This window comes from Cobetia sp. UCD-24C (genome assembly GCF_001306765.1).
Lineage (GTDB): Bacteria > Pseudomonadota > Gammaproteobacteria > Pseudomonadales > Halomonadaceae > Cobetia > Cobetia amphilecti.
On sequence record NZ_LJTD01000004.1, the window covers coordinates 346028 to 460108 of the forward strand.

103 protein-coding genes (2 of these 103 only partly in view) are annotated in these 114081 nt (G+C 62.5%); 60 read left to right on the forward strand and 43 right to left on the reverse strand.

Annotated elements, in window-relative coordinates:
• From AOG28_RS07880 to purU, 6 genes are all read right to left on the reverse strand, one after another.
• Positions 1 to 657, reverse strand: the 5' portion of a protein-coding gene (locus AOG28_RS07880) for a hypothetical protein (RefSeq protein ID WP_054555964.1). The gene continues 39 nt to the left of window position 1, outside the view; 657 of the gene's 696 nt are visible here — the first part of the coding sequence; it begins with the start codon at positions 655 to 657; the stop codon falls past the left edge of the window.
• Position 658: 1 nt separating this feature from the next.
• Complete coding sequence (locus AOG28_RS07885) at positions 659 to 3667, reverse strand: 2Fe-2S iron-sulfur cluster-binding protein (protein WP_235506988.1); 3009 nt, start codon at positions 3665 to 3667, stop codon at positions 659 to 661.
• A complete protein-coding gene (locus AOG28_RS07890; protein ID WP_054555966.1) occupies positions 3664 to 3975 on the reverse strand; it encodes a sarcosine oxidase subunit delta in 312 nt (103 codons plus the stop codon). Before AOG28_RS07890 ends, AOG28_RS07885 begins: the two co-directional genes overlap by 4 nt.
• A 115-nt stretch (positions 3976 to 4090) precedes the next feature.
• Complete coding sequence (locus AOG28_RS07895) at positions 4091 to 5332, reverse strand: FAD-dependent oxidoreductase (protein WP_054555967.1); 1242 nt, start codon at positions 5330 to 5332, stop codon at positions 4091 to 4093.
• Between the two features lie 38 nt (positions 5333 to 5370).
• Positions 5371 to 6318 (reverse strand): bifunctional methylenetetrahydrofolate dehydrogenase/methenyltetrahydrofolate cyclohydrolase FolD, encoded by a 948-nt coding sequence (gene folD / locus AOG28_RS07900; RefSeq protein WP_054555968.1) that lies wholly within the window; start codon positions 6316 to 6318, stop codon positions 5371 to 5373.
• Between the two features lie 107 nt (positions 6319 to 6425).
• Positions 6426 to 7304 (reverse strand): formyltetrahydrofolate deformylase, encoded by an 879-nt coding sequence (gene purU / locus AOG28_RS07905; RefSeq protein WP_054555969.1) that lies wholly within the window; start codon positions 7302 to 7304, stop codon positions 6426 to 6428.
• A gap of 453 nt (positions 7305 to 7757) precedes the next feature.
• On the opposite strand from purU, the gene AOG28_RS07910 reads away from it, so the two are divergent.
• Entirely contained in the window at positions 7758 to 8102 is a 345-nt protein-coding gene (locus AOG28_RS07910; protein ID WP_152965366.1) for a hypothetical protein, read from the forward strand.
• Between the two features lie 91 nt (positions 8103 to 8193).
• Here AOG28_RS07910 and AOG28_RS07915 read toward each other — a convergent pair whose 3' ends face one another.
• A complete protein-coding gene (locus AOG28_RS07915; RefSeq protein ID WP_054555971.1) occupies positions 8194 to 9096 on the reverse strand; it encodes a LysR family transcriptional regulator in 903 nt (300 codons plus the stop codon).
• A gap of 122 nt (positions 9097 to 9218) precedes the next feature.
• Here AOG28_RS07915 and AOG28_RS07920 point away from each other — a divergent pair, with 122 nt between their 5' ends.
• The 7 genes from AOG28_RS07920 (at position 9219) to AOG28_RS07950 (ending at position 15062) form a co-directional block, all read left to right on the forward strand.
• Positions 9219 to 9509: a putative quinol monooxygenase gene (locus AOG28_RS07920; RefSeq protein ID WP_054555972.1), complete on the forward strand. Its 291-nt coding sequence runs from the start codon at positions 9219 to 9221 to the stop codon at positions 9507 to 9509.
• Between the two features lie 95 nt (positions 9510 to 9604).
• Positions 9605 to 10333 (forward strand): glycine betaine ABC transporter substrate-binding protein, encoded by a 729-nt coding sequence (locus AOG28_RS07925; protein ID WP_054555973.1) that lies wholly within the window; start codon positions 9605 to 9607, stop codon positions 10331 to 10333.
• Positions 10334 to 10499: 166 nt separating this feature from the next.
• Positions 10500 to 11666, forward strand: a complete 1167-nt coding sequence (locus tag AOG28_RS07930; protein ID WP_054555974.1) for an L-dopachrome tautomerase-related protein — start codon at positions 10500 to 10502, stop codon at positions 11664 to 11666.
• A 336-nt stretch (positions 11667 to 12002) separates the two neighbouring features.
• Positions 12003 to 13016: a zinc-binding alcohol dehydrogenase family protein gene (locus AOG28_RS07935; protein ID WP_054555975.1), complete on the forward strand. Its 1014-nt coding sequence runs from the start codon at positions 12003 to 12005 to the stop codon at positions 13014 to 13016.
• Positions 13017 to 13173: 157 nt separating this feature from the next.
• The gene (locus AOG28_RS07940) at positions 13174 to 13569 is read left to right on the forward strand and encodes a VOC family protein (RefSeq protein WP_054555976.1); all 396 of its coding nucleotides are present in this window, start codon (positions 13174 to 13176) and stop codon (positions 13567 to 13569) included.
• 235 nt (positions 13570 to 13804) lie between these two features.
• Positions 13805 to 14242: an RcnB family protein gene (locus tag AOG28_RS07945; protein WP_054555977.1), complete on the forward strand. Its 438-nt coding sequence runs from the start codon at positions 13805 to 13807 to the stop codon at positions 14240 to 14242.
• A 391-nt stretch (positions 14243 to 14633) separates the two neighbouring features.
• The gene (locus tag AOG28_RS07950) at positions 14634 to 15062 is read left to right on the forward strand and encodes an RcnB family protein (protein ID WP_054555978.1); all 429 of its coding nucleotides are present in this window, start codon (positions 14634 to 14636) and stop codon (positions 15060 to 15062) included.
• Between the two features lie 99 nt (positions 15063 to 15161).
• Here AOG28_RS07950 and AOG28_RS07955 read toward each other — a convergent pair whose 3' ends face one another.
• The 6 genes from AOG28_RS07955 to AOG28_RS07980 form a co-directional block, all read right to left on the reverse strand.
• Complete coding sequence (locus AOG28_RS07955) at positions 15162 to 16553, reverse strand: amidase family protein (RefSeq protein WP_054555979.1); 1392 nt, start codon at positions 16551 to 16553, stop codon at positions 15162 to 15164.
• On the reverse strand, positions 16550 to 17233 hold the full coding sequence (locus AOG28_RS07960; protein WP_054555980.1) for a DUF2848 domain-containing protein: 684 nt from the start codon (positions 17231 to 17233) through the stop codon (positions 16550 to 16552). The genes AOG28_RS07955 and AOG28_RS07960 overlap by 4 nt, the downstream gene beginning before the upstream one ends.
• 114 nt (positions 17234 to 17347) lie before the next feature.
• Positions 17348 to 18628, reverse strand: a complete 1281-nt coding sequence (locus AOG28_RS07965; RefSeq protein WP_054555981.1) for a TRAP transporter large permease — start codon at positions 18626 to 18628, stop codon at positions 17348 to 17350.
• The gene (locus tag AOG28_RS07970; RefSeq protein ID WP_054555982.1) at positions 18628 to 19233 is read right to left on the reverse strand and encodes a TRAP transporter small permease subunit; all 606 of its coding nucleotides are present in this window, start codon (positions 19231 to 19233) and stop codon (positions 18628 to 18630) included. The genes AOG28_RS07965 and AOG28_RS07970 overlap by 1 nt, the downstream gene beginning before the upstream one ends.
• Positions 19234 to 19426: 193 nt before the next feature.
• Positions 19427 to 20473 carry a TRAP transporter substrate-binding protein gene (locus AOG28_RS07975; protein WP_152965367.1) on the reverse strand — a complete coding sequence of 349 codons (1047 nt, stop codon included), beginning with the start codon at positions 20471 to 20473 and terminating at the stop codon, positions 19427 to 19429.
• Positions 20474 to 20651: 178 nt separating this feature from the next.
• Entirely contained in the window at positions 20652 to 21452 is an 801-nt protein-coding gene (locus AOG28_RS07980; protein WP_054555984.1) for a putative hydro-lyase, read from the reverse strand.
• Between the two features lie 189 nt (positions 21453 to 21641).
• Here AOG28_RS07980 and AOG28_RS18180 point away from each other — a divergent pair, with 189 nt between their 5' ends.
• Entirely contained in the window at positions 21642 to 22211 is a 570-nt protein-coding gene (locus tag AOG28_RS18180) for a hypothetical protein (RefSeq protein ID WP_152965368.1), read from the forward strand.
• A gap of 184 nt (positions 22212 to 22395) precedes the next feature.
• Here the strand turns inward: AOG28_RS18180 and AOG28_RS07985 are convergent, their stop codons facing one another.
• Entirely contained in the window at positions 22396 to 23289 is an 894-nt protein-coding gene (locus tag AOG28_RS07985; protein ID WP_054555985.1) for a LysR family transcriptional regulator, read from the reverse strand.
• 132 nt (positions 23290 to 23421) lie between these two features.
• Between AOG28_RS07985 and AOG28_RS07990 the strand changes: the two genes are divergently transcribed.
• From AOG28_RS07990 to AOG28_RS08020, 7 genes are all read left to right on the forward strand, one after another.
• Positions 23422 to 23613 (forward strand): hypothetical protein, encoded by a 192-nt coding sequence (locus tag AOG28_RS07990; RefSeq protein WP_043332127.1) that lies wholly within the window; start codon positions 23422 to 23424, stop codon positions 23611 to 23613.
• 114 nt (positions 23614 to 23727) lie between these two features.
• A complete protein-coding gene (locus AOG28_RS07995) occupies positions 23728 to 24696 on the forward strand; it encodes a LysR family transcriptional regulator (RefSeq protein ID WP_235506989.1) in 969 nt (322 codons plus the stop codon).
• Positions 24697 to 24790: 94 nt separating this feature from the next.
• Positions 24791 to 25666: an MBL fold metallo-hydrolase gene (locus tag AOG28_RS08000; protein WP_054555986.1), complete on the forward strand. Its 876-nt coding sequence runs from the start codon at positions 24791 to 24793 to the stop codon at positions 25664 to 25666.
• Between the two features lie 358 nt (positions 25667 to 26024).
• Positions 26025 to 27053 carry a TRAP transporter substrate-binding protein DctP gene (gene dctP / locus AOG28_RS08005; RefSeq protein WP_054555987.1) on the forward strand — a complete coding sequence of 343 codons (1029 nt, stop codon included), beginning with the start codon at positions 26025 to 26027 and terminating at the stop codon, positions 27051 to 27053.
• Positions 27054 to 27254: 201 nt separating this feature from the next.
• Positions 27255 to 27821 carry a TRAP transporter small permease gene (locus AOG28_RS08010; RefSeq protein ID WP_054555988.1) on the forward strand — a complete coding sequence of 189 codons (567 nt, stop codon included), beginning with the start codon at positions 27255 to 27257 and terminating at the stop codon, positions 27819 to 27821.
• Complete coding sequence (locus AOG28_RS08015; RefSeq protein ID WP_054555989.1) at positions 27818 to 29095, forward strand: TRAP transporter large permease; 1278 nt, start codon at positions 27818 to 27820, stop codon at positions 29093 to 29095. The genes AOG28_RS08010 and AOG28_RS08015 overlap by 4 nt, the downstream gene beginning before the upstream one ends.
• A gap of 6 nt (positions 29096 to 29101) precedes the next feature.
• The gene (locus tag AOG28_RS08020) at positions 29102 to 29863 is read left to right on the forward strand and encodes a M15 family metallopeptidase (protein ID WP_082388506.1); all 762 of its coding nucleotides are present in this window, start codon (positions 29102 to 29104) and stop codon (positions 29861 to 29863) included.
• A 125-nt stretch (positions 29864 to 29988) separates the two neighbouring features.
• Here the strand turns inward: AOG28_RS08020 and AOG28_RS08025 are convergent, their stop codons facing one another.
• Entirely contained in the window at positions 29989 to 31266 is a 1278-nt protein-coding gene (locus AOG28_RS08025; RefSeq protein WP_152965369.1) for a Zn-dependent hydrolase, read from the reverse strand.
• Positions 31267 to 31336: 70 nt separating this feature from the next.
• Entirely contained in the window at positions 31337 to 32179 is an 843-nt protein-coding gene (locus AOG28_RS08030) for a FadR/GntR family transcriptional regulator (protein ID WP_082388508.1), read from the reverse strand.
• 229 nt (positions 32180 to 32408) lie between these two features.
• Here AOG28_RS08030 and AOG28_RS08035 point away from each other — a divergent pair, with 229 nt between their 5' ends.
• On the forward strand, positions 32409 to 33842 hold the full coding sequence (locus AOG28_RS08035; RefSeq protein WP_054555991.1) for an NAD(P)/FAD-dependent oxidoreductase: 1434 nt from the start codon (positions 32409 to 32411) through the stop codon (positions 33840 to 33842).
• A gap of 169 nt (positions 33843 to 34011) precedes the next feature.
• Here AOG28_RS08035 and AOG28_RS08040 read toward each other — a convergent pair whose 3' ends face one another.
• Complete coding sequence (locus tag AOG28_RS08040) at positions 34012 to 35238, reverse strand: alpha-hydroxy acid oxidase (RefSeq protein ID WP_200906755.1); 1227 nt, start codon at positions 35236 to 35238, stop codon at positions 34012 to 34014.
• 257 nt (positions 35239 to 35495) lie between these two features.
• On the opposite strand from AOG28_RS08040, the gene AOG28_RS08045 reads away from it, so the two are divergent.
• The 14 genes from AOG28_RS08045 to AOG28_RS08110 all read left to right on the forward strand — a co-directional run bounded on the left by AOG28_RS08045 (position 35496) and on the right by AOG28_RS08110 (position 51025).
• A complete protein-coding gene (locus AOG28_RS08045) occupies positions 35496 to 37346 on the forward strand; it encodes an aminoglycoside phosphotransferase family protein (protein WP_054555992.1) in 1851 nt (616 codons plus the stop codon).
• A complete protein-coding gene (locus AOG28_RS08050; protein ID WP_054555993.1) occupies positions 37339 to 38241 on the forward strand; it encodes a GAK system ATP-grasp enzyme in 903 nt (300 codons plus the stop codon). Before AOG28_RS08045 ends, AOG28_RS08050 begins: the two co-directional genes overlap by 8 nt.
• A complete protein-coding gene (locus AOG28_RS08055; RefSeq protein ID WP_054555994.1) occupies positions 38238 to 39431 on the forward strand; it encodes an HprK-related kinase B in 1194 nt (397 codons plus the stop codon). Before AOG28_RS08050 ends, AOG28_RS08055 begins: the two co-directional genes overlap by 4 nt.
• Before the next feature lie 2 nt (positions 39432 to 39433).
• Complete coding sequence (locus tag AOG28_RS08060; RefSeq protein WP_054555995.1) at positions 39434 to 40426, forward strand: NUDIX domain-containing protein; 993 nt, start codon at positions 39434 to 39436, stop codon at positions 40424 to 40426.
• Positions 40427 to 40552: 126 nt separating this feature from the next.
• Complete coding sequence (locus tag AOG28_RS08065; RefSeq protein ID WP_054555996.1) at positions 40553 to 41293, forward strand: histidine phosphatase family protein; 741 nt, start codon at positions 40553 to 40555, stop codon at positions 41291 to 41293.
• A 287-nt stretch (positions 41294 to 41580) separates the two neighbouring features.
• Entirely contained in the window at positions 41581 to 42873 is a 1293-nt protein-coding gene (locus tag AOG28_RS08070) for a metallophosphoesterase (RefSeq protein WP_054555997.1), read from the forward strand.
• 20 nt (positions 42874 to 42893) lie between these two features.
• Positions 42894 to 43175, forward strand: a complete 282-nt coding sequence (locus AOG28_RS08075; RefSeq protein ID WP_054555998.1) for an amphi-Trp domain-containing protein — start codon at positions 42894 to 42896, stop codon at positions 43173 to 43175.
• Positions 43176 to 43342: 167 nt separating this feature from the next.
• Positions 43343 to 44320, forward strand: coding sequence for a class A beta-lactamase (gene bla / locus AOG28_RS08080; RefSeq protein ID WP_082388568.1), 978 nt, complete (start codon positions 43343 to 43345; stop codon positions 44318 to 44320).
• 210 nt (positions 44321 to 44530) lie between these two features.
• Positions 44531 to 45637, forward strand: a complete 1107-nt coding sequence (locus tag AOG28_RS08085; RefSeq protein WP_054555999.1) for an NADH:flavin oxidoreductase/NADH oxidase — start codon at positions 44531 to 44533, stop codon at positions 45635 to 45637.
• Between the two features lie 434 nt (positions 45638 to 46071).
• Complete coding sequence (locus AOG28_RS08090; RefSeq protein ID WP_200906756.1) at positions 46072 to 46944, forward strand: DMT family transporter; 873 nt, start codon at positions 46072 to 46074, stop codon at positions 46942 to 46944.
• 301 nt (positions 46945 to 47245) lie between these two features.
• Positions 47246 to 48202: an NAD(P)-dependent oxidoreductase gene (locus tag AOG28_RS08095; RefSeq protein WP_054556000.1), complete on the forward strand. Its 957-nt coding sequence runs from the start codon at positions 47246 to 47248 to the stop codon at positions 48200 to 48202.
• 124 nt (positions 48203 to 48326) lie between these two features.
• Positions 48327 to 49076: a class II aldolase/adducin family protein gene (locus tag AOG28_RS08100; RefSeq protein WP_197738731.1), complete on the forward strand. Its 750-nt coding sequence runs from the start codon at positions 48327 to 48329 to the stop codon at positions 49074 to 49076.
• 87 nt (positions 49077 to 49163) lie between these two features.
• A complete protein-coding gene (locus AOG28_RS08105) occupies positions 49164 to 49838 on the forward strand; it encodes a TetR/AcrR family transcriptional regulator (RefSeq protein ID WP_054556001.1) in 675 nt (224 codons plus the stop codon).
• Between the two features lie 2 nt (positions 49839 to 49840).
• Positions 49841 to 51025, forward strand: a complete 1185-nt coding sequence (locus AOG28_RS08110; RefSeq protein WP_054556002.1) for a pyridoxal phosphate-dependent aminotransferase — start codon at positions 49841 to 49843, stop codon at positions 51023 to 51025.
• A 149-nt stretch (positions 51026 to 51174) separates the two neighbouring features.
• Here the strand turns inward: AOG28_RS08110 and AOG28_RS08115 are convergent, their stop codons facing one another.
• Both AOG28_RS08115 and AOG28_RS08120 read right to left on the reverse strand, forming a co-directional pair.
• Positions 51175 to 51393, reverse strand: a complete 219-nt coding sequence (locus AOG28_RS08115) for a TIGR02450 family Trp-rich protein (RefSeq protein ID WP_043332808.1) — start codon at positions 51391 to 51393, stop codon at positions 51175 to 51177.
• Positions 51394 to 51471: 78 nt separating this feature from the next.
• The gene (locus tag AOG28_RS08120; RefSeq protein ID WP_043332806.1) at positions 51472 to 52377 is read right to left on the reverse strand and encodes a LysR family transcriptional regulator; all 906 of its coding nucleotides are present in this window, start codon (positions 52375 to 52377) and stop codon (positions 51472 to 51474) included.
• Positions 52378 to 52777: 400 nt separating this feature from the next.
• On the opposite strand from AOG28_RS08120, the gene AOG28_RS08125 reads away from it, so the two are divergent.
• The 7 genes from AOG28_RS08125 (at position 52778) to AOG28_RS08155 (ending at position 60526) form a co-directional block, all read left to right on the forward strand.
• Complete coding sequence (locus tag AOG28_RS08125; protein ID WP_054556003.1) at positions 52778 to 53791, forward strand: D-cysteine desulfhydrase; 1014 nt, start codon at positions 52778 to 52780, stop codon at positions 53789 to 53791.
• 128 nt (positions 53792 to 53919) lie between these two features.
• The gene (gene hisD / locus AOG28_RS08130; protein WP_136937936.1) at positions 53920 to 55236 is read left to right on the forward strand and encodes a histidinol dehydrogenase; all 1317 of its coding nucleotides are present in this window, start codon (positions 53920 to 53922) and stop codon (positions 55234 to 55236) included.
• 9 nt (positions 55237 to 55245) lie between these two features.
• Positions 55246 to 56454, forward strand: coding sequence for a DegT/DnrJ/EryC1/StrS family aminotransferase (locus AOG28_RS08135; RefSeq protein WP_054556004.1), 1209 nt, complete (start codon positions 55246 to 55248; stop codon positions 56452 to 56454).
• Positions 56455 to 56666: 212 nt separating this feature from the next.
• Positions 56667 to 57647: a TRAP transporter substrate-binding protein gene (locus AOG28_RS08140; RefSeq protein WP_054556005.1), complete on the forward strand. Its 981-nt coding sequence runs from the start codon at positions 56667 to 56669 to the stop codon at positions 57645 to 57647.
• A 127-nt stretch (positions 57648 to 57774) separates the two neighbouring features.
• A complete protein-coding gene (locus tag AOG28_RS08145) occupies positions 57775 to 58332 on the forward strand; it encodes a TRAP transporter small permease (RefSeq protein WP_054556006.1) in 558 nt (185 codons plus the stop codon).
• A 5-nt stretch (positions 58333 to 58337) separates the two neighbouring features.
• Positions 58338 to 59618, forward strand: a complete 1281-nt coding sequence (locus tag AOG28_RS08150) for a TRAP transporter large permease (RefSeq protein WP_054556007.1) — start codon at positions 58338 to 58340, stop codon at positions 59616 to 59618.
• A 188-nt stretch (positions 59619 to 59806) separates the two neighbouring features.
• Positions 59807 to 60526: an aspartate/glutamate racemase family protein gene (locus tag AOG28_RS08155; protein ID WP_054556008.1), complete on the forward strand. Its 720-nt coding sequence runs from the start codon at positions 59807 to 59809 to the stop codon at positions 60524 to 60526.
• 9 nt (positions 60527 to 60535) lie between these two features.
• Here the strand turns inward: AOG28_RS08155 and AOG28_RS08160 are convergent, their stop codons facing one another.
• On the reverse strand, positions 60536 to 61414 hold the full coding sequence (locus tag AOG28_RS08160; protein WP_082388511.1) for a helix-turn-helix domain-containing protein: 879 nt from the start codon (positions 61412 to 61414) through the stop codon (positions 60536 to 60538).
• Positions 61415 to 61569: 155 nt separating this feature from the next.
• Between AOG28_RS08160 and AOG28_RS08165 the strand changes: the two genes are divergently transcribed.
• Together AOG28_RS08165 and AOG28_RS08170 are read left to right on the forward strand one after the other, a co-directional pair.
• Positions 61570 to 62823, forward strand: a complete 1254-nt coding sequence (locus tag AOG28_RS08165) for an MFS transporter (protein WP_054556009.1) — start codon at positions 61570 to 61572, stop codon at positions 62821 to 62823.
• 191 nt (positions 62824 to 63014) lie between these two features.
• Entirely contained in the window at positions 63015 to 64925 is a 1911-nt protein-coding gene (locus AOG28_RS08170) for a bifunctional 2',3'-cyclic-nucleotide 2'-phosphodiesterase/3'-nucleotidase (RefSeq protein ID WP_200906757.1), read from the forward strand.
• Between the two features lie 166 nt (positions 64926 to 65091).
• Here the strand turns inward: AOG28_RS08170 and AOG28_RS08175 are convergent, their stop codons facing one another.
• Positions 65092 to 65397, reverse strand: a complete 306-nt coding sequence (locus AOG28_RS08175; protein WP_043332791.1) for a hypothetical protein — start codon at positions 65395 to 65397, stop codon at positions 65092 to 65094.
• Positions 65398 to 65574: 177 nt separating this feature from the next.
• Between AOG28_RS08175 and AOG28_RS08180 the strand changes: the two genes are divergently transcribed.
• Positions 65575 to 66417: an alpha/beta fold hydrolase gene (locus tag AOG28_RS08180; RefSeq protein WP_225996418.1), complete on the forward strand. Its 843-nt coding sequence runs from the start codon at positions 65575 to 65577 to the stop codon at positions 66415 to 66417.
• A gap of 128 nt (positions 66418 to 66545) precedes the next feature.
• On the opposite strand, the gene AOG28_RS08185 is transcribed toward AOG28_RS08180, so the two are convergent.
• Entirely contained in the window at positions 66546 to 67244 is a 699-nt protein-coding gene (locus tag AOG28_RS08185) for a GNAT family N-acetyltransferase (RefSeq protein WP_054556010.1), read from the reverse strand.
• 340 nt (positions 67245 to 67584) lie between these two features.
• Here AOG28_RS08185 and AOG28_RS08190 point away from each other — a divergent pair, with 340 nt between their 5' ends.
• From AOG28_RS08190 to AOG28_RS08205, 4 genes are read left to right on the forward strand one after another with little or no spacing between them, the layout of a single operon-like run.
• Positions 67585 to 69207, forward strand: a complete 1623-nt coding sequence (locus AOG28_RS08190) for an ABC transporter substrate-binding protein (protein ID WP_082388512.1) — start codon at positions 67585 to 67587, stop codon at positions 69205 to 69207.
• Positions 69204 to 70130, forward strand: a complete 927-nt coding sequence (locus AOG28_RS08195; protein WP_054556011.1) for an ABC transporter permease — start codon at positions 69204 to 69206, stop codon at positions 70128 to 70130. Before AOG28_RS08190 ends, AOG28_RS08195 begins: the two co-directional genes overlap by 4 nt.
• On the forward strand, positions 70127 to 71044 hold the full coding sequence (locus AOG28_RS08200) for an ABC transporter permease (RefSeq protein ID WP_200906758.1): 918 nt from the start codon (positions 70127 to 70129) through the stop codon (positions 71042 to 71044). The genes AOG28_RS08195 and AOG28_RS08200 overlap by 4 nt, the downstream gene beginning before the upstream one ends.
• The gene (locus tag AOG28_RS08205; protein ID WP_235506990.1) at positions 71041 to 72558 is read left to right on the forward strand and encodes an ABC transporter ATP-binding protein; all 1518 of its coding nucleotides are present in this window, start codon (positions 71041 to 71043) and stop codon (positions 72556 to 72558) included. The genes AOG28_RS08200 and AOG28_RS08205 overlap by 4 nt, the downstream gene beginning before the upstream one ends.
• Before the next feature lie 217 nt (positions 72559 to 72775).
• On the opposite strand, the gene AOG28_RS08210 is transcribed toward AOG28_RS08205, so the two are convergent.
• The gene (locus tag AOG28_RS08210) at positions 72776 to 73315 is read right to left on the reverse strand and encodes a TspO/MBR family protein (RefSeq protein WP_235506991.1); all 540 of its coding nucleotides are present in this window, start codon (positions 73313 to 73315) and stop codon (positions 72776 to 72778) included.
• Positions 73316 to 73496: 181 nt separating this feature from the next.
• Positions 73497 to 74390 (reverse strand): threonine/homoserine exporter RhtA, encoded by an 894-nt coding sequence (rhtA, locus tag AOG28_RS08215; RefSeq protein WP_054556012.1) that lies wholly within the window; start codon positions 74388 to 74390, stop codon positions 73497 to 73499.
• A 147-nt stretch (positions 74391 to 74537) separates the two neighbouring features.
• Between rhtA and AOG28_RS08220 the strand changes: the two genes are divergently transcribed.
• The 3 genes from AOG28_RS08220 to AOG28_RS08230 all read left to right on the forward strand — a co-directional run bounded on the left by AOG28_RS08220 (position 74538) and on the right by AOG28_RS08230 (position 78512).
• Entirely contained in the window at positions 74538 to 75110 is a 573-nt protein-coding gene (locus AOG28_RS08220; RefSeq protein ID WP_082388514.1) for a helix-turn-helix domain-containing protein, read from the forward strand.
• A 651-nt stretch (positions 75111 to 75761) separates the two neighbouring features.
• Positions 75762 to 77219, forward strand: coding sequence for a Na+/H+ antiporter NhaC family protein (locus AOG28_RS08225; RefSeq protein ID WP_054556014.1), 1458 nt, complete (start codon positions 75762 to 75764; stop codon positions 77217 to 77219).
• 255 nt (positions 77220 to 77474) lie between these two features.
• Positions 77475 to 78512: a hypothetical protein gene (locus AOG28_RS08230; RefSeq protein ID WP_054556015.1), complete on the forward strand. Its 1038-nt coding sequence runs from the start codon at positions 77475 to 77477 to the stop codon at positions 78510 to 78512.
• 306 nt (positions 78513 to 78818) lie between these two features.
• Here AOG28_RS08230 and AOG28_RS08235 read toward each other — a convergent pair whose 3' ends face one another.
• From AOG28_RS08235 to AOG28_RS08245, 3 genes are all read right to left on the reverse strand, one after another.
• Entirely contained in the window at positions 78819 to 79334 is a 516-nt protein-coding gene (locus AOG28_RS08235) for a DUF3455 domain-containing protein (RefSeq protein ID WP_054556016.1), read from the reverse strand.
• Between the two features lie 293 nt (positions 79335 to 79627).
• Positions 79628 to 80167 carry a redoxin domain-containing protein gene (locus AOG28_RS08240; protein ID WP_054556017.1) on the reverse strand — a complete coding sequence of 180 codons (540 nt, stop codon included), beginning with the start codon at positions 80165 to 80167 and terminating at the stop codon, positions 79628 to 79630.
• 301 nt (positions 80168 to 80468) lie between these two features.
• Positions 80469 to 81038 carry a manganese efflux pump MntP gene (locus AOG28_RS08245; RefSeq protein ID WP_054556018.1) on the reverse strand — a complete coding sequence of 190 codons (570 nt, stop codon included), beginning with the start codon at positions 81036 to 81038 and terminating at the stop codon, positions 80469 to 80471.
• A 384-nt stretch (positions 81039 to 81422) separates the two neighbouring features.
• Between AOG28_RS08245 and yghU the strand changes: the two genes are divergently transcribed.
• Positions 81423 to 82286: a glutathione-dependent disulfide-bond oxidoreductase gene (gene yghU / locus AOG28_RS08250; protein WP_054556019.1), complete on the forward strand. Its 864-nt coding sequence runs from the start codon at positions 81423 to 81425 to the stop codon at positions 82284 to 82286.
• 144 nt (positions 82287 to 82430) lie between these two features.
• Here the strand turns inward: yghU and AOG28_RS08255 are convergent, their stop codons facing one another.
• Both AOG28_RS08255 and AOG28_RS08260 read right to left on the reverse strand, forming a co-directional pair.
• Complete coding sequence (locus tag AOG28_RS08255; protein ID WP_235506992.1) at positions 82431 to 83465, reverse strand: alcohol dehydrogenase family protein; 1035 nt, start codon at positions 83463 to 83465, stop codon at positions 82431 to 82433.
• A 26-nt stretch (positions 83466 to 83491) separates the two neighbouring features.
• Complete coding sequence (locus tag AOG28_RS08260) at positions 83492 to 84013, reverse strand: TetR/AcrR family transcriptional regulator (RefSeq protein WP_054556021.1); 522 nt, start codon at positions 84011 to 84013, stop codon at positions 83492 to 83494.
• Between the two features lie 384 nt (positions 84014 to 84397).
• Between AOG28_RS08260 and AOG28_RS08265 the strand changes: the two genes are divergently transcribed.
• From AOG28_RS08265 to AOG28_RS08275, 3 genes are all read left to right on the forward strand, one after another.
• Positions 84398 to 86548 (forward strand): TonB-dependent siderophore receptor, encoded by a 2151-nt coding sequence (locus AOG28_RS08265; protein WP_235506993.1) that lies wholly within the window; start codon positions 84398 to 84400, stop codon positions 86546 to 86548.
• Positions 86549 to 87039: 491 nt separating this feature from the next.
• Positions 87040 to 87933: a LysR family transcriptional regulator gene (locus tag AOG28_RS08270; protein ID WP_054556023.1), complete on the forward strand. Its 894-nt coding sequence runs from the start codon at positions 87040 to 87042 to the stop codon at positions 87931 to 87933.
• 367 nt (positions 87934 to 88300) lie between these two features.
• Positions 88301 to 89002: an HD-GYP domain-containing protein gene (locus AOG28_RS08275; RefSeq protein ID WP_054556024.1), complete on the forward strand. Its 702-nt coding sequence runs from the start codon at positions 88301 to 88303 to the stop codon at positions 89000 to 89002.
• A 107-nt stretch (positions 89003 to 89109) separates the two neighbouring features.
• On the opposite strand, the gene AOG28_RS08280 is transcribed toward AOG28_RS08275, so the two are convergent.
• Entirely contained in the window at positions 89110 to 89979 is an 870-nt protein-coding gene (locus tag AOG28_RS08280) for an urea carboxylase-associated family protein (protein ID WP_054556025.1), read from the reverse strand.
• A gap of 163 nt (positions 89980 to 90142) precedes the next feature.
• Positions 90143 to 91627 carry a sodium/proline symporter PutP gene (gene putP, locus AOG28_RS08285; RefSeq protein WP_054556026.1) on the reverse strand — a complete coding sequence of 495 codons (1485 nt, stop codon included), beginning with the start codon at positions 91625 to 91627 and terminating at the stop codon, positions 90143 to 90145.
• A gap of 329 nt (positions 91628 to 91956) precedes the next feature.
• Between putP and AOG28_RS08290 the strand changes: the two genes are divergently transcribed.
• Positions 91957 to 92889, forward strand: a complete 933-nt coding sequence (locus AOG28_RS08290; protein ID WP_054556027.1) for a LysR substrate-binding domain-containing protein — start codon at positions 91957 to 91959, stop codon at positions 92887 to 92889.
• A gap of 134 nt (positions 92890 to 93023) precedes the next feature.
• Here the strand turns inward: AOG28_RS08290 and AOG28_RS08295 are convergent, their stop codons facing one another.
• The 5 genes from AOG28_RS08295 to AOG28_RS08315 form a co-directional block, all read right to left on the reverse strand.
• Positions 93024 to 94337, reverse strand: a complete 1314-nt coding sequence (locus AOG28_RS08295; RefSeq protein WP_054556028.1) for an arsenic transporter — start codon at positions 94335 to 94337, stop codon at positions 93024 to 93026.
• A 61-nt stretch (positions 94338 to 94398) separates the two neighbouring features.
• Positions 94399 to 95121 (reverse strand): arsenical resistance protein ArsH, encoded by a 723-nt coding sequence (gene arsH / locus AOG28_RS08300; protein ID WP_442854952.1) that lies wholly within the window; start codon positions 95119 to 95121, stop codon positions 94399 to 94401.
• Positions 95122 to 95199: 78 nt separating this feature from the next.
• The gene (gene arsC, locus AOG28_RS08305; RefSeq protein WP_054556029.1) at positions 95200 to 95631 is read right to left on the reverse strand and encodes an arsenate reductase (glutaredoxin); all 432 of its coding nucleotides are present in this window, start codon (positions 95629 to 95631) and stop codon (positions 95200 to 95202) included.
• Complete coding sequence (locus AOG28_RS08310) at positions 95624 to 96028, reverse strand: ArsR/SmtB family transcription factor (protein WP_054556030.1); 405 nt, start codon at positions 96026 to 96028, stop codon at positions 95624 to 95626. The genes arsC and AOG28_RS08310 overlap by 8 nt, the downstream gene beginning before the upstream one ends.
• Positions 96029 to 96187: 159 nt before the next feature.
• Positions 96188 to 97102 (reverse strand): LysR substrate-binding domain-containing protein, encoded by a 915-nt coding sequence (locus tag AOG28_RS08315; RefSeq protein WP_043332762.1) that lies wholly within the window; start codon positions 97100 to 97102, stop codon positions 96188 to 96190.
• A gap of 201 nt (positions 97103 to 97303) precedes the next feature.
• On the opposite strand from AOG28_RS08315, the gene AOG28_RS08320 reads away from it, so the two are divergent.
• The 4 genes from AOG28_RS08320 to AOG28_RS08335 all read left to right on the forward strand — a co-directional run bounded on the left by AOG28_RS08320 (position 97304) and on the right by AOG28_RS08335 (position 102084).
• The gene (locus tag AOG28_RS08320; RefSeq protein ID WP_054556031.1) at positions 97304 to 98560 is read left to right on the forward strand and encodes a M24 family metallopeptidase; all 1257 of its coding nucleotides are present in this window, start codon (positions 97304 to 97306) and stop codon (positions 98558 to 98560) included.
• A gap of 279 nt (positions 98561 to 98839) precedes the next feature.
• A complete protein-coding gene (locus AOG28_RS08325; protein WP_054556032.1) occupies positions 98840 to 100471 on the forward strand; it encodes a BCCT family transporter in 1632 nt (543 codons plus the stop codon).
• An 83-nt stretch (positions 100472 to 100554) separates the two neighbouring features.
• The gene (locus tag AOG28_RS08330) at positions 100555 to 100938 is read left to right on the forward strand and encodes a hypothetical protein (protein ID WP_054556033.1); all 384 of its coding nucleotides are present in this window, start codon (positions 100555 to 100557) and stop codon (positions 100936 to 100938) included.
• 60 nt (positions 100939 to 100998) lie between these two features.
• Entirely contained in the window at positions 100999 to 102084 is a 1086-nt protein-coding gene (locus AOG28_RS08335) for an NAD-dependent epimerase/dehydratase family protein (RefSeq protein WP_054556034.1), read from the forward strand.
• 9 nt (positions 102085 to 102093) lie between these two features.
• Here the strand turns inward: AOG28_RS08335 and AOG28_RS18185 are convergent, their stop codons facing one another.
• On the reverse strand, positions 102094 to 102510 hold the full coding sequence (locus AOG28_RS18185) for a hypothetical protein (protein WP_152965372.1): 417 nt from the start codon (positions 102508 to 102510) through the stop codon (positions 102094 to 102096).
• A gap of 115 nt (positions 102511 to 102625) precedes the next feature.
• Positions 102626 to 102838 (reverse strand): DUF3820 family protein, encoded by a 213-nt coding sequence (locus AOG28_RS08340; protein ID WP_054556035.1) that lies wholly within the window; start codon positions 102836 to 102838, stop codon positions 102626 to 102628.
• A gap of 135 nt (positions 102839 to 102973) precedes the next feature.
• Here AOG28_RS08340 and AOG28_RS08345 point away from each other — a divergent pair, with 135 nt between their 5' ends.
• Complete coding sequence (locus AOG28_RS08345) at positions 102974 to 104440, forward strand: aldehyde dehydrogenase family protein (RefSeq protein ID WP_054556036.1); 1467 nt, start codon at positions 102974 to 102976, stop codon at positions 104438 to 104440.
• Between the two features lie 240 nt (positions 104441 to 104680).
• Here the strand turns inward: AOG28_RS08345 and AOG28_RS08350 are convergent, their stop codons facing one another.
• Positions 104681 to 105487 (reverse strand): sulfite exporter TauE/SafE family protein, encoded by an 807-nt coding sequence (locus AOG28_RS08350; RefSeq protein ID WP_054556037.1) that lies wholly within the window; start codon positions 105485 to 105487, stop codon positions 104681 to 104683.
• A 261-nt stretch (positions 105488 to 105748) separates the two neighbouring features.
• Here AOG28_RS08350 and AOG28_RS08355 point away from each other — a divergent pair, with 261 nt between their 5' ends.
• Positions 105749 to 106477 (forward strand): hypothetical protein, encoded by a 729-nt coding sequence (locus AOG28_RS08355; protein ID WP_054556038.1) that lies wholly within the window; start codon positions 105749 to 105751, stop codon positions 106475 to 106477.
• 86 nt (positions 106478 to 106563) lie between these two features.
• On the opposite strand, the gene AOG28_RS08360 is transcribed toward AOG28_RS08355, so the two are convergent.
• From AOG28_RS08360 to AOG28_RS08370, 3 genes are all read right to left on the reverse strand, one after another.
• Positions 106564 to 107790 carry a TauD/TfdA family dioxygenase gene (locus AOG28_RS08360; protein WP_054556039.1) on the reverse strand — a complete coding sequence of 409 codons (1227 nt, stop codon included), beginning with the start codon at positions 107788 to 107790 and terminating at the stop codon, positions 106564 to 106566.
• 128 nt (positions 107791 to 107918) lie between these two features.
• Positions 107919 to 109010: a GlxA family transcriptional regulator gene (locus tag AOG28_RS08365; RefSeq protein WP_235506994.1), complete on the reverse strand. Its 1092-nt coding sequence runs from the start codon at positions 109008 to 109010 to the stop codon at positions 107919 to 107921.
• 176 nt (positions 109011 to 109186) lie between these two features.
• A complete protein-coding gene (locus AOG28_RS08370; RefSeq protein WP_054556040.1) occupies positions 109187 to 110566 on the reverse strand; it encodes a bifunctional diguanylate cyclase/phosphodiesterase in 1380 nt (459 codons plus the stop codon).
• A 216-nt stretch (positions 110567 to 110782) separates the two neighbouring features.
• On the opposite strand from AOG28_RS08370, the gene AOG28_RS08375 reads away from it, so the two are divergent.
• A complete protein-coding gene (locus AOG28_RS08375; RefSeq protein WP_054556041.1) occupies positions 110783 to 113230 on the forward strand; it encodes a DNA polymerase II in 2448 nt (815 codons plus the stop codon).
• 72 nt (positions 113231 to 113302) lie between these two features.
• On the opposite strand, the gene AOG28_RS08380 is transcribed toward AOG28_RS08375, so the two are convergent.
• A protein-coding gene (locus AOG28_RS08380) for a DUF1513 domain-containing protein (protein ID WP_160317860.1) crosses the window boundary here: on the reverse strand, positions 113303 to 114081 show its 3' portion. 388 nt of this gene lie beyond the right edge of the window; 779 of the gene's 1167 nt are visible here — the last part of the coding sequence; its start codon lies beyond the right edge, outside the window — the gene reads right to left on this strand; it ends in the stop codon at positions 113303 to 113305.

Here is a 114081-nt window from a genome sequence, read left to right on the forward strand (position 1 = left end):
TTTCTGGCCGGAGTATTCGCGCATGGCATCGAGCATGACGCCCCATAGATAGTGGCTGGAGGCGATGTCGAACAGCAGGTGGAAGCAGGGACACGCAAGGCTACCCGCATTGACGATGATGGCATTGGTGCGTGCCACCGAGGTCTGGGCGACGCTTCCCGGCGGGAAGGCCTCGCCGCGCAGATCCACCCCGCACAGCTTGGCCATCAGAGCGGGCAGGGTGCTGCCGCTCAGGCTGAACCAGGCGTGGGAATCACGCCGTGGCAGGGAATGCACGCGCATGCCCTGGGCCAGCGCTTCATCCGCCTGTGCGATGAGCGGCAGCTCGGCCACGCCCGCCTGTGGGGGGATGGTCGGCGCCAGGTGCAGAAACTCACCCACTGACAGCCTGACGAGCCAGATGCCATCTGACTGAAGCGTTGCCGCATTGGGCGTGCCCGGCACCGTGAAGCCCAGCGCGGCCAGCCAGTCGGCGGCGTCGCGGCCGCGCACGCCTGCGCGTCCCAGAGCGCTCATGTCGGCGAGCGCACAGTGACTGAGGGCCGCCGTCGAGACATCTGCCGTCGCGGTCGTCATCGGGCTGACCAGGCTCTCGGGCAGTGGACAGCGTGCAAGCGGGAGGGCGCCGCCCAGCGTGTTCGTCATGGTTGTCGTCATCTCACAGCTCCTGGCGGGCAGACTCGGGATCGAAGAAGGGCAATGCGACGACGTCGGCCTGGACCAGTACGTCGCCCTGCGTGCGGATGGTGATCTTGCTGCCGGGCGTGCTGCTGTCGAGTCCAGCGTAGGCCAGGCCGATTATGGCACCCAGCGTCGCGCTGTACTCGCACGAGGTCACGTTGCCGGTGATGTCGCCGCCGGGCTTGGCGGCGTCTGCGCTCTGTTCACCTCCGCTGAGCACCAGCTGACCTTCCAGCGGTTGCGGGCTGTCCTTGGGCAGCATGAAGCCGACCAGCTTGCGGGTCTGGGGCTGGGCGGCAAGAATATCGATCGCCCGCCGTCCGACGCAGAAGGGCTTCTTGTGGCTGACCGCCCACTCAAGGCCGATCTCACCGGGATGACTCATGCCATCGGTGTCCTGGCCGATGATGATATGGCCTTTCTCCAGACGCAGCAGACGCTGGGCCTCGACACCGAAGGGGCGGATGTCGGCCTGCTCGCCTGCCAGCATCAGCAGGTCCCACAGCGCTTCGCCGAAACGGCTCGGCACATGGATCTCGTAGCCCAGCTCACCGACGAAGCCGACCCGCAGCAGGCGTGCCGGTATGCTGCCGGTGGTGCCCAGCAGCTCGGTCTCGATGTGGCCGGTGCGCAGCTCCAGATAGGGGAAGGCCTGGGGGCTCAGGTCGATATCGCGGCATACCTTGCTCAGCACCTCGCGGGCTCTGGGGCCGGCCAGATTGACGGCGCACCAGGCCGTGGTGACGTTGGTGATATCGACATCCAGCCGCCACTGGGCATTCCACTTCAGCATCTGCTGGTAGACCCGGTCCACGCCGCTGGTGGTGGCGGTGACATAGAAGTGTTCCTCACCGAGGCGACACGACACGCCGTCATCGATGATCACGCCTTGCTCGTTGGCCATGGTGGCGTAGCGCGTACGCCCCACCGGCTGCTTGAGGAAGGCGAAGGTGTAGAGGCGGTTGAGCAGTTCGGCGGCGTCCGGCCCGCGCAGCTCGATGCCCCCCAGGGTCGAGACATCGATCAGGCCCACGCCATTGCGCACGGCCAATGCCTCGTTCTGCATGGCATCATTGCGCTCCTCCGGGCGGCCATAGAAGGCCGGGCGCGCCCAGTGGCCGGCCGGCATCATGGTGGCGCCCAGATCCAGATGGCGCTGATGCATCGGTGTCTGGCGGTAGGGGTCGAAACTGCGACCGGCCAGCAACGGCAGCGGTTCGGCCACGAAGGGCGGACGCGCGGTGGTCACGCCGGTCTCGCTGACGGTGCGCTGGGTGGCTTCGGCGACCAGACGCGCGGCCGGCAATGCCGAATGACGGCCCTGGGAGGGGCCCATGCCCAGCGTCGAGAAGCGCTTGACCAGCTGGATGTCGCGATAGCCGTGGCGGGTGGCATTGAGGATGTCGCGAATCTGCAGGTCTTCATCCAGATCGACGAATTCCTTGCCCTTGGGGTGCGCGAACAGTGGCCAGCCATGCTGACGGAAGGGGCGTGACGGCGTGATGGCTGCCGGCTCATTCGCCTCCGGCGTGACATCCACGACCTTGCCTGCGGCGGCGAGCCCGGCCAGTGCAGACCTGGCGGCACGCTGGCCATCGGCCATCACGTCCTTGAGGTGATAGAGGCCATTGGCGGAGCCCGCCATGTGCAGGTGTGCCGGCAGGCCGCTGAGGCTGAAGCGTGCATCGTCATCCAGATAGGAGAGCTTGGCACCCGCCTGGCAAGCCAGCTGATAGACCGGCATGTAGCCCGCCGTCATGCAGACCAGATCACAGGGGATCACATCCCCTTCGTCAGCCAGTTCGCCGCGCGCGACGATCCTGCGTACCTCGACGCCCGTGACGTGATGCAGCGACTTCTCCGCCTGCGCTTCAAAGATCGCGTGCTCGAGCTTCAAGGCGATGCCACAGTGACGGACGGCATCGGCCAGACTTTCATCATCGGGCTGGGCGCGCATGTCGAGCAGGGCGACGATGTTGACGCCGTGCTCCATCAGGTCCAGCGCCGCTAGATAGCCATCATCGCTGCCGGTGATCACCACCCCTTGCTTGCCCGGCAACACGCCATAGTGCTGCATCAGGCGCTGGGCGGCACTGGCGAGCATGATGCCCGGCAGGTCGTTGTTGCGAAATACCACCGGCTGGTCGAAGGCACCGCTGGCGAGAATGCACTCCTTGGCGCGCACCTTGTAGAGGCGCTTGCCGCGGATCACCGGCAGGTAGTTGTCGGTGAACCAGGCATTGCAGGTCGCCTCGGTCATCACGTCGATGCGCGGATGCGCCGTGACGGCCGCGCCGAGCCGCTCAAGCGTCTGGCTGGCCTCATGTCCTTCGGCATCGAAGCGTGCGTAGGTCAAGGCACCGCCGAGCAGGCGGCCCTGTTCGACCAGCAGCACGCTCGCGCCGCCCTCGGCCGCCTCAAGTGCGGCCGTCATGCCGGCCGGGCCGGCGCCTACCACCACCACGTCGTGGAACAGATAGGCCTTGTCGTGATAGTCGCCGCGCACGTCCAGATTCAGCGTGCCGAGCCCGGCCTTGCGACGAATCAGCGGCTCCCAGTACTTCCAGACGCCCTTGGGCTTGTAGAAGGCGCGGTAATAGAAGCCCACCGGCATGAATTTCGAGAACTTGCCCAGGCGCATGTCGCGGTCGTTGTCCAGGCTGCCAGAGACGTTCTGGGCGGTGACTTCAAGCCCCGGGCTGATCTGGCGCTCATCGCCCAGCACGTTGGGCTCATCCGGCAACTGCACCAGGGTATTGGCATCCTGGCCGGCGAAGGTCAGGGCGCCGCGCGGGCGGTGATACTTGAAGGAGCGCGACAGCAGCCAGCGGCCATTGGCGGCCAGAGCACTGGCGATGGTGTCGCCGGCAAAGCCCTGATAGCTCTTGCCGTCGAAGCTGAAGGTCACGGGCGTATCACGGTCGATCAGTCGGCCCATCGGGGCTGGCAGGCGTGCGCCTCGGGTCATGGGGACTCTGGCGTTCATGCGCGTTCTCCCGAGCTATCCGTGGTGTGCAGTGGGAACTCCACGCGCTGGGTGAAGCGCTCGGAGGGGTCGAAGGTGCGCAGGATCTCGTCGGTCACGGTGTGACGCTCGGCGAGGAACCAGTAGCTGGAGGCCGCGTGCATCCACCATTCGGTGACGACACCGGCGGTGTTGTCGCTGAAGAAGACGTAGTCGGCCCACTCGCGATCACTGCAGGTATCGGGGTCTGGCATGTCGGCAAGCTCGCCGCCATACACGAATTCGCTGATATTTCGGGGCCCATTGAGTGGGCAGGGCATGATCTTCATCGCGGAAATCCTTGACCGTTGTTCTTGTACATCCAGCGTGGGGTGCGCATTCCCGGGCAGTCATCGAGCCTTGTCGGTCGAGCCGTCGCGAGCCGTTGCGATCCATCGCGAGGCCTCAGTGGCTGGCGGCAGTCGCGCCCATCTCGTTGACCTGACGGAAGCGCGCGAAGCGTTCCAGTGCGAAGGGGGCGATCAAATCCGGGGTCTTGCCGCCGGAGGCGACCAGCTCGGCCATGGTCTTGCCGCAGATCGGCGTCGCCTTGAAGCCCCAGGTGCCCCAGCCGGCATCCAGGTAGTAATTCTCGACGGGGCTCTCGCCCATGATCGGGCTGTAGTCCGGCGTCATGTCGGTCGTGCCCGCCCATTGGCGCATCAGGCGAGCCTGGGACAGGAAGGGGAACATCTCCAGCGCCGCGGCGATCAGGCTTTCCTTGAGGTCCAGCGTCGAGCGGGTGTTGTAGAGCGGATAGGGGTCGGAGCCACCGCCGAACACCACCTCGCCACGGCTGGTCTGCTGCACGTAGCAGTGTAGGGCCGAGGAGCTGACGAGTGGATCGAGGAACGGCTTGAACGGCTGGGTGACCATCGCCTGCAGCGGGTAGCTGATGATGGGCATGGTGAAGCCGGCCTTGCTGGCGAGTACCGAACTGTGCCCGGCCACCGCCTGCACCACGCAGCCGCACTGCACGGTGCCGCGATTGGTCTTCACGGCGCGGATCTTGCCGCCTTCGACCACCAGGTCCTGCACCTCGGTGAGCTGGTGGATCTCGACGCCGCGCTTGGCGGCTTCCTTGGCGTAACCCCAGGCGACCGCATCATGCCGCGCGGTGGCGCCATCGATGTGCCACAGACCCGCCATGACCGGCAGGTGGCCGGGGTCCAGATTCAGGGTCGGTACCAGCTCGCGGATCTGCTGGCGATCCAGCATCTCGGTGCGCCCGCCGAAATGGGTGTTGACCTCGGCACGCTGGCGGAAGGCGCGCACGGTGGAATCGGTGTGCGCGAGGGTCAGCTGGCCGCGTTCCGAGTACATGATGTTGTAGTCGAACTCGTTGGACAGTCCCTGGAACATGCGCACCGATTCGCTGTAGAAGCGCACGCCTTCCGGCGTCAGATAGTTGGAGCGAATCACCGCGGTGTTGCGCGCGGTGTTGCCACTGCCCAGGTAGGCCTTTTCCAGCACGGCGATCTTGGTGATGCCGTGATACTTGGCCAGATAGTAGGCGGTGGCCAGGCCGTGCCCGCCGCCGCCGATGATGACCACGTCGTAGCGGGACTTCAGCTCCGTGGGCGGGGGGAGGTCGACTTCGGCCGGATACTCGGAGGACAGGCCGTACTTGAGCAGGGAAAAGGGCATCGGTGACTCCCGGTACGCGCAAACGTACCTCTAGTGGTTCAGGCCGACTGGCGACGCGCGGCAGTCAGGGTGTTGGCGAGCAGGCAGGCGATGGTCATCGGGCCGACGCCCCCCGGGACAGGCGTGATGGCGCCGGCGATCTCGCTGACCGCAGCGAAGTCCACGTCTCCGACCAGGCGGGTGCGTGCCTTGCCGGTGGGGCTTTGCTCGGCGGACTGCGCGATGCGGTTGATGCCCACATCGATGACCACGGCGCCGGGCTTGATCCAGTCGGCGCTGATCATGTTCGGGCGCCCGACCGCGGCGACCACGATATCGGCCTGGCGGCAGAGTTCGGCGGGATTCTGGCTGCGCGAGTGCAGCTGGGTGACGCTGCAGTTGGCGGCCAATAGCAGACTGGCCATCGGCTTGCCGACGATGTTGGAGCGGCCGATGATCACCGCGTGCAGCCCGGAAAGGTCACCGCCGCGTTCGGCAAAGGTGTCACGCAACAGGCGCATGCAGCCGGTGGGCGTGCAGGGCGCCAGGGCATCGGCGCCCTGCACCAGCGCCCCGACGTTCATGCGATGGAAGCCGTCGACGTCCTTGGCGGGGTCGATGGCCTCCAGTACTGCGTCTTCCTGGATATGCGCCGGCAGCGGCAGCTGGACGAGGATGCCATGCACCTCGGGGTCTGCATTGAGTCTGGCGACCAGCGCCAGCAGCTCGGCCTCGCGGGTCTCGCTGGGCAGCACGTGCTCGAAGGACTGCATGCCACACTCGACGGTGCGCTTGAGCTTGTTGCGCACATACACCTGGCTTGCCGGGTCTTCGCCGACCAGCACGACGGCAAGCCCCGGTATCACGCCCTGTTGAGCGAGGCTTGCGACCTCTGCCGTGACTTCCTTGAGCAGTCGCGCCGAGGCGGCCTTGCCATCGATCACGGCGGCGGTGGGCTGTGCGAGTGTCTCGTCCGCGCTCGCGGTGGGTGTCGCTTGGGTATTCATGTCTGCGCTTCCTCCCTTGGGTGACGGCCGATGATTCACGCGTGGTCTGTCTTGAAGGCTTGTTTGAAGGCTTGTGTGACGCCTTGCTTGAAGACTTGTTTGACGCCTTACTTGAAAATCACGGTGCGATCATTGGCGAGGAAGACGCGGTGTTCGATGTGATAGCGCACGGCATTGGTCAGCGCCTGGGTCTCGGTATTGCGGCCCGCTGCGACCAGATCTTCCGGGGCGAAGTTGTGTTCGACCCGCTGTACGGCCTGATCGATGATCGGCCCTTCGTCGAGATCCGCGGTGACATAGTGAGCGGTGGCCCCGATCAGCTTGACCCCGCGGGCATGGGCCTGGTGATAGGGCTTGGCGCCCTTGAAGCCCGGCAGGAAGGAGTGGTGGATGTTGATGGCGCGCCCGGCCAGCTTCTGGCACAGCTCATCGGAGAGAATCTGCATGTAGCGCGCCAGCACCACCAGCTGAGTGCCGGTCTCGTCGACGATGTCCATCAGGGCCGCTTCCTGGCGCGCCTTGGTGTCCTTGGTGATCGGCAGGTAGACGAAGCGGATGCCTTCGCGCTCGACCATCGGGCGCAGGTCGAGGTGATTGGAGACCACCGCGGTGATCCGCATGTCCAGCTCACCCTTGCGGTAGTGATAGAGCAGGTCGTCCAGGCAGTGGTCGAACTTGGAGACCATGATCAGCACCGGCATCTTGTCCTGGCCACCGTGGATCTGCCATTGCATCTCGAAGGGAGCCGCCACGTCCTCGAAGGCCTGACGCATCTGGGCGATATCGCCTTCGACGCCTTCATTGAAGCGGAAGCGGGCGCGGAAGAAGAACTGCCCCTTGTCCTCATCATCGTATTGCGCCAGCTCACTGATGTAGCACTCATGGGTGGTCAGGAAGGTGGTGATGGCCGCCACGATGCCGGACGTCGCCGGGCAGCTGATGGTGAGAATGAAGTGATCGTCTGAGGTACAGGTCGCGTGAGGCATTCTGGGCTCCGATGTCGGCAGAGAGGCATTGTTGTTGTGATGTGAAGAATGTCATTCACTGACGTGGCTGCGGCTCGGTTGTTTCCTGTCAGTGACTTAATTTTCTTCTCAAGTAAATAACAATGTTTTTCTGGCGCTGGGTCAAGCCTGATTGACGCGCCGGCCGGCGTTAGTACTCATGAAATGAAGACAATCATTCACTGATGAATTTTTCCTGCTTTGGGGGAGTGCGGCGCAGGGTGAAACCACGAGGCGGATGAGGGTGGGGCAGGTGCCAGATGAGACACGCTCGTCTCGGGATGGCTACAACTTTCGGATAAGGTGAAAGAAATCGTCATGTCAGGGATCGACAATTGCGAGCTTGAATATCAACACGTTAGTGTCTGCTCATGACAAACCTCGAGGGACGCCCTCCAGGACTCGGTATTCATGCAAGATGACGAGGTAGACACGATGCGCAAGTTGACGATCGCAGCACTGATGGTGGCCAGCATGGCCGGTTCCTCCGTGGCACTGGCCGGCAATCCGACGCTTGAGGCTCACAAGGACAGCGCCAAGTCTCAGTATTCCCAGACCAAGGACAGCGCCAAGTCTCAGTACTCCCAGTCAAAGAACAGCGCCAAGTCATCTGCCCAGTCTCACAAGGCCACGGCAAGCAGCAAGGCATCGGCCAAGACATCACACGCCAGCCAGGCGGCCAAGTCAGCCAAGTCCAGTGCCAGCAACAAGGCGAGCGATACCCAGTCTCGTTACCAGAAGAAGAACTACGCCGACGTGCTCAAGAACGAGCGCCACTGAGGCATGACATCGCTGCCTGATGGCAGCTGAGTGCCCCGAATGATAAAAGCTCCCCGCAGCCTTTGGTTGCCGGGGGCTTTTGCGTTTCAGGCTATTGCGGATGCGATAGTGATTCGCTGAAGGTCTCGACCAGGTGCTGGGCAAACGCCTGCACGCGACGCGGCTGGGCGCGCGCCGGCGGAAACAGCAGCTGCAGCGGTGAGGGCGGAGCAGCGTGCTCCGGCAGCAGCTCCACGAGGCGACCCTCGCGCAAGTCGTCCGCCACGTCGACTTCCGATTTCAGGGCGATACCCAATCCTTCCAGGCACCACTGACGCACCAGTTCGCCGTCATTGGCGATCCGGTTGCCACTGACGGTGACGATCTGCGGCACCTTGTGACTGCCGAAGCGCCACTCGTTGTCGAGGCTCTTGCCGAATCGCATCACCAGGCAGTTGTGGTGCTTGAGGTCCACCGGCGTCAGTGGTGCTGGATGCTGCGCCAGATAGGCGGGGGAGGCGCATATCAGGCGGCGTTTCTGGCCCAGATGCCGCACGCGTAGCGTGCTGTCCATGATGGTGCCGAAGCGCAGGGCAAGATCGATCCCCTGGCCGACGATATCCACGTAGCTGTCCGACAGCAGCAGTTCTATCTCGATGGTGGGGTGCAGATGCTGGAATTCGGTGATGGCGCGTGACAGGGCATTGCGGCCCAGGTCGCTGGGCGCACTGACGCGGATGCGGCCGGTGAGGGTCTGGGCGCCCAGGCGGATGCGGGTCTCCAGTTCCGAGACGCTGTCGAGCAGGCTGCGGGCTTCCTCCATCAGCGTCCGGCCTTCTTCGGTCAGGCTGATGGCGCGCGTGGTGCGGTTGAGCAGCACGACCCCGTAATGGCCTTCCAGCGCGGCGAGGCGCTCGGACACGGTGGTGGGCGACAGCCCCGTCTCGCGTCCTGCGGCGGTCAGGCTGCCTTTCTCGATGATGGTCAGGAACAGGGCGATATTATCCAGCAGCATTGTACGGTTTTTCCGAATTATCTTTGCGTAAGTTGGATGTTTATACGGATGAGGCTTGTGGCTAGGATGACCACATCGCTTGCGCAACTCAAGCTTCCCGATCACGCCACGGAGTGCCTTTCATGACCCAGCTGACCATCATCGCCAATATCCATGCCAAGCCTGACCAGATCGAGCAGGTCAAGACAGCGCTTCTGGCGCTGGTGCCCATCACCCGCGCAGAGGAAGGCTGCCTTGGCTACACCCTGCACCAGAACAACGATAACCCGGCGCATTTCACCTTTTATGAGAATTGGGCCTCGCGGGAACTCTGGCAGCAGCACATGCAGGCCCCGCACCTGGAAGAGTATGTGGCAGCGACCGAAGGCGCGGTCAGCGAATTCACCCTGCATGAAATGACCGCCTTCGACTGAGAGGCGGGCCTGGGCCCTGGATATGGGCCCTGGCTTACCACCGCGGCCATGCAGGCCTGCTCGCTTTCTCCTTCAACAATCCAATTGAGGCAGTCATGACAGACCCCATCCGTATCGGCCATATCGCGTTGTCCTTCCATGAGGCCAGTGCTCGGGAAGTGGCGCGTGTTCTGGAGAGCCACGGCCATGAGGTGACCTTCGCCTCTGCTCCCCACGAAGAGGCCTTCGCGATGCTGGGGCGAGGGGAGGTTGACATTCTGGCCTCCGCCTGGTTGCCGTCGAGTCATGAGACCTACCTGGCCCCCATGCTGGAGGACGTCGACAAGATCGCCGTCATCTATGAGCCGTATTGCATCTGGGGAGTGCCGGATTACGTGCCACAAAGCGCGGTGGCAAGCGTCACGGACCTGCTGCGGGAACCGGCGCTCAGCAAGATGGAGCTGATCATCCAGGGCATCAATCCGGGGGCCGGCATCAGTCGCTTCTCGGCCGAGATGATCAAGCAATATGGTCTGGACGCCGCCGGGTATGTCTTCCGCACCGGCAGCGAAGCGGACTGCTTCGATCGTTACGAAGCGGCGGTGGCGCAGGGACGTTGGGTCGTGGTGCCGCTGTGGCATCCGCAGTTCCTGCATCACCGCTACCGGATTCGCGCCCTCAAGGAGCCCAAGGGGCTTCTGGGTACCCAGGATGACGCCACGCTGGTGGTGCGCAAGGAGGCTCGCCTGCGCATCGGCGCCGCGGCCCTCAAGGACCTCTCCCAGCTCTACATCGGCAATCCTCGCTTGAGCGAACTCGAAGACGACCTGCGTCGCCGCGCCTGATGCGTCGCACCTGATTTATCGCATCTGATTTATCGCACCTGAGTCTTCTCACCTGGATCTCGACAAACCCCGGGCGATGGCCACGTCACCGCCCAGTCTCTTCATCTCATCATCATCGACCCTGCCGGCCTGGCGCACAGCGCCAACCGGCGGGCAAGGAGCCCCCATGCCATTTTCTCGCCTCAAGACAGCCATTATCATCGCCTCGCTGGGCGTTGCCACTGTCGCCAGCGCCACTCAGGCGGCCGCTGACAGCACGGCTGTTAACCCCCAGAACGCGCAAGCCGCCTCCCTGCGCGACGGCACGCTGACCACCGTCGCCGAATATTCGGACACCCGCCCCGGCAACATTACCTTCACGCCGGATGGCCGCTTGATCATGTCCCAGCAGCCACTCGATGCACCGGCGCTGCGCGTGGTCGAGATCACCCAGGACAGCAAGCGTGTGCCGTTCCCGAACCTGGACTGGGCCGATGGCCCGGAAAAGGGCGAGGTCGGCATCGCCTCGATCATCGGCGTGCACTCCGACAGTCAGGGTGTGGTGTGGATGCTCGACATGGGCAGCCAGGACAGTGCGCCCAAGCTGGTGGGCTGGGATACCCGCAGTGATTCGCTGAAGAAGGTGATTTCGCTTGCCGGTGACAGCGTGCTGCCGATCTCCTTCCTGCAGGATTTCGTCATCGATGAGCAGCGCGGCAAGATCTATATCGCTGACATGACCTTTACCGCGCCGGCCTCCAGCATGAAACCGGCCTTCGTGGTGGTGGATATCGCCAGCGGCAAGACGCGTCGCGTGCTGCAGAGCGATGAAAGGCTGATGCCGGTGGAACACGACATGGTCATCAATGGCCATCTGATGGCGGCCAAGGGCGACAAGAATGGTGAGCCGAAGCCCTGGTACCTGGGCTTGAATGCCATCGCCTTCGATCCGGCGGATGACGTCGTCTATTTCGGTGGCGTGAACGGCAGTGAGATCTATCGCCTGCCGGCGGCTGAGCTGGCCGATGACACTGCCACTGAGGCGGAACTGGCTCGCGCCATCACGCCTTACGCCTCCAAGCGCCCCAATGATGGCTTCATCTTCGATGCCAAGCGCGGCGGCATCATCGCCGGTGACGCGGAGCACAACGCACTGACCTTCTCATCGCCGGAGGGCATGTCGGTGATCGCCCAGGATGACGAGCGTCTGCGCTGGCCGGATGGCTTCGCCTTCGCGCCGGATGGCAGTCTCTACCTCACCACCAACCAGCTGAACGCCCACCCGGCACTCAATCAGGGTGTGGATGGCAGTGACAAGCATTACTACCTGCTCAAGCTGACACCCGCCAACTGACCCTTGCTCCCTTGGGGCTTGGTCCTCGGGCAACTCATTGCCTTGGCGCCATGGCTTTCTCGCTAGCCTGTGATCTGCGCAGGACGTGTCTCACGACCGTCCTGCGTTGTCGTTTTTGTGTCTGGCCGGCGCATCTCGCATCGCAAGCCGATGACCCGTCGGCGTCTCCCTGCACGCAACACGCAAACTCGCCATACATTATCCGCTTTATCCGGATTAACCTTGCGGGTGAGGGCTGTTTTTACGCCAAGGCCAGAGAGTTAACATGCTGTCATCGCATCACGGCACGGCCTTTCAGTGCTGCCGTGACTGACATGATCTTTAGGAGAGACTCTGATGAAAGCCATTGGTTACTACGCTGCCGGTTCCGTTGATCGTGACGACGCCCTGGTCGATATCGAACTCGAGATACCGGTCGCCACCGGTCACGACCTGCTGGTCAAGGTTGCCGCGGTTTCTGTGAATCCGGTGGATTACAAGATTCGTGAGAGCCGCGAGCCGGCCGCCGGCGAAGCTGCCGTCATCGGATGGGACGCCGTGGGTGAAGTCGTCGCCATCGGTGACCAGGTCACGGCCTTCGCCCCGGGCGACAAGGTCTGGTATGCCGGTGATCTCACCCGCGCCGGCACCAACAGCGAATTCCACCTGGTGGATGAGCGCATCGTCGGCCATGCGCCCAAATCCGTGGCGGCCCATGAGGCGGCTGCGCTGCCGCTGACCACGCTGACCGGCTTCGAGATGCTGTTCGATCGTCTGCGTGTCACCGAGCCGGTGCCGGGCGCTGCACGTGCCATCCTGATCATCGGCGGGGCCGGTGGCGTGGGCTCCATCACCATCCAGCTGCTGCGTGAGCTGACCGACCTGACCATCATCGCCACGGCGTCACGTCCCCAGACCCGCGAGTGGGTGAAGTCACTGGGCGCGCATCACGTCATCGATCACAGCCAGCCGCTGCCGGCCCAGATCGAGGCGCTGGGCATCGGTGCACCGGCCTTCGTGTTCTCGACCAACTTCTCCGAGCACTACGCGCCGCAGGTCGCCGAATTGATCGCTCCGCAGGGCCGTTTCGGCATGATCGATGATCCGGAGACCCTCGATGTGGTGCCGTTCAAGCCCAAGGCCGTTTCCATCCATTGGGAGCTGATGTTCACTCGCTCACTGTTCACCACTGCCGATATCACGCGTCAGGGCGAGATCCTCACCAAGGTGGCGGGTCTGCTGGACACTGGCAGAATCACCTCCACCGCGACGGAAACCTTCGGCACCATCAACGCCGAGAACCTCAAGCGCGCGCATGCCTTGCTGGAAAGCGGCAAGGCCAAGGGCAAGATCGTCCTCGAAGGCTTCTGATCGAAGCCACTGTCGAGGCGGTGATGTGAAAGGAGTGCGGCCGGGCAACCGGTCGCACTCCTTTTCGTGAAAGACACTCTCATTGCCACCCGGCACTCACAAGCCACCTTGTCTGCTGGTGAGTGCCGAGTGGCTGATACAATGATGGAACCCTGTCATGGGCATACAGCGCCTTGATCATGTGAACCTGCGAACCGGACAGCTGAGTGCCATGCTCCAGTGGTATGGCGATGTGCTGGGGCTGCACAGCGGGCCGCGTCCCGATTTCCCCTTCGCCGGTGCCTGGCTTTACGCCGGGGAAGTGGCAGTCATCCATCTCATCGACATCGGTTGCCTGCCAGCGATCAGCAGTGATGCCAGTCTCCGGCTTGAGCATTTCTCGCTTGCCGCCACGGATATCGAGGCATTCGAGGCGCGCCTGGCGGCGTCCCGTACGCACTATCAGCGTATCGCGCTCGCGGGTGGCGGGCTTGTGCAACTGCACATGCGAGATCCGGACGGCAATCATCTGCATCTCGATTTTGCCACCGCACCCTGCAGCGCCGTGGCCTGATCTGGCTCTTGGAGGTCATATCTGGCTCTAGGAGGTCATATCTGGCGCCAAGTGGCTGCCAGACTTGAGGAAAGCGTGTAGATCGCGCGTTATCCAACCGCAAATTGCGCCGCTGACGCGATAAGCTGATGGTAGGGAATGGCGATCTGGAACGCAGGGTGTCCAGCCGTCAGCAAGATGGCCTGAGCTGGACTCAGCACATCGCACGCATACGCAATCAGCCGAGGAGGCCAACATGGCGAAGCGGTCATTTGCGGTACTGACCCTGGTGTTGTCGTTGCTGGGTGCTGGCCTCGTGCAGGCTGACTCGGCGGGTGATGGCAATGATGACAAGGACGAGGAGCGTCTGCGTCAGAAGCATCATGATCTGGAAGGTCAGGTAAAGGCGCAGCGCGTTCAGGCGCAACAGATGCGGGAATTGAAGAAGATTCAGCACCAGGAAAAGCTGGCTGAGAAGAAAGCGGTGGCAGAGGCTTCGTCGGCACATGTCTGGAAGCGGGGCGGCAAGGTGCCGGACACTGTCGCCCGGGATGATGGCCTTCGGGTCGAGAACTGGCAGCAGCACAAGCTCTCGGAACCCGGCGCCAACCAGCGCTGGCTGCAGCTCAAGAATGCCTTCGTGCTGATGAATACCGAAAGCCAGGTCATCGATGAGATCGTGCTCGAGCAGTGATGCCGCGGATAGCGATGACATTACCTATCACTGATGCAAGCTGTCCTCATCTGGCGACGCTCTGATGGGGCACCCACCCCCTTGCGACCATGGAATGCGCAGGCACCAATGCTTGCCACGCGCCATGGCTTGCCATATCAGCCATTACGAATATCTGCTTCTCGATGTCGTCATTGCGCAACAAGGATGCGTCAAATGGCGACAAGTCGTTGCGAATTGTGCGCAAAAATGGAGGTTGGCGCGCTGGCTTGCCGTGGCGAACACGAGGCGATAGTGTTCTCTCATACCGTTTGTTAACACTGTTTCTTAACTCTGTTTCATGACCCCGTTTCATGACCCTGATTCACAGCCTCGGCATCCCTTGATGCCTAGTACGACGAGGAGGCCAGACATGCGCAATCGCACCCTGACCGTAATGATGATGATCTTTACCTTGATGACCGCGTCGCTGGCGCAGGCATCGCCCAATGACCGCGATAATCGTGGCGGTCAACACAACAGCCAAGGCAACCAGCACAACAGCCACGGCAACGGGCATCAGAAGAAAAAGCAGCAGACGCGTCACGACCAGTCTCAGCGCCATAATCAGCAAAAGCATCAGGCGCAGGCCAGGCATCAAAGTCAGAAGTCACACAACTGGCGTCGCGGCGACCATGTGCCGCGCAGCTACTACTCCAACAAGCGTTACTGGGTGAGTGACTGGCGTGCTCACAAGCTGTCTGCGCCGCCGCAGGGGCATCGCTGGTTGAACATCGATGGTCGCTATGTGCTGGCGGCCGTGGCGGGTGGTGCCATTACCGCGATCATTCTCAATCATTGAGGACAGTCAGACTGTCCGCGTCATGAAAAAGGGGCCTCCATCTGGAGGCCCCTTTTGCGTTTTTGCGCTCGGCCGCTGCTGAGCTAAGCCGGCACAGCACTATTGCGCGAGCAGTGTCTCCAGCGCCTGGGCGACGCGCAGCAGCGCCACATCCTGGCCCTGAGGGCGTGACAGCATCAGGCCCAGCGGTTCGTCGTTCTGTGGTGCCGGCGCCGGAATCGAGATCGAGCTGGCATCCAGGTAGTTGAAGACGCTCGTGTTGCGCAGCGCGCGCTTGTTGAGCTGGGCGAAGAGCGCGCCATCCTGCTCCAGCAGGTCACGGCGCGGGGCACGCATGGCAACGGTCGGCATCAGCACCGCATCGACATCCTGCACCTGCTGAGCGAAGCGTTGCTGGATGGCGGTACGCGGCCACAGGCGTGCCAGATACTCGCTGGAGGTGATGTCGCGCCCGCCGTTCAGGCGTTCGGCGATCAGCGGATCATACTGGGCTTCGTGGGCGGCCAGCAGTTCGTGATGTACGGCGGCCGCTTCCGGAATGACCAGCCCGCCGCGCTGATTGATGGCGTAAGCGGCCTCGATGGCCTCGACCGGCGCACGCTGGAGGCGAACCCCCAGCCCTTCGAGCCGTTCCAGCAGGGCGGCGAAGTCGGCGGCCACATCAGCGTCCACTTCACTGACCAGCTCGCTCTCCGGCACCAGCAGCGTCAGCGGGCGGGTGAGTGGCGTCGGGTCAGCGACCTCATCGCTCAGGACTTCCCACAGGCGGCGACAGCAGGCGACGCTGGGCGCGATGGGGCCGATGCAGTCCAGGCTCGGTGACAGCGGGAAGGCGCCATCTCCCGGCACGCTGGCCTGTGACGGCTTGAAGCCCGTCAGGCCACAGAAGGCCGCCGGAATCCGCAGCGAGCCGCCGGTATCGCTGCCCAGGGTCGCGGCTGCCAGCCCGAAGGCGACGGAGGCGGCACCGCCGGAGGTCGAGCCGCCGGTGATCCGCTCGCCGTCGAAGGGGTTGGGCGGCGTGCCGACATGCGGGTTCAGGCCCAGGCCAGAGAACGCGAATTCACTCATGCTGGTGCGGCCGGCATGCAGGATACCGGCGGCTTTCAGCCGGCTCAGCGCCACAGCGTCCTGATCGGCTGGTTGGCTTCCTGCCAGTGCACGCGAGCCCGCCAGCGTCGTCATGCCGGTCTCGTCGAAGAGGTCCTTGATCGAGACCGGAACACCCCCCAGCGGTAACGACGTCGCCGCCGCCTTGAGTTGCTGCTGAGCGGCGGCCTGCACGCTCATGCCAGCATCATCGCGGCTGATGATGCTGTGGCTGGCACTCTCGCCCAGGGCCTGATGGCGCTCGGCAAGCACCGTGGCGGTCTGCTCGGGGCCGAAACTGCCTGTTTGATAGGTCTCTAGCAACTGCATCAACGTGCGCTGGCGGGGCGGGCGCGCCCAGAATTCACGCGCCTGCTCAAGGCGCTTGTTCTCATCACTCATGCCACCACCTCAAGTTCTTCCACCTCATAATGGTGCTCGATGCGACGACCGGTCTGCGGGTCGATTAGGCGCATGGTAAAGCTCGGGCTGGGGCGGATGCCACCGATTGCCGGCACGGTGCCGCACAGCAGCACGCTGTTGGGGGCCAGACTGCCGTCCTTGGCGATGCCGGCCGGCAGTCGCTCCATCAGGGTGGCGACCGGCAGCAGCTCGGCGAGGGTGCCCTGCTGATAGCGCACGGTCTTGCCGGCGTCTTCGATCTCGCTTTCGATCTCGAGGCTGTCCCAGTGGTCGATGACCTCACTGAGCTTCCAGGCGTGGCGGGCAATCGGCTTGGCGCACAGCTGCTTGGATTCGGCGACGCCGACGGCTTCGAGCTTGCGGTCGGTGTGGTCCGAGGCGATCGTCACCCACAGGGTGCCCTCGGCGTCGCTGACCAGACAGGTCTCGACCTCACCGGAGCCTTCGCCGCCGAGCATCGCGACCTGTGAGGCCTGGGTCAGGGTCTCGCGGGTCACTCGGTAGAACAGCGGTGTCTGGGAGGGCGGCGCCACGCCCAGCAGCTTGAGCTCGTCGATATGGTGCTGCACGCCCGCCTGGTCGCGTCCGGCCCAGCCGGCAATCGCGACGCGCTGGACATCAAGGGTGAATTCGCCGTTGTCATGGGTAAAGGTCAGCATGGGAATCGCTCCGTTATCGGGGGTTGTCGTTGTTCTGTGCAAGAAGTCTTGAGTGAACGGTGTTGCGCCAATGACACCTGCCGGCTTGCCAGCAGGTGTCAGGCAAAAGCGGCTTTACAGTGCCGAAGGCAGCCACAGCGCGATCTGCGGGAAGGCCACCAGCAGCGCGGCCATCACCAGCATCGCGCCCAGATACGGCAGGGTGCCGATGATGACGTCGGCGAAGGCTTCGCCACGCCGTGAGGCCTGCACGATGTAGAGGTTCAGGCCGACTGGCGGGGTGATCAGTGCCAGCTCGACGAACAGGATCATCACGATGCCGAACCACACCTTGTCGTAACCGGCCGCCGCGATCAGCGGAGTGACGATGGGGATGGTGATGACCATCAGCGACAGGGTCTCGATGAAGAAACCGAGCACGATGAACAACGCGATCACCGCCATCAGCAGCGCGAAGGGTCCCAGGTCATAGGCTTCGAGCAGGCCGGTGACCTGCTGGACCATGCCGGAGGAGGCCAGCGCGAAGTTGAGGAAGGAGGCTGCCATGATGATGAACAGGATCATCGAAGTGGTCTTGACGGTGCCATCCAGCGCGCGGCTGATCATCGACAGATTCAGCGAGCGGTTGATGGCGGCGAGGCCCAGCGAGGCCAGCACGCCGATGGCGGCGGCTTCGGTCGGGGTCGCCCAGCCCAGATAGATGGAGCCGACGATGACGATGAACAGCACCAGCAATGGCAGCAGGAACGACAGGCTCTTGATGCGTGTGCTCCAGCTGGCGCTCTGGCGCGGGCCGCCCAGTGACGGCTTCCAGACACACAGCAGCAGCGAGGCCAGCATGAACAGCGCCGCCAGTCCGAGGCCCGGCACCAGGCCGGCCATGAACAGCTTCGGGATGGAGGTCTCGGTCAGGAAGCCATAGACGATCAGGTTGATCGACGGCGGAATCAGGATGCCCAGGGTGCCGCCCGCGGCGATGCTGCCGCAGAACAGCTTGGCGTCATAGCCGAGCTTCTTGCCCTGGGGGAGTGCCACGGTCGAGACCGTCGCCGCCGTTGCCACCGAGGAGCCGGAGGTCGCCGAGAACAGCGCCGAGGTGGTGATGTTGGCGTGCAGCAGGCCGCCCGGCAGCCACGACAGCCAGTGGTCCATGGCGCGGTAGGCCTTCTCGGCGATGCCGGCGCGCACGATGATCTCGCCCATCAGCACGAACAGCGGAATCGCGATCAGCAGGAAGGAGTCCGCTGCAGACCACAGGTTCTGGCCTAGCGCCTTGGTCAGCGGGAAGAAGGAATAGAACTGGTCGATCCCGAAGGCGAGCAGGAAGAGGGTGACCGCAACGGGAATGCCGGCCAGCAGCAGGGTGAGGATACCCACCGAAAGAAAGCCCAACATCAGCGAGTCTCCTTGGTCGTGGAGGCAGCCTGGGCCAGAGCCCCTTCGCTTTCTCCGTGATCGGGGCCGGCCAGTGTCTCGAGCGTGGTGGTATCACGCAGACAGGCGGCAACGAGAACGCGCAGTCCCAGCACGCTGGTGGTGATCGCGAACCAGGCATAACCGGACAGCCACAGCAGCTGCGGAATCCACAGCGGTGTCGCCAGCGGGGTGTTGGCGGTGGAACCGTTGCTCAATGACTTGCCGAGCACCGGCCAGGCATTGATCAGAATCACCCAGGCCACCAGGTTCAGCGCCAGCATCGCGAGGATATCCAGGGTGTGGCGCGAGAAGGCCGGCAGCTTGCCGTGCACGACATCGATACGGATGTGGGCGCGCTCCATCAGGGTGTGGGAAAGGCCCCACGCCGAGAGCATCGCCAGCACATACCCGGCATATTCGTGCACGCCGGGCAGCGGATGATTGAACAGTTGGCGCATCAGGATTTCGGCGCCGATGAAGACCACGACAGCCAGCAGCAACAGGCCCATCAGGCGTGCGGCATGGCGTGATATCGCGCGTGTCAGCGACACGAGGACATCGAGTGCGTGAAGGAAGGAGTTCATGAGTCGGGTCCTGCTGGGGCGCTGAACGAAGGCCGCTTTCTCGAGAAAGTCTGCTTTTGAAAGCTTGCGCTTGAATACACAGGCGCGAGTCGTTCAGCGCTACGTCTCTGGGGAACATGTCTGCCACGTCGGGACAGGGCGGGGCTATCGGCACCTGCTCGCGAACAGGCTTCGGTGAACAGGTGCCGTTGGATCACTCCGCGCTAGCGGTCAGGCCGACGACCTTGCCTACGCTCTCGTTCCAGGTCTTGCGGGTCTCGGCATCGACACGCGCCGCCCAGGCAGGCAGGACGGTGTCTTCGAGCGCCGCACGAGCACGTTTGGCGTCGTCGTCGCTGAAGTCGACCAGCGTCATGTCGGCGCTCTTGCCCAGCGGGCAATCGCCTTCGCCGGTCAGGCAGGCCACGCCACGCGCGGTCTCGCCACGCGCGTTTTCCCACACCGGCGCGGTGAACTCGCTATCCACCTGCTGCTGGATCAGGGTCTGGGTCTCGGCACCCAGGCTCTGCCACTTGTCCTGATTGATGGCGGTGATCACGTAATCCCAGCCGCCCAGCGGCAGCGGCATCAGGTGGCTGGAGACTTCGTGCCAGCCGGCGCTGTAGCCGGAGAGCGAACCGGTGACGGCGCAGTCGATGACGCCACGCTCCAGGGAGCCGGGCACCTCGTTGAAGGCGATGTTGAGACTCTGTGCGCCCAGCGCCTCGATGAACTCACCGGTGGAGCGGCCGCTGGCACGCACCTTCTTGTCCTGCAGGTCATCGAGCCCATCGATCGGGGTGTTGCAGAACAGCACCTGAGCCGGATACGGCACGATCGCCAGTACGTGGCTGTTGAAGCGCTTGTTCATGGTGGACTCCGCCAGGGGGCGGAAAGCCTCGGCGACCTGCTGCGCTTCCTCGGCAGTGGGGGCCATCATCGGCAGATCCAGCCCTTCGAGTTCCGGCGCATCGGACACGGTGTAGTCGGCCACGGTCATGCCGACATCGAAGACACCATCGCCCAGATAGCGATAGACGTCAGAGCCGGGAATACCCATCTGATCGAAGGTGGTCACCTGAGTGCTGAGCTCACCGCTGCTGGCGGCCGGGAGGGTCTCGCTCCAGAACGGCTTCTCGAACTGACGGTTGAGCTCCAGGCTGCTCCAGCTGCCTACCACGTTGAGGGTATCGGCAGCATTGGCGCTACCGGCGGCGGCGAGTGCGAGCCCAAGGGCGGAGAGGGCAAAACGTGTCTTCATGGGAATCACCATTGTTGTTGTGCATCTGGTGTTATCGGAAAAGCTTGTTGGCTACATCTTTGCGGGGTGTGTCTTTTCCGCTGCTGTGCTGTGTTTCGATTCGCGGTGCGTCCCTGCACTGCACCGGGCGTGATGAGTGCGGATTTCTCTTACGCCCGGCAGCACGCCTGGCAGCAGGTCATCCGTACTTGAGACGATGATTGGGAATGTCGGTAATCAGCATGTGGCCCGGGCTATGCGCGATCGCCAATGGCAGTCGGGCATTCTCCAGCGCCAGTTGTGGCGTGACGCCACAGGCCCAGAACACCGGCAGGTCGCTTGTCTCAAGCGTAGGCGTATCGCCGAAGTCGGGGCTTTCGATATCGGAAATACCGATCAAGGCGGGGTCGCCCAGATGGACGGGGGCACCGTGCACACGAGGCATGTCGGTGGTGATCTGGATCGCGCGAATGGCGTGCGCCGCCGACATCGGACGAAGGGATACCACCAGGTTGCCGTGGAAACGACCGGCACTGATCAGCGGGATATTGGTGCGATACATCGGCACGTTGTGCTTCAGGCGCGCATGGCGAACCTCGACACCCTCGTTGAGCAGCGCCTCTTCGAACGAGAACGAGCAGCCGATGGAAAACGCCACGAAATCGTCCTGCCACAGGGCGGCGATATCCTCGCGCGTTTCCTCACGCTTGCCGTGACGGTAGATGTGATAGGCCGGCAGGTCGTGGCGCAGGTCGATGTTCTCACCGAGCCCTGTCGGGACGGGAGAACCGACGGCCGTGACATCCAGCAACGGGCAGGCCTTGGGATTGGCCTGGCAGAATTGCAGGAATTCGCCGGCAGCCTCGGCTGGCAGGATGATCAGGTTGGTCTGGGCGTAGCCGGCAGCGATACCGCTGGTGTGGCTGGCCCAATGACCGCTGCGGATCTGCTCGCGCGCCTCGCGGGGGGACGACGCGGCACTGAGAAGTGTCTGGGGCATCGTGGGGGCTTCTTGTGAAGTTGTTGTTGTCTGTCTTCACCATAAGAACCACACCCGGATAAATCCAATCGATTTTTATCGAGTCAAGCCATCGGAAATTCCTTTCATGTGGTGTGGGTGCTACTATCTCTTCAGTTATAATCTTCAAGATTATTTTTCTTGCTACTGTTAGGTTCTTTGGAGTTGCACATGGAATATTTTTTAAATAGCTATCCGTTTGTGATTGAGCAATCGACAGATTGGTGGGCAGTAGCAATCGGAGCAGCGGCAACATTTGGTGGAGCTTGGTTAGGCGCTAAGGTTGGTGCAACTGGTGGTTATAAAGCGGCTCTTCATGCTGGTATAGCTATCGAGAAGAGAGGGAAATTAGAAGCAATATATGGCTATGTTGATAAAGTCATACACGAGAAAGGAAAATTATATGATAGATTTTATGATGTAGTAACACAAAACAACAATCAGGAAATAATGCGCAATTTTATAAAAGATGAAAGACTCGCTTATGAACCATCACCTTTGTACGAATTACAATCTCTTTGCGACATTTATTTGGAAGATGCAGCAGAGTTTATGAACAAACTAGAAAAAGCGAGAGAAGAGTTTTATCTATGTGCAGCGAGGATTGAAACAGAAGATCTTGATTCTAATGGCTTGGAAGAAGTTAAAGAAAGTGTGATGTACACTCGATCAGATTTCAATGATGCTGTTGAACAGATGAAGATTATGGTTAGAAGACAGCTATGCAATACTGCTAAGTAGTTTTTGTTATTGCTAAGCATCCTATCGCTAGATTTATAGGAGGTTTTATCTAGGGCTTGATTATAATGACATGCTTTCCCCTGTAGAGTTATTGGTATGTACGCGTGTCACCATGTGTAAAAAAACTTAGTATGAATGATATTTTGTAATAGATAGGAGCTTTATCGGCTGCACTCATGAAATTTCACTTATGCGCCTCCTGATCCTGCCTAGCGATCTCGATGGCCAGTTCACACACCCCTTCGGCGAGGGCGCTTTCCATATGGGTCGGCCAAGAGGCGGTGAAGGTCAGCTCGGGCAGGTCGCAGGGCAGGCTGAGCAGGGTGCCCTGGCGGATTTCTTCGGCGACGATACGTGGCGGGATGGCGCCGACGCCCAGGCCATCCAGGGTCATGCGCACGATGGTCCACAAGGAGCTTGAGCAATGCAGCTTCACGTCATCCAGCCCCATCTGATGGAGCATGGAGCCAAGTTCATGGTGGGGCCGACTGTTGCGGGCAAACGAGATCAGCGGCAGAGAATTCAGGCGCCGCAACGAGAAGTTGTCTTCGGTAAAGCCCAGCGCGGGGCTGATCACGAAGCCCATCGTGTAGTTGCAGAGAAAACGATTGAGCACGCTCTCTGCCGTCACCGGCCCCATCAAGAAGGCGAGGTCGATATCGCCGGCGGTAAGCATGGCGGCAAGTCCCGGGGAGCTGTCGACCTCGAGTTCCAACGTGAGGTCCGGATAGCGGCGCGCCAGTTCGGCCAGAAAACCGGGCAGCCAGCTATGCGCGACGGTCTCGACGACGCCCAGTCGCAGCACGCCCTGGAAGGGCGTATTCAACTCCATCATGGATAGCGCTTTCTGGCGCGCTTCCAGCAGTGCCTCGGCGTGGCGATAGAATTCGCGCCCCTTGAGCGTCGGCTGTACCGGTCGGCGAGTGCGCTCCAGCAGGCGGGTCTCCAGCGTGGTTTCCAGCTTGTTGATGCGTTCGGAAATCGAGGGCTGGGTCAGATGCAGGTGCTGGGCGGCCAGCCGGAACGACCCCAGGCGCGTGATCCACACGAAGGCTTCCACTTCCTTGAAATCGAACATGGCCAGATCCTGTCGTGATTGATGCCGCAAGCTTGAGGCTCACATTACCACTCGTTGAGAAATTGCGTTCTCGATGGCGTACATTCCGGTACGATATGGAGCATCGAGAAATGCGTATTTTCATGAAATGGAATGATGATGAAGTCTAGCGTGCGAGTTGTCAGCCTGGTGATGCTGAGTGCCCTTTTCGTGGCAGGGTGCAGTTATACACCGGCGCGGATCGATGCCGAGCCAATCATCGAGATCGGTGATGGACACCATGACCACAAGCGGGGAGGCGGTGACTTCTGCCCGCCGGGGCAGGCCAAGAAAGGTAACTGCTGATCATGTCGAACCAGAAGGAGCCGCTCATGCGGCTCCTTTTTCGTTGTCGATCGCTTCCCGATATGGGCCTCTGGAGTCGCTCGGTCTGCAAGGATATCCTGCGTGATCCGAGTCTTGCCTCTTCCTCCACTGCTGCTGGCGGGTACTGTCTCCATGCTCAATCCCAAGGCGCTGACGGCGCTGAATGAAATCATCCGCCGGGGCTCACTGCGGCGCGCGGCGCGACATCTGAATCTCGACCCTTCAGCGGTGAGTCGCCAGATCAAGCAGCTGGAAGAAGAGGTGGGTGTCGCGTTGTGCGAGCGCAGCGAGACGGGCATGCGCGCCACCCAGGCCGGGGTGTTGCTGCTGGATCACTTTCATCGTCAGCAGGCGGCGGAGGCGGCAGCGCTCTCGCAGCTGAGCGCCTTGCAGGGCCTGCGCAGTGGTGAGGTGAGAATCGCGGTGGGCGAAGGCTTCATTGCCGACCTGATCTCGCTGCCGTTGCAGAGCTTCATGGCACGTCATCCCGGCATCGAGGTCGTGGTGCGCATGGCGGGGGTGAATGAGGCGACTGAGCTGTTGCGCGACTTCGAGGTGGATATCGCGCTGCTCTATGCCCCGCCTGTCGATCCGATTCTTTGTTGTCATGTGGAGACCTGCCAGCCGCTGGATCTGATCGTGCCGGCGGAGCATCCGCTACTCGAGATCGCAGAGCCGTTGACGCTTTCGCAGGTGGCGCAATGGCCGCTGGCGTTGATCGATGAATGCACCGGCATGCGTCAGATGGTCAATCAGGCGGCGCAGCAGGAGCGGGTCTCGCTGCGCGCGCAGTTGCGCACCAATTCCGTGTCGGTGCTCAAGAATTTCGTGCGTTCGGGAATCGGCGTGACCTTCATGCCGGAGTTGAGCGTGGTGGAGGAGCTGCGGCGCGGTGATATCTGCCTGCTGCCGATGCAGCACTCCGCGCTGGCGACGACCCGTGCGCAGATGTGTACGCGGCGTGGGCGCGAGATGACCGTCGCCGTCGAGGCCTGCGTCACCCATCTTCAGCAGGGCCTGCGATTCTTTACCGCGGATGCGCCACGCCTGCTGGGCAAGTGATAATTGTTGCGTCCAGTCATTCGGGAGTCTCGTATCAGAAGTTGGGCAGGGTGATATCTCATGACAACAATTTCTGATACGAGGACTTCCTCCGATGCTGAGCCCCCTCAAGAAAGCACTGGCGCTGGCAGCGCTTCCTTTCAGTCTGCAGGCCCAGGCCTATGAGATAGAACCTCTCGGAGAAGGGCTCTATCGCTTCATTGATGACAGGCATCGCTCAGTATTCATGATCACCGATCACGGCGCGCTGGTGACGGACCCGATGAATCACGCCGCGGCGACCTGGTTGAACAACGAGATCAAGCAGCGCTTCGACACGCCGGTGCGTTATGTGGTGTATAGCCACAACCACAGCGATCACATCTATGGCGGAGAGGTCTTCGACACGCCGGATACCACCTTTATCGCGCACCGGCTGGCGGCTCAGGACATCGCCAATACCAAGGCGCAGACCGTACAGCCGGATCTGGTCTTCGATGATGAAATGACCTTGCGACTGGGCGGCAAGGAAGTCCAGCTGCGTTATCACGGCCCGAATGACGGGCGCGGTTCGATCAGCATGTACTTCCAGGATCATGCCACGATGTTCGTGGTGGACTGGATCGTCATCGGGCGTATGCCGTGGCAGAAACTCTGGAGTTACGATATCCAGGGCATGATCAACTCGACGCGTGAAGTGCTGGAATACGACTTCGATACCTTCGTTGGCGGGCATGCCGAGGTGGGTGACCACGCGGATGTCGAACGTTATCTGGCGTATCTTGAATCGCTGTATTCCCAGGTGACGGACGGCATTCTCGCCGGCAAGTCACTGGAGCAGATTCAGCAGGAGGTCGATCTCTCCGAGTACAGTGATCTGGCTCAGTATGTGGAGTGGGTCGGCCTCAATATCGAGGGCGTGCATGAGCGCCTGATGGAAGAGTCCGGCATGGGCTGGCGCAGTGATCTCAAGGAAGAGCATACCCACTGACGATGTAGCGCCGCGTTCAGCACTGCTTCATTCAGCACTGCTTCATTCAGTACTGCTTCATTCAGTACTGCTTCGTTCAACACGGCCTCGCCGTGTCGTTGAAATGGCCCCGAAAGCTTCGGTTTTCGGGGCCATTGGCGTCTGTGGGAACGTCAAGGCAGAGTTGTGCCGGTCCGGTCCGGCGGGTGTGGACGAAAAAACAACACTCAGGCGATTGATTAGTCTACAGCGGCAACGCTACTTTCGAGGTGTGAAGGCGAAAGTCCCTCACCTTGACTGGCCGCAGGGCCACACTGACAAAGGCGGCGTCACTCCCGCCGCATACAACGAATATTTACAACAACAAAAGGGAATCCACATGTCCTTGTCCAAGACATCTCTGCTGCGCAAGACGCTTACCGGTTCCACTCTGGCGCTCAGCCTGCTGGCGGCCAGCGTGCAGGCCCAGACCATCAACCTCAGCTACAACGGTGCACCGGATGCCGACAAGAACGCGGTGCATGTCTTTGCCAGCAATCTGAAGACCCTGGTGGAAGAGAAGACCGATGGCGAGTTGGAACTCAAGCTCTATCCCAACAGCATGCTGGGCGAGGAGCAGGAGCGCATGGAGCAGGTGATCAGCGCCCCGAACCTGAACATCGCCTCCTTCGCAGGCATGGCTCCCATCGTGCCGGAAGTCTATGTCAGCGCGACGCCGTTCATGTTCGACGGCTTTGATGAGGCGCGCCGTTTCTTCGATGAGGGGCAGTACTGGCAGCAAGTGCAGCAGCTGTTCAGCGAGCGCACCAATGGCGCCGAGATTCTGGCCGTCGTGGAGGAAGGGGGCTTTCTGGCCTTCACCAACGACAAGCGCCCGATCACCAGCCCTGATGATTTCGAAGGCCTGCGTTTTCGCGCGATGGACCCAAGCCAGGTAGCGCTCTACGAGGCCTTCGGCGCCTCGGGCACGCCGATTCCGTGGACGGAGGTCTACATGGCGCTGCGCACGGGGGTGGCGGATGGTCAGATGAACCCGCCGATGTACATCCTGCTGGGCAGTCTGCAGGAAGTGCAGAAGTACCTGACACTGGCCAACATCCAGTATTCCGATCAGTTCCTGGTCGCCAATGGTCAGTTGCTCGAGAGCCTGTCGGATGAGGAGCGCACGGCACTTCTCGAGGCGGTTCAGGAAGCCAATGCCCAGGCCCGTCAGGACAACCAGAGCCAGGTCGAATCACGCATCGCCTCGCTGGAAGAGCAGGGCATGCAAGTGATCCGCCCGAGCGAAGCTGATCTCGAGGCATTTCGCAGCAAGGGCCAGCCGGCCTATCTCGAGTGGCTCAAGAGCCAGGACATCGCGCCAGAGCTGATCGATACCGCCATGAAGGATGCCGGCCTGTCCTCGTGATGGTCTGTTGCGATGGTCTTTCGAGATGGCTTGTCGCGATGGTCTGTTGCGATGACCTGACACGCTGACTCGGTGTAGGGCGAGTGACGCTCAAGCATCAGCGAGCATCCCGCTGCGGTACCCGGTGCCCGGGCAATGACAGTCCGGGCATCGAGGCTCTGAATTTCCCTCCTTGCTGGTGGATTGCGGTAAATGACTTCCATGACTCCTTCACGACAGCCTTCCCTGCGGGAAGGCCTGCTGCTTGCCTGTGGCCGCGTGACACTGGCGATAGCGGCGGTACTGCTGGCTTCCACGGTGCTGATCATACTTTACGGCGTGGTGATGCGCTATGTACTGGGCGGCGCGCCCATCTGGGTCGATGAGCTGACCCGCTATCTCATCATCGCCAGTGTCATGCTGGCGATCGGCGTCGTCTGGGCAGAAGGGGCGCACATGCGCGTGGCGCTGCTGGAACGGCGTCTGCCTCCGCGCATGGCCACGGCGCTGATCCATTACCAGTGGTGGCTGACGCTCGTGCTGATGGCGGGCGCGACCTGGATGACCTGGCACTACGCCATGTCGGCAAGCATGTTCCGCACCATGGGACTGGGCGTCAGTCGCAGCGTACCAATGCTGTCGATGCCGATCGGCTTCGCGCTGATCACGGTGCAGGTCCTGCTGCATGGCCCACGGCCGCTGACATCCCCGGCGCTTGAGATCGCGCCGGACGAGGAGGTCGACGAGCCTGCGACACACGATGACAGGACAGGAGGGCCACGCACATGATCTGGGCAATGTTGGCCATCTTCGTCGTGCACGTGCTGCTGGGCCTGCCGCTGTTTCTCTCCCTGCTCGTCACCGCCGTGACCGGCTTTCTGTTCGTCGATATTTCGATGCTGGAGCGCCTTGGGCCGCAGCAGTTCTTCGGCGGCATCAATGCCTTCTCGCTGATGGCGATTCCGCTGTTCATTCTCGCCGGCAACCTGATGAACATCAGTGGCCTGACAGAACGCCTCATGCGTCTGGCACGCCTGATGGTCGGACATCTGCGCGGTGGCATGGGCCATGTCAACGTCGTTTCCAGCGTGTTCTTCGCTGGCGTCAATGGCTCGGCGGTTGCCGATACCTCCGCGCTGGGCTCGCTACTGGTGCCGGCCATGCGCAAGGAGGGCTATTCGACTTCCTTTGCCGCAGGTCTGACGGCGGGCAGCTCGTTGATCGGGCCGATCATCCCGCCCAGCATCTTCATGATCCTCTACGCCTCGCTGACCAACACCTCCGTGGGCAGCCTGTTCCTGGCCGGTGTCGTACCCGGTCTGGTGCTGGCGGTGGCGTTCATGGCGATGAATGCCTGGTATGCCCGGCGTCATGGTCTGCAGGCACGTGGCCAGGCACCGGCACGTCGCGAAGTGATCGCGGCAGTCGTCGGGGCACTGCCGGCGCTGGTGGCACCGGTAATCATCGTCTCCGGCATCGTGCTGGGCATCGTGACCCCGACCGAATCCGGCGCCTTGATCGTGGCCTATGTGCTGCTCTGCGGCTTGTGCCAGGGGCCGCTCAAGCTTGTCGATGTGTGGGGTGCCATCAAGGACACGGCCCGTCTGACCAGCGCCATCTTCGTGATCATGGCGGTGTCGTCCATCGTCAGCTGGCTGCTGTCCTATGCCCAGGTGCCCAATCAGTTCGTGGCATTGCTGACACCCTATATCGACAGCCCGATCCTGATCCTGCTGCTGCTCAGCGCCATCACCTTCGTCACCGGCATGTTCATGGAGGAAGTCTCGGCCTTGATGCTGCTGACGCCGATCTTCGTGCCCGTGGCCATGGCCGCTGGCATCGACCCCGTGCACCTGGGGGTCATCATCACGCTCAATATCACCATCGCGCTGATCACGCCGCCGATGGGCGCCTGCGTGTTCGTGGCCGCCGCGGTCAGCAAGCTCGAGATCACCTCGCTGTTTCGTACCATCTGGCCGTTCGTGCTGGTAGCGGTCGCGGTGCTGCTGATGCTGATCATCTTCCCGCCTCTTACCCTGTGGTTGCCGACCCTGTCTGGATAACAACTCATGACGTCAACATTGAATCGCCCAATTCCCCCCATCCCGAGTCATGACGAGCCGGACTGGACGCAGGTCACCCGAATCCCCGTCAAGGGCTGTGACAGTACTCTGGTGCCGACCAGCCTCGGGCCGTCATGTCTGAAGGTCTATCCCGCCTACGCGCGCCTCGGTATCCCCGGGGCGGTCAATGAATGTCTGGTGCGGCGTGCGGTGTATCAGCGCCTGTTGCAGGCCGCGCGCGCCTTGCCGCAAGGGCTGTCGTTGGTGGTGATGGATGGCTGGCGTCCCTGGCGGGTGCAGCAGTATCTGTTCGAGACGCTGTATCAGTCGCTCAAGACGCATGATCCTGAGTTGGATGAGGCCCAGCTGCTGGCGCGTACGCGCGAATTCGTCTCGCTGCCCAGCCGTGACCCGGACGCGCCGAGTCCGCATCTCACCGGTGGCGCCGTCGATGTCACCCTGTGTGACGCCGATGGCTTGCTGCTCGAGATGGGGACGCTGTTTGACGAGGCGACCCCCGAGTCCCACGCCGATCATTTCGAGCGTCATCCGCCTGCCGGCGATACGCCCCAGGCCGAGGCACGCGACAACCGGCGTCTGCTCTATCACGTCATGACCGAGGCCGGTTTCACCAATCTGCCCAGCGAATGGTGGCACTTCGATTTCGGTGATCAGCTCTGGGCCTGGTACCGCGGCGAGCCCGAGGCGTTGTTCGGCCCGGCGGAGATGGACAGCATCGAGAGTCTCTGGAAACGCTCACTGGCGTGAAGGTGTCAGAGCATGCCTGACAGCCGCTGGCCTGCAAGACACGAAAGCCCCGCTCGATGGCGACTCGAGCGGGGCTTTCGTTTCAGCGTCTTATGCGATCAGCGTCAGCGAGTCGTGCCTGATGCTCAGCTGACGATCTCGGCCTGATCGAGCATGGCGTGGAAGAGCACGTTGCAGCCGGCGTGCAGGTCCTTGGGCGCGGCGTTCTCGATCTCGTTGTGGCTGATGCCGCCTTCGCAGGGGACGAAGATCATGCCGGCGGGAGCGATACGGCCCATGAAGATGGCGTCGTGGCCGGCGCCGCTGACGATGTCGAGATGCGAGTAGCCGAGCTGGCTGGCGGCGTTGCGCACCGCGTTCACGCAGTTGTCGGCGAAGTGTTCCGGCACGAAGTCGGCGGTGGGGGTGAGCTCGTAGGTCAGACGATGCCGCTGACTGACGGCTTCGACGACTTCTTTCAGCTCCGCGACCATTGCGGTGAGGGAGTCGGGTTCCAGCGAGCGCAGGTCGATGGTCATGTTGACCTGCCCGGGGATGACGTTGCGCGAGCCCGGGTGGACCTGCATCACACCCACGGTACCGCGACCGTGCGGCGCGTGATCGATGGCGATGCGATTGACGGCGACGGTGATCTCGGCGGCGCCAAGCATGGCGTCCTGGCGCAGTGACATGGGCGTGGGGCCCGCGTGCGCCTCCTGACCGGTCAGGGTCAGATCGAACCAGCGCTGACCCAGCGCGCCCATCACCACGCCGATGGTGGTCGCTTCATCTTCCAGAATCGGGCCCTGCTCGATGTGGCTCTCGAAGAAGGCGCGTACGTTCTCGCGGGGGGTCTCATCGCTGCCGCGATAGCCGATGGCGTCCAGTGCCTCACCGGCGGTCACGCCGTCGCAGTCCTTCTGGGCGAGCATCTCATGCAGTGACAACTGGCCGGTATGCACGCCGGACCCCATCATGCAGGGCGCGAAGCGACAGCCTTCTTCATTGGTCCAGACCACCACTTCCACCGGGCAGCGGGTCTTGATGTCGTGCTGGTTGAGGCTACGCAGGACCTCAAGCCCGGCCATCACCCCGAAGCAGCCATCGAACTTGCCGCCGGTCGGCTGGGTATCAATGTGGCTGCCGGTCATCACCGCCGGTGCGTCCGGATCGGTGCCGGCGCGGCGCGCGAAGATGTTGCCGATGGCATCGATACGGATCGTGCAACCCTCGGCCTTGCACCACTGAATGAAGAGGTCGCGCGCCTGGCGGTCCAGCTCGGTCAGCGCCTGGCGGTTGACTCCGCCCTTGGGCGTGGCGCCCAGCTCGGCCAGGGTCATCAGTGATTGCCACAGGCGATCGCTGTCGGTACGCAGCTCGCTCAGGGTATTCGCGGGTGATGTGTCCATCTGGGCAGTGGTCATCGGCTTTATCCTCTCGTGGATATTGTTGTTGTGCTTCCGGTTCCGCTTTTGTTTTGGTCCAGGCTTCGGGTCAGGTTCTGCTGTCGGCCATCAGCTGCGCGGGGGTGACGAGCAACTGGTCGGCCATTTCCACCTCGAGTGCCGTCATGTGGTGCTCGGCATCCTGCATGTGTTCTGTCATGAGCTGTCTGACCTGCTCATGGTCCTGGTGGCGAAACGCCGTGATCAGGCCGGAGTGGTAATGCTGATTGGCCTGGTCGAACTGCTTGCGCTCCGGCAGGTAGGCTTTCTTGATGACGACCAGCTCATGCAGCATGTCGTTGAGGAACTGGCACATGAAGCTGAGCAGCGGGTTGGGGCAGGCGCGGGCCAGCACCTGATGGAATTCGATTTCCAGGAAGCGCTGGCGCCGCTGGTCCTCGTCCTGTGGCTGGTGGCAACTGCAGTCATGGACATTGTTCTCGAGCGCCACCAGGTCCTCTTCGCTGAGCAGGCCCACCACCGATACTGCCATCTCGACTTCCAGCAGTCGGCGTAGCTGATAGACCTGGGCGCCATTGAGCGTCTTGAAATGCAGGAAGCTCCTCAGCATGCGGCTGGCCGGTTCCATGCTTGGCGCATTGAGCACGGCGCCGCCATTGGGCCCCGTCTTCAGGGTGATCAAGCCCTCGACCTCGAGAATCTTGAGGGCTTCGCGCAGCGTGCCCTTGGCGCAGCCGTACTGGGCCATCAGCGCCTTCTCGTTGGGCAGCCGGTCGCCTTCGCTCAACCCATCGCGCACGATGCTGCGCCTCAGGTCATCACTGATCAGCTCGGCCAGCTTCTGCCGCTTGGGCAGGTGGGCGCCGGAGGCGTTGGCACTGGTGCTGGTGCTGGCACGTGAAGTGTCCAGGGGGGAGGGCGATGTCGGCATGCGATGTCCTGAGCGGCAGCGAGTCAGTTATATTTATTCGTATAAATAAGCTTTAGTCGCGGACTCGAGTGCTGTCAAACCCCAAGGTGGCCTCAAGCGTTGCGCAGGCGATCACGCCATTGATGCGTCGCATCAAAGGCAGCGCATTGGCGAAGTCATGCGTGTCAGTCTTGAAAAGCGCCTGGTCTGACATAAGGTTTCTATATTCGACCCCGCTAAAGGAGGCCCTATGGAAACGCATGATCCTCAGCCAACGCGCGACGCCGATATCGTCATCGTCGGTGGCGGCGCCGGCGGACTGGAGCTGGCGGTTCGCCTTGCCAAGGCAGGCCACAAGGACGTCTTGCTGATAGACCGCGACACTAGTCACGTATGGAAGCCACGACTGCATGAGATCGCGGCGGGCCTCGGGCGGCGTCAGGTCGATGAGCTGGGGTATGCCGGTCTGGCCGAGCAGTGGGGGTTCCGCTATGAGTGCGGCACACTCGAAAGCGTGGACTCTGCACAGCGTCAGATCACCCTGGCCGCGATCCCGGGCAGGGAAGATCACGCGAGCGCCGAGGTGCCGGCGCGCGTCAGGGGCTATCGTCAGCTGGTGCTGGCCCTGGGCGGTGTGACGCCTGACATGGGGGTCGAGGGTGTGCTGGAGCATGCCTGCCTGCTGGATTCCCCTGACGATGCCGAGCGCATCGCCCAGCAGTTCTCGCGTGGCCTGCTGGCCAACCATGTGGCGATGGAAACAGCACCGATAGGCGATGCTGGCGTGTCAGCCAGCCAGGGCGGCGCTCAGGTTGGCACTGAGGGAGGCACTCAAGATAGTGCCAAGGAGTCCCCGGGGCGGCCGTATCAGGTGGTGATCGTCGGCTCCGGCGCCACCGGTGTCGAACTGGCCGCCTACCTGCATGAGGCGCGTGGCATGCATGACGCCCCTGCACCCAAGGGCGCGAAGGTCGAGATCACGATTCTCGAGGCCACCGAGACCTTCATGCCCGGTGTCTCACAGGAACTGCGCGAGTCGATCCATCAGCGACTCGAGGAGCAGGGCATCAAGATCGAACTGTCCCGTCAGGTCGCCAAGGTGTCTCCCGGCAGTGTCGAGATCAGTGAAGGCGACGAGTCGGTGACGCGGGACGCGGATCTGGTGGTCTGGGCAGCAGGGCGCGTCGGGCCCGCCATCGTCGAGGAAATCGACGTCCTGGAAAGCAACAAGAAGCGTCAATTCACGGTGACGCCCGGGCTGCAATGCCTTGGCCATGACAGCATCTTCGCGCTGGGCGATTGTGCCAACATCGATGAGGCACCGCTGCCGCCCACCGCTCAGGTGGCCAGCGAGCAGGCCGAGTTTCTCGCCGATGAACTGCCGCGTCGCCAGCAGGGTGAGCCGGCTCAGGCCTTCGAGTTCAAGGACCGCGGTACCTTGCTGTCACTCTCCAGTGCCGGCAGCGTCGGTGAGCTCAGCGGCAAGTTGAGTGACAAGCTGGGCAATGCCCAGGGCAGCAAGGGCAATGATGATCTGCAGGTGAGAGGACGCTTCGCGCGCGCCGCCTATCAAGGGCTGCAGCGCCATCACCAGTTCCTGCTGCTGGGGCCGCTGAAGGGCTCCGCCGAGGTGGTCAGTGACGTGCTGCGCCGAAGCATGGGACCGCGTCTCAAGGTGCACTGAGTCTTGAGCGGGTCTTGAGTGATTCTAGAGTGACTCTTGAGAGAGCCTTTAGAGAGTCGCCACCCAGTAATGACAGGTCGACATGCGCCGTGGTGGATTCCACTGGTGCATGTCGGCCTTGTGCTTTTCAGGGCGTTATTGCTGCGCCGTCGTGTTCAGGAGGTCGTGTTCAGGAGGTCGTGCCCAGCGCGTCATGAGGCACCCTGCGGCGTGATTCTCGCGCTGCTTCGGCTTCTCTCTGCGAGCTGGCCACCGGATAGGTGCCGGGCCTGAGAATCCGCGTGTCCACGTCGTGGATATCACGCAGTCCGCACAGGGCCAGCGTGGTGTCGAGTTCCTTATGGATGATCTCCAGGGACCTGGTCACCCCTTGTTCGCCCATGGCGCCGAGCCCATAGAGGAAGGCGCGACCCAGGTAGACGCCCTTGGCACCCATCGCCACCGCCTTGAGCACATCCTGTCCGGAGCGGATGCCGCCGTCCATGTGGACCTCTGTCCTGTCGCCGACTGCCGCGAGAATGTCCGGCAGGGCGGAGATGGAGGAGGCGGCACCGTCGAGCTGACGTCCGCCGTGATTGGAGACGATCACCGCATCGGCGCCTGCCTGCACGGCCAGCTCGGCATCTTCCGGCTCCATGATGCCCTTGATGATCAGCTTGCCGCCCCAGCGGTCCTTGATCCACTTGATGTCGTCCCAGCTCAGGCTCGGATCGAATTGGCTGGCGGTCCATTTCGAGAGGGAGCTCAGGTTCTCGGCATCCTTCACGTGGCCGGCGATATTGCCGAAGGTGTGGCGCCTGGTCTTGAGCATGCCGGCGCACCAGCGCCACTTGGTGGCCAGATCGAGCACGGTCGCCACGGTAGGGCGAGGGGGCACGCTCAGGCCGTTGATCAGGTCCTTGTGGCGCTGGCCGATGATCTGCAGGTCAGCGGTGAGTACCAGCGCGGAACACTCCGCGGCCTTGGCGCGATCGATCAGCCGTCCGATGTAATCCTTGTCGCGCATCACGTAAAGCTGGAACCAGAAGGGCCGTGAGCTGACCGACGCGACGTCCTCGATGGAACAGATGCTCATGGTCGAGAGCGTGAAGGGAATACCGAAGTCACTCGCCGCGCGCGCGGCCAGCATCTCGCCATCGGCATGCTGCATGCCGGTCAGGCCAGTCGGTGCGATCGCCACCGGCATGGCCACCTCCTCGCCGAGCATCTTCGTGCGCAGAGTGCGATTGTCCATGTCGACCATCACCCGTTGGCGCAGCCCGATCGCGGCGAAGTCGGCCTCATTGGCCCGATAGGTGGACTCCGTCCACGAGCCGGAATCGGCATAGTCGTAGAACATCTTCGGCACGCGGCGTTTCGCCAGGCGTTGCAGGTCATTGATGCAAGTGATGGTCATGCGGGTCTCCATCCGTGGTGGGTCGCGCGGGGGCTGGCAGGGTCGCTTGCGCTACTGTCACCGAATCCGGTCTTGTCCAGCTATAGGCGATACGTCTAGGGGGAAGCGTTCGGGTGGTGGAATTCAATAAAAAAACCGCGCTCAAGCCGGCCGGCCACCCACAAGACAGTCGATTCCTCCTACGCGTGTCGCGGATTGTCATCTTTGCGTGGAATACTAGGGCATTGGGATGATTTCCGAGTGGATGGAGAGATGGCATGGATCAGGCCTGGCCTGAAAGCACGCGCGACAACCTTCGATTTCTGTGCTCGGAAGTGGATAGTCAATATGGCTGGCTGCAGGCGTTCGTGTCCGCGCCGACGGCGGCCATGGCGCGCAAGCTGCTGGAGCGCAAGGGGTACGCCGAGAACCTCTGCCAGCGTATCGAACAGGCATGCCCTGAAGCCCGAAACCAAAAGCGCTCGCACGCGCGGGCCCGCTTCCAGCAGAGCCTGGTCGAGGTCGCCAGTGGTCTGGCACGGCTCAGTGAGCTGGCGCGCAGTTGTCTGCAGCAGCTGATTCGCGTCGATGATGTCCAACTGGTCGATGATGTCGTGCTGGTGAAGTCGCTGCGCCGTGTGCGTCGCGGCATTCTGCGCAGCGAGATGTCGCTGGAGAACGGCTCCCTGTCCCTGGCCCTGAAGCTCGCGCGCAGTCGCGAGAAGCTGAAGCGGGACAGTGAAGGCCGCATCCGGGCACTCACCGGCCAGCTCAAGAAGAAGCGTGCTCCCGCCGAAGACCTGACACATCTGCTGTTCGTGGCCCGGGAAATCAGCCAGATGGGCGAGGTGCTGGGGCAGCTGGGTGAGGCGGTCATCTCGGCAACCCTCGGTCAGTCACTCAACTTCGAGCGCTATGCCTCGCTGACCCACCTGGTCAATGAACTCGGTGATGGCAGTCAGACGGCGGGCGAGATGCGCGTCGACACTTTGGCCGAGACACGTTCCGGCAGCCGGATCTCGGGGATTGCCAGCGAGAAGCCCAATGCGAGGGCTGTCGAGAAGGTCAGTGACAAGGGCAATGACAAGGGCAGGCCGGCCAACGACAAGCAAAAGGGCAGCAAGGCTGGCGAGTCAGGGGGCAGCAAGCAAAAGGGCAGCAAGTCAAAGGACCGCAAGACTGACGCGAGCAAGTCCAAGGGCAGCAAATCCAGGGACCGCAAGCCAACCGGTGATCTGCCGCTGACCTCGCCGGAGTATCTGGCCATCTTCAAGGATGGCCTGGGGCGCAAGGTCGAGGAGGAGCGGCAGGGCGTCGAGCGCTGGCACGACATCTATCCCGGCATCGCCCCCCGCATCCTCTCGCATCATCAGCAGGGCGACAGCGCGGCACTCTTGATTGAGCACCTGCCGGGCATGACCCTCGAGCATCTGTTGATCAACGAATCGTCACGCCTCAATCGTACCGCCCAGCAGGTGCTGGTCGAGACGCTACACTCGGTGTGGACCACCACCCGCCGCGACAAGCCGGTCACTGCAGGGCACATGCGCCAGCTACTCAAGCGGCTGAGTGATGTCTATCAGATCCATCCGGAATTTCGCCACTGCGGTGCCTCGCTGTGCGGGCGCGAGATGCCCTCGCTGGAAGCGTTGATCGAGCAGGCCGCAGGTCTGGAACGTTCGCTCGAGGCTCCCTTCGCCGTCTATATCCACGGCGACTTCAATGTCGACAACATCCTCTTCGATCCGGCGAAGCAGAGCATCCGCTTCATCGATCTTCACCGCTCGGCCTATCAGGACTATGTGCAGGACGTGTCCGTGCACATGGTGTCCCATTACCGTCTTCAATTGACGGATGCGGCGCTGCGGGCCCGTATTCTGGCGCTGGCCCTGAGTTTCGGTCAGCAGATGCGTCGCTTTGCCCATGAGCAGCGCGATACCACCTTTGAATGGCGTCTGGCACTTGGCCTGGCTCGCTCCTTTGCCACCTCGACACGTTTCATCCTCGATGCCGGGCTGGCAGGGCGCATGTTCAACCGCGCACGCTTTATACTCGAGCATGTGCTTGGCGCCGACCCTGAACGGCCGGCCGATTACCGTATTCCCCTGGAGGAGTTGTTCGTTGACTGATTTCAAGATTGGCGTCGTGGGTATTCCCGGCAAGTGGTCGACCGAAGTGCTGGCGGATGCCATCGAAGCACGGACGGGCTTTCGTCTCGTGATCGACATGGCGGCCGTCTCGCTGGACCTGACCCGCAACTGCCTCGAATTCCGTGACTCTGCCGGGGTGCGTCATGACCTGACCGAGTTGGACGCCCTGATCGTCAAGAAGATCAGCGCGGAATATTCCCCGAGCAGCCTGGATCGCCTGGAGTTGCTGCGCGTCGCCGAAGCCAGGGGCGTGCGCGTCTTCAGCAGCGCGGAAAGCATGATTCGTCTGATCGACCGCCTGAGCTGCACCGTCACGCTGGCCAATGCCGACATTCCGATGCCGGCCACTCTGGTCACCGAAGACGTGGCGGCGGCCTGCGAGGCCGTCAAGCGCTTCAAGGCCGCCGTCTTCAAGCCGCTTTTCTCCACTAAGGCGCGGGGCATGTGCATCATCGAGGACACCGGCGATGATGCCGCGCTGGAAGCTGCCGTGCGTGAGTTCGCCGCCGAGCACCCGATGATGTATCTGCAGCAGCGCCTCGACCTGCCGGGGCAGGATTACGGCATGGTCTTCGTCGGTGGCCGTTATCTGTGCAGCTACGCCCGCGTCAGTGGGGGCGATGCCTGGAATACCACCATCCATGCCGGTGGCAAGTACGCGCCCTTCGAGCCCTCTGAGGAGCTGATCGCGCTGGCGCAGCGTGCCCAGGCACCGTTCAAGCTCGACTTCACCACCGTCGATGTCGCGCTGACCGACGATGGCCCGATCATCTTCGAAGTCTCGGCCTTCGGTGGCTTCCGCGGGGCGCTGGAAGGTGCCGGTGTCGATGCGGCAGCCGCCTATCTCGATCATGTGATGGAGTGTCTGGCATGAACGCGACGACCTGTGACAGCCCGGCCAGCCTTGCCTCGCTGCCCTTTGCAGAGTGGACGGCCGCCGCCTGCTTCACGGCGCTGACGCCGTCGCGCCAGTGCCTGAGCGAGGCGCTGCTGTTCGAGGTGGATGACTTTCGCCTGTGCGTGATGACGGACAAGCCGCGGCTGCTGCAACGTCTGGCGACATATTTTCGCCATTGCGCGCGCCTCGTGGCGCTCGACAATGTGCCGATAGAAGTCAAGCTCGTGCATGTGCTCAAGGCACCGGCACTCAAGGACATGCCATTGGCAGCGAGGCTCGGCATCGTGCCCGAGGCCTTCGTCGATTGGATGCCGGAACCTGGCAAGACACGCCGCAAGGACGCCATCATCGACTTGGCCGACGGGCGCCTGATCCACAAGGTGCGCACGGGCATGGCTTTTCTGCGCAGCGATGTCCACAACCTGGCGTTCGGGCCCTGTGAAGATAATGAAAGCCAGGTGATCAACTTCCTGCTCAATCTGCACATGTCGTATCTGCAGCAGAATGATGGCTTGATTTGTCACGCCTCGGCGCTGTCGAAAGGCGATCGCGCGGTGGCCATCGCTGCCTTCTCGGGCGGCGGGAAGTCCACCACCATGGTGACGGCACTCGACAATCCTAAGTTCGACTTCATCAGCAATGACCGGCTGTTCCTGGACCGGCCGGGGCGGGAGGGAACGCTGCGTGCCCGCGGCGTGGCCAAGTTGCCACGCATCAATCCCGGCACCATGCTCAACAATCCGCGGCTGCGCCCGCTGCTGGACCCCGCGCGTATCGCAGGCTATGAAGCGATGCCGCAAGAAGCGCTATGGGACCTGGAAGAGAAGCACGATCTGATCATCGAGGACGTCTACGGCCCCGGGCGTATCCGCGCCAGCGGCGAGCTTGCGGCCATGGTGATACTTAACTGGACGCGCGGCAGCGAGGCGCCGCTCGAGGTGCGCGAGGTCGAGGTCAGCCGCAGCGAAGCGCTGATACGCGCGGTGATGAAGACACCGGGGCCCTTCCACCAGCAGCGGGATGGCCGTTTCGTGCCCAATGGCGCGAGCCTTGATCCCGCGCCGTATCTGGAGCGCCTGGCGGGAACCCGCGTGCTTGAGGTGACCGGGCGTGTGGACTTCGCCGTGCTGGTCGAGAACCACCTGACCCCCTTGCTGGAGGCTTGAACATGCGTCGTGAACTGCTGTTGATGCGCCACGGAAAGTCGGACTGGTCAGTGGCAGCTGACGACTTCCATCGACCCCTCAAGGAGCGCGGCAAGCGCGGCGCCCAGCGCATGGGAGCCTGGCTTGCCCAGGAGGCGCTGGTACCGGATGCCATCCTGAGCTCGCCGGCCCTTCGCGCGCGCGCCACGGCGGAAAAGTGCGTGAAGTCGATGGGCCTCGGCGTCGACATGATCGAGCTCAAGCCTGCGCTTTACTGCGAGGACGAGGCGCCGCTGCTCAAGACGGTGCGCGCCTGCCCGGACAGCGTGCAGCGACTGATGATCATCGGCCATAACCCGGCATTGGAAGATGCGCTGGTCTGGTTGACCGGCAAGCGGCCGCGTCCGCCCAAGGAGACCAAGCTGCTGCCGACGGCGGCGGTGGTCAAGCTGACCTTCGAGGGGCGCTGGGAAGACCTGCGCTCCGGCCAGATGAGCCTGGAGCTGATCCAGCGCGTGCGTGCCTTGCCGGATGGCTTTCCCTGGCCATTCCCGGCCGGTGAGGAGCGCCGCGAACGCCCCGCCTATTACTACCGCCAATCGGCCGTCCTGCCCTGTCGTCTGCAGGGGGAAGGCGATGATGCCCAGTGGGAGGTGCTGTTGATCGGCTCTTCCTCCAACCGTCACTGGAGCCTGCCCAAGGGAATCGTCGAGCCGGGCATGAGTCCGATTGAATCCGCGCTCAAGGAAGCCCGCGAGGAAGCGGGCATCGAGGCGGAGGCGCTGGACCACGCAGCGCTGGAATTCAGTTACGAGAAGTGGGGCGCTCCTGTCGCGGCCAGTCTGCACGCCGTGAGAGTCGTGCATGAGCAGGAAGAGAGCGAGCGGGAGGAGCCACACCGCAGTCGGCGCTGGGTGGCAGCGGAGGTCGTGCCGAGCCTGTTGAAGAACCACGAGATGGGGCACGTCGCCATGGCGCTGTTGGCACGGCTTGAGCAGTCGCGCCAGGCGACGTGAGCGCGGGAGACTGGCGCCACTAGCTCCATTGGCGCCATTAGCGCCACTAGCACCGAACGAGGCGACGCATGGCGAGGACCGCCAGCATGAATCAATACCGAGTGAAGACGGGAAGAGCGACGGCCGATGACTGATGAACCGACAATCCGACGTGTGGCATTGATTCGTCATGCCGACTATCACCAGCAGATTGATACCCCGAGCGCGCTGCAGCCGTTTCCCTTGACCCGTCGCGGTGAGCGTCAGGCGCGTGAGGGAGCCGAGGAAGTGCTGACGCTGTGTCAGGCACATGGCTGGCAACCGGCCAGCACGGTACATGCCTCCAGCCTGTTGCGTGCCTGGCAGACGGCGCAGGTGATGAACGAGGTCATGGGTGACAGGACAGAGCGCGAGTTCTCGCTCATGGCACATGATGCCCTGTGGGAGCGCAGTCTGGGTAGCGCCGCCAATCTGACCACGGCACAGATCGCCGAAGCGGTGCGTCATGACCCGCGCGTGGATTTCCTGCCGGCCGACTGGAAATCCAACAGCCACTTCCGCCTGCCGCTGCCGGGGGCTGAATCCCTGATGCAGGCCGGTCAGCGGGTGGCCGACTTCATTGCTTCGCTGCCGGCTTCCCCATCACCTTCTGTCTCGGCTCCCACATCAACCCCCACATCGGGCGCCACGCTGACGCTGATCGTCGGCCATGGCGCGGCGCTGCGGCATGCGGCGCATCTGCTGGGCGTGCTGGACTTCGACCAGATTGCCGGGCTGAGCATGCACCATGCACGGCCGGTGGTCATCGAGGAAACCTCTTCAGGGTCATGGCGGCATGTGGCTGGCGAGTGGAAGGTGCGCCAGCGTCACGAGCCCGCGCAGGACTGAGTTGGCGGCCAGCCGGCGGGGTACTGAAGTGCCGTGAGCGGGCGGGGGGTGCTGGAGAGCAGGGAGTGGGCGGAGTCATTGACAGCAGAGAAGCAGGCCAGCGCACCAGGTGATGCGAGTCTGTCATCTTTCTGTGATCAAACGGTCATAAGCTTGTCGCCCTGTGCTCGTGACCTCATTCCACATTCCGCATGCCCCCGGATGGTCCCCAAGGAGCGGCAAGGCGCTTGCTTGCCACAAGCCGGTGAGTTCAACGAGGCAAGCAGATGCCACAAGGAGATAGCCCAATGACCCTCAGTCCCCCCATGAGCGACGCCGTACCGCGTTACCGAGGCCCGACGCGTTATCTGAAGGCGCTGCCCAGTCACGCGGCTCAGTGGCCCGAGACACATCAGCACCTGCGCGCCGGTGACAAGGTGTCCCGCGCCGCTCGCAAGCTGGGCAGCAAGGACTGGCCACGCCGCGATGTCATCTTCATCTCCGATGCGCATGCCGACGCGGAAGCCTTCATCGCGTCTCTGGTGGCCAGTGGCGGTGTGCGCCTGACCTCGCGGGACAACCTGGTGTTGACGGCACGGGGCAAGCGCAGTGTCTTCGTCATCGGCGGTGACTGCCTCGACAAGGGCCCCAGCAATCTGGAGCTGCTGGAAGCCTTGCGCACCTTGATGCGCAGCGGGGCGCGTCTCAAGTTGCTGGCGGGCAATCATGACATGCGGCTGATGCTGGCGCTGATGCGGCTGAGTCATGATGATTCGGCGCGGACCGATCATCTGTTCGTGCGCATGGGCGCCAAGGGGCTGGCGCTGCTCAAGGAAGTCTTCGATCACTACCTGGCGGACAGACCGCGGGCGATGAAGAGCATTCCCTCGCGAAGTGAGTGTCGTCGGCGCCTGTACCCGGGGCCGGACTGGGCGGAGCAGTTTCGCAAATCGGCAGGCCATGTGCTCAAGGGGGAGGCGCTGGAGAAGGAGATCACTCGCCTGAGCGCCAAGGCCGATGGCTTCGAGCATGCTTGCGAGAAACATGGCCTCTCGTTGCGCCAGACCTATGCCGCCGCGCTCAAGGCCCACGAGCTGTTTCTCAAGCCCGGCGGGCGCTTTGCCTGGTTCTTCGACGAGATGCGCCTTGCCTATCGCAGTGGCGCCTTCCTGCATGTCCACGCAGGCGTGGATGATGCCTTCGCCAGACGACTCGGCCGCCAGAAGGTCTCGCAGGTCAATCAGGAATTCCGGCGCATCCTGCGCGAAGACCCGTTCACCTTCTATTACGGTGAGCTGGCCAATGTACTGCGCACCAAATATCGCAAGAGCGACATGGTGCTGAGCGCCGCGGGCGTCAAGCGCCTGCACAAGGTCGGCATTCGTGCCGTGATGCATGGTCACGTCAATCATCAGGCGGGCCAGCAACTGGGCTGGCGCCACGGGCTTCTGCATATCGAGGGCGACGTCACCCTGGATCGCAATTCCCGCCGCAAGGAAGGGCTGGATGGCGTGGGCATGGGGGCGACGCTGATAGAAGCCTGTGGACGCATCGTCGGCATCAGCAATGACCATCCCGAGGTTAAGGTCTACGCGCCCTGAAACACGTACAGGAGAGGCTGGTGAAAGACGACAAGCAGGACAAGTCGCTGTTCCGACATGAATCATTGCAATCCATCGATGGCGTTCAGGACATTCTCAAGGCCATCATCAAGGGGCTGGGCAAGGGCCTGCTGTCATTTCGCGATGAGGACGGCGAGATACGGCTGGCACCGCGCGGCCTGATGACCCTCAAGGTCACGGCGCGGCGAGAGGATGATCATCATCGCCTCGATATTCGCCTGTCATGGCATGCCAAGCCCGGCGCCAAGCGCAACAAGACGCTCAAGGTTCTCGATGAGTGAGGGCATCGTGCGCTGGCATTGACCCAGATCAAGTCTCTGCCAGTCCGCGGCCCGTAGTGAGATGGCCGGCATGTCCGCGCTTAAGCGGCTATGGTACATGTAGCATGCTGCATATTGGTTGTGTCTGCTGCGACACGACCGCTCCCCATGATCAGGACATGTCATTGATGCCTTCATCCCCTCAGCGCCTGTGCGGTGCCGATCACCGCTCGTCTCCATTGCACTCTTCCAGCCTTGCGGTAAAGCTTGCTGTCAGGCCTTCAAGGTGCTGGAAACAGTGGCTGGCCGCCGCCGCGCTTGCCTGTCTGCCGCTAGGCGCACAGGCCGCTGACAAGCCGCTCTCGGCGTCGGCCATTCAGGACATCGAATCAGAGGTCGGCGCGCGAATCGGCGTCACTGTTCTGGATACCGCCGATGGCACCCGTTTCAGCTGGCGGGGGAATGAGCGCTTCCCCATGAGCAGCACTTTCAAGGTGCTGGCCTGTGGTCATCTGCTCTCTCGGGTGGACGAAGGCCAGGAATCGTTGTCACGCAAGGTGGCGATTCGCCCGGCGGATCTCGTGACCTACTCCCCCATCACCGAGAACCACACCCAGGATGGCGGGCTGACGCTTGAGGCGTTGTGCCATGCAACTATCACGACCAGCGACAATACCGCGGGCAACCTGATTCTCGACACCCTTGGCGGTCCTGCTGCACTGACGGCCTATCTGCGGCGCCTGGACGATGACAGCACGCGGCTGGATAGACGTGAAACGGCGCTCAATGAGGCCACTCCCGGTGACCCGCGCGATACCACCACGCCGCACGCGATGGCGGCCACCCTGCAGCGATTGCTGGTGGGGGATGCGCTGAGCGAGCCATCGCGCCTTGCCCTGCAGGGCTGGATGCTGGCCAACACCACCGGCGATGACAAGCTGCGGGCGGCCTTGCCCGATGACTGGCAGATCGCGGACAAGACCGGCGGCGGGGGGTATGGCACCAACAATGACGTTGCCATCCTGTGGCCGCCGTTGCGTGCCCCGTTGATCGTGGCGGTCTATCTGACCGAAAGCGAGGCGGAACTGGCAGCACGCAATGCTGCGATTGCCGATGTCGGGCGTCTGCTGGTCAAGGAAGTGCTGGAGGACGAGGCGAGTCGCTGATGGTGGGGCGCTTATGGTGAGGCGCTGGCAGGGCGTGCGTGAAGCATGGGCAACTCAGCGTTGCCGTCATCACGGCCAACCTGCGCTTGTGGCGCCTCCCCAGTGCCCGCATTGTGCTTGCACTGCATCGGCTTTGGCAGCACGGACCATCTCGACATGTTCGCGCCTGCGCCTTGCCGAACCCGCCCTGTCTGCCTCCAGAGGAACTCCATGTCCACACTGTTTTCATCGCTCACCCTCGGCCCGCTCACGCTGGACAATCGCATCATCATCGCACCGATGTGTCAGTACTCCGCCGAGGAGGGCCAGATGCAGGCCTGGCATGATCAGCATCTTGGCAATCTCGCCCAGTCCGGGGCTGGGCTGTTGATCTTCGAGGCCAGCGCCGTCACACCGGAAGGGCGCATCACCCACGGCGATGTCGGACTCTACGATGAGGCTTGCCAGCAAGCCATGCAGGGGGTCGTCGAGCGTATCCGCCGCTATTCGCCGATGCCGCTAGCGGTGCAGATCGGTCATGCGGGACGCAAGGCATCCTGCCAGAAGCCTTGGGAGGGCGGTGCTGCCATCGCGCCCGGCAACGACAATGGCTGGCAGGTACTCGCTCCCAGCGCGATTCCCTTCAGCGAAGGCGGGCCGCTCCCCGAGGCGATGAGTGGCGAGCAGATCCGCCGTACCATCGCGGACTTCGTGGCGGCGGCACAGCGCGCCGTCGAGCTTGGCCTGGACGGCATCGAGTTGCATGCGGCGCATGGTTATCTGCTGCACGAGTTCCTGTCGCCGTTGAGCAATCAGCGCGCCGATGACTACGGTGGCTCGCTCGAGAATCGCATGCGTCTGACGCTTGAGGTCTTTGACGCCGTGCGGGCCGCGATCCCGGAGCACGTGATGCTGGGCATCCGGATCAGCGCGACGGACTGGGTCGAAGGCGGCTGGGACCTCGAGCAGAGCATCGAACTTGCCAAGGCGCTGGACCGTCGTGGCTGCCACTATCTGCATGTCTCCAGTGGCGGGCTCAGCGCGCAGCAGCAGATTCCGGTAGAGCCCAATTATCAGGTGCCGCACGCCGAGGCCCTGAAGGCGCAGGTGAAGATGCCGGTGATTGCCGTTGGCCTGATCACCGAGCCGCAGCAGGCCGAAGACCTGCTGGCGAACGAGCGTGCCGATGCCATCGCGCTGGCGCGTGGCATTCTCTACGACCCGCGCTGGCCGTGGCACGCGGCTGCTGCGCTGGGTGACACCGTCAAGGCCGCGCCCCAGTACCTGCGTTGCCAGCCGCATGGCCTGAAGTCGCTGCTGGAGAATCAGCAGGACTGAGCCGTGTGAAGAGATATTGAGGACTGACGCCCGCGTTCACGAGCTCCCGCTCGGTGATCGAGGGCGTCTTGCTGTGCGAGGCTTGCCTTGAAGTTCTGGCTTTCCTTGACGTTCAGATTCGAGCGCGCCGGGCGCCTGACGCCATATCTTTCGTCTAACAAGAGCGCTGCCAGCGCATCACTCGAGTGCCGGATAGCGTGGCCTTGCGCCATCATGGGGGGTTCTGAAACGCGTCTTTGCGGCAATCGCGCCTGTTTCACCTCAAGCGCAGGGTGCAAGACTTGATGGCGTGATGGTGGGACGATGCCACCGATGATCAAGCGGACCCGCTGCCTGCCGTGGGGTGATGTTGCAGCGCGATACGCGCTTGATCCTGGCCGCCAGACCGTCTGGTGAATGTGACTTGAAAGACCAAGGGGGCTTGAGTGGACAATATGCGTGGCAGTGTTTTCATGGTCATCGCGATGGCAGCATTCGCGGTGGAGGATCTGTTGTTCAAGTTGGCGGCGGGGCATACCTCGACCGGTATCACCCTGATGCTGTTCGGTCTCGGCGGCATGCTGGTCTTCATGCTGTTGACCTGCCTGCGCGGTGAGTCCCTCATGCCTGCGGCGATCTTCTCGCGTGCGATTCTGGTGCGTGTCATCTGTGAGATCATCGCCCGCAGCAGCTTCGCTCTCGCCATCACCCTGATGCCGCTTTCCACTGCCTCCACCATCCTTCAGGCGACGCCGCTGGTCGTGGTGGCCGGGGCGGCAATGTTCTTCGGGGAGCGCGTCAGCCGCAAGCGCTGGCTGGCAATCGGTGTCGGCTTCATTGGCGTGTTGCTGATCGTGCGCCCTGGCCTCGACAGCTTCAACATGACCTCACTGTTTGCGGTGATCAGCACGATCGGCTTCGCCGGACGGGACCTGGCGACGCGCGGCGCGCCGGCGTCGCTGTCCAACGTTCAGCTCGGCATCTACGGCTTTCTCGCCCTGATCCCGGCGGGGGGGCTGATCGCTCTCTACCAGCAGACCCCGCTTGCGTATGCGCCCGAGGCGACCTGGCTGATCGTGGGTGCCGTGATACTCGGGGTCATCGCCTACAACGCCTTGACGATTGCCATGCGCAAGGGCGAGGTCTCGGTGGTCACGCCATTTCGCTATACCCGCGTCCTGTTTGCCTTGGCGCTCGGGGTCATGGTGCTGGGGGAAAGCCTCGATGCCATGACCCTGCTGGGCGCCGCCATCGTGGTTGCAAGCGGTATCTACATCGTCACCCAGGGCAAGCAGCGCCCGCCATTGGCGAAGGTGGCTTCGTTGTGACCCCCCTCGCTGCCATCAGCTTGGCAGCGGCTGGCTGTCATCACCGCTGACGCCAGCTTGCACCATCGACCAGATGACACATGTGAAAGGAGAGGCGCTTGCGCCTCTCCTTTTGTCGTTGTGGCGCGCATGTTTCCTCCAGAACAGTGCGGTGACGGCAAAACCCCTCGATCAAGGCATTGGCAAGGCGATGAGGGAGCAGGGGAGCACGTGACGGTTGGCAGTAGTTATACGAGTGTGTAATAGTGAGGGTAAATCCATGGCAACCCACTCGCTGCCAGTCGTGTCACAAGGAGAGCCAATGCCAAGCCAAGCCCCGATTCTGGGTGTCTATCTGAGTGAGTCCCTGGACCTGGACAGCGTCTACGGTGAAGCGCTGCGCCAGCTGGGCGACGATGTCGTACTGCGTCATCCGCATGAGATCGAGGACCCGAGCGCGGTGCGGTTCGCCATCTGCTGGCAGCCGGGGGAGGACGCCTTCACGCCGTACCCGAATCTTCGGCTTGCCATGTCGATCGCGGCGGGGGTGGACGCCCTGCTGGGGCATCCGGGGCTCTCGGCCGAGGTTCAGGTCGCACGGGTGCGCGACCCGCATCAGGCGTATCTGATGGCCGGTTTCGCCGCTCACGAGGTACTGCATCGCGAGCGCGAGTTTGCCGTCATGGCCGACAATGCCACGCGTGGCGAATGGCAGCCCTTGGCAATGCGTGCGCCAGAGAAGGCACAGGTGGCAGTACTGGGCCACGGCAGCATGGGGCGCGCCGTCGTCACTTCGCTGTTGACCCTGGGCTTCTCGGTGACGGTCGCCTGTCGCAGCGAACCGGCCGCGCCGGTGCCGGGTGTGCGTTACCTGACCGGTGAGGCTGCCGTCATGGCGGCGGCTGACGGTGCCGATTATCTGATCAATATCCTGCCGTTGACCCCGGCGACCGAGAACGTGTTGAACGCTGCCTTGTTCGCCCGGCTGCGCCATGGCGCCTGGCTGGTGCAGATCGGTCGCGGCGAGCACCTGGTGGAAGCGGACCTTGAAGCCGCGCTCGACGCCGGGCAACTGGCAGGCGCGACGCTGGATGTCTTCCGCGTGGAGCCGCTGGCGCCCACTCACCGCTGGTGGCAGGACGCGCGCCTGCGCATCACGCCGCACGTGGCCAGTGACTCGCTCCCCGAGGTGGTGGCCGAGCAGGTGGTGGCCACGGCGCGTGAGTTGCGCGATGGCCTGCCGCTCACGCTGGGCGTAGATCGCCAGCGCGGCTATTGAGACCCGCGGCGATTGAGGCACGCGGCGCTTGAGCCCCGAAGGTGAACGCTTCAATGCCTCTCAAGGCTCAGCCGAGCCTTTCTCGACCCCAGACAGCGACATTGTGACCACAGGAGACAGCAACATGCCGGCATCGACCATGAGTGACGCGGAGTGGCAAGCACGCCTGGACCTGGCGGCCTGCTACCGGTTGGCAGCGCACTACCGCATGACCGACCTGATCTACACCCACATCACGGCGCGGGTGCCGGATGAGGAAGGGCATTTTCTGATCAATCCCTACGGCTGGCGCTGGGAGGAGATCACGGCGTCCTCGCTGGTCAAGATCGACGTCAACGGCCAGAAGGTCGATGACAGCGCCGCGCGGGTCAATCCGGCCGGTTTCACCATTCACTCGGCGATTCATGCGGCAAGTCACTCAGCCAGCTGGATCATGCATACCCATACCCGCGCCGGTGTGGCGGTGTCGAGCCTGGAAGAAGGGCTCTTGCCCCTGAATCAGATCGCCCTGCAGTTCCATGGCCGCGTCTCCTATCACGATTACGAGGGTATCGCGCTGGATCTGGATGAGCGCGAGCGCATCGTGGCGAGCCTTGGCGACAATCCAGCGCTGATCCTGCGCAATCATGGCCTGCTGACCACCGGCGCCTCTGCCGCCGAGATGTTCAACAACATGTTCTATCTCGAGCGCAGCTGCGAGATCCAGGTCGCGACCTTGTCAATGGGCCAGCCGGTGCGCCGCCTCTCGCCCGAGATCTGTGAGCATGTGGTCGGTCAGTACGACATGGCCATCCACGAGGAGGGAGATCTGGCGCTGGAGTGGGAGTCTCATCTGCGACTGCTGGAGAGCCTTGGCTGTGATTATCGTTGTTAATAGCAGGTGCGCTGTTGAAGGCATCGTCGCTCGAGAGGCCATCGAGTGCCTGATGCGCGGGCCCGCGACCGGACGGGAGACATCACGATGAGTCGCAAGGCATTCCAGCGGCTTTCCCAAGACCAGCGTCGTCGCGACCTGCTGGAAGCCACCCTGAGCTGTGTCGCGCAGCATGGTCTGGCCGGCGCCAGCGTGCGCCGCGTGGCGGAGGCTGCCGGGGTCTCGCCCGGACTGATTCGCCACCATTTCGGCACCAAGGACGACATGGTGCGGGCCGCCTACGCCTACATGATGGGCCAGTTGACCTCCGATATCGCCGATGCCAGCCCGGCCAGTGATGAATCCCCGGCGTGTCGTCTGGCGCGCTTCATCGCGGCGAGTCTCACGCAGCCCAACCTGGCCGCCCACAAGATCTCCCTGTGGGCGACCTTCATCGGCCGGGTACGCCACGATGCCAGCTATTCGGCGGTGCACCAGGAAACCTATCGCGAGTTTCTCGACCTGCTCGCACAGCTGGTCCATCCGGTGCTGAGCGCCCACGCACTGCCCGCCACCGAGAGCGATTGTCAGGAGCAGGCGATCGCCCTCAATGGCTTGATCGACGGCCTGTGGCTGGAAGGCGGGCTGGAACATGGCCTCTATCCGGTCGAGCGGCTGCCCGCGATCGCCATGCGGGCGGCAGAGGGCATTCTGCGGCTGCCACAGGGCACCTTGCTTGAGCACGTCGCTATCACGACATCACCCCCACCTCACAGGAGTTGAGCATGCGCTACGCCACCATTACCGAACGACTGAGTGATCTGGGCGGTGACAAATGGGCCGTTCACAGCGCTGCCCGCCAGCGTATCCAAGCCGGCGAGCCGATCATCGAGCTGACCATCGGCGAGCCGGATATCGCCACGCATCCGGCCCTGGTCGAGCACTGTATCGAGGCGCTGCGCGCTGGCCGTACCCGCTACTCCGATGGCCGTGGTGAGCCGGGGCTGGTTGCGGCACTGGCCGAGCGCTACGCCGCGCGCATGCCCGAGATCAGCGCAGACAACGTGCTGTGTTTCCCCGGCACGCAGACGGCGCTGTTCGCGGTGATGCTGGCGCTGGTGGAGGAGGGGGCCGGCGTACTGACCGGCGACCCCTACTACGCCACCTATGAGGGTGTGATCCGCGGCGCCGGCGGTGACCTGCAGCCGGTACCGCTGCGCATGGAGCATGGCTTCGTGTTGCAGCCGGAAGATCTGGCCGCGGCCATCACGCCGCAGAGCCGTGTGTTGCTGCTCAATACCCCGCACAACCCCACCGGGGCGGTGATGGACCGGGCGACCCTCGAGCACATCGGCGCGCTATGTCGCGAGCATGATCTGTGGATCGTCTGCGATGAGGTCTATGAAGCGCTGATCTTCACGGGCGAATTCGTCTCGCCGCTGGAAATCGAGGCACTGCGTGAGCGCACCGTGGTGGTGTCCTCCATCTCCAAGAGCCATGCCGCCACCGGCTTTCGCAGTGGCTGGGCCATCGGCTCGGCGGAATTCTGTCGTCGGCTGTTGCCTGTCTCGGAAACCATGCTGTTCGGCAACCAGCCCTTCATCGCCGACATGACCGAGGCCGCGCTGCGCGGGGATTTCGATACCACCGAGCGTCTGCGCGAATCACTCGCGCGCCGCGCGCGTCTGGTCCACGAGGCGCTGGCGGTCATCCCGCAGCTGTCCTCCAGCCTGCCCCAGGGCGGCATGTTCCTGATGGTCGATGTCTCACGCACCGGGCTCAACGGTGAGCAATTCGCCTGGCGGCTGCTGGAACAGCAGCAGGTGGCGGTAATGCCCGGCAGCGTCTTCGGTGATTGCGGTACGCCGCTGGTACGTGTCGCCCTGACCGTGCCGGACGACAGCCTGCTGAAAGCGGTACAGCGTATGGCGCTGCTGTGTGACCAGCTGGAAGCCGAGGTAGTGGCCTGAGGTCTTTTCTCAGTGACTTTCGGTCAGTCTCAAGGCCAGCCAAGGCCAGGCAAGATCAGGCTTCAATCCGTCTCATCCTCTGTTCCGTAGACGCAGAAACGCCGCCCTCGGGCGGCGTTTCTGCGTTCAGCGATGCTCAAGTCAGCCCGTCATTTCCAGCCCATCTGCCAGACATCATCTGCCTTGAGCTCGCGCCAGGCGAGGGTGTAATCCCTGCGTGTCAGCACCGCCTGCAACACGACCTCGACCACATGTTCGTCCTGCTCATCACGGATCAGGCGCGTGACGATGAAATGGCGCTCACGCTCCCGGGGCGACACGGCGGTCCATTTGCTCTGCAACAGCTTGTCGGGGTTGATGCGATTCATGCTGATTCCTCAAGAAACGGTTGGCAGCTACGTGCTAGTCAAGTCAGTGCCCGGCAGACAGGTGAGCGCCAGGCAGGTCTACACCGAAGGTGGGCTCTCGTTGAGCAGTTGCCACAGCGACTCGGTCGCCGCGCTGTGCTTGCCACGGCGACAATAGCAGGCCACCTCGAGGGTCGGGCCGCCCAGATCATCCAGCAGCGAGACCAGTCTGCCGCTCTCCAGATCATCCTCGATCAGGCCATGGGGCAGCCAACCGACCCCCAATCCGGCCATCACCAGTTCACGAATGCCCAGCGTGAAGGACGTTTCGCAGATGATGTCGATGTCCTGGGCGCGCTGCAGGTCCATCAGGTAGGGCGAGGCCAGAATCTGGCCCAGAAAACTCTCCGGATCATAGGCGATCAAGGGCAGGCGCTGGTCACTGCGCGGCAGGTGCAGGGGGCGCCCCTGGGCGTCCGGAGCACACACCGGCAGCAGCCGCTCCAGCCCCAGCGAGATGCGCTGGGTGTCGCCGTTGTCATCGAAGATCGGTGCCCCCTGCAGTTCGGAGCACAGCAGCAGATCTGCCTGATCATGCTCGAACAGTTGCAGGCATTCGCTGCGATCCAGTGATTTCACCTGCAGTCCGGCTTCGGGGGAGTTGTGCCGGAAATAGCGCAGCAACCGCGGCAGGTAGCTGACGGTGAGGGTGTGCTGGGTGGTGATGATCGCCTTCGGCCCCTGGCGGGCCTCGCTGCGCAGGCGGCTGCGCAGCGTGTAGAGCCGCGCCAGCCATTCCCGCATTTCCTGTTCATATTCCAGCGCGTGCTCGGTGAGGATCATGCGCTGCGACTGACGATAGACCAGCTCGACGCCCAGCCACTCTTCCAGCTGCCGTATCCGGCGCGAGAAGGCGGGTTGCGTCACGTTGCGTCGCTCGGCTGCCAGCGAGAAGGTCCCGGCCTCGATCAATGCGAGAAAGTCTTCGATCCATTCGATCTTCATGCGTCGCCTGAGGAGATGTCGGTTGTTGTTGGAGGTCGGCCATCATGCACCGAGTGCTTGTTGGGGTGAAGCCCGCACGCACACCCCGGGTGCATGACATATCAATAGTTCGTCAATGGTGCCTCAGCGCCGAAGGGCCAGGGGCGACAGGCAATGGATATGACTGCCGGTCGGCGTTGCGGGCATGACGTTCTTCTGGATGCCTGAGTCGGACCAGAGCAAAGAGCTGGTCATGCAGAAAAGTAACAAACTTTGAGAAACATGGCATTGGGACTGGCGAGAATCGCGGCTTACTGTTGAGAAGACCGCTCGGCGGCGTGCCGGAGTGATGTCACACATTCGACGAACGTCGTTATGAGAGTAACCCCCTATGACAACAATGACTCGCCTGGAGGCTCGTATGCATCTGTCCCGTTTTCCCCGTGTTCGCCTTGGTCACCTCTCGACTCCGCTGGAGCCGATGGACAACCTGAGCAAGCTGTTGGGTGGGCCGCGTCTCTGGATCAAACGTGATGACTGCACCGGGCTTTCCACCGGTGGCAACAAGACCCGCAAGCTGGAATTTTTGATGGCGGACGCGCTGGAGCAGGGCGCCGACACCATCATCACCCAGGGCGCTACCCAGTCCAACCACGCGCGTCAGACCGCTGCCGCTGCCTGCAAGCTGGGCCTTGAGTGCCACATCCTGCTGGAAGACCGTACCGGCAGCGACGACCGCAGCTACAACTACAACGGCAACGTCTTCCTCGACCAGCTGCATGGCGCGACAGTCGCCAAGCGTGAAGGCGGTGCCGACATGGCCGCCGAGATGGAAGCGCTGGCCGACAAGCTGATCGGCAAGGGCAAGAAGCCCTACATCATCCCGGGGGGTGGCTCCAACGAGATCGGCGCGCTGGGTTACGTGAATGCCGCCCTCGAACTGCTGTCCCAGGCCAACGACATGGGCCTCAAGATTGATCACCTCGTGCACGCCACCGGCAGCGCCGGGACCCAGGCGGGTCTGGTGACGGGCCTGACCGCCTGCAACTCCGGCATTCCGGTACTCGGCATCGGCGTGCGGGCACCGAAGGACAAGCAGGAAGGCAATGTCTTCGCGCTGGCACAGAAGACCGAAGCCAAGCTGGGCCTGTCTGACGTGGTCAAGCGTGAAGATGTCGTCGCCAACTGCGATTACGTCGGTGAAGGCTACGGCATTCCGACCGAAAGCATGGTCGAGGCCGTCACGCTGCTGGCTCAGCAGGAAGGCATCCTGCTGGACCCGGTCTACTCCGGCAAGGGCATGGCGGGTCTGATCGACCTGGTGCGCAAGGGGCACTTCAAGGAAGGCGAGAACGTGGTCTTCCTGCACACTGGCGGTGCCGTGGCCCTGTTCGGCTACCCGGATGCCTTCAACTTCGCGGATTACCAGGCCTGATAGCGTTTGCGGCCAGTGATGCGTCCCGCCTGACGACAGCGGCGTGACTGACGCATCCCGTAACGACACGCTCCCGGGCCCAGCTGGCAAGGGAGCGTGATGATCACAGCAGTTTTCGGGGAATCACAATGACAATCAGACACCTCAAGCTGGCTGAAGCAGCCGACGGCGTGGCAGAGGAAGATCAGCGCACCACGGCCATCGTCCAGGACATGTTGCAGGACATTCGCTCGCGTGGTGAAGACGCCGTGCGCATGTATGCCGAGAAGTTCGACAACTGGAGCGGCGATTTCGTCCTCAGCGAGGAAAAGCTGGCCACGCTGATCGAGAGCGTGCCGCAGAGCGTCAAGGACGATATCGATTTCGCCCATCGCCAGATCCGTCGTTTCGCCGAAGCGCAGCGCGACAGCCTGACGTCCTTCGAGATCGAGACCGAGCCGGGTGTCGTGCTCGGGCAGCGTGTGCTGCCCATCGATGCCGCGGGTTGCTACGTGCCGGGCGGACGCTACGCGCATGCCGCCTCGGCGCTGATGAGCGTCGCCACGGCCAAGGCCGCCGGCGTCAAGCACATCACGGCCTGTTCGCCGCCGCGCGGTGACAGCATCAATCCGGCGGTGGCCTATGCCATGCATGTGGCTGGCGCCGACCGCATCCTGGAGATGGGCGGCGTTCACGCGGTCGCCAGCATGGCCTTCGGCCTGTTCGGCGGGCGCGAAGCCGACATCCTCGTCGGCCCGGGCAACGCCTTCGTGGCCGAAGCCAAGCGCCTGCTGTTCGGCCAGGTCGGCATCGACGTCTTCGCCGGCCCCACCGAATCGGCGGTGATCGCCGACCACACCGCAGACCCGATGACCATCGCGGTGGATCTCGTCTCCCAGGCGGAGCACGGCCCGAACTCACCGGTCTGGCTGTTCACCACCAGTGAAGAGGTCGCGCGCCGCGTCATCGAGCTGGTGCCGCTGGTCGGCAACGACATGCCCAACGCCGAGGTCATCCACGCCGCCTGGCGCGACTACGGCGAAGTCATCCTGTGCGACACCCGCGAAGAAGTGGTCCAGGTCAGTGATCAGTACGCCTGCGAACACCTGCAGGTGCTGTGTGAGGACCTGGAATGGTGGAAGCAGAACCTCAGCAACTACGGTTCTCTGTTCCTGGGCGAAGGCAGCACCGTCACCCACGGTGACAAGTGTTCCGGTACCAACCACATCCTGCCGACCAAGCGCGCCGGTCGCTACTCCGGCGGTCTGAATGTCCACAAGTTCATGAAGGTACTGACCACCCAACAGCTCAGTGCCGAAGCCAACCTCAAGTTCAGTGCCATCGGTTCACGTATCTCGCGTACCGAAGGGATGGAAGGCCATGCGCGTGCCTGTGACTGGCGCCTCACCAAATACTTCCCCGAGCAGGATTGGGATTTCCCCGTCTATGCCCAGAAGCGTTACTGAGGAGGCCACATGCGTCGTTTTGCCAAGTCATTCACCCAGCAGGAAGCCATCTCCGACACCGCCATCGAGGCTGCCGTTGCCGTGATGCGCAGTGGTCGCCTGCATCGCTACAACCTGGCGGAAGGCGAGCAGGGCGAAACGGCGCTGCTGGAACAGGAATTCGCGGCGACTCTGGGCATTCCCCATGCGCTGGCCTGTGCCTCCGGCGGCTATGCCCTGCAGCTGGCGCTGCGCGCCTGTGGACTCGAGGCCGGTGACAAGGTGCTGTGCAACGCCTTCACCCTGTCCCCGGTGCCCGGCAGCATCGTCGCTGCCGGTGGCGAGCCGGTGCTGGTGGATATCCTCGAGGACACCACGGTCGATCCGGAGGATCTGGCGCGTGCGGCCGATCAGAGCGGGGCCCGCTTCTTCATGCTCTCGCACATGCGCGGCCATATCGGCGACATGCACGCGATCATGCAGGTCTGCGACAGCCGTGGCATCACGGTGATCGAGGATTGCGCGCATACCATGGGCGCGAGCTACGACGGCAAGCCCAGCGGCACCTTCGGCAAGGTCGGCTGCTACAGCACCCAGACCTACAAGCACGTCAATTCCGGTGAGGGTGGCCTGCTGGCGACCGCCGATGATGAGGTGATGCGACGCGCCATCATCCTGTCGGGCTCCTACATGCTGTACGACCGCCACCTGGCGGCGCCGGCCGCGGAGAGCTTCGCTGAGACGCGCCTGCAGACTCCCAACATGAGTGGTCGCATGGACAATCTGCGTGCCGCCATCCTGCGTCCGCAACTGGGAGAGCTGGCAGAGCGTCGTGAGCGCTGGAATGCCCTCTATGCCCGCATGCAGGACCGGCTCGCGGTCATGGAGGGCGTCACGCCCATCCTGCGTGGCCCGCTGGAAGGCTACGTCGGAAGCTCCATCCAGTTCACGCTGGCGCAGTGCACCCACGAGCAGATCGCCGCCTTCATCGCAGGCTGTGAAGCGCGTGGGTTGCCGGTGAAATGGTACGGCAAGCCGCTGCCGGAGGATTACACCAGCCGCTACGACAGCTGGGCCTATCTGGGCGGCCATCGTGCTGTGCCCAATGCCGACCGGGTGCTGGCGACGCTGTGTGATCTGCGTCTCCCGCTGACCTTTGAATTGGCCGATTGCGATGATATCGCCACGCTGATTCAGGAGGCGCTGACGGAGACCCGTGAGGCATCTTCCGTGGCATGAAAGAGTGCCCCTTCACCACAATGACCCGCGAGAATTTCGGCAAAGGGCTGACACGCCTTGCCGCGAGATGTGAAGAAATGACAGAGATGGAATGGAAAATACGGACATCGACAGCTTCCAACAATGACAAGGCCTGAACGCTGCCATTTTTCTAGATGACCTTCTCTTGTCAGCAGGAGAAGGGGTATCCGCAACCCCTTGGAGTGATAACAATGTTCAATAAAACTCTTTTGGCAACCGCTGTAATGCTGGTAATGACACCCACTGCCCAGGCGAAGACCTTCAAGGTCGGTCTGGGAGACCCGATCGATTCTGACCAGGGCGCCTATGCACAGCGCTTTGAAGAACTGGTGGAGTCGCTTTCCGACGGTGAAATGCAGGTTGAGCTGTTCCCGGGCGGCCAGCTGGGCACCGAGACGGGCATGATTCAGGACGCACGCATCGGCAAGCTGGATTTTGCCATGGCAGGGATCGGCAATCTGACACCCTACGCGCCGCGCCTGGGGGCCTTGACCATGCCCTATGTGCTGCTCAGTCATGCGGATGCGGTCAAGGCCACCACTGGCCCGCTGGCGGATGAGTGGAACCAGATCGCCGAGAAGGAGGCCGGGGTTCATATCCTGGGCTGGCATTATTCCAACTTCCGTTATCTGACCAACTCCAAGCGTCCGGTGACGTCGCTGGAAGATCTTGAGGGTCTGAAGATTCGTGTGCCGCAGAACAAGATCATGCTTGCCACCTATGAAGCCTGGGGAGCGAACCCCATCAGCATGTCATGGCCGGAAGTCTTCACCGGCCTGCAGCAGGGCGTGATCGATGGCCAGGACAACCCGGACATCGTCAACTACACGATGAAGTTCCAGGAAGTGCAGCAATATCTGACCGAAATTCATTCTCAGTATTCTCTGCAGCCGATCATGATGGGGATGAGATCGTACAAGAAACTGTCGGACGAGGAGCGCGAGATCATCGATCGTGCCGGTCTGGAAGCGCAACTGTACGGTCTGCAATTCCAGTTGACCGAAGCGGCAGAAGCACGTGCCGCCATGGAAGCGGAAGGGATGCAGTCCGCTCAGCTGACCGACGAGGACAAGTGGATCAGCATTGCCAAGGAAGAGGTCTGGCCACAGTTCTATGACGAGATCGGTGGCAAGGAATCCTTCGATAGATTGCAGAAAGCGTTGGGTCATTGAGTCGTGTTGAAAGCGGGTAAACCACCCGCGATTGACATCATTCGACAACCGGTTTGAACGCTCGAGAGCAAGGTGCCAACGCGTGGCGATGGTGCCTTGCTCACTGCGGCATACGAAGGAGGCTGTCATGTTGGCCAGATTGAACAATATCGAAGATTACGCCTGTCGCTTCCTGTTGGGCGTTTTCGTATTGCTGCTGTTTGCACAAGTCGTATTGCGTGTCGTATTCGGCATCGGCTTTTCCTGGATGGAAGAATTGGCGAGATATGCCTTTATCTGGTTCGTCTTCCTTGGCGCTGCGCATGCTGCCCACCTCGGGGCACATAACCGCCTGCAGACCCATATCAATCTGCTGCCGCGCAAGGTGGCCAATGCCATCCTGCTGTTCGTCGACCTCATCTGGGTCGGCTTCTGTCTTACCCTCGCGTACAAGAGTCTTGACCTGATCAGCCTGTTGACGGAGTTCCCCTATGCCTCTCCCGCATTGGGCTGGTCGCTGGCCTATGTCTATTACATCTTTCCGATTGCCTTCACCTTGATGGCGCTGCGCGTGCTGCAGGTGCAGTACATGAAACTGGTGCATGGCGTGGAACCGGGTGATGTCGATGCACAGGAAGTCGAGAAGATTACCCAGGGGGCTTCGCATGATGTCAATGCGCCCTGCAACGCCAAGGCCGGGAGCTGATCATCATGGCTGCAACCATTCTCTTTTCCCTGTTCGGTGCGCTGCTGTTTCTCGGCTCACCCATCGTCGTTGCCCTTGGGGTGGCGTCACTGGCGGTCTATGTCGTCAGTGGTGATGACATCACCTCGCTGGTGGAGCTGGCGTTCTCGGCGATCAACTCCTTCCCGCTGATGGCACTGCCGTCCTTCATTCTGGCGGGCGCCCTGATGGGCGACGCCGGCATCGCGCGGCGTCTGATTCGTATCGCCGAAGAGCTGGCGGGCCCGGCCGCAGGTGGCCTGGGGGCGGCAGCGGTGATGGCCTGCATGTTCTTCGGCGCCATCTCCGGCTCGGGTCCGGCGACCACGGCGGCCGTGGGCATGCTGGTGATTCCGGCGATGATCGAACGTGGCTACGGCCGCAGCTATCCGGCGGCGATCACCGCCACCGCTGGCGGACTGGGCGTCGTGATTCCGCCCAGCATGCCGTTGGTCATCTACGGGGTGACCGCCAACGAGTCGATCTCGGCGCTGTTCATGGCGGGTGTCATTCCGGGCATCATGCTGGGGGCGGCCCTGATGATCGCCAACTACATCACCGCCAAGCGCAACGGCTATCAGGCCCAGGGCGAGCCGTACGACAAGGCACGTGTCTTCAAGGTGCTCAAGGAAGGCTTCTGGTCACTGATGGCACCGGTGGTCATCCTCGGCGGCATCTACAGCGGTCTCTTCACGCCGACCGAAGCCGCCGTCGTCTCGATCTTCTATGCGCTGTTCGTCGGTGTCTTCATTCACAAGGAGTCCTCGCTGCTGGGCTTGAATGAAGCCTTCCAGAACACGACCTGGCTGACCGGTCGCGTGCTGATCATCATGTTCACCGCCACCGCCTTCGGTCGCATCCTGGTGGAGCATCACATTCCGGCCATGATCGCCCAGGGCATCCTCAACATCACCGACAGCCTGTGGCTGGTGTGGGTGCTGGTGATCGCCTTCCTGCTGATCGTCGGCATGTTCATCGAGATTCTGGCCACCATCATGATCGTCACGCCAGTGTTGCTGCCGGTGATGGTGGAGCTGGGCGTCGACCCGGTGCACTTCGGGATCGTGCTGGTGGTGAGTCTCGGGATCGGCTTCTCGACCCCGCCGCTGGGCGAGAACATGTTCATCAGTTCCAGCATCGCCAACGTGTCCATCGAGAAGATCTCGGTGCGGGCGCTGCCGCTGGTCGGCACCATGGTGCTGATCGCCTTGCTGCTGGCCTTCGTGCCGCAGCTGACGATGTGGCTGCCGGACATGATGGGCTTCTAGCGGCGCAGCGGAGGGCAGTGGCTCGTAAACACTGTTTTCGTCAACACAATGGCTCGTGAACATAGTGGTTCGTAAACACAGCCCTTCGCAAACAGTGCCTCATGAAACAGTTTCTCGAGAGGATGCCGGCCACGTCGCCATCCTCTCGAGCCTTGATCTTCAGTGAGAGTTTTGTCGGAGAACGACCAATGAGAAGCTCGCATGACGCCTCGGGCGCAGAACATATCGTCGTGGGCGTGTTGGGCGGCATGGGGCCGGATGCCACGGTGGCCTTCATGCAGCAGGTGATCCAGGCCACACCGGCCGAAGACGACATCGACCATGTACACATGGTGGTCGACAACAATCCCAAGGTGCCGTCGCGCATTAAGGCCCTGCTGGAAGGGGGCGATGTCTCTCCGGGGCCTGCCATCGCGGAAATGGCCCAGCGACTGGAGCAGTCCGGGTGTGATTTTCTGGTCATGCCCTGCAACACCGCCCACTACTACTGGCAGGATGCGCAGGATGCCGTCTCGATTCCGGTGTGGCATATCGTCGAGCGCACCCTGGACCGCGTGGCGGCGCAGTGGCCGGGCGCACGTGTCGGCATGCTGTGTTCCCCGGCACTGCGCAAGATTGGCCTTTACGAAGGCTTCATCGCGGCGCGTGGCCTGTCGCTGGCCTATCCCCAGGATGAGGACGCGATGCTGGAGGTGATTCGCAGCGTCAAGAAAGGCCAGGTGAGTGATGACGCCGTCGGGGGGGCCTTCCGTCAGGCAGCCGCTGACCTGGTGGCGCAGGAAGCGGATGTGCTGGTACTGGCCTGCACGGAGCTCTCCATTATCAGCCATCTGCTCGATGACCGGCTGCCGATCGTGGATTCCGTCGAAGCGCTGGCCGTCAGCGTGGCACAGGCGGCCACTCAGTAAGCGTCGTCGTCACGCGCCGCCCATGCCACTACCCGAGCGGCGTTGCTCGCGTTCCTGCAGGTAGCGGGCAGGCGTGGTGCCGAGCAGCTTCTTGAACATGCTGATGAAGGCGTTGACGGACTGATAGCCGACGTCTTCCGAGACGCGCTGCACGCTCATGCCCTCAGCCAGCAGGCGGATCGCCACCACCAGGTGCAGTTGCTGACGCCAGCGGCTGAAGCTCAGGCCGGTGTCACGCTGGATAAGCCGGGCGAGGGTGCGTTCGCTCATCGCCAGTTCGCTCGCCCACTCGGCCAGGGTGCGTCGGTCGTCCGGGGTCTTGATCAGCGCATCGCTGATGCGGGTCAGCCGCGGATCCTCTGGCAAGGGCAGATGCAGACGTTCGCTGGGCATGCAGGCCAGCTCTTCCAGCAGCACACCGACCAGCCGCGCTGTCGGCCCCTGTTCAGGATATGGCTGGGGCAGCTCTGCCAGGCGCAGCACCAGCTCACGCAGCAGGGGCGAGATCGACAGCGTGCAGCTGTGGCTTGGCATCTCGAGCGCACCGGGCTCGATGAACAGGTGGCAGACGCGGCCGCCACGGGTCAGATGATTGCTGTGGGGCAGGTTGCCGGGAATCCAGACCCCGCTGTGCGGCGGCACCATCCACAGACCTTCCGGCACGCGACTGGTCACCACGCCATGCAGGGCGATGACCAGCTGTCCCTTGCGATGCTGGTGGATCGGCACCTCCATCACCTGCTGGCCGGTCTCGACATGCAGGGCGCTGGCCGGAATCTCGTAGATGTCCGGGTCGTGCTCGCAGACGCTGCTGGAGAAGGGCACCTGATCGGGGCCACGGGTGCTGACCCCGGGCGATGACGGTAGGACGGGTGTGGTCACTGACATGGCGGCTCGCAGATTGTCTGATTTCAGTGATCTGATGTCATGATGGCTCAATTCTGCAGTGGGCGAGGGGATTAAGCTAGCCCCACTCTGTGTGCGGACTCACCTTTGGGTGTCGTCCCGCCATTACCCCGTTTCACGATCGCTGCGAGCGCCTCATGACTGAACTCTGCCACTCGTCTCCTGTCCGGCGACTGAGCCACCCGGCCGTATTGATCGCCGGTATCCTGTTGATCGCCATGAACCTGCGTGCGCCCTTCACCAGTATCGCGCCACTGCTGGAGCGCCTGCAGGCGGCGCTGGGCTTCAATGCCACGGCGGCTGGCCTGTTGATGATCCTGCCGCTGCTGGCCTTCGTCGTCGTCTCGCCCTGGGTGCCGCGCCTCGCCAGAGGTCTCGGGCTTGAACGCAGTCTCTTCCTCGCCTTGCTGACGATCGCCGCGGGCATCGTGCTGCGGGTGCAGGGCAGCATGCTGGCCCTCTATCTGGGTATCGGCCTGATCGGGGCGGGCATCGCCGTGGGCAATGTGCTGCTGCCCAGCCTGGTCAAACGCAGCTTTGCGCAGCATGTCGCGCTGCTCACTTCCTGCTATGTGCTGACCATGGGCATCATGGCCGCCATCGCCTCGGCGCTGATGGTGCCGTTGGCACAGGGCAGCAGCGCTGGCTGGCAGTACGCGATGCTCATAGTGGTCGTTTTGCCATTGGTGACGATGGGGGTGTGGTGGCCGCAGTTGTCACGTCGCTCCCTGCCGGCGGCGAAGGAAGCCGAGAAGGGTGCCGAGAAGGACGTCGAGAAGGGTGCCACGCGGCCGGTGCGTCAGGCAGCGGTGTGGCGCTCGCCACTGGCCTGGCAGGTGACGCTCTTCATGGGCATCAATTCGCTGCTGTTCTATACCGTCAACAGCTGGCTGCCGAGCATGCTGGCGGACAATGGCTTCTCTGCCGAGAAGGCGGGCTCGCTGCATGGTCTACTCCAGCTGGCTTCGGCCTTGCCGGGATTGATTCTGGTACCCCTGATGCCGCGCCTGAAGGATCAACGCCTGATCGCCTTCGCGACGCCCTGCATGTCGCTGGCGGGATTCATCGGGCTATGGCTGATGCCGGAGTGGGCACTGGTGTGGGTGCTGTTGCTGGGCGCGGGTTCCGGGGCCAGCTTCATTCTCGCCTTGTCGTTCATGGGGCTGCGGGCGCGCGATGCCATGCAGTCGGCGTCACTGTCGAGCATGGCGCAGACGCTGGGCTATCTGCTCGCGGCCATGGGGCCGCCGCTGATCGGCGCGCTCTACGACATGCAGGGCAATTGGCAGCTGGCACTGATGGTCTGCGCCGTCCTCAGTGTGCTGATGGCAGGTGTCGGCTGGCTGGCGGGCAGGGACCGCCAGTTGCCTGAGGCGTCGGCATCTGAATAATGGAGCGCTGCCCCCAAGGGGCACTGGCACATCCCCCCATGACAAGGAAGTGAGAGATGGCGAATGCTTCATCGGCTAGCGAAGATCAACGGGCGTCTGACGCGCCAGGTGTTGCGCAGCACCCCGGACGTCGGCGCAAGCCGCATCTGCGGGCAGCCATCCTTGGCCTGGCCAGTCTCGGAGGTATCTTCATGATCGTTCAGCCAGCCAATGCCGCGACGCTGTCACTGCGCGTGATCGAGACCACCGACATCCACGCCAACGTGATGGATTACGACTATTACAAGGACCGTCCCAGCGTGCGCATCGGCCTGGTCCGCGCGGCGAGTCTGATCAAGCAGGCGCGTGCCGAGGTGGCCAACAGTGTGCTGCTGGACAATGGCGACCTCATCCAGGGCAGCCCGATGGGCGATTACATGGCGGCAGAAGGTCTCGAGGAGGGCGATGTCTTCCCGGCCTACAAGGTCATGAATCAGCTGGATTACGATGTCGGCAACATCGGCAATCATGAATTCAATTACGGGCTCGAGTATCTCGAACAGGCACTTTCCGGCGCGCAGTTCCCCTATGTGAACGCCAACCTGCTGGACGCCATGACAGGCGAGCCGTACTTCACGCCCTACCAGATCACCGCCCATGCCTTCACCGACAGTGAGGGTAACGCTCAGACATTGAAGATCGGCTATATCGGCTTCGCGCCGCCGCAGGTGATGACCTGGGACCGCAAGCATCTCCAGGGCCACCTGACGGCCGAGGACATCACCGAGAGCGCCAGGCGCTGGGTGCCCGAGATGCGCCGGGCGGGCGCGGATGTAGTGATCGCCATTCCGCACTCCGGTATCTCGACCGACCCCTACCGGGTGATGGCCGAGAATTCGGTGTATTACCTCTCGCAGGTCGAGGGCATCGATGGCATCGCCTTCGGGCATGCCCATGCCGTCTTCCCCAGCGAGGAATTCGCCGAGGTACCGGGGGCCGATATCGCCAGGGGCACCCTCAATGGCGTGCCGGCGATGATGCCGGGGCATTGGGGCAGCCATGTGGGCGTGATGGATCTCGAACTGAGCAATGCCTCGGGCCAGTGGCGGGTCGTGAGCGGCCAGACAGAAGCCCGCCCGATTCAGGTGGGCGGCGAGGCACAGGTGGCGGAAGATGCCGAACTGGCGGCGCTGATCGATCATGAGCACGACGCCACGCGCGAGTACGTCAATCGCAGCATCGGCCGCGCCAGTGCGGCGATGAAGAGCTATCTGGCGCTGGTGCAGGACGACCCGACGATCCAGATCGTCAATCGCGCCCAGGCCGATTACGTCAAACGCTTCGTCGAAGGCGACCCGGACCTGGAAGGCTTGCCGATTCTCTCGGCGGCTGCGCCGTTCAAGGTCGGCGGCCGTCACAATGACCCGACCCAGTTCACCGAGATGGAGGCAGGCGAGCTGAGCTTCCGCAATGCCGCCGATCTCTATCTCTATCCGAATACGCTGGTGGCGCTCAAGGTCACCGGCAGGGAAGTGCGGGAATGGCTCGAGTGCAGCGCCGGCCAGTTCCATCGCATTGATCCGGATCTCGCCACGCCCCAGCCCTTGATCAACTGGGAAGGTTTCCGCAGCTACAACTTCGACGTGATCGACGGCGTCGACTACCGGGTGGATGTCACGCAGCCGGCGCGTTACGACGGCAATTGCGCGCTGATCGACGCCGATGCCCACCGTATCCAGGGCCTCACCTACCAGGGCGAGCCGGTCAAGGACGACGATGTCTTCCTGCTCGCGACCAACAACTATCGCGCCTACGGCGAGGACTTCCCCGGCACCGGAGAGTCGCATGTCGCTTTCGCGTCACCGGATGAAAATCGCAGCATTCTGGCCCAGTACATCTCGCGCCAGACGCAGCAGCTGGGCGCGGTGGACCCCGCGGCGGATCACAACTGGCGGCTGGCCGCGATCGACACCGATACCCCGCTGGACATTCGCTTCACCACCGCCCCCGGCGCGGATGCGCAGCAGTTCATTGATGCCCAGGCGGTCTACCCGATGACATTGGTGGATCAGGACGAGATGGGCTTTGCCCGTTATCGCGTCGGGCTGGACCGGATGGAATAGCCAAGGCAGCACATTGTCGAGCACGTCGTTCCTGGCCTGGATTCAGGTGGGAAAAAACGCCAGTCAGCAATTGCTGACTGGCGTTTTTTTTGTCGCCAGGCGCTACCCGCTATCTGTCTCATTATCCGCTTTTGGGTCAGGTTCTTTTGCGCAGTCCCATTGCGGGTCAGCGCCAGGGCGCGTGCAAGGCGATGCTCAGCAGTACGCGTTTGCCGCGCTCGATGCGGCTGACGCTGTGTTCGTGAAGGTCGGGGCGAAACAGCACCACGCGGTCCGCGAGGCGAAAGAGGCTGCCATCGGTCTCGAAGACACCGCCCCGGCGGGGCTTCTTGAGCACGATATTGAGCTTGTAGTAGCTGCCGCTGCCCATCGGGTCGTTGTGGCGCATCACGCTGTGGCCTTCGGGGTAGGTCACCAGGTTGATGGTCAGGCGGCGAAGATCGAGCAGACTGCGGTTGATGACACGGGCCATGGGCGTTTCCCTTGAATTTGATGGGGCCATTAAAGCGTATTTTGAGCAATCAATCAAAATCATGCTTGAGTGATCGCTCAGAAATCCGTAAGGTGGTCCCACGTTCACGGCAACACCGCGATATAGCACTGTTTCGCCAGGCCGTGATTGAGTATTCATCAAGCGAAGAGGTCAGCAATGAGCCACGACAACGTGACAATGGAAGCCCTGGAAACCCGTTATGCGATGATCGAAGGTCACCGCATTGCCTACAAGGAAATGGGTGAAGGTCAGCCGCTGTTGTTGATTCACGGCATTCCGACCAACAAGCTGATGTGGCGTGATGTGATGCCGGAATTGGCCAGGCATTATCGTGTCATCGCCCCGGACATGCTCAACTATGGCGAGTCGGACATGCCGGTGGATGCTGACGTTTCCATCAATGCCCAGACACGCATCTTCATCAAGCTGATGGATTCACTGGGTGTGGCGAGTGCGGATGTCGTTTCGCATGATATCGGTGGGGGTATCGGTCAGCTGATGGCCGTCAATCATCCCGAGCGTGTTCGCCGTCAGGTACTGATCGACAGCGTGTGCTTCGATTCCTGGCCGATTCCGGAGTTCAAGCAGCTGCTGGAGCCGGGCGTCGAGGAAGCGACCAGCGTCGAGGAATTCATCAGCACCATGCGCGGCTTCATGCCCAGTGGTGTGCATGATCCGGCCGTCGCGACCGAAGAGATGGTCGAGCGCTATGTGTCCCAGTGGAACAGCGAGCAAGGCAAGGCGGCTTTCTTCCGCAACATGCGTCGTCTCAACAAGGAATACACCCAGGCCATCGCCGGTGAGCTCAAGAATATCGAGATCAAGACTCTGGTGCTGTGGGGCGACAAGGACAACTTCCAGAAGCCGGATTACGCCCCGATGCTGGCAGATGCCATTCCGGGTGCCGAGCTGATCTGGGTGAAGGATGCCGGTCACTGGGTGACGGATGAAAAGCCGCAGGATACCGTGCGCTATATCCTGGACTTCCTCGCCCGCTGAGGAGGAGCCTATCAGCCATCAGCGCAGTAAAATCTCACCCCATGATGGTGAATGAGCCCTGAACGACAATGCCCGGTCCTATGACCGGGCATTGTCGTATCTGGCGGAAATCGCGCACGGGAAATCGCCTAATGATGCGCGATGTTCCGCGCGGCCGGAGGGGACTGTCGCTTGCGCTTGGCGGTGATCGTCAAGGCGTCTTCCTCGGTAAGGTCGTCGATGATCGTGTCGAGAGAGGCATTGCCCGACAGGGGCAGGGGCGCGTGATCACCCCGCGGGGCGAGCGTCGGCGCTGTCTGGAAGGCGAGGGGTCTTTCCAGTGCCATGATGCTGCCACTGCGCGTCGGGGTGCACTGCTCATTGACCAGGGTGAAACCGTGGCGCTGGTAGAGCGCCAATGCCGGGCTGTCGGAGAAGACTCTCAGACGCAGCGCGCGCGGGCAGGGCTGAGCGCCCGGGGAAAGCTCGGAGGCTCGGTCTTTCAGCAGCGACTGGCCGTACTCCTGCTGCGTTGCCAGCTGGATCAACCAGTTCAGGCAGGCGGAGCCGACGCCACGGCCTTGCCAATGTGGCACCAGTTGCAGGTCGCGCAGATACAGGATATCCGGCAGGGCCTTGAGGCTGATGAAGCCGACCCATTCGCCATTGATACGTATCGCGTAGTTCTCGTTGTCCCGCCAGCGCTCGCTGAACAACTCCTCGTCCCAGCTCATGCCATGCCGTTTGTAGGTCGCGAGCATGTTGCCGCAGCACAGTCGCCGAGCCGCGGCGCTCAGATAGCTGCTGCAAGCCGAATCGCTGATAGGGGTAATGCTGAGATCATCCATGATCCTGTCGCTTATTGTTGAGGGTAGGGGCACAGATGCGCGGACTGATGACCATTCGTCCAGAATAGCGGACCAGTCGGTTAGCGCATACTAATGTAGTTTGCCATCTATCATCGGATGTTGGGTTGCCGCTGACAAGTGAATGCCTGTCCAGTACATGTCCCGCATCTCTCAAGTGTCTCTCAAGCACCTCTCAAGTGCCTGTCCAGCTTTGCCCAGTCGTAGAAGGTGAGTCGAGAGTTGCCAAAACGTAATAGTTACACTATAACATTGCGTTTTTTGTTCGTCGGCGCCGGTTGCGCGTCGGCATCCATGCTCTTGCTCGGGACTCGCGATATCGATGGTCAAATTGCTCTCAAGGCTTCGGTGGCAATACCGAACCTTCCTTCACGATCGCAGGCAGCTGGCCGTCGCCAGCGTCGCGCTGAGCCTGGCCGTGGTGCAGCCCAGCCATGCGCAAGATGCCTCAGCGGCGCAAGCGTCGGCGGCGGACACACGGCGTCTGGAGATCGTGGCGCCCTTCGACATCAAGGGGGCGGACCCGCTGCTCAGCGGCATTCTTTTCCAGCGCATGCAAATCGTCGAGACACTGGTCGAGGTGGATGCCACGGGAGAACTGCAGCCGGGATTGGCGAGCGATTGGGAGGTCTCGGATGACGGCCTGGAGTGGCGCTTCACGCTCCGCTCCGGCGTGCAGTTCCATGATGGCAGCCAGCTGGATGCCGAGGTGGCGCGTCAGGTGCTCGAGATCGCAAGTGCCAAGCCGGGTCTGTTGAAGTCGGTGCCGGTCGAGCGGATCGTCGCCGAAGATGCCCAGACGCTGGTGATTGCCCTCAGCGAGCCCTTCGCCGCATTGCCCGCCTATCTGGCCGATTATCGCCAGCAGATACTCGCGCCGGCAGCCTTCGATGAGACGGGCACCGCCCAGCAGGTCATCGGCACCGGCCCCTATCGCATGCTGCGCATGACGCCGCCCTTGAGCCTGGAAGTCACCGCCTTCGAGGACTACTGGGGCCCGCAGCCCGAGGTGCGCCAGGCGCGCTATCAGGCGGTGAGCCGCGCCGAGGGCAGGGCATTGATCGCCGAGAGCGGAGATGCCGACTTCACCTATGGGCTGGACCCCGCCAGTCGCCAGCGTCTCTCCCAGTCGCCGCGTGTGACTCTGGCAGCGGCCGCGACGCCGCGCACGATGCTGTTGAAGGTCAACGCCAATCATCCGGCCTTTCAGGACCCCGCTGTACGGCGTGCATTGAGTCTGGCGATCGATCGCACCGCCATCGCGCAGGTCGTGCTGCGCTATCCGCGTGGCGCCAGCCAGCTGTTCCCGCCGATGGTGGAAGGCTGGCATGACCCCGCACTGCCCGAGCTGCATCAGGATGTCGCCAAGGCGCGTGCATTGCTGGACGCCGCAGGTTGGAAGGTCGCGGAGGATGGCATCCGCCACAAGGATGGCCAGCGTCTCGCGATCAGCCTGATCACCTTCTCGGACCGCCCGGAGCTGCCGCTGGTCGCCACGGTGCTGGAGCGCCAGTTCCACGCCATCGGCATCCAGACGCGTCTGGATATCACCAACTTCTCGGCGATTACGGCCGGCCACCACGACGGCAGTCTCGACATGGCGCTGTTCGCGCGCAATCTGGCCATGGTGCCGGACCCCATCGGCAACGTGCTGAGCGATTACGCGGGAACCCCCGAGGCCCCCGGTGGCGACTGGGGCGCGATGGGCTGGTTCGATGCGGACTTCACCGCCGAGCTTGAGCGCATGGCACGCGAGGGCTATGGGCCCACGCCCGCAGGGCAGGACCCGCGCGCCCAGGCCAGCGGCGTGATCCAGCGGGCGCTGCCCGTGATCCCCATCGCCTGGTACTACCAGAACCTGGCGATCTCCAATCGACTGCAAAGCGCTCAGGTAGACCCCTGGGAGCGTAGTTTCGGCCTTTCAGAATTGCGGTGGGCACAATGAATCTCCCTTCACGTCTGTTGCAGCTATTGATGGTGGTGCTGATGGTCGGCGGCGCCAGCTATCTGATGATGCAGAGTCTGCCCGGCGATGCCGCCTGGCGTATCGCGGCCGGCCGCTATGGCTATGATGCGCTGGATGCGGCCGCTGCGGCCTCGGTACGCGCCGAACTGGGCCTCGAGGCACAGGGCGGCTTGCACTTCCTTTACTGGCTGGGCGATATCCTGCGCCTGGAGCTTGGCACCTCGCTGATTTCCGGTGAATCGGTGTGGGTGGAGATTCGTCATCAGCTGGGCAACTCCCTGTCGCTCGCCGGTGCGGCGCTGGGCATCTCGCTGCTGATCGGCCCGCCGCTGGGGCTGCTGGCCGGTCTGCGTGCCGGTGGCTGGTTGGACCGTAGCCTGCTGGCCGTCTGCAGTCTGCTGCGTGCCACGCCGCAGTTCCTGCTGGCGCTGGTGCTGATCCTGCTGATCTCCGTGGAGATGGGCCTGCTGCCGGCCGCCGGTCACGGTGAGCCGCAGCACTTCATTCTGCCGGCGATGACGCTGGCGCTCGGGCTGGCAGCGGTATCGGCACGTCTGGCACGTGATGCCATGGCCGCCGTCACCCAGACGGCCTTCCATGATTTCGCGCGCTGGAAGGGCCTCAGCAACGCCCAGACCTTCTGGCGTCACGGCCTGCGCCATGTGGCCTTGCCGCTGGTGACCTACCTGGGACTGCAGTTCGTGACCCTGGTGGAAGGGGTGGTGGTGATCGAGAGCATCTTCGGCTGGCCGGGCATCGGCCATGCGCTGGTGCACGCCATCTTCTCGCGCGATGTGCCGATGGTGCAGGGCACCGCCCTGGTGCTGGGCGTCGGCTTTGTCTTGATCAATCTGCTGGTCGATCTGCTGGGTCGCCAACTGGACCCACGGGGTGTGAAATGAATCAGGTGGTGGAAGGGTTTGCGCCGCAGCGCGTGGAAGCCGTGCGTCGCCGGCGCTTGAACTGGCCATTGCGCCGAGTGATCGGGGCTGCGATGGTCGCCAGTCTGGTGTTGCTGGCCTTGTTGGGCAATCTGGTGATACCGGGAGACCCGCTGGAGCAGCATCTCTATCGTGCACTGCAGGGCGCGGATGCCGTCGGTGTCTCTGACGCCGGCGAGGTGATCACCAGCGCCCCGCTGGGCTATGACCACCTTGGGCGCTCCCTGTATCACCGCCTGGTGGCGGCGCTTGGGCTGTCGCTTTCCATTGCCGCGGGGGCGGTGATTCTAGCCGCGTTTTCGGGCATCTCGCTGGGGTTGCTGGCCGCAGGACGCGGTGGCTGGGCCGAGCGCCTGTTGAGCCTGGTGGCAGACAGCCTGCTGGCATTGCCGGGGCTGTTGTTGGTGCTGATGGTCAGCGTCATCCTGCCGTCGACGCCGCTGGCATTGTGGTTGGGTCTGTCGCTGGTGCTGTGGGTGGAATTCTTCCGCCTGGCTCGCGCTACCGGTCGCAGCGTGCTGGCGAGTCCCGGCGTCGAGGCCAGCCGTCTGCTGGGCTTCGGGGCCTGGTACCGGTTTCGTCATCACCTGTGGCCGGAAATGGCGCCCGTGATGATGACGGCGATGGCCTTCGGCATGGCCAATGCCCTGATGGCGATTGCCGCGCTGGGCTTCGTGCACGTCGGCATTCCGGAGCCCACGCCGGAGCTGGGCACCATGATGGTCGAGCTGTTGCCGTACTGGCGTGAAGCGCCATTCGCGCTGCTGACGCCGGTGCTGGTCACCTTCCTACTGTTGCTTGGGCTGTTGCTGATGTCCGGTAGCAAGGCCAGAACGTCAACCGCCGCGGACACCCTCGAAGGAGCGCGCCCATGAATGTCGCGACAATGACCACGCCTGCCTCTCACACGCGGCATGGGGCAACGGCGGATGATGTGGTGCTGAGTGCCGAGGATGTGAGCGTGCGGGTCCAGGGCGCGCAGACGGCGCTGCTGGAGCCTGTCTCGCTTGCGCTCAAGGCGGGCGAGCCGCTGGTGGTGATCGGTGAGACGGGGTCCGGCAAGAGTCTGCTGGCTCAGGCACTGCTGGGCACGCTGCCCCCGGAGCTTGTGGCCTCCGGCAGCCTGTGGCTCGATGGCGAGCAATATCCTCTGCACACGCCAGAGAATCGTCGCCCGCTCTGGGGCCGCCGCCTGGCGGTATTGCCCCAGGAGCCCTGGCTGGCGCTGGACCCGCTGATGAAGGTGATTCGTCAGGTCGGTGAGGCATATCGACTGGTCGCGGGGCGTTCAGCGCAGGCCTCCCACGCGGCCGCGCGCAGTGATCTGGAGCAGTTGGGTGTCGCCGCGGCCAGCGAGCAGTTGCCGGGCAAGCTGTCCGGTGGCATGGCGCAACGTGTGGCCTTTGCCGCTGCCCGCGCCGGCGGCGCGCCGCTGTTGATCGCCGACGAGCCGACCAAGGGGCTGGACGCCGCCCGCGTCAGCGAGATCGGCGAGCTGCTGCTCAAGTCACTGGCTGAGACACCGCGTGCCGGCTTGATGGTCATCACCCATGACATGGCGTTGGCGCACCAGATCGGCGGCCGTCTGATGGTGGTACGCAGGGGGCAGGTGATCGAGCAGGGCGCGACGCGTGACGTGCTGGCCGCGCCGACACATGCCTATACCCGACGCCTGGTGAATGCCGCGCCGCAGGCCTGGCCGGAGGCCGCCTTCAAGCCGGCAGCCGACAGTGCAAGCCGTGATGGCAAGGCGGCAGGCGAGACCATCATCCACGCCGAGAATCTGACCATCGCGCGCGGGGACACCACACTGCTGCGTGACTTGGACCTCAGTGTGAAGGGCGGTGAGATCATCGGCGTCCAGGGCGCTTCAGGCTGTGGCAAGTCATCGCTGGGCGATGCGCTGCTCGGCCTGTTGGCACCGCATTCAGGACGCGTGGTCCAGTATGCCGAACGCCTGGAATATCAGAAGCTCTATCAGGACCCCGTGGCGACCTTCCCGCCACGCCGGACACTGGGGCGGCTGTTGAAGGATCTCAGCGCACGCCATCGGCTCGATGACAGCCAGCTGCCGCAGCTGATGGAGCAACTGAGCCTGGCGCCGGAATTGCTCTCGCGTCTGCCGGGACAGGTCTCGGGTGGCGAGCTGCAGCGTTTCGCGCTGTTGCGTCTGATGCTGATCAAGCCGCGCTTCGTGTTCGCCGATGAGCCAACCTCACGTCTTGATCCGCTGGTCCAGCAGGAGGTGATCGCCTGCATGGTGAAGATGGTGCGGGAGCAGGGCACGGCACTGGTGCTGGTCAGTCATGATGCGGCACTGCTGCGCAAGGTCGCGGATCGCGTGCTGGTAGTAGAGGAAGGCCGCTTGAAGGCGCGACAGGAGATCTGATCGCTCACCAGGCCCGCACGGCGGCACCAGAGGACCGCAAGGCATTATCGCAACAGCAAGAATCGCACCAGCAAGACGACGCTTCAAACGCCAACGCCCAGCCGAGACTCTGCATGAGTCTCGGCTGGGCGTTGGCGTTTGGTATCTGCGGGGGATGTTCTGGCGTCGGGGCCCGAGTGCTGGCCGCTCATCTGCCGTCAGGTCGATCGTTGCCGGCTCACCCGCCCAGCAGGGCCGGATTGGCTTGCCAGACGGACCAGGTCAGCGCACTGGCCAGCGTCACCCACGCCAGATAGGGCAGCATCAACAGCCCGGCCAGGCGACTGATACGCCAGAAGGCGATCAGGGTGACGGCGATCAGCGCCCACAGCACCAGCACGTCGATGAACGCCGCCTGACCGAGATGCCAGGCGAAGAACAGCCAGCTCCACAGGCCGTTGACGACCAGCTGCACCACGAACAGCCCCAGCGCCAGACGATGGCGCCAACGGAAGCCATTGCTGGCATGCAAGCCATCGCGCGCGACACGCCAGGCGGCGAGCGCCATCATCACGAACAGCGCCGTCCACACCGGCCCGAAGGCACCCGCCGGCGGGGCCCAGGCCGGCTGGGTGAGGCTTGCATAGAAGGTCTTCGCGTCAACCGAGGCTAGCGCGCCGATGGCGGCAGTGAGGAAGCTCAGCCCGAACCACACCACCATCTGGGCGGTGGAGCGCGCAGCGGAGGGTGAGGAAGACGCGGAACGTGGTGATGTCATCTGGCGGTCTCCTGTCTCGAAAAGCGTGATAGAGGAAGACACGATATCCCACGCTGCGTCCTGATTCACCGTCCCGTTCTTCCTGAAAGGGGCACCTGAACGGTTCAGCTGAGAGGTACGTCTGCACGGTTCAGCTGAACGGAACATCTGAACGGCTCAGCTGCAGACGGCAGCGCCATCCTCAATCCGGCACTGGTCCATCGAAGACTTCCTTGCTGCGACCGGTCAGCGTCGTGCCCACCGAGGCGGCGATGACCAGGCCGATGGCGAGCCATTGGAAGATGCCCAGCGTCTGACCGAGGAACAACAGGCCGGAGAGCGCCCCGATGGCGGGTTCCAGACTCATCAGGGTGCCGAAGGTGTGGGTCGGCAGGCGCGGCAAGGCCACCATCTCGAGGGTGTAGGGCAGCGCGGTCGAGAGCACCGCGACGGCCAGTGCCAACGGCAGGATATCCACGGAAAACATGGCGCTGCCGGCCTCCATCAGGCCGACGGGCGCGACGACCACCGCCGCGATCGTGATGCCCAGCGCCGCGCTCTGGGTGCCATTGCCTGCGCCGGCCTTCTGGCCGAACAGGATATACAGCGCCCAGCAGAGGCCAGCGCCGAGGGCGAAGGCGGCACCGACGGGGTCGATCGGCGCGGCGGTGTCCTCACCCAGCAACAGCAGCAGGACCAGCCCGGTGATCGCCAGCGCCACCCAGCCGAGGTCGATCCAGCGGCGCGAGCTCAGCAGCGCCACGGCCAGCGGGCCGGTGAATTCCAGTGCCACGGCGATGCCCAGCGGTACTGTCTTGAGGGCCTGGTAGAACAGCAGGTTCATCACGCCCAGCGCCACGCCGTAGATGGTGATGGACTTCCAGGCCTTGCGCGTCACCGGCTTGCGCCACGGGCGCAGAATGGCCAGCAGCAGAATCGAGGCGATGATCAGACGAATCGCCGTCGCGCCCGCCGCGCCGATCATCGGGAACAGGGAAGTGGCCAGCGAAGCACCGCTCTGGATTGAGCACATGGCGACCAGCAGCATGGCGACGGGCCACAGACGAGAAGAGGAGGCGGCGACGGCAACGGACATTGAAGTCTCCTTGAGCGATCCAGCGGATGACGGGCATGGTCAGTCAAGAACACATGCGGCATGATTCATGGACATTGAGGTAGCAAGGGAAGGGAGCTTGAGGCCAGTAGGATGCCGGCTTCCCTCATCGTCAGCGGGATTGTACGGATGCGCACTATATTGCACAACAGTAAAGATCGACCCGATGTTCTGGTCCATGTCGCGGCCAATGTTCGCCGTCTGCGTCTGGCCGCCGAGCTGAGCCAGCAGGCACTCGCGGATCAGGCCGAGATCAGCCGCCGCATGCTGGTGAACATCGAGAAGGGCGACGTCAATGTCAGCCTGGGCACGCTCGACAAGCTCGCCGAGGCGCTAGGGGTGCTCTTCTACGCGCTGGTCCAGCCCCCGGAAAGCGAAGACTCGGCACGCATCAATGAGGTGGCGTGGGTCGGGCAGGCGCCCGAAAGCCGCGCCGTGCTGCTGGCCAGCAAACCGGCGACCCAGGAAGTCGAGTTATGGGACTGGACCCTCGCCCCCGGCGAGCACTATGACTCCGCGCCCGATGATGCCGGCTGGCACGAGATGCTGGTGGTCACGCAAGGCGAGCTGACCCTCACGCTGGAACACGAGGAAATCGTCATTTACGCCGGGGATTTCCATGTCTATCCCAGTGATCAGGCCTACCGCTACCACAACACGGGCACCGGGATGCTGCGCTTCATCCGCAATGTGCTGCATTGATCGCCCGGCATGACATAAACTGCCACTCGCTCGGGCTCCTGCGCTGACTCTTCGGTTCATGAAGACGGTGCAGAGGATCGGTGCAGAGGATCGGTGCAGAGGATCGGTGCAAAAGATCAATGCGTGCCCCTTTATCGCGCACTTGCCGATCACACGCTTGCGCCCCCGCGCGGCGCTGGCGTCAGTCCTGCCTTCACCCGCGAGTATCATCCCGACGTTTCACCTGTCCGCATGCGCCCCTGCAAGCCTTTGCAGGGGCGGGTGTCGAACCGCGTTCTGCCTCAAGGCCCCAGCTCAGCGAGCTTTCGCAGCTGATACCTCTCGCCAGGACGGTCACTCCAGGACTTTCTCCCGCCAAGACTGTCTCTCACCAATACTACCTTGCGGTAACGCTGATTGATGCGGCAGCGCCCTGACAGATCACTGGTCCGTCAGTCCTTTGATATGTGAAATTCCTGATTTTCTAATGTTTGGCAGAGAGATTGCTTGGTCATGTGCAAAAGTAATCGTTTGCCACTGATTTTGGCATTGGTCGTCACGCAAGTGGCTCGCATAGCCTGTGGCTGTCTGGCGGGGGCCTGGGCCGTCATGTGCAGGCCCGCCAGGCAAGGATGACTCCAATAACAAGACTCGTGTGTGAGGGACAGGAATATGCAGCAACAGGACACGAAGGAACTGGTGTTTCGGGGTGGTGTGGTGGGTGCTCTGGTGCCGCTGATGGTGCTGGTGGCGGGGCTGATCTACCTCTCGGTATTCGAGCGTGCGGGCACTCAGCCTTTCTGGGCCTGCGCCTGGCTGGCGATGGGGGTCGGGCTCTTTCTGTGTCGTGACCGCTCGGCCTACTGCGAGAGCCTGCTGCGTGGCATGGGCAACCACACCGCGACCGCCATCATTGCCCTATGGCTGCTCGCCGGGGTCTTCGGCAAGCTGATGATGGCAGGTGGGCTCATCGATGGCCTGCAATGGATTGGTGCCTCGATGGGTGCCACCGGTGGTGTCTTCGTGGTGCTCGCCTTCGCCATCTGCATGGTGTTCTCGCTGGGTACGGGCACCAGCGTGGGCACTGTCATCGGCCTTGGCCCCGTGCTGTATCCGGCCGGCGTGATGCTGGGCGCAGACCCGACGATGCTGGCGGTGGCACTGCTCTCGGGCGCTGCCTTCGGTGACAATCTGTCGCCAGTCTCGGATACCACCATCGTGTCGTCCTTCACCCAGGGGGCGCAGGTCGCGGATGTCATTCGCACGCGTCTGCCGCTGGCACTGTCCGCGGCGGCCATCTGCGTGGTGATCTTCCTGGTGGCCGGTGGCAGCGAGACGGCGCTGACCGAGGTGCCTGCGCTGGCATCAGGCAATGCGCTCGGCCTGGTCATGCTGTTGCCTCTGGCCGTGGTGGTCGGCTTGGCCCTCAAGCGTCGCCATATCATCGAGGCGATGTTCTTCGGCAATCTGGTCGCCATGCTCTGCGCTCTCGTGATCGGCGCCATCAGCCTGGGCGATATCTTTGCGCTGCCGGCACAGCGCGGTGAAAGCACCGGCTTGATCGAGAATGGCATCGCCTCGGTGACCGGCGCCGTGCTGTTCGCCCTGATGGTGCTGGCACTGACACAGGTGATTCTGGATGCCGGCCTGATGCGTCGTCTGCTCGACAAGGCCAATGACAGCTTGATCACGTCGCGTACGGGGGCCGAGACAGGCATCGTGGCGGTGACGGTCGCGGCGTCCATCCCGCTGTCCGCCAATGCGCCGGCACTGTTGCTGGTCGGCCCCGGGCTGGTGCGCAAGCTGGCCGAGAAGTTCGGGATCGCGCCGGAGCGCAGTGCCAACCTGATGGATTGCGCCGTCTGCACGGTCTTCTTCCTGCTGCCCTGGCATATCGCGGTGGCCGTCTGGCAGCAGGTGATCGCTGCCAGTGCCGCCGAGGCGGGCGTCGCGGCGCCGAGTGCCATGGCGTCCTTTTTCACGCCTTACCCCTGGGCGATGCTGGTGGTGCTGGCCATCTCCATCACCTGGCGTGCGCGCAGCTCTCGCAGGCAGGGCACTCACGCACAGCAGGCCGCTGGAGGTGGCAATCACGAGACGGTGCTGGCGGCGCCGGCCAGGGAAGTGTGAGCCGCACACCGCTAGCCTGTACGTAAGCCAGCGCTCTGACGTTTGAGGCTTCACACCCAACGCCCCGCGACACTCCTGCCTGCTAGAGTCTCGCGGGGCGATGTGGTGTCTGGCAGACGCTTTTCTGCTTCTGTCTCAGTTTCTGGGTATGTCCCTGTCATTGGCCTGGCTGTCACAAGGCGGCATGCATTGTCCCGAACTCAATCCCGCATGGCCTGTCCCACTGTCATGACGTTTCATTTCAAGGAGCCATGCATGGCGAAGGTACGTATCACGCAACAGGGCACGATCCATTGTTTTCCGGCCGGCTTGAAGGATGAGGATGGCAAGCTGGTGAACGCGGAGATTTCCGCCGTGGCCTATGACGGCGAGCGTCTGTTGATGGCGAGTGACAAGCCGATTCCGGGCGAGGGACGCTCGGCGGTCTTCTCCTTGCCACTGGATTCTCGAGGACCGGATGACAGTCAGCTTGAGTATCTGACCACGCCGTTGATCCGTCAGGCGGTCAAGTATGAAGACTTCGCGCTGACCACCGATGGCCGTCACATGTTGGCAACCACCGGGTTTGATCGCATCGACAGCGAGAGTCATGCCCTGAATGCCTACAACCACCTGTTGATCTGGCCGCTGGGTGAGCCGGACAAGGTGCAGGTGGTCGACCCGGACCCGCGTGACGGGGTCGAGGGCTCACTGGAATTTCGTCAGAAGCTGGAAGCGGCCATTGGCCAGCCGTACTACAAGATCGAAGGTCTGGCGGTCGTGCCGAGTGACAAGGGCGATGGGCTGATCCTGTTCGGGGTGCGCGAACAAGGCAACTCGCATGATGACTTCGCGTACGTGCGTCGCGTCATCGGGGCGCGCTATGCGATGACCGACAGTGACAATATCGAGTTCATCGAGGACCTTCACGACGTCTATGCGTTTGACCCCGCCGAATATGAGGGCGTGAATCACGAGTGTGGTCTTTCGAGCCTGGAATATGATCCCTATCACGCACGCCTCTATCTGGTGACCAGCTTCGAGACCGAGCAGGGCAGTGAAGAGGTGATCGGGGGCTATCTGTGGGTGCTGTCGCTGGCCGACTTCCATGCAGGCAAGCCCCCTACGCTGGTGACGCATGAGGATGGTCGCGTGCTGGAGTTCGAGCACAAGGCGGAAGGGCTTGCGGTACTGGATCGCGAACGGCTGTTCGTGGTCTATGACAATGATCGCAACCATGAGCTGGGCAGCGTGGATGAACGCGATGAGCGCCACTCCTGTGAAGCGCCCTATACGATGCTGGCGCTGGTCTGACGGCAACTTATCGGCTCAGAGATCGGTTCACGGGGCGGGGAAACAAACTCACGGCTTTTGCACCGAAATAGGAGGCTGACTATCTTCGTGATGGCCTTCCTGACCTTCTCTGTTAGCACTTCTGTTATCGCCTGCGCGTTGCTGATTGAGCTCCATTATGAATCATCATTTCCCCGCCGGGATTGATGACGACAAAGCCCCGACATGCCTATGCATGTCGGGGCTTTTCATGATCGCACCTTCCCTGTGTCAATGCGCTTTGTACACGACATCGAGTGGTGAATCCATTTTATTCAAGGCTTGAGCTTACATGGCCTTGTAGAACAGGTAATCGGCCTGGTACATCACGATTTCGACCTTGTCCTTGTGGGCTTCATCGCAGGCCATGTCAGGTGCGGCACCGCCCTGGGTATTGAGGCGCTGGACATAGGTGACGCCCTGCATATGCCCTTCACCTTCGGCCGGGTTGGCCTCGACCAGCTGCAGCGGAATATTGCCCTTGCCGTTGGGCTCTACCGCCAGCTGTGTACCGGTGATCTTGGAGCCATCCATGGATTCCCAGGTGGCGGGCGGACCATAGTATTTGCCGACCTGCTTGCCATCGGCATCATTCAGCGCGGCATCCGGGCCCTTGAAGACCCAGCCCATGGTGCCATCGTCCTTGGCTTCGCAGGCCCATTTGATCTTGCCGACACCGACGGTTTCCATGGCGACTTCATTGCCTTTTGGCACCGTGACGCTCTCGGGAACCTCCATGGCTTGAGCCAGCGGGCTCAATGCGAGGGCAGCGAAAATACCAGAGATACAGGCGATTGTTTTCATCTTGACGACTCCGTAGACAGATAAGGTTCAGCTAGCGGTTGCAGGTGTGTCGTTGTCTCCCTTGCACTGTTCATAACGCTGGCCTTTCTCGTCTGGATGTCACGAGATCACATTTTTTTTCGTGGGTTATTCATGGCCTGTTTTCAGCGCTTATCAGCGGCGTCATGAAAAGAGACCAAAAGCGCAAAGCGGGCGAGGTGAAGGCCAGGTGGCAAGCAACAGGCCCAGATATACAGACGCCCCGCAGCACGAGGCTGCGGGGCGTCTGTGTGACGGCGTGAACCCTGAAGGATTCAGTCGTAATCGCGGGTGCCGCGAATCGGGTAGTCGTTATCCGGCTTGCGGATGAACTCGATGCCACCCATGAGGGTATCCAGATCAGGGCGCACGAAGGGCGCGTTGGCGATTTCCTGAATCTGGATCTTGCCTTCGCCATTGACGATGAAGAAGGCAGGCTCCGGGAAGTCGTGATCGGTTTCCTTTGCGCTGCGCGGCGTCGAGATGAACAGTCCCAGCGATTGCATCTGTTCGAGGGTCAGCCCATACGCGAGCGGGAAGTTGACCTCCAGCGACTCGCGATGCTGCGTGAGCTGCTGCTCATCATCGGCAGACACGGCGACCAGATCGACGCCCTGGGCGCTGAAGCGCTCGCGATAGCTCTCCAGCTTGTTGAGAAACTTGGTGCAGATCGGGCAATGCTTGCCGCGATAGACCACGACCAGCTGCCAGTCATGCTCGCCCTGGGGCTTGCCGAGGGTCAGTGCCTCACCGTCGCTGCGTTTGACCTGGACGGCCGGGAATTCACTGCCTGGATGAAGCTTGCGTGTATACATGCAATCTGGCTCCCTTTTGAAGATCACGGCGTTGGCTTTCAAGTCACAGCTGATCAGGCGGCGGATATCACGTGTCGGATATTACGTGTCTTAGATATCGAGTGTCTTTGATATCACGTGTCTGGGATATCACGTATCTCAGAAATCAAGCGCCTTGAATGACCAGCGACAGGATACGCCATGTGTCCCCCTTGAATGACGCCATTGTCAGGGTTTTCAAGGGGGCCCTTGGCGCAACGCGTGGGTGCGTCCATCGCCAGGGGCCGCCACGGGGCCGTTCAGGGCGCTTTTCAGCAGAGGATCAACCCAGGTAGCCGGTGTGATCGAGCAGGATGGTCGTGCCGATGCCGATCAGCACCAGGCCACCGATGATTTCCGCGCGCTTGCCGACCATCTTGCCCAGCACACCGCCCAGCATCACGCCGGTGGTGGCCATCACGAAAGTGGCGGTGCCGATCGCCAGCGCAGTGGTGACGATGTTCACGCCCGCAAAGGCAAGCCCGGCACCCACGGCCATGGCATCGATACTGGTGGACAGGCCGGTCAACATCAGGCGGGGCAACGACTGCGGGGTGGTGCAGTCCTCATCTTCCTCGTCCTTGGAAAGCCCCTCATGAATCATGTGCAGACCGAGCAGCAGCAGCAGGGCGAAGGCGATCCAGTGGTCCCACTGTTCGACGTAGACGGCCAGTGAGCGACCGATCAGCCAGCCGATCACGGGCGTGATGGCTTCGATGACCCCGAAGATGAGGCCGATGCGCAGGGCGTCTTTCAGAGAGGGACGACGTATGGCGGCTCCCTTGCACAGAGCGGCAGCAAAGGCGTCGCAGGACATGGAGAAGGCGAGCAGAAATGTCGGTAGCAGAGGCATGAGTCAGGATGTTCCAGGCCGGTTGCGAGTCAATAACAGAAAGACACCACCGGCCGGAAGCGTCTGACTGTCATTGGTCTCGCCGAACCTCGTCCTGACTGATCACGGGCATGATCGGATAGGTGGGTCCTCGGTGCCACGGCAATGCCTGCCGACTATGTTGACATCCGAGACTCTCGTTGGGTGACGAGAGCGGGCTACTCCCCAAAAACTGGTGGCATACTAGCAACAAAATCTTGTCATTTCATCCCCTTGTGTCACGAGCGCCTTACCGTCATAACTTGTCTACCGAGTCAGAGCGGCGCCACGCCGACGTGTCTGACGCCACCGAAGTCTTGAAGCGTCAGTCTTGAAGCTTCAACAGGATGCCAAGGAGTCAAGGGTATGAGCGACAGTTATCAGCCACCCAAGGTCTGGACATGGGAAAGCGAGAGTGGCGGCAAGTTCGCCAGTACCAATCGGCCGATCGCGGGCCCGACGCATGACAAGGAGCTGCCGGTCGGCGAGCATCCCTTCCAGCTCTACTCCATGGCGACACCCAACGGCGTGAAGGTCACCATCATGTTCGAGGAGCTGCTGGCGCTCGGGCATAGCGGTGCGGAATACGATGCCTGGCCGATCCGTATTGGCGAGGGCGATCAGTTCGGCAGTGATTTCGTCGCGATCAATCCCAATTCCAAGATCCCCGCGCTGATGGACAGAAGCGGCGAGACGCCGGTTCGCGTGTTCGAATCTGGCTCCATCCTGCTGCATCTGGCCGAGAAGTTCGGCGCCTTGATCCCCAAGGACCCCGCCAAGCGTGTCGAAGTCATGAACTGGCTGTTCTGGCAGATGGGCTCTGCGCCGTACCTGGGCGGTGGTTTTGGCCACTTCTATGCCTACGCCCCGGAGAAGCTCGAGTACCCGATCAACCGCTTCGCGATGGAGACCAAGCGTCAACTGGACGTGCTTGATCGTCAGCTGGCCGACAACGCCTATATCGCCGGTGACGAATACAGCATCGCGGATATCGCCATCTATGCCTGGTATGGCGCACTTGTCGAAGGCAAGCTCTATGAGGCTGCCGAGTTCCTCTCCGTGCAGGACTACACGCACGTGCAGCGCTGGGCCAAGTCGATTGCCGAACGCCCGGCGGTCAAGCGGGGTCGCATGGTCAATCGTTTCTGGGGAGAGCCGCAGGAGCAGCTGATCGAGCGCCACTCGGCGATTGACTTCGAGACCAACACCGAAGACAAGCGTAGCGACTGATTATCGCGACGCTTGTCTGGCTGTCTTGTTGTCAGGCAGTGACCGTCAAGCAATGCCCGTCGAGCAATGAGCGTTCAGTCACAACAAGGGCTACCCATCGGGTAGCCCTTTTGCGTTCTGGCCGGTCGCGCGGGCAGGGCGCTTTCAGTCTTGGCGGACCTTGAGCACGACCTTGCCCACGTGGCCTTTCTGCTGGAAGACCTCCTGGGCGGTGGCTATCTCGGCCAGCGCGAAGGTGTCAGCGACCAGCGGCTTGATGTTGCCTTGCTCGATATGGCGCACGAGATTGGGGAAGACCTCCGGTTCCAGCACCGTGCAGCCGAAGAAGCTCAAGTCCTTCAAGTACAGCGTGCGCAGGTCGAGTTCCACCATCTCGCCACCGATGGCGCCCGCGACGGCGTAGCGCCCCTTGTAGCCCAGGATATCCAGCAGTTGCGGCCATTGCGGGCCGCCCACCAGATCGATGACCACCTCGACACTCTGGCCGTTGAGCGCCTCGTCGAGAGGCTGATCGCGCAGCACGATGTCATCGGCTCCGAGATCGCGCAGGGCATCGGCCTTGGCCGCGCTGGTCACGGCAATCACATGGGCACCACGGGCCTTGGCGAGCTGGACGGCCGCGGAGCCGACCCCACCGGAGGCGCCGGTGATCAACACGCGCTCGCCCTTGGCAAGCTGTGCGCGGGTCAGCATGTTCTCGGCGGTGGAGTAGGAGCAGGGGAAGGAGGCGAGTTCCACATCGCTGAGTGAGCTCTCGACGCGCAGGGCATGGCGCGCCGCCACCCGGGTGTATTCGGCAAAGCCGCCATCGCATTCGGCGCCGATATACCAGGCGGACTCCAGCGCCTGGCCGTCGTGCTCCCTCAGGCAGGGCTCGATCAGCACACGCTCGCCGAGGCGCGCCTGGCTGACGTCTGAGCCGACCGCGACGATCTCGCCGCAGATATCGGCCCCCTGGATGCGCGGGAAATGGATCGGCTGCCCGGACCAGCTGGCATCCTCTGCCTCGCCATCGCCCTTGGAGTACCAGGCCAGCCGCGTGTTGAGGTCGGTATTGTTGACGCCAGCCGCGCCGACCCGCACCAGCACGTCACGCGGGCCGGGAGTCGGGCGAGGAATGTCGTCACGCACTTCCAGCACTTCCGGGCCGCCATGGCCGGTCAGGTAGACGCCGTGCATGCTGTCTTTGCTTGTGGCAAGTGAGCTCATCGGTGGGGTGCTCCCAGTAGGGTCAGTGTGGTGGAAAGTGCGGCCTCGATGGCCTTCTCGCCCAGCACCAGCCAGGCGGAGGAGGCGCCTTCATGGATCAGGAACAGCTCGGTGGCGAGGTCTGGGCGGCGGCTGCGTTGGCCGAGCCACTCGAGAGTCTCGTGCTTGTGGCGGTTGACGGCCTCGCGCACCTGCGGGTTGTCGGGAAAGGCCGCCAGGGCATTGACCGACATGCAGCCATTGGGCGCCTCGAACGCCATCCAATGGCCCAGCCGATGGTAGAGGTGGCTGAGCGCCGCAGCGCCATCCTCGGGCACTCCCTCTTCGAGGAAGGCCATATAGCGCTCGTGGCGATGCTGAAGCGCACCGATCACCATGCTCTCCTTGGAGGGGAAGTGGCGATAGAGGGTGCGCAGACTCACGTCTGACGCTGCCTTGAGCTCGGCAACACTCGGTTCTGCGAAGCCGCGCTGGCTGAAGAGCGTCTCCAGGCGTGCGGCGATATCGTGCTGAATCATGTCGGTGCCATGGTCGAATCAACGAAGGAGAGTGTTCGTTCTACCTGTGCAGGGTAGAGCGATCATTCTCCCTGTGTCAATGCGGCGTTTCCCAAGCCTTGTGTCGTTGCTGCCATGTCCTGACGTCGCGCATTGCGCGTGTGACGGTACGATGTCAGTACAATTACGCAAATAGAGGTTTGCTGAGCGTTAAATAAGGCAAATCCCAGGTGATTCCGCGGAAAAATCACGCATTTTTCGTTGCGGTAGCATTTGATAAAGATTAGCATTCGCGATTCATTTACTGGCGCGGGGGGCGTCAGTCATGGCCACTTTCTGCTCATCGAGCGGATGAAAGGTGTGGTTCAGCAGGACGCTGTCGCATCGCGTACAAAGGGTTTTCAGGTGCCAAATCATTCTCGGGATAGCGCTGCAAGCACGAACAAGGGACATTTCTCCTGCCTGATCTTCAGCCTGATGGCATTGCCGGCCACTTCGCTGGCGGCAGAGGGCGCCACCTCAAGCGAGTCGCCAGTCGCGAATTCGGTGATCGTGGTAACCGGAGAGCGTGAAGGCGAAGTGGCGCCGGGCAGCTATCGCGCCGAGGCCTCGAGCCTGGCCAACAAGCAATCGGTGGACTTCCTCGAGCAGGCGCGCACCATCAATGTCGTGACCCAGCAGGTCATGCATGATTTCAATCTGGATGATCTGGAAGAGGCGCTGCAGCCGGTCGCGGGTATCCAGCTGGGCAACACCCTGGGGGGCACCGAAGACGGCTTCGTCAAGCGAGGCTTCGGCAGCAACAGTGATGGCTCGATGCTGATCGATGGCATCCGTCAGCCGCGCCGTACCTACACCACGGCGACCGTGGACCGCGTCGAGGTGCTCAAGGGGCCGTCATCGCTCTTTCAGGGCCAGCAGAACCCCGGCGGCGTGATCAACATGGTCACCAAGCGTCCGCAGTACGAGACGCATACCGAGATCAGTGGCGAGGTCAGCTCCTTCGGCGGTGGCAATACCACCCTGGACACCACCGGCCCCATCGAGGATACCGGCCTGGCCTATCGCTTCATCCTCTCGCATGAAGATGAAGACTCCTGGCGCGAGTACGGCAATGACCGTCGCACCACCATCGCCCCGTCACTGCGTTGGGAAGGCGAGCACAGTAGTGCCCAGATCAGCTACGAGTACCAGGATTACGAGCTGGATATCGACCGTGGCACCGTCTTCTACAACGGCAGCGCCGCCAACGTCACGCGTGGCACGCGTTTCGATGAAACCTGGAACCGCGTCTATGGCCATGACGAGTCCGTCAATGCCTGGTGGAAGCAGGAAGTCACCGACAACTGGGACATGAAGCTGACCTACGGCTGGACGCGTCGCCAGTACAGCGATGCACGCGCCAATGTCACCGACGTCAGCGACAGCGGCGATGTGACCGTGCGCGCCGAAGAGAACCAGGGCTATGATCGCAGCGAGCACTACACGGCGCTGGACGCCATGGGCGATGTCGAGATCGCGGGCCAGCGTCACCGGCTGGTCATCGGGGCGGACTACGAGACCACTCGCGACTATCTGGATGAGCGCTATTTCGGCGATTCCGTCACGGTTTCCACCGTCACCAACGTGAACCACGGCCAGCTGGCCCAGGTGACCTCCGACGACATCAATACCTCGCGCAGCAATCGTCTCGACGAGACCCAGGCCATCGGGGTCTATGTCAGCGACCGCTGGTATCTGACCGACAAGTGGATTCTGGGCCTTGGCGGGCGCTACACCTGGTTCGATCAGCAGAGCGGGCAGGGCGAGGACTTCGTGTCTGAGCCCGATTACAGCGACGACCTGTTCCTGCCCTCCGCGAATCTGCTCTATCGCATCGACGATGCCAGCTCCGCCTACATCAGCTACAGCGAATCCTTCGTGCCGAACGGCAGCGACAGTGACAGCGGCGAGAGCCTCGACCCCGAGCTCGGCAAGGGCTACGAGATCGGCTACAAGCGTCAGTGGAATCCGCGTCTGGCGACCTCCGTGGCGCTCTACCAGATCCGCAAGGAAAACGTCGCAGTCACTGACAATGGTGTGACTCGCACCATCGGTGAAGCCGGCTCGCAAGGCCTGGAATTCAGCCTCGAAGGGGCCCTGACGGACCGCACTTCCTTGCTGTTCAGCTACGCCTACACCGATACCGAAGTGCTGGAGGATACCGAAGGCACCGAGGGCAATCGTCTGCCGAATGCGGCGCTCAATGCGGCCAGCCTCTATCTGGCACATGACCTGGCGATCGATCCGTCCTACGGCGAGTGGCGTGTCGGCGGTGGCGTGCGCTATGTCGGTGAGCGTGAAGGCGATGACGACAACAGCTTCTCGATGGACGCCTACACCGTGGCAGATGCCTTCGTCGGCTGGCGTCATGACTTCTTCGGCCCGGACACCGAATTCAAGCTGAATGCGAAGAACCTGTTCGATACTGGCTACTACTACGGCAGCGGCGGCGATACCCGCGTGCTGGTGGGTGACCCGATGGAAATCACCCTGTCAGCCAGCGTCGGCTGGTAATGCGGCCCCCTCTGGCAGGCTGACTCGCCAGGGGTGGCTAGATGCCAGGATAGTCAAGGCATATAGACAGTCACGACATATAGACAGTCACGGCATCCAGACAGGCAAGACAGACGATATAAGCCAGTTTCGGAAGTCGGGTGATCTGGTGACCTGATCATAGACTGGTGATCTGGTAATAGACTGGTGATCTAGAAATAGACTGGTGATCTAGAAATAAAAAGGGGCGCTCATCAGCGCCCCTTTTTGTATGCGTTATCTAACGCCAAGGATCTTCACGCGCCATTTGTCGTCTTGAAGACCTTGTGACAGAAGACGTCGATGCGGCTGGTAGACTGCTGGCATGATGCTCCGTGACTGACTGTCTTCGATCGCATGTCTTCGATCGTATGTCTTCAATTACGTGTCTTCGGTCGAGTATCTTCGATTGAGTGTCTTGGCGTGCCTGCCTCTGTGTTCCCTCTCGACATCCAACCTGCCTGGAGAGCCCCATGCTCGAATCGCTTCCTCTGGCCGATATTCGTGCCTTCGTCATGACGGCGGATCATGGCAGCTTCACCCGCGCCGCCGAGCAGTTGGGCGTGTCGCGGTCGCAGGTCTCCAAACAGGTGACTGCGCTTGAACAGGCACTGGGCGTGTCGCTGATGCAGCGCTCGACACGCTCGTTGCGACTCACCGAGAGCGGCCATCTGCTGCATGCCCAGTGTCGCAGTGCGTTGGGTGACATCACCCAGATCGTGACGCTGGTGCGTGAGGAGCGCAACGCCATGCGTGGGAGGCTGCGCATCAATAGCGTCGGCGGGCCGATAGGCGAGCGGCTGCTGGCACCCGCTGTGCATGCCTTCATGCAGACCTGGCCGCAAGTGCAGGTGGAGCTGGATTTCAGCAGTCATCGCGTGAACCTGATTCGTGATGATTTCGATATCGCGCTGCGCATGGGCGCCCTCGAGGATGCCGACTTCATCGCGCGTCCGTTGATGACATTGCCCTACGTGGTGGTGGCCAGCCCCGACTATCTCGCTCGCCATGGCGCGCCAGACACGCCCGGCGAGCTGGTGGATCACCGCTGCCTGGTCGGCTCGGTCTCGCGCTGGTCCTTCACCGCACGCGGCGCAGAGCCTCGCGAGTTGCAGGTGGACGTGGGTGGCCAGCTTGAGTGCCGCAACGGGCATGTGCTGGTCAGTGGTGCCATCGCCGGCAATGGCATCATTCGCGTGCCCAGGCTCTACTGTGAATCAGCCATCGCGAGAGGAGAGCTGCAGGAGTTGCTGAGTGACTGGCAGCCGGCGGATGTGCCGTTGTCATTGATCTATCATCGTGAGCGCCATCGTCCGCTGCGCACGGTGCGCTTGATCGAGCATCTGCTGGAATGGTTCGCGAGATGATATGTGCGCGTCTCTGAGCGCGGTATGCGTCATTGCTGCAATACGAATAAGGTAAAGATTTGATGAAGGAAACATTGAGACACGTCATTATTATCGCCTAATATTCACCAGGTACTTTTTATCGCGTGCTTTCTATCAAGCCCTTTTTAGCAAGTCCTTTTTAGCAGGTGCAGGGTCTTGGAAGAGCTGGTCTTCGAAGCGGATATGAAGGCCCGAGCTTGCGAGACGGATGTGAAACACAAATCTAAAAAACGAACGACAAATAGGCGTTCGTCATTCCGGGCTGATGCGATCCTATCTGGTGCATCGATCATGCGCCCCCTGATGACTCACGACCCTTGATAGGCAGATTGAACAGGGAGACCCCATGAAACATGCCCTGTGCGCGACGCGATTCGCGCCCGCCGGTGATGCCCCCTTGCCGGATTACCTCTTCAAGCCGCCCCCCGGGGCGAAGACGCTCGAACCCGGAGTTCTGGCCTTGGCGCGCCTCCTTCATCGTCATCATGGCGATACCCTGGCGCATTCCTGGCGGGTGGCGGGGCTGACGGTATTTCTCTACGCAAGGCTGTTGCCGTCCGGTCAGCGCAAGGTGCCACTGCATGACCTGCATAGTGCGGCCTTGCTGCATGATATCGGCAAGGTCGGCATCTCGACGGAGCTTCTGAATGCCCCGCGTGCGCTCAGTGATGAGGAGCGCGTCACGATGCGCGATCATGCCAGTCACGGCGGGCGCCTGCTGTTTACGCTGCGCGGCCCCCTGAGAGCGCTGGCTAGCCTGGTGGCGATCACCCACCACGAGGGCTGGAATGGCCAAGGGTATCCTGCCGGGTCCACCGGGGGTGCCTTGCCACTGCATTGTCAGGTAGCCGCGATGATGGATGTCTTCGATGCCCTGGCCTCGCCGCGCGCCTACAAGCCGGGCTGGTCCCTGAAGCGTTTGGTCGGATTGTTCAGCGAGGAATCCGGCAAGCAGTTTGATCCTCGCCTGATTGCCCGCATGGCGCCGCTCTGGACATCGCTGCACGCCGAACATCGCCGTTTGTATGAGCAGACAAGCCGAGGGTGAGGCGGCGATGTCCGTACATGAAAGGCAAAGCCCCCTGTCGAGAGTCTCGGCAGGGGGCTTTGTTACATCAGTACCCGCTAAAGGCGATCAGCGTGTCAAAAGTCGCATCAGCAGCAGCGCTCACGCTTGATGGCGGCCCAGTCGGTGGTGGGGTGCTGGCGGCCGTGGTTACCAGCGTAAGCCGCGACCTTGGGCGACTCCCAGCCCGCGAGCACGTCGCCTTCCAGTCGATAGATCTCGACACCGAGCGGGTTACAGGTCTCGAGCGGGTCACGCGCATCAGGGCCCCACAGGTCCACTGACAGATCGCCACCCGGGCAGCAGGACATCGCGCACAGCAGGTCCGTCTCGGCGAAGAACTCCAGGTAATCGCCCTTGCGTGCCGGGCAGGCCTTCATGAAGTACTTGTCTTCATTGTTGAGGCCGGTGCACTGGAAGATGTTGAGCACATCGTGGATATCGAATTCGGTCAGGCCCCAGGGCTCCACTGCGCGCACCAGATTGGAATGGCAGTGGTGATCGAAGTCCTCGCCGGTCAGCAGGCGATTGACGTAGGGGTCGCAGCGCGTGCCCAGCAGGTCATGCACGCGACCGCCTTCTGCATCGACGCCATAGTCGGCGAGGGTGTCATCGATGATGGTCGCCATCGGGCGCAGGTAGGGCAGTGTGGACCACAGGCGATCATAGGTGCTGACATGCGCGCGCTGCAGCTGGCGGGTGCGAGACGCCCACATGCGCTCACGCGGGTTGTGCAGATTCCACATGTTGAAATCGCCGACCTGTGAACCCTCGGTGATCTTGATGCGCAGCACGTGGCCCGCCGGCACTTCCCACGCCAGGCCATCGCGCAGCGGCACGGTATGGGTCGCGACCAGGGTGCGCTCAGCCTTGCCTTCGGTGAGGCTGTCGTAGAAGTCGCGATCGACGTCCAGAATCGAACCTTTGCTGGCTTGATAGGCGGCAGGTACATCACTCATGACAGGACTCCTCGTGAGTCGAAATTGGATCTGATGACCAGGCCGGACTGCCTGGAATTCGCTGCCCGGCTGGGGACTTTCGTGCACTGCCGGCACGTGTGATGGCCGGCAGTGGCGGTATCTGCAGGGCGCAGGGGGAGGTTCTTGGTCCCCCTGCGCGGGGTCATGCCTGTTCGCGGCGCCAGTGCTTCATCAGGCGGTCGAAGCAGGCGCTGGCGGCAGGTTCTGCGTTCATGCGGCTGACGAGGACGACGGCGATCAGGGCGAACAGGAAGCCGGGCACGACCTCGAACATGTCGAATATCTCCAGCGGGCCGCCGCTCAGCGACTTCCAGATCGCGACGGTGAGGGCACCGACCAGCAGGCCGGCGATGGCGCCGTTGCGGGTCATGCCACGCCAGAACAGTGACAGCAGGATGACGGGACCGAAGGCGGCGCCGAAGCCACCCCAGGCGTAGGACACCAGGCCGAGGATGCTACTGTCACGCTCGCTGCCCATCACGGTGGCGAGCAGTGCGATGCCGATCACGCTGGCACGGCTCAGCCAGACCAGCTCCTTCTGCGTCGCCTGGGGGCGAATCAGGCCACGGTAGATGTCTTCGGCGATGGCGCTGGAGCAGACCAGCAGCTGGGAATCGACGGTACTCATGATCGCGGCCAGAACGCCGGCCAGAATGAAGCCTGCCACCCAGGGGTTGAGCATGATCTGGCTCAGGGAGATGAAGACACGCTCGCTGTCCGTGAGACCGCCACCCAGCTCACCGCCGAACCAGTAGTAACCCAGCACGCCCACTGATACCGCAGCCGCCATGGTGATGGCGGACCACAGCAGGGCGATACGCCGCGACACCTTGATATCTTCACGCTTGCGCACGGCCATGAAACGCACCACGACGTGTGGCTGGCCACAGTAGCCGATCGCCCAGCCGGCCAGCGACAGCATGCCCAGGAAGGTCACGCCTTCCATCAGGCCACCGATGGGGGCGACATCCTGCGCCGCTGCCGGGGCGGCTGCGCCATCGCCGAACAGCGCCACTGCCGTCATGGCAGCCACCGCACACAGCGAGGCGGCCATCATCAGGCCCTGGATGAGGTCGGTCCATGAGGCGGCGAGGAAGCCACCGAGGAAGGTATAGCCGACGATGACCAGCGCGCCCAACCACAGTGCGACGCGGTAATCGATGTCGAAGAGACCTTCGAACAGCACGGCACCACCGACCAGACCCGCCGAGACATAGAAGGTGAAGAACACCAGCATGACCACGGAAGACAGGGTACGCAGCACGCGTGAGCGGTCTTCGAAACGCGCTTCCAGATAATCCGGCACCGTCAGCGCATTGCCGGCCGCTTCGGTGAACACGCGCAGTCGCTCGGCGACCAGGGTCCAGTTCAGGTAGACGCCGACCAGGGTCCAGACCGCGATCCAGGCTTGCGAGAGGCCACCACTGAAGATGGCGCCGGGCAGGCCCATCAGGGCCCAGCCGCTGAGATCGGAGGCGCCGGCACTCAAGGCCGCGACGCTTGGCGGCAAGCCGCGTCCCCCGAGTATGTAATCCGACAGATTGTGGGTGATGCGATAGAAGTAGATGCCGATGCCCAGCATCAGCAGCAGATAGAGCCCGAACGACAGCAGGACAGGTAAGTTCATCCTAGGAGACCTCATGGTGACGCCGAGGCGTCTTGTTATTGTTCACCAGTGGTGTCGTGTTGCAGCAGGCTTGCGCGGAACAAGCAGCGGGGAGCTGGCAATATCACTGACACCTTCACCTTAGCCATGAGGTGGGTTGCAGAAAAATGACCATTTTTCGTTTAATATATGACTCAATATCATGGGTTGCCGTCACATGCTGGTTGACGCCTTTCTTCCATCAGGGCGCTGCTCGCAAGCACTCATCAAAGCACTCAGCCCAGCGCTTGACACAGGCACTCGGCACCCGGTTTCTGGCTCCCGGCCAGGCCAGTCATCAAGGACACCCCATGCGACCCAGTCTGTCATCGCTCAATGCCTTCGAGGTCGTGTCACGCCTGGGGAGCATCACCGCGGCTGCGGATGAGCTCAACATCACCCAGTCGGCGGTGAGTCACCAGATACGCCGCCTGGAGGCCACGCTGGAGGTCAGTCTGCTGGAGCGGGCCGGACGCGGCGTGGTGCTGTCACACGCCGGGCGCCGACTGGCCGATGGCCTGCAGGCCGGCTTTGCCAGAATCGAGCAGTCGGTGGCCGAATTCGAGGTCGACCCACAAGGCGTGCACCAGCGGCGTCAGCTGCGCGTCAGCTGTCTTCCCTCGGTAGCGGTGCGCTGGCTGATTCCGCGGCTCAACAGCTTTCGCGAACAATGCCCCGATATCGCGGTCAGCCTGCAATATGCCGGCATCAGTGCGCGTGGGCTGCTGCCGGAGGTCGATGTGATGATCACCTGGCAGGACGAACTCCCGGACAAGGCATCACAGGCGTTCCGCCTGTTCTCGGGAGCCACCCAGCCGGTGGCCAGTCCGCTGTATCTTGAGCATCACCGCCGCCCGACCCAGCCGGCAGACCTGCTCAAGCTCGAGCTGATCCATGATCAATCGCGCCAGCCCTGGCATGACTGGTTCAACAACTGCGGGCTGTATCCCTCCCAGCTGGACAAGGGCGATCTCTATCAGGACTTCAGTCTGCTGAGTGCTGCGGTGGTCGCGGGGCAGGGGGTCGCGCTGTGTCCGCCGCGCCTGATCCGCAAGGAGCTGGAAGATGGAACCCTGGAATGTTTGTTCGAGATGGCCGCCAATCGCCAGCGCGCTTACTGGCTATTCCATCATCCGCAGCCTGCCAGGCACGTGCAGCAGTTCTGTGACTGGATGCGTGAGCAGATCGCCGCTGAGGGTGAAGCGGCCGACAGTGGAGTCATCGTCAGCCGCCCCCAGCCCTGACGGCGGACATCTCTATCACGGACAATGACGCACACAACGCAAAAGCCCCGCCGGGATTCGGCGGGGCTTTCTTGTGCAAGTGCTCATGTCATGACGGCCTGAGCCATGGCCCTTGGCCACGAGATGGCGGCCTCTCAGCCGTTGAGCACGCCCAGCCAGGCCCACAGGCCGAGCAGGGTGGCGATCAGCACCGGCGGCGTCAGCACCAGGCCGACCTTCATGTACTGCCCCCAGCTGATGTGATGGCCTTTCTGATCGAGCACATGCAGCCACAGCAGTGTGGCGAGACTGCCGATCGGGGTGAACTTGGGCCCCAGATCATTGCCGATCACGTTGGCATAGACCATCAGCTCACGCGTCGCGTCATTGACCTGCTGCGCGGTGAGGTGGTCGATGGCCAGCGCGCCGATCAGCGTGGCCGGCATGTTGTTCATCACCGAGGCGGTGACGGCGGCCAGCACGCCGGTGCCGAGGGTGGCGACCAGCTCGCCCTGGCTCGCAAGCCAGGCGAGGATGTCGCTGGCGTGATCGGTCAGGCCGGCATTGCCCAGCCCGTAGACCACCAGATACATGCCCACCGAGAACAGCACGATCTGCCACGGCGCGCCGCGCAGTACCGGGCCGAGTTCGATCACGGCATCACCGCTGCCCAGCCAGCGCCCGGCGATGGCCAGCAGAATCAGCGCGGCGCTGCCGGTGACGACGGCGAGCGGAATGCCCAGCGGCGCGGTCACGAAGTAGGACACCAGCAGCACCCCCAGCAGCGGGAAGGCTGCGCGGAATACCTGGCGGTCCTTGATGGCGCTCGACGGTGCCTCGAGCTTCTCCAGCGCGTAGTGCGAGGGCAGCTCCTTGCGGAACATCAGCCTCAGCACGATCAGCGTGGCGGCCAGCGCGATCAGATCGACCGGCACCATCACGGCGGCGTAATGCGTGAAGGAGATGTCGAAGTAGTTGGCACTGACGATGTTGACCAGATTCGAGATCACCAGCGGCAGGCTGGTGGAGTCGGCCACGAAGCCGGTGGCGATGATGAAGGCCAGCGAGGCCGCCGCCGAGAATTCCAGACGCACCAGAATCGCGATCACGATCGGCGTCAGCAGCAGGGCGGCGCCATCATTGGCGAAGAAGGCCGCGATCACCGCGCCCAGCAGCACGATGAGCGGGAACAGCTTGCGTCCATTGCCGCCGCCCCAGCGCGCGACATGCAGCGCGGCCCAGCTGAAGAAGCCCGCCTCATCGAGGATCAGCGAGATGATGATCAGCGCCACGAAGGTGAAGGTGGCGTCCCAGACGATATCCCAGACCACCAGCACATCCGGCAGATTGACCACGCCGCAGGCCAGCGCGACCACGGCGCCGCCGAGGGCGCTGGTGCCGATGCCCAGCCCGCGTGGCTGCCAGATCACCAGTGCCAGCGTGATGGCGAAGATTGCCAAGGCAAGCATGACGTCTCCTTGTCGAGGGTGAAGAGTAAGTGAGAAGCCGCGTGCGCGACCGCGGATTGCGTCAGATCGTGCTCTGATTGACGCGACGGGAGACCTCTTCGGCGCTCTCGACACGCTCCGAGTAGCGCTCGATCAGATAGGCGCTGCGGTCGCGGTTCATCCAGGTGAACTTCATCAGCTCTTCACAGACATCGACGATGCGCAGATACAGAGGCGACAGGCGCATGCGGCCATGCTCGTCGAATTCATTGAAGGCCTTGGGCACGGATGACTGGTTGGGGATGGTCAGCATGCGCATCCAGCGGCCCAGAATGCGCAGCTGGTTGACGCTGTTGAAGCTCTGGCTACCACCACTGACCTGCAGGATGGCCAGCGTCTTTCCCTGGGTGGGGCGCACGCCGCCCAGTGACAGGGGAATCCAGTCGATCTGCGCCTTCATGATCGAGGTCATCGCGCCGTGGCGCTCCGGGCTCGCCCACAGCATGCCCTCGGACCACTGGGCCAGCTCGCGCAGCTCCTGCACCTTGGGGTGATCGGCCTCGCAGTCATCCGGCAGCGGCAGGCCGGCCGGCGAGTAAAGGCGCACCTCGGCACCGAAGGCACGCAGCAGGCGCGCCGCTTCCTCGGCGGCGAAGCGCGAGAAGGAACGCTCACGCAGGGAGCCGTACAGCACCAGAATGCGCGGCGCGTGACGCGGGGCATCCGGCCCGACCAGGCGATCGATCTCCAGCGGTCGCCAGTGTTCGGCATCGATATTGGGCAGGTCGGCGAGTGCCGCTTTCATCTCATCGGTCATGAGTTCATTGGTCATGGTGTCGCCTGTCGGCAGGTGCGACGCGTCGGGAGTGTGTGCGTTCATGATTCAGGTCCTGGGGGCGTGGACGACGTCGCCGTCTTCCTTGGTGTATTGCGCGACCGGGTTGTCCAGCAGCTCCAGTACCGCCTCCGACGGGCGGCATAGGCGCGTGGCCTGCGGCGTGACCACGATGGGGCGATTGATCAGGATCGGGTGGGCCATCATGGCGTCGATCAACGCCGCATCGCTCAAGGCCGGGTCATCCAGATTGAGCTCGTCATAGGGCGTGCCCTTGCGGCGCAGCAGCGGGCGCGGGCCGCCCCCCATGGCGGCAATCAGTGATTCCAGCGTCTCGCGCGTCGGCGGGGTGACCAGATACTCGATCACCTCCGGTGTCTCGCCGGAGGCCTTGAGCATGGCCAGCACATTGCGGGACGTACCGCAGGCCGGGTTGTGATACATCGTGATCTTGCCGGAAGAACGGACGGAATCAGTCATCGCTGCCAGGCTCCTGAGAAGCACAGGGGGTAGAAGAGGCGCTGCAGTCGGGCACGGTGAGCGAGGCCAGCAGTGGGTCGCAGACCACCGAGGAGCCCGCGCAGCAGTCACGTACCAGAAACTGCACGGTGGCGAGCATGTGCTCGAGGTTGGCGCGGTAGATCAGCGAGCGGCCTTCGCGCTGGGAGTGGATCAGCCCCGCGCGGCTCAATACGCCCAGATGGGTCGAGAGCGTGTTGTGCGGCACCTCGAGACGCCGTGCGATCTCGCCGGCAGGCAGGCCTTGTGGCTCATGGCGGACCAGCAGTCGAAACGTGTCCAGACGCGTGGCCTGGGACAGCGCCGCGAAGGTGTCCAGCGTGGCCTGCGGGTCGGGCAGGCTGTCGGAGTCATTCATTTAATCTGTCCATATGTCGAGACTTGTCGAAATGACGATGATGCGATGATAGATCAGCGTGCCGCGGATGGGAAGTCTGCTCTCTGCTCTCGGTCATCAGCGCTCGATCTTCAGCCCTCCGTCTTGGGCTGACAGCCATCAGTATTCGTGCTGGCCATCTCAGACCTGCTCATGCAGCCAGCTGGCCAACGCTGCCTGGCGCGGGTTCTGGCTCTCGAGACGCGCCGCGAGCCAGTAATCACAGCCGGAGGAATACTCCAGCGTCCCCAGCCGCACCAGCTGTCCCCGTGCCACCAATGCACTGACTTGCTGATGACTGCCCAGCGCGACACCTTGCCCGGCCAATGCGGCATCCAGCACCAGGTGGTAGCTGGTGAATTGACGTTGCACATTGAGCGCCAGCCCCGGCTTGCCCATGCCACTGAACCAGCGTGGCCAGTTGATCCAGTTGGGTTCGAGGCGCTCGTAGTCGAGCAGTGGCAGAGCCGCCAGCAGAGGTAGCTCCCGACAGTCGCGGGCACCTTGTGGTAGCTCGGCGATGAAGTCGGGTGACGCCACCGGATAGAGCGTCTCGGTGAACAGAGGGGTCAATTGCCAGTCCGGATGCGGCGCCATGTCATAGCAGATGGCGAGATCCACATCCTCGGTGAGGATGTCGCGATGATGATCTGCGGTGATCAGGCGCAGGCCACTGGCAAGCGTCGGCTGGGTGGCGCGAAGTCGATTCAACATCGGCCCCAGCCATAGGTGTGAGATGGCGCTGTTGGCGGCCAGTGTCAGGCGGGCATTGGGAGAAGGGCGGCTGACGCTTTCCAGCGCGTCGATCATGAAATCGAAACTGGTCGCCAGGCGCTGGCTCAACTGCTGTCCTGCTGCGGTCAGGGAGACGCGTCTGCCATGGCGATGAAACAGCTTGGTATCGATGTGATGCTCAAGGATGGCGATCTGACGGCTGACGGCAGCCTGGGTGATATGCAATTCGCTGGCGGCACGCGTGAAGTTGGCGTGACGCGCGGCTGCCTCGAAGGTCAGCAGGCTGTTGAGAGGCGGAAGGCGATGACGAAAGCTCTTCATGCAGGGCTCCGAGACGAGGAGGGTAACGTTGGCTGATAGGTCAATGCCTGATGACTTAAAGTTATCAAGGTTGATCAGGATTGAGGCTATACACAGCCGGAATCATCAGGTTCACACTGATGTCATCGTGATGCATAGGGTATTCCGTAGATGACCACGGGCTATCAGCATGACACTCCGTGACCTGACTGGGTAGCAAACATGAATGAACTTGATTGGCATGCCGACCGTAGTGACCTTCACCCGCTGGAGCTTCAGGACAATGCCCCTGAAAGTGAAGGCATCGACCTGGTGGCCGTGCGTCGTTATCGACAGAATCGCCTGCGCGAAGAGATGAGCACCCAGGGCGTTGATGCCTTGATCATTTCGGACCCGGTCAACATCCGCTACGCCAGCGGCGCACGCAACATGCAGGTCTTCAGCGCTCGCAATACTCCGGCGCGTTACCTGCTGCTGACCCAGCATCGCAGTGTGCTGTTCGAATTCACGGGCTGTGAGCATCTCGCCGATGGCCTGGAAACCATCGACGAAGTGCGCCCGGCCATGACTACCAGTTTCGTTGCGGCAGGTCACGATATCGCTGAGCGTGAACAGCAATGGGCGCGCGAGATGCTGGCGACCATTACCGAGCTGTGCGGTCTGAAAGCGGTGATCGGCATGGAGCGCATGAATGCCGGGACCGCCATCGCATTTGATCGTCTGGGCGCGCGCGTCGTCGATGCCCAGGCACCGCTTGAACGTGCACGTGCCATCAAGTCTGACGAAGAGCTCAAGTGTGTCGTAGCCTCGCTGCGTGCTACCGAGCGCGGCGTCGGACGTCTGCGTGAAGCGATTCGCCCCGGCATCACCGAGAACGAGCTGTGGTCGGTGCTGCATCAGTCCATCATCGCTGACAATGGCGACTACTGTGAGACTCGCCTGCTCAACTCAGGCCCGCGCACCTATCCCTGGTTCCAGGAAACCGCGACCAAGCGACTGGCCGCCAACGAGCTGGTGGCACTGGATACGGACGTCGTCGGCTGCCACGGCTATTACTCCGACTTCTCGCGCACCTTCCACGTCGGCCCTGACAAGCCGACCGAGACCCAGAAGCTGCTGTATCGCACCGCCCATGAGCAGGTACAGCACAATCTCGACATCCTGCGTCCCGGCATGAGCTTCCGTGAATATTCCGAGAAGGCCTGGAACATCCCCGAGCGTTTCCATGCCAATCGCTATTACCTCTCTGCCCATGGCTGTGGCATGACCGGCGAATATCCCTACCTGTATCACCATGCCGACTTTGCCGTCTCAGGCTACGACGGCGTGATCGAGCCGGGCATGGTGCTCTGCGTCGAGAGCTATATCGGCGACCCCGAAGCCGGGGAAGGCGTCAAGCTCGAGGAGCAGTGCGTGATGCGCGAAGACGGCCTCGAGATCCTGAGCAAGTTCCCGTTCGAGGAAGCCTTGTTGAACTGATGATTTCAGGATGGCGCTGCTGATCAAGCAGCGCCATGACACTTCTTGGCCCGCAGTCTGCCGTCCGCAATGACGTTGTTTTCATACTCCGGGGTGTTCGGTCGGGCAGCTGCCTGATCGCAATCTCCTGACGCGTTTCGTAGTGACACAGATGTAGAGACACAGATCACCATAATTCCAATAAATGATCGTGCCGCCATTGTCTGCTTCCTTCATGTACCAGTGCCTATGGCGCGTGAGGGACGGCTGGCTGCGCGCCTACTGACGTGAGGTAAAGACATGTCGTCCGATGTGAATGACAGCAGTATCACTATCACTTGCCAGAAAACGGGGTTGTACCGAGGACTCAACATTCCGGTGACACTGATCAGCAAACTGATCATCACTCTTCTCGTGGTATTTGCCGTGGCCCTCCCTGATCGGGCCGTAGCGCTGTTGACCACGATCAATCAGACTATGCTTGAGCACTTCAATCTCTATTACGTATATGCCGTCGCCTTCTATCTGGTGTTCTGCACGGTGCTGTGTGTGTCGCCGTTGGGGCGCAAGCGACTGGGGCGTGATGATGAAGTGCCTGAATTTTCGCGTTTTGCCTGGTTTTCGATGATGTTCGGCGCCGGGATGGGCATCGGGCTGCTGTTCTACTCCATCGGGGAACCTGTCTCGCACTTCAATTTCAATCCGGATATCGCGGCAGGCAAGGTGCAGGCGGGGTCCGAGCAGGCCATTGAAAGTGCCGTCAGCTATACCTTCCTGCACTGGGGGCTGCATGCCTGGGCAATCTATGCCTCTGTGGCGCTGGCGCTGGGATATTTCGCCTACCGTCGTGGCTTGCCGTTGACCATTCGCAGTACCTTGATGCCCATCTTCGGCAAGCGGTTGCTGGATGGCCCCCTGGGTCACGCCGTGGATATCATTGCCGTGGTCGCAACCACTTTGGGCGTGGCCACCACCATGGGCGCCGGTGTCAGTCAGCTGGTGGCAGGGCTGGATTTCGTGATGCCGGGCACTGAATTGCTGGACTCCGCCGGTATTCCACGCCCCTGGCCGTTGATCCTGACACTCGTCGTGATAATGGGGCTATCGACACTGTCCGCCGTGACCGGGGTGAAGCGCGGCGTCAACTGGCTCAGCCAGTTCAACATGCTTCTGTCCTTTGCCCTGCTGGCCGTCTTTATCTGGTTCGGCAGTCGTCTGTTTGCCAGTGAACTGCTGGTTTCCGCGACCTGGGATTATTTGAGAACCCTGCCTGAACGCAGCTTCCAAACCTGGCCGGTGACGAGTGCGTTAGGCCAGTGGCAGGTCGACTGGACCATTCTGCAGCGTGCCTGGTTCATTGCCTTTGCACCATTCGTCGGGCTCTTCCTTGCGCGTATTTCACGTGGTCGCACGATTCGTGAATTCGTGTTGGGGGCGGTCGTGGCTCCCAGTTTCATGTGCTTCGTATGGATCTGCTACATGGGTGGCAGCAGTCTGCACATGGAAACCAGCGGATTGGCGCAAGGCACGATTCTGGCAACCGTGCGCGATCATATCGCCACCGTGTTGTTCGTGACGCTGGATTACCTGGATACCGGCGCCTTGATCCCTGTCATTGTCGGCGGCACCTTGATCCTGATCATCACGTATCTGGTGACCAGTGCGGACTCGGGCGTGCTGGTGCTCAACGCCATCATGGCCGGGGGAGAGGAAACCAACGAGCGCCGTCACCGCATCATCTGGGGTGTGTTGCTTACACTGGTGGTGGGCTCATTGCTTCTGGCGGGTGGCCTGGCGGCGATTCAGAAGGCAATGCTCATCGCTTCTCTGCCGTTTTCGCTGCTGATGATTCTGATGTGCATTGCTACATTCATCTCGTTGTGGCGTGAGCCCAGCGACCTGCCAGCCGTGAACGAGGCTGAGCCAACCTGATGCCGGCGGCTTAAGTCAGGCATTTGCCCGACAGTATTGGTAGCATGTGCGCCATTGATTACCGGACAAGGGAAGATGGCACGATGATGATGGTATTGCAGATTCTGGGCGGCTTCGTGCTGACAGCAGGGGTACTGCTGGCGGCAGTGCCGGAGCTGGTCAACCGCTTCAAGGGGCCGAACGACACCCCGCAGACCGTACCGAAGGAGACCGGCGCGGCGATCTCGCGGCGCATTCGTTGGGGCTGGGTCATCGCGGTGGGGTATCTGCTGATGTATCCGCCGATTGGCATGGGTGTGTTGCCGGTGCTGGTGACGCTCGCGGTGGCAGGTATCGCCGGTATCATGACGGCCCGTCTGATGGGGCTGATGCTGGATGGCATCGAGATGCGCCATCTGTTCCGCTTTGCCGCCGAGTCGCTGATTCTGGGCGGCCTGTGGACCTGGTTCGTCAAGCTGTCTGCCTGACGCCATTGCCGCGCACGCTGTGCCGTCAGATCGCCAATTAATGCATTCCGGGAGACGTCCATGCCGCTCAATGCGTCTACGCAAGCCTTGTTGGCAGGGCTGGAGCGATCGCGCCCGGTACTGGTGACCGGCGCGACCGGCTATGTGGCGGGGCAGCTGATTCGTCGCTTGCTGGAAGAAGGCCTGACGGTGCATGCCGCCGTGCGCGATCCCGGCAATAGCGAACGTCTGGCGGCGCTCATGGCGCTGGGCGAGCGCTTGCCGGGGGAGCTACGTGTCTTCGCCAGTGATCTGCTCAAACAGGGTTCCTACGCTCAGGCGATGGCAGGCTGTGCGGTGGTCTTTCATACCGCTTCACCCTTCGTGGTCAGTGTCCTGGACCCTGAGCGCGACTTGGTGCGTCCGGCAGTAGAGGGCACGCGCAATGTGCTGGAAGAGGCCAATCGTCAGACCAGTGTCGAACGGGTGGTGCTGACCAGCAGCTGTGCCGCCATCTACAGCGACAATGCCGATGCGCTGGATACGCCGCGTGGCTGTTTCGACGAGAGTGTCTGGAACACCACGGCGTCGCTTGAGCATCAGGCCTATTCCCATTCCAAGACGCTGGCGGAACAGGTCGCCTGGCAGATCGCCGAGCGGCAGTCGCGCTGGCGGCTGGTGGTGATCAACCCCTCGCTGGTGCTCGGCCCCGCGATCAGCGATGACACGTGCGGCGAATCCTTCAGCCTGATGACGCAGCTATGTGATGGCACGCTCAGGATAGGCGCGCCGGATTACGGCATGGGCGTGGTGGATGTGCGGGATGTGGCCGAGGCGCATCTGGCGGCGGGATTTCTGCCCACGGCCAATGGGCGTCATCTGGTCGCCGGGCATTCCTCAAGCTTCATTGAGCTGGGGCGGGCCTTGCGCCGTCACGCCGGCCCGCAGTACGCGATTCCCACTCGCCAGCTGCCCAAATGGCTGGTGTGGCTGGCGGGTCCGCTGGCCAACAAGGCCGTGACCCGCAAGGTCGTCGCGCGCAACGTGGGCCACCCCTTCGTCTTCGATAATACCCGCAGTCGCGAGCAGCTGGGTCTGATCTACCGGCCCCTCGAGGCGACGCTGCACGACATGTTCGATCAACTGGAGGCCAGCGGCCGCTTGTAGTGATTTTGGTCAATACATTGTCGGGAAAAGCCCCAGTGTTCCGCTTGGGTCATACCCCATTCTATAGCGTATTGTTGTATTGGGAGTAATGGTGTCTTTCACTTCTTTTACTCCAGTCTCACAAAGCCCTTGATCCGCTGAAGCGCTGACGATATATGTACCCGGAGTAAGATCCAGCGAGACAGTTTCTGCAGGGTCAAGCTTGGCGGTTAGAACTCCATTGATTTTTACAATGATCCCGCAAGCGCTGCCTAACAGCCCACTATCACGGGTCAGAGTCAATGTCCCATGCTCCTCCTGTAAAGGTTGATTGTGTGCATAGATTCGTTCAGGAGGGACGGGGTCGGCATCTAATGATGAAATTGGCGTAGTAGAGCAACCTGTAATGGTAAGCATGAGTACAGTTGTTATTAGTGTGCGTGTCATGATTGCCTCAGAAATGGTGGGCATGAAGTTAGGAGCATGCAAAGACCATCATATATTTTGGTTGCTCGCAGGTATATTTAAATCAACTTAATCGACAGCATAATTCTCTTTGGCTTTAGCGTTTTCTCAACGGCTCCAGCAGCGCATTCAACCCGTTGTGATCAATCTCGTGCATCAGCGCGAGCAGGCGACCGATCTCGCCCTGCGGAAACCCCTTGCGCGCAAACCAGCCCAGATAATCCCCGGGCAGGTCGGCAATCAGGCGTCCGGCATATTTGCCATAGGGCATCTGGCGGTTCGTCAGTTTCTGCAGGTCTTCAGGGCTCATCCTTTGACTCTCATTCGGTTGCGGTAGGGGGGTGCTCTCAGTTGGCGGTGCCATTCTGGCATAGCTGAGTTGCGGTGGTTGGGTTTTGCCACACTATCGCCATGTCTCCTGTAACCCCATAGCACGGAGAGACTCATGCCTCGCGATTACCAGAACCTGGAGCAGCTCCCTCTCGCCGGTGAATGGCGTGCCGGACGAGCCGGCAAGATGCTTGAGGTGGTGGACCCCTTCGATCAGAGCTCGCTGCTCTCGATTTCCATGGCCAACGCCGAGGATCTCGACGCCAGCTATCGCAAGGCGCGCGATGTTCAGCCTGACTGGGCCCAGACGTCGGCAAGCGAGCGCGCGGGTGTGATGCACAAGGCGGTGGAGCTGATGGACGAGCGACGCGAGGAGCTGCTCGGCTGGTTGATCCGTGAGTCCGGCAGTACTCGCCTCAAGGCTCAGGCGGAACTGGCGGCGGCCCGTGCGATCACGCTGGAGTCCGCCGCGATGGCCAATCGCGTGGCCGGGATGGTGATGGAGGCTCAGGTGCCGGGCAAGGAAAGCCGTGTCTTCCGCAAGCCGCTGGGTGTCATCGGCATCATCAGCCCGTGGAATTTCCCGCTGCATCTGACCCAGCGTTCCCTGGCGCCGGCACTGGCACTTGGCAACAGCGTCGTCATCAAGCCGGCCAGTGATACTCCGCTGACCGGCGGCCTACTGCTGGCCAGGCTCTTCGAGGAGGCGGGCCTGCCTGCCGGTGTCCTGAGCGTGGTGGTCGGTGCCGGCAGCGAGATCGGCGATGCCTTCGTGGATCACGAGGTACCGCGGCTGATCTCCTTTACCGGTTCCACCCAGGTGGGCAAGGGTATCGGTAGTCGCGCCGTCGGTGGTGATCATCTCAAGCAGGTTGCCCTGGAGCTGGGCGGCAACAGCCCCTTCGTGGTGCTTGATGATGCAGATATCGAGCAGGCGGTAGACGCCGCTCTGGTCGGCAAGTTCCTCCACCAAGGGCAGATCTGCATGGCCATCAACCGCATCATCGTCGATGAGTCGGTCCATGACGCCTTTGTCGATCGCTTCGTGGCGCGTGCCCGCTCACTCAAGGTCGGCGATCCCGCACAGGACGATACCGTCATCGGGCCGATCATCAATGCCAAGCAGCGTGATGGTCTGCTCGAGATGATCGAGACGGCCAAGGGCGAGGGCGCCAGGGTGATGCTTGAGGGCGAGACGCAGGGGCAGCTGGTGCCGCCCCATGTGTTCACCGAGGTCACCAATGACATGAGTCTGGCGCGCAACGAGATCTTCGGGCCGCTGGTCGGCATCCAGAAAGCCCGTGATGAAGCGCACGCGCTGGAGCTTGCCAATGGCACCGAATATGGCCTCTCGGCTTCCGTCTTCACCGCGGATATCGCTCGCGGCGAGCGCTTCGCGCGCCAGGTCGAGGCTGGCATGGTGCACGTCAATGACATGCCGGTGAACGATGACCCGCGCGCACCCTTCGGTGGTGAGAAGAACTCCGGCCTTGGGCGCTTCAATGGCGACTGGGTGCTTGAGGAATTCACCACCGACCAGTGGGTCAGTCTGCAGGTCGAGCCTCGCCAATATCCGTTCTGATCTCTGCTCTGTAGTTGACGCATGACAAGCAGCGCCCCGCTCAGCCTGATGCCTGAGCGGGGCGCTTTTGATGGTAGGTAATGCTGACACGTCATGATGGACGAGGCATGCAACAAGGCCAGCTGAGCGTGACACCCAAGGCATCCCTGTCGAGAGGACAGGGACACAAACTGTGATCATCAGCGCGACCGCCAGATGAGCCGTGCGTGAGAAGCGGAACAGGGCATGGCTGACGGCGGATCAATGACTGATCAGAGAAGCGCTACCCAGCCAGGCCAGCCTGAGCGCCAGCAACGACAGCGCCCATTTGAACAGGCCATCGAAGTGCCGGTTGGAGACGCTATCCAGAAAGCGCAGTCCGAGCCGGGTACCGATCAGGCCCGCGCCGATCATCAGCACGATCAGGGGCAACCACTCCTGGAAGAGAAACCCTGCCATGCCGAAGATGAACGCCTTGGTCAGGTGTTGCGCGACCATGCAGGCCGCGAAGGTCGCCACCTTGGTATGACGCTCGCCGCCGCCTTGCTTGATGAAGCTCGCCACCAGTGGGCCGCTGGCACCGATCAGACTTGAAAGAAAGGTGGTGATGGCACCGGCGATCAAGGTGCCCGTGCGGCTCAAAGCTCGCTTGGGTAGTGCCGGCCCCCAGCAGGTGAACAGCACGAACAGCGCGATGGAAAGCTCCAGCACCCCTTCAGGCAAGCGGATCAATACCCAGGCCGCGACCAGCGCACCCAGCGCCACACCGGGCAGAAAGGCCAACAGACGGCGCATGTCGATATGGCGCCACGTCATCGCCATGCGCCCGCCGTTGGAGCCCAGCTGCACCATGCCATGCACCGGAATCAAGGCAGCGGCAGGCATCAACTGCGCCATGAACATGATCAGCAGGGTGCCACCGCCGACCCCGACAGCTGCAGACATGGCTGATGTCAGAAGGGCAAGCAGCAGCAACGCGCAGACGATAGGCAGCGAGAGCGGGAAATACTGCGCGAGGCCATCAAGCAGGCTTGCTAGGTAGGGAAAATCGGCGGGACTGGCGAGCATTGCGGGCATCCTATGCAGGTAGCCAATAAAGATGGATAGGGGGTCAGGCAGCCGACATGACGAATGACCTGCCTGACAGGCGTGCAAGGCTACCGTGACAGAGAGGCTCTGCCCAGAGCGGTATATGTCCAGAGCGGTATGAGTTCAGGGGGCTGAAAAGGGATGGCAACCTGAAGAGATATGAGAGGGCTGGGGGCGAATCCTGGCAAGTCGAGTGTCTGCGTTGCCAGAGCCGGCCTCTGTTACGATAGCGACCCTTTCATGGCCACGCTTGCAGGTGACACCTTGGCAGTCTCACGCGATGAGGATCTCTATTCAGGCAGCGTCGACTGGAATGCCATCTATCGTGAGGGCTATCCACTTGAGCGCATTGCCCGGCGCCTGGCGCGGCTGTTGCCCGATGATCAGGGGCAGCCAGTGCTGATGGCAGGCTTTGCCGAGGTCGCCGCGATCCTGTCACGTCAACATGACGTGCGATTCGTGGAGTATTCGCAGTACATGGTGGAGGAAGCGCGGCGACATTGGCCTCAGCTTGACGAGGTGGTGCACGGCGACATTCTCGATGTGCTGGCAGAGACGCCGGCACCCTGTGTGGTGATCAGCTGTCGCATCAGTGCCAACTGGCAGCAGGGTGAGCAACTCACGAGACTCGTCGAGGCGATTCTTCGTCATCCACGCCTGCGAATCGTGATCGATGCCTTTGATGTCGAGCGTCTGGCGTTGTCCACCCGCATCGTGTCGGGCAGCGGTCGTCATCAACTGGCCTGGCAGACCCTGTCACGCCACATGCTGGAGCCGGAATGGGGCATGCATGCCGTCCACTGGCGGGGCGAGAAACCTGATAGGCCGGCATGGGTCAGCGCCTTTGAACCTGCGACGCTGACCCGATGTCTTGCCCGCCAGTTGCCCGGTCATGAGGTGCGTTGTCTGCCTCCCCTGATCCCGCAGGACCCCGGCTTCACGCTCGTCATCACGCCACGCACGCCCTGATTCTCCGCACGTTCTCATTCTCATGCCGGCCATCGGCGTGAGCTGATGTGTGAGCCAATGCGCGAGCAGAGGCACGCCGTGCCGAATCACACCGTCTGGGTGGCTTCCTCGACCCGCTCGGCGCGTTCGGCACGCTTGAGCATGCGATAGCGAGAGCGCACCTCGTCACGCTCCAGGTAGCAACCCTGCAACCAGCGGCTGCCACTGTCGCCTTCGAAGGCATCGCGGGCGTGCAGCAGGCGGCGATTGTCGAAGATGACCATGTCGCCGGGGGCATAGGTGAAACGCATGGCGAAGCGCGGCTCACGCAACATGCGCTGCAGCGTCATCAGTGCTTCATAGGCGGTCTCGGTCTGCTCGAACGGGGCCATCATCGGCCCGCGCAGGAAGTCGGCGATCCGCACCTCCAGCAGTTCTCCTGCCTGACCCAGCACGATCATCGGCGAATACCAGACATGATCGGTATTGCGCGAGGTATTGGCGTAGCGCCAGTGCACCGTGGTGAGTGTCTCGTAGGCCTCGGGGTGTTCTTCCTTCAGCGCCGCCGCGATGGCGAAGCCGTCCATCATCACCGCCATGCCGCCTTCCACGGTGTTCTCGAGACAGTAGAGGCACTGCAGGCCCGGCTGATATTCCCGGGTCGGCAGGTCCACATGCGGCGGCAAGGCGATGGAGGTATAGGCGTTGGAATCCGGGTTCTGGATCGCACGGACATTGAAGAGGTGGCCGAAGTTGGTGGTGCGGATCGAGCCGATGCGTTCGGCGACCTTTTCGATGGCGCCTTCTTCCGTCGGCAGGTTGCGCAGGCGCACCAGTCCCTTGCCGAGCAGTTCGTGCAGGGTGGGATACAGAATCTCCGCCTCCTGCGCGCTGCCATGGTCGGCCTCGGCCAGGCGGGCGGCATCGATGGTCGGCGGCTGTTCCAGCTGCTCACCGTGCCAGAGCGTCAGCGGCGGCAGTTCCGGCGGCAGCGCGTCCTGGTTGTCATAGTCATTGGCGCGCAGGAAGCCCGGGTGGAAGCGCAGGCGGCGGTCTTCGGGCGTGAACAGCACGCTGAGTGCGCCGTCCTCATCGATGCTGGCCTCGGCGATTTCCGGCCAGGCGGGAATCTGGGAGAGGTCCAGGATGCGTTCGCGCGTCGCCGGATTGACGGTGGTATCGTCCGCGGCGTTCTCGCGCAACCAGACACTATGAAAACGGCTGACGCGGCCATCGCTCCAGGTCACGCTCAGATAGCGTGCTTCGTGAACGACCTTCACGAGAGTCTCGTCAATTGGCCAGCTGTCGTAATCGGGTGTGATCGGGAGCGCCATGGAGAGTCCTTCCTTCTGTCAGGTGAGCGATTCCCCGACAGAATGGCAGCCCACGGCGCTCGCTACTGTGCCCAATTCGACACTGACTGTGCCCAATTCGACATTGTGATGCGGGTGTCGGGCGTGGATCACCCCAGAGGACGTGGTGGCTGACGGCGTGCCTGGGTCGGGGTAATGCCGAAGCGACGGCGAAAGGCGCGGGTGAAACTCGAATGCGAGGTGAAACCACAGGCCAGGGCGATATCGGTCACGCCATGGCGGGTATCGTGAAGCAGGCTGCGTGCATGCAGCAGGCGACGCTCCCCGTGATAGGCACGAGGCGTGCAGCCGAGCCCTTGCTGGAAGCGGCGCTCCAGCTGGCGCCATGAGAGCCCGAGCTCCTCGGCGAGTGCCTCGATGCTGAGCGGGGCCTCCAGGGTGTTCTCCATGCGCGTGATCGCACGCCTGAGCAGCGGGTCAGCCAGGTCGGCCGTCTGCTGACTGATGCCGCGCTGGCGGCTGGCCGGCAGGCGACCCTGATCGAGAATCAGCTGTTCGCGTACTGCCTGATAGAGCGTCTGACCATGCTGGCGGCGAATCAGCTCCAGGCTCATGTCCAGCGGGGCGCTGCCGCCGGCGCAGAAGAAGCCATCGTCACTGATTTCATACAGTGACTCCACGGCGTCCACCTCATCGAAGCGCTGGCTGAATTCCGGCAGGCTTTCCCAGTGCAGCGTCACCGTCTTGCCGGTGAGCAGGCCGGCGCGCGCCAGCACGAAGCAGCCGGTGTCCACGCCGCCGAGCTGGCAGCCGCTATGGGAGCGCTCCTGTAGCCAGCGCAAGGTGCGGTCTTCCAGATAGGCTTCCGGGGCAAAGCTGGTGCACACCACCAGCGTGTCCACTGCGGCGAGGTCATCACGTGCGGTATCCACCGGCAGCACCATGCCGTTGGAGGCCTTGACCGACGCGCCATCCTGGCTTGCGAGTGTCCACTGATACAGGCGTGTTCCGCGCAGTCGATTGGCGATGCGCAGCGGCTCGATCATCGAGAACAGCGCGACCATCGCGAAGCCCGGCAGCAGGAAGATGCCGAGTTGATGACGGTCGTGCTGAGTCGGCGAGGCGAGCGCTGCCGTCAGGGGCGCGATGCCGGTGGGCTGCGCTGACAGAACGCCGTCTTCCGGAAGGCCGAAGGCATAGGACGCATCGGGCGGCGTAGCGCTGGAATCGTGTGAAGGCATGAGGATAGGCAACGACGACGTCGGGTGGCTCGGCAGAAGGGGATGGGCCTGACCTTAGCGTGTTCGCTACCTGAGTGCGAGAGGGCTTTGGCGAGAGGGCTTTGGTGAGAAGGCTCCGTCCTGCTTGGCGCTCCTGATCAGGACAGGCAGGACGGAGCAATTCACGAATCATTGCGTTACAGCATCCTGAGGCAGTTGCGTCCTTCTTCCTTGGCCGCGTACATGGCTTCATCGGCGCGTGCGATCAACTGCTCGCGGGTGGCGCTGTCATCGGGTTCTAGGCAGGTCATCCCGATGCTCAATGACAGGGGCAGACATTGGCCAGCGTATTCCACGACACTGTCCTTCATGCGTTGTCGCAGCAGGTTGATGCGCGTGGCCGAGTCACTGAGCAGCGAGTCAGGCAGAATCGCCAGGAATTCCTCGCCACCCCATCTGGCGAGGGTGTCGCCGGGCAGCAGAATCTCCTCGGCGAGGACGCTCAAGTGTTGCAAGGCAAGATCACCGGCGTCATGGCCATGATTGTCGTTGATCTTCTTGAAATGGTCGAAATCCAGCAGTGCCACGCACAGGGGGTGGTCAACCTCGGCGGTGGCCAGTGCCGCGATGCTGTCATCCAGTACCTGCTGGGCATGACGGCGATTGTAGAGGCCGGTCAGCGGGTCGGTGATCGCGATCTTCTCGAGCGCCTGATGCGCTTCCTTCAGGGCATTGATGTCATTGGCACGCGCGACTTCGTGGCCGGCCCACAAGGCGATGAGACGTACCAGCTCGATGTCCTGAGCGGTGAAGGGCGGCACCGGGTCAGGGCTTGAGAAGTTGAAGGTGCCGTAGCGCTCACCATCCACGATCACTGGCGCCCCGATGTAGGCTTCCAGATTGAAGTTGGCATAGCAGGGATGGTTGCGGATCTCACTGCTGGCCACATGATGGAAGGCCTGAACGCAGTCGGCCCTGTAGACGTGATCGCAATAGGTATCGCTGAGCGAGAAGCTCAGTCCCGGTTCCAGCAGGTCTTCCGGGTGACAGGCGCGCTGGACGACGTATTCGCCGTCCTGGATGCGGCTGAAGATACCGATCGGCAGGCCGAAATGGGCGCAGCCCAGTTTCAGCAGCTCATCGATGCGCTCATTGAAGTTGAGTTCACGTGATGAGGTGATGGCATGCAGGCTGTGCAGGGTATGTTCCGCCGTCACGCGGCGTGAGACATCGCGGATCAGCCCGAACATGAAGATGTTGTCGCTGGTGGGGTCCTTGATGGGGCCGCCGAGCGTCTCTCCATAGAAGTAGGTGCCATCCTGGCGTCGGTAGCGGATGACCCGGCCTTCCTTGGCGGGCTGGGCATCGACACGAAAGCGCCTCTGCCCCTGGCGCTCGAACTCATCGCTGGAGGCATACAGCATACGTGTCTGCTTGCCGATCAACGCTTCACGCGGGTAGCCGAATGCCTTCACCGCGCTGTCATTCAGGTAGGTGATGTGGCGCTGATCATCTGCAAGCAAGATGATGTCGTCGATCTGGCCCAGCAGGGTTTGAATCATCTCAAAGCGTTGCATGACGCAGGCTCCTTGTGGGGTGCCGCTATCTCGGGAGAGGCATTCCTTGCCGCAGACATCCATCCTGTCGCCGGGAAGGCACGGTATTTCCGTCGTCAAGCTCAGGCTTCACGCCGGATGTTGTACGATACAGAATTCATATTATCGTATGAGGATGCAGACGCGTCTTGCTCTCATCCCGCCCGGCATTCGTATATTCAACGTAAAGGTAATGCAGTGCCAGAGGCCGCATCCGAAGAGTCCCGCCACGCTCCTGTTGAACTTCATGGCTTCGTGCTGACACGTCATTGGCGGGACACGCCCGAGGGGGTGGTGATCAGCTTCTGGATTCGCACCGACGAAGGCGCCGTACGTGTCGAATGTGCGCCCCAGGAAGTCGTCGCTTTCCTGCCCGCCGAACAGCAGGTGCTGGCTCAGACACTGGTGAGCTTTGAGGTCGGCGTCGAGCTGCGACCGCTGGCACTGGAAGACTTCCACCATCGCCCGGTGGTGGGGCTCTACTGTCGTGAATATCGCACCCTGGGCCAGCTGGCGCGCCGTTTGAAGGCGATTGGCGTCGATGTCTATGAAGCGGATGTTCGTCCGACGGACCGCTACCTCATGGAGCGTTTCATCACGGCAGGCGTCACGGCACGCGGCGAGCGCCAGCCTGATGGCAGCGTGAAGAATGCGCGCCTGACACCGCTTGAGGGTTATCGGCCACCGCTGCGCTGGGCATCGCTGGATATCGAGACCGATGCGCGGGGCAATCTGTATTCTATCGCGCTCGAGGGCTGCGGACAGCGTCAGGTCTACATGCTGGGGCCCCCCAATGGCGAGGAGAACGCCAGCCGCGATTTCTCGCTGGAGTACCGCGATAGCCGACATGAGCTGCTGCAATGCCTGCTGGACTGGGTCGCAAGGCATGATCCTGATGTCATCATCGGCTGGAACGTCATCCAGTTCGATCTGCGCATGCTGGTGCGGCTGTCAGAGGCCGAAGGCCTGCCACTGCGACTGGGACGTGACGCCAGCGTGATGCAGTGGCGCTCTCATTCTCGCCAGGCCGAGCACTTCTTTGCCGAGATCGCCGGGCGCTGGGTGGTGGATGGCATCGAGGCGCTCAAGTCGGCCTTCTGGCATTTCGAGTCGTTCAGTCTCGAGAATGTCTCGCGTGAGCTGTTGCAGGAAGGCAAGGCCATCGATGATCCCTACGGCCGGCTGGACGAGATTCTGCGCATGTTCGCCGAGGACAAGCCTTCCCTGGCGCGCTACAACCTCAAGGATTGCGAGCTGGTCACGCGCATCTTCGCGAAGACGCGACTGATGGAGTTTCTGCTCGCGCGGGCTGCTGCCACGGGGCTCGAGGCGGATCGTAGCGGTGGTTCGGTGGCAGCCTTCACGCATCTGTATCTGCCGAGGTTGCACCGGCTGGGCAAGGTCGCCCCCAATCTGGGAGACGTGGTGGGGGAGGACAGCCCCGGCGGCTTCGTGATGGATTCCCAGCCCGGCCTCTATAACTCGGTACTGGTGCTGGATTTCAAGAGTCTGTATCCCTCCATCATCCGCACTTTCCTGATCGACCCGCTGGGCCTGATCGAAGGGTTGCGTGGGTCGGAGAACGGCTCGGATGACGCCTCTGAGACCGGTGTGCCCGGCTTTCTCGGCGCGCGGTTCTCGCGTGACCGACACTGCCTGCCGGGCATCGTCGCCGAGATCTGGCAAGCACGTGACGCCGCCCGCGCGGCGGGGGATGCCCCGCTGACCCAGGCGCTCAAGATCATCATGAATGCCTTCTATGGCGTGCTGGGATCACGTGGCTGTCGTTTCTTCGATCCACGGCTGGCGTCCTCGATCACGCGGCGTGGCCATCAGATCATCCAGCAGACGGTGGAATTGATCGAGGCGCGTGGCTACCGCGTCATCTACGGCGATACCGACTCCACCTTCGTGTGGCTGGGCGCTGCGCATGAGGAAGCCGAGGCCAGCCGGATCGGCCGTGAGCTGGCGGCCCATGTCACCGACTGGTGGCGACGGCATCTCCAGGACAGTCTCGATCTCGACAGCGCGTTGGAGCTGCAGTTCGAGACCCACTATCAGCGCTTCGTGATGCCGACCATTCGCGGGGCCGAGGAGGGCAGCAAGAAACGCTACGCCGGGCTGCAACAGACAGGCAGCAGCGGCCAGACGGAACTGGTGTTCAAGGGGTTGGAGTCGGTGCGCTCCGACTGGACGCCGCTGGCCAAGACCTTCCAGCAGGGACTCTATCGTCGCATCTTCGAAGGCAGCCCCTATCAGGAGTATCTGAAAGGCTACGTGCAGGATTACCTGCAACGCCATGCCCATGGTGCGGCGGACACCTCGGATGTCGAGGCCTTGATCTACCGCAAGCGACTGCGGCGCAAGCTCGACGATTATCAGCGCAACGTGCCGCCCCATGTCCGTGCGGCGCGTCTGGCGGATGACGAGAACCGCCGGCGGGGCCTGCCGTTACGCTATCAGCGCGGCGGCTGGATTCGCTATGTGATGACCACCTCCGGCCCGGAACCCGTCGAGTATCTGCGCTCGCCCATTGATGTCGAGCACTACCTGAGTCGTCAGCTCAAGCCCGTCGCCGATGGCATCCTGCCGTTCGTGGACGATGATTTCGATCGCCTGCTGGATCGTCAGATGACGCTGTGGTGAGTCGCCCGCGCTGCGTCTCAGCTCCCATCACCACAGCGCCTCCACTCGGTTATCAAAGCGCCAGAGGCCTGGCTACATCAGCGCCAAGTGATTGTCCCAGTGGGTATTCGCCAGCCGCACCGGGCCAAGCGCCGGCAGCCCCTCCTCATCGATCAGCAGCCACTCGCCACGACCATTGCTGACCACGAAGCCTGCAGGCGTCTGCTGCGTGGCCGGCACCGCCAGCACACCAGCGCAGTCGGCGAAGTCCAGAGTCGTGTCCAGCTCTCCCGTCGCGAGATTCCAGAGCGTGATCAGATTGCCGCGTGGGGCGGTCGCCACGGCCTGTCGCCCATCGGGGGAGACGGCGACGCTGGCGATGTACTGCTTGAACTGCGGGACGTATTCCCGCGGCAACGGCAGTTCCTGCAAGCGGTCACTGCCGGGATGCTTCATCACCACCAGCGGGCGGTGGTCCGCTGCGGGGCCCTGGTACTGATAGCCCGCGACGATGACGCCCTCGCGGCTGACGTCCAGGTGGCGCAGTGACAGCTGGTGATGGGAGGGCTCGCCTTGCCAGCGAATCTCGCCCGAGACACGGTCGAGCAAGGTCAGATTCGACTGCATGCTGTCCAGGTTGAGCTTGACCCGACCGGTTTCAGGCCGCGTCAGAATCCCGCCATTGGCGATGATCAGCTGCTGACCATCCGGATACAGGCGAATTTCATGCGGGCCGATCCCGCCACTGGCGAACTCGCCGATCCGCGCGAAGTCGCGATTCACGTCGTAGATGCCGATGCGGCCTTTTCCGGGCGCGATGGCATTCTCGGTGGTGTAGAGCAGGCCGCCATCCGGGCTGAACACGCCATGTC

What these genes read in the sequence shown, in the direction of transcription:
- AOG28_RS08365 (WP_235506994.1), bottom strand. Translation starts at nt 109,010, where the DNA reads ATGCCTTCACACGATTCCAGCGCTACGCCGCCCGATGCGTCCTATGCC.
- AOG28_RS08205 (WP_235506990.1), top strand. Translation starts at nt 71,041, where the DNA reads ATGAATGTCGCGACAATGACCACGCCTGCCTCTCACACGCGGCATGGG.
- AOG28_RS08210 (WP_235506991.1), bottom strand. Translation starts at nt 73,315, where the DNA reads ATGACATCACCACGTTCCGCGTCTTCCTCACCCTCCGCTGCGCGCTCC.
- AOG28_RS08125 (WP_054556003.1), top strand. Translation starts at nt 52,778, where the DNA reads ATGCATCTGTCCCGTTTTCCCCGTGTTCGCCTTGGTCACCTCTCGACT.
- AOG28_RS07885 (WP_235506988.1), bottom strand. Translation starts at nt 3,667, where the DNA reads ATGAACGCCAGAGTCCCCATGACCCGAGGCGCACGCCTGCCAGCCCCG.
- AOG28_RS07940 (WP_054555976.1), top strand. Translation starts at nt 13,174, where the DNA reads ATGGGCATACAGCGCCTTGATCATGTGAACCTGCGAACCGGACAGCTG.
- AOG28_RS07960 (WP_054555980.1), bottom strand. Translation starts at nt 17,233, where the DNA reads ATGCTGACCTTTACCCATGACAACGGCGAATTCACCCTTGATGTCCAG.
- AOG28_RS08155 (WP_054556008.1), top strand. Translation starts at nt 59,807, where the DNA reads ATGAGAAGCTCGCATGACGCCTCGGGCGCAGAACATATCGTCGTGGGC.
- AOG28_RS08110 (WP_054556002.1), top strand. Translation starts at nt 49,841, where the DNA reads ATGCGCTACGCCACCATTACCGAACGACTGAGTGATCTGGGCGGTGAC.
- AOG28_RS08140 (WP_054556005.1), top strand. Translation starts at nt 56,667, where the DNA reads ATGTTCAATAAAACTCTTTTGGCAACCGCTGTAATGCTGGTAATGACA.
- AOG28_RS08335 (WP_054556034.1), top strand. Translation starts at nt 100,999, where the DNA reads ATGCCGCTCAATGCGTCTACGCAAGCCTTGTTGGCAGGGCTGGAGCGA.
- AOG28_RS08000 (WP_054555986.1), top strand. Translation starts at nt 24,791, where the DNA reads ATGCTGAGCCCCCTCAAGAAAGCACTGGCGCTGGCAGCGCTTCCTTTC.
- AOG28_RS07975 (WP_152965367.1), bottom strand. Translation starts at nt 20,473, where the DNA reads ATGAAGACACGTTTTGCCCTCTCCGCCCTTGGGCTCGCACTCGCCGCC.
- AOG28_RS08020 (WP_082388506.1), top strand. Translation starts at nt 29,102, where the DNA reads ATGACGTCAACATTGAATCGCCCAATTCCCCCCATCCCGAGTCATGAC.
- AOG28_RS08060 (WP_054555995.1), top strand. Translation starts at nt 39,434, where the DNA reads ATGCGTCGTGAACTGCTGTTGATGCGCCACGGAAAGTCGGACTGGTCA.
- AOG28_RS07950 (WP_054555978.1), top strand. Translation starts at nt 14,634, where the DNA reads ATGCGCAATCGCACCCTGACCGTAATGATGATGATCTTTACCTTGATG.
- AOG28_RS07980 (WP_054555984.1), bottom strand. Translation starts at nt 21,452, where the DNA reads ATGCCCCAGACACTTCTCAGTGCCGCGTCGTCCCCCCGCGAGGCGCGC.
- yghU (WP_054556019.1), top strand. Translation starts at nt 81,423, where the DNA reads ATGAGCGACAGTTATCAGCCACCCAAGGTCTGGACATGGGAAAGCGAG.
- AOG28_RS08350 (WP_054556037.1), bottom strand. Translation starts at nt 105,487, where the DNA reads ATGCTCGCCAGTCCCGCCGATTTTCCCTACCTAGCAAGCCTGCTTGAT.
- AOG28_RS08065 (WP_054555996.1), top strand. Translation starts at nt 40,553, where the DNA reads ATGACTGATGAACCGACAATCCGACGTGTGGCATTGATTCGTCATGCC.
- AOG28_RS08010 (WP_054555988.1), top strand. Translation starts at nt 27,255, where the DNA reads ATGACTCCTTCACGACAGCCTTCCCTGCGGGAAGGCCTGCTGCTTGCC.
- AOG28_RS07915 (WP_054555971.1), bottom strand. Translation starts at nt 9,096, where the DNA reads ATGCTGCTGGATAATATCGCCCTGTTCCTGACCATCATCGAGAAAGGC.
- folD (WP_054555968.1), bottom strand. Translation starts at nt 6,318, where the DNA reads ATGAATACCCAAGCGACACCCACCGCGAGCGCGGACGAGACACTCGCA.
- dctP (WP_054555987.1), top strand. Translation starts at nt 26,025, where the DNA reads ATGTCCTTGTCCAAGACATCTCTGCTGCGCAAGACGCTTACCGGTTCC.
- AOG28_RS08325 (WP_054556032.1), top strand. Translation starts at nt 98,840, where the DNA reads ATGTCGTCCGATGTGAATGACAGCAGTATCACTATCACTTGCCAGAAA.
- AOG28_RS07910 (WP_152965366.1), top strand. Translation starts at nt 7,758, where the DNA reads ATGCGCAAGTTGACGATCGCAGCACTGATGGTGGCCAGCATGGCCGGT.
- AOG28_RS08090 (WP_200906756.1), top strand. Translation starts at nt 46,072, where the DNA reads ATGCGTGGCAGTGTTTTCATGGTCATCGCGATGGCAGCATTCGCGGTG.
- AOG28_RS08045 (WP_054555992.1), top strand. Translation starts at nt 35,496, where the DNA reads ATGGATCAGGCCTGGCCTGAAAGCACGCGCGACAACCTTCGATTTCTG.
- AOG28_RS08220 (WP_082388514.1), top strand. Translation starts at nt 74,538, where the DNA reads ATGCGCACTATATTGCACAACAGTAAAGATCGACCCGATGTTCTGGTC.
- bla (WP_082388568.1), top strand. Translation starts at nt 43,343, where the DNA reads ATGCCTTCATCCCCTCAGCGCCTGTGCGGTGCCGATCACCGCTCGTCT.
- AOG28_RS07930 (WP_054555974.1), top strand. Translation starts at nt 10,500, where the DNA reads ATGCCATTTTCTCGCCTCAAGACAGCCATTATCATCGCCTCGCTGGGC.
- AOG28_RS07985 (WP_054555985.1), bottom strand. Translation starts at nt 23,289, where the DNA reads ATGTTCGATTTCAAGGAAGTGGAAGCCTTCGTGTGGATCACGCGCCTG.
- AOG28_RS08245 (WP_054556018.1), bottom strand. Translation starts at nt 81,038, where the DNA reads ATGCCTCTGCTACCGACATTTCTGCTCGCCTTCTCCATGTCCTGCGAC.
- AOG28_RS08280 (WP_054556025.1), bottom strand. Translation starts at nt 89,979, where the DNA reads ATGAGTGATGTACCTGCCGCCTATCAAGCCAGCAAAGGTTCGATTCTG.
- AOG28_RS08015 (WP_054555989.1), top strand. Translation starts at nt 27,818, where the DNA reads ATGATCTGGGCAATGTTGGCCATCTTCGTCGTGCACGTGCTGCTGGGC.
- AOG28_RS08260 (WP_054556021.1), bottom strand. Translation starts at nt 84,013, where the DNA reads ATGATTCAGCACGATATCGCCGCACGCCTGGAGACGCTCTTCAGCCAG.
- AOG28_RS08360 (WP_054556039.1), bottom strand. Translation starts at nt 107,790, where the DNA reads ATGGCGCTCCCGATCACACCCGATTACGACAGCTGGCCAATTGACGAG.
- AOG28_RS08030 (WP_082388508.1), bottom strand. Translation starts at nt 32,179, where the DNA reads ATGCCGACATCGCCCTCCCCCCTGGACACTTCACGTGCCAGCACCAGC.
- AOG28_RS07945 (WP_054555977.1), top strand. Translation starts at nt 13,805, where the DNA reads ATGGCGAAGCGGTCATTTGCGGTACTGACCCTGGTGTTGTCGTTGCTG.
- AOG28_RS18185 (WP_152965372.1), bottom strand. Translation starts at nt 102,510, where the DNA reads ATGACACGCACACTAATAACAACTGTACTCATGCTTACCATTACAGGT.
- AOG28_RS08295 (WP_054556028.1), bottom strand. Translation starts at nt 94,337, where the DNA reads ATGCTTGCCTTGGCAATCTTCGCCATCACGCTGGCACTGGTGATCTGG.
- AOG28_RS07955 (WP_054555979.1), bottom strand. Translation starts at nt 16,553, where the DNA reads ATGAGTGATGAGAACAAGCGCCTTGAGCAGGCGCGTGAATTCTGGGCG.
- rhtA (WP_054556012.1), bottom strand. Translation starts at nt 74,390, where the DNA reads ATGTCCGTTGCCGTCGCCGCCTCCTCTTCTCGTCTGTGGCCCGTCGCC.
- AOG28_RS08275 (WP_054556024.1), top strand. Translation starts at nt 88,301, where the DNA reads ATGAAACATGCCCTGTGCGCGACGCGATTCGCGCCCGCCGGTGATGCC.
- AOG28_RS08240 (WP_054556017.1), bottom strand. Translation starts at nt 80,167, where the DNA reads ATGTATACACGCAAGCTTCATCCAGGCAGTGAATTCCCGGCCGTCCAG.
- AOG28_RS08145 (WP_054556006.1), top strand. Translation starts at nt 57,775, where the DNA reads ATGTTGGCCAGATTGAACAATATCGAAGATTACGCCTGTCGCTTCCTG.
- AOG28_RS07920 (WP_054555972.1), top strand. Translation starts at nt 9,219, where the DNA reads ATGACCCAGCTGACCATCATCGCCAATATCCATGCCAAGCCTGACCAG.
- AOG28_RS07970 (WP_054555982.1), bottom strand. Translation starts at nt 19,233, where the DNA reads ATGAACTCCTTCCTTCACGCACTCGATGTCCTCGTGTCGCTGACACGC.
- AOG28_RS08025 (WP_152965369.1), bottom strand. Translation starts at nt 31,266, where the DNA reads ATGACCACTGCCCAGATGGACACATCACCCGCGAATACCCTGAGCGAG.
- AOG28_RS08230 (WP_054556015.1), top strand. Translation starts at nt 77,475, where the DNA reads ATGGCGAAGGTACGTATCACGCAACAGGGCACGATCCATTGTTTTCCG.
- AOG28_RS08160 (WP_082388511.1), bottom strand. Translation starts at nt 61,414, where the DNA reads ATGTCAGTGACCACACCCGTCCTACCGTCATCGCCCGGGGTCAGCACC.
- AOG28_RS07965 (WP_054555981.1), bottom strand. Translation starts at nt 18,628, where the DNA reads ATGTTGGGCTTTCTTTCGGTGGGTATCCTCACCCTGCTGCTGGCCGGC.
- AOG28_RS08150 (WP_054556007.1), top strand. Translation starts at nt 58,338, where the DNA reads ATGGCTGCAACCATTCTCTTTTCCCTGTTCGGTGCGCTGCTGTTTCTC.
- AOG28_RS08340 (WP_054556035.1), bottom strand. Translation starts at nt 102,838, where the DNA reads ATGAGCCCTGAAGACCTGCAGAAACTGACGAACCGCCAGATGCCCTAT.
- AOG28_RS08290 (WP_054556027.1), top strand. Translation starts at nt 91,957, where the DNA reads ATGCGACCCAGTCTGTCATCGCTCAATGCCTTCGAGGTCGTGTCACGC.
- AOG28_RS08225 (WP_054556014.1), top strand. Translation starts at nt 75,762, where the DNA reads ATGCAGCAACAGGACACGAAGGAACTGGTGTTTCGGGGTGGTGTGGTG.
- arsC (WP_054556029.1), bottom strand. Translation starts at nt 95,631, where the DNA reads ATGACTGATTCCGTCCGTTCTTCCGGCAAGATCACGATGTATCACAAC.
- AOG28_RS08175 (WP_043332791.1), bottom strand. Translation starts at nt 65,397, where the DNA reads ATGGCCCGTGTCATCAACCGCAGTCTGCTCGATCTTCGCCGCCTGACC.
- putP (WP_054556026.1), bottom strand. Translation starts at nt 91,627, where the DNA reads ATGAACTTACCTGTCCTGCTGTCGTTCGGGCTCTATCTGCTGCTGATG.
- AOG28_RS08180 (WP_225996418.1), top strand. Translation starts at nt 65,575, where the DNA reads ATGAGCCACGACAACGTGACAATGGAAGCCCTGGAAACCCGTTATGCG.
- AOG28_RS08095 (WP_054556000.1), top strand. Translation starts at nt 47,246, where the DNA reads ATGCCAAGCCAAGCCCCGATTCTGGGTGTCTATCTGAGTGAGTCCCTG.
- AOG28_RS08070 (WP_054555997.1), top strand. Translation starts at nt 41,581, where the DNA reads ATGACCCTCAGTCCCCCCATGAGCGACGCCGTACCGCGTTACCGAGGC.
- AOG28_RS07925 (WP_054555973.1), top strand. Translation starts at nt 9,605, where the DNA reads ATGACAGACCCCATCCGTATCGGCCATATCGCGTTGTCCTTCCATGAG.
- AOG28_RS08115 (WP_043332808.1), bottom strand. Translation starts at nt 51,393, where the DNA reads ATGAATCGCATCAACCCCGACAAGCTGTTGCAGAGCAAATGGACCGCC.
- AOG28_RS18180 (WP_152965368.1), top strand. Translation starts at nt 21,642, where the DNA reads ATGGAATATTTTTTAAATAGCTATCCGTTTGTGATTGAGCAATCGACA.
- AOG28_RS07895 (WP_054555967.1), bottom strand. Translation starts at nt 5,332, where the DNA reads ATGCCCTTTTCCCTGCTCAAGTACGGCCTGTCCTCCGAGTATCCGGCC.
- AOG28_RS08200 (WP_200906758.1), top strand. Translation starts at nt 70,127, where the DNA reads ATGAATCAGGTGGTGGAAGGGTTTGCGCCGCAGCGCGTGGAAGCCGTG.
- AOG28_RS08190 (WP_082388512.1), top strand. Translation starts at nt 67,585, where the DNA reads ATGGTCAAATTGCTCTCAAGGCTTCGGTGGCAATACCGAACCTTCCTT.
- AOG28_RS08085 (WP_054555999.1), top strand. Translation starts at nt 44,531, where the DNA reads ATGTCCACACTGTTTTCATCGCTCACCCTCGGCCCGCTCACGCTGGAC.
- AOG28_RS08040 (WP_200906755.1), bottom strand. Translation starts at nt 35,238, where the DNA reads ATGACCATCACTTGCATCAATGACCTGCAACGCCTGGCGAAACGCCGC.
- AOG28_RS08345 (WP_054556036.1), top strand. Translation starts at nt 102,974, where the DNA reads ATGCCTCGCGATTACCAGAACCTGGAGCAGCTCCCTCTCGCCGGTGAA.
- AOG28_RS08055 (WP_054555994.1), top strand. Translation starts at nt 38,238, where the DNA reads ATGAACGCGACGACCTGTGACAGCCCGGCCAGCCTTGCCTCGCTGCCC.
- AOG28_RS08105 (WP_054556001.1), top strand. Translation starts at nt 49,164, where the DNA reads ATGAGTCGCAAGGCATTCCAGCGGCTTTCCCAAGACCAGCGTCGTCGC.
- AOG28_RS07990 (WP_043332127.1), top strand. Translation starts at nt 23,422, where the DNA reads ATGATGATGAAGTCTAGCGTGCGAGTTGTCAGCCTGGTGATGCTGAGT.
- AOG28_RS07935 (WP_054555975.1), top strand. Translation starts at nt 12,003, where the DNA reads ATGAAAGCCATTGGTTACTACGCTGCCGGTTCCGTTGATCGTGACGAC.
- AOG28_RS08320 (WP_054556031.1), top strand. Translation starts at nt 97,304, where the DNA reads ATGAATGAACTTGATTGGCATGCCGACCGTAGTGACCTTCACCCGCTG.
- AOG28_RS08330 (WP_054556033.1), top strand. Translation starts at nt 100,555, where the DNA reads ATGATGATGGTATTGCAGATTCTGGGCGGCTTCGTGCTGACAGCAGGG.
- AOG28_RS08310 (WP_054556030.1), bottom strand. Translation starts at nt 96,028, where the DNA reads ATGAATGACTCCGACAGCCTGCCCGACCCGCAGGCCACGCTGGACACC.
- AOG28_RS08100 (WP_197738731.1), top strand. Translation starts at nt 48,327, where the DNA reads ATGCCGGCATCGACCATGAGTGACGCGGAGTGGCAAGCACGCCTGGAC.
- AOG28_RS08135 (WP_054556004.1), top strand. Translation starts at nt 55,246, where the DNA reads ATGCGTCGTTTTGCCAAGTCATTCACCCAGCAGGAAGCCATCTCCGAC.
- AOG28_RS08270 (WP_054556023.1), top strand. Translation starts at nt 87,040, where the DNA reads ATGCTCGAATCGCTTCCTCTGGCCGATATTCGTGCCTTCGTCATGACG.
- arsH (WP_442854952.1), bottom strand. Translation starts at nt 95,121, where the DNA reads ATGAAAGCGGCACTCGCCGACCTGCCCAATATCGATGCCGAACACTGG.
- hisD (WP_136937936.1), top strand. Translation starts at nt 53,920, where the DNA reads ATGACAATCAGACACCTCAAGCTGGCTGAAGCAGCCGACGGCGTGGCA.
- AOG28_RS08370 (WP_054556040.1), bottom strand. Translation starts at nt 110,566, where the DNA reads ATGCAACGCTTTGAGATGATTCAAACCCTGCTGGGCCAGATCGACGAC.
- AOG28_RS08185 (WP_054556010.1), bottom strand. Translation starts at nt 67,244, where the DNA reads ATGGATGATCTCAGCATTACCCCTATCAGCGATTCGGCTTGCAGCAGC.
- AOG28_RS08235 (WP_054556016.1), bottom strand. Translation starts at nt 79,334, where the DNA reads ATGAAAACAATCGCCTGTATCTCTGGTATTTTCGCTGCCCTCGCATTG.
- purU (WP_054555969.1), bottom strand. Translation starts at nt 7,304, where the DNA reads ATGCCTCACGCGACCTGTACCTCAGACGATCACTTCATTCTCACCATC.
- AOG28_RS08255 (WP_235506992.1), bottom strand. Translation starts at nt 83,465, where the DNA reads ATGCACGGCGTCTACCTGACCGGCCATGGCGGCCCGGAAGTGCTGGAA.
- AOG28_RS08170 (WP_200906757.1), top strand. Translation starts at nt 63,015, where the DNA reads ATGATCGTTCAGCCAGCCAATGCCGCGACGCTGTCACTGCGCGTGATC.
- AOG28_RS08355 (WP_054556038.1), top strand. Translation starts at nt 105,749, where the DNA reads ATGGCCACGCTTGCAGGTGACACCTTGGCAGTCTCACGCGATGAGGAT.
- AOG28_RS07890 (WP_054555966.1), bottom strand. Translation starts at nt 3,975, where the DNA reads ATGAAGATCATGCCCTGCCCACTCAATGGGCCCCGAAATATCAGCGAA.
- AOG28_RS08195 (WP_054556011.1), top strand. Translation starts at nt 69,204, where the DNA reads ATGAATCTCCCTTCACGTCTGTTGCAGCTATTGATGGTGGTGCTGATG.
- AOG28_RS08035 (WP_054555991.1), top strand. Translation starts at nt 32,409, where the DNA reads ATGGAAACGCATGATCCTCAGCCAACGCGCGACGCCGATATCGTCATC.
- AOG28_RS08165 (WP_054556009.1), top strand. Translation starts at nt 61,570, where the DNA reads ATGACTGAACTCTGCCACTCGTCTCCTGTCCGGCGACTGAGCCACCCG.
- AOG28_RS08315 (WP_043332762.1), bottom strand. Translation starts at nt 97,102, where the DNA reads ATGAAGAGCTTTCGTCATCGCCTTCCGCCTCTCAACAGCCTGCTGACC.
- AOG28_RS08120 (WP_043332806.1), bottom strand. Translation starts at nt 52,377, where the DNA reads ATGAAGATCGAATGGATCGAAGACTTTCTCGCATTGATCGAGGCCGGG.